Origin of the sequence: Paracoccus sp. N5 (genome assembly GCF_000371965.1) — a bacterium.
GTDB lineage: Bacteria > Pseudomonadota > Alphaproteobacteria > Rhodobacterales > Rhodobacteraceae > Paracoccus.
The window spans coordinates 856,216-966,333 of the sequence record NZ_AQUO01000001.1 but is presented as its reverse complement, the minus strand read 5'-3'; the positions used below and the strand labels follow the sequence as shown (position 1 = coordinate 966,333).

106 protein-coding genes and 2 tRNA genes (1 of these 108 only partly in view) are annotated in these 110,118 nt (G+C 68.6%); 58 read left to right on the top strand and 50 right to left on the bottom strand.

Annotated elements, in window-relative coordinates; all coding sequences use genetic code 11:
• Positions 1–29 precede the first annotated feature (29 nt).
• From PARN5_RS0104850 to PARN5_RS0104840, 3 genes are all read left to right on the top strand, one after another.
• Positions 30–1,514, top strand: coding sequence for an AMP nucleosidase (locus PARN5_RS0104850; RefSeq protein WP_017998649.1), 1,485 nt, complete (start codon positions 30–32; stop codon positions 1,512–1,514).
• A gap of 151 nt (positions 1,515–1,665) precedes the next feature.
• Complete coding sequence (locus tag PARN5_RS0104845; protein ID WP_017998648.1) at positions 1,666–1,965, top strand: HU family DNA-binding protein; 300 nt, start codon at positions 1,666–1,668, stop codon at positions 1,963–1,965.
• A gap of 175 nt (positions 1,966–2,140) precedes the next feature.
• A complete protein-coding gene (locus PARN5_RS0104840) occupies positions 2,141–3,064 on the top strand; it encodes a DMT family transporter (protein WP_017998647.1) in 924 nt (307 codons plus the stop codon).
• Here PARN5_RS0104840 and PARN5_RS0104835 read toward each other — a convergent pair.
• Positions 3,019–3,612 carry a glutathione S-transferase family protein gene (locus PARN5_RS0104835; RefSeq protein ID WP_017998646.1) on the bottom strand — a complete coding sequence of 198 codons (594 nt, stop codon included), beginning with the start codon at positions 3,610–3,612 and terminating at the stop codon, positions 3,019–3,021. The genes PARN5_RS0104840 and PARN5_RS0104835 overlap by 46 nt on opposite strands.
• A 60-nt stretch (positions 3,613–3,672) precedes the next feature.
• Between PARN5_RS0104835 and PARN5_RS0104830 the strand changes: the two genes are divergently transcribed.
• Positions 3,673–4,374 (top strand): YafY family protein, encoded by a 702-nt coding sequence (locus tag PARN5_RS0104830; RefSeq protein WP_017998645.1) that lies wholly within the window; start codon positions 3,673–3,675, stop codon positions 4,372–4,374.
• Here PARN5_RS0104830 and PARN5_RS0104825 read toward each other — a convergent pair.
• The gene (locus PARN5_RS0104825; RefSeq protein WP_017998644.1) at positions 4,352–5,755 is read right to left on the bottom strand and encodes an aminotransferase class V-fold PLP-dependent enzyme; all 1,404 of its coding nucleotides are present in this window, start codon (positions 5,753–5,755) and stop codon (positions 4,352–4,354) included. The genes PARN5_RS0104830 and PARN5_RS0104825 overlap by 23 nt on opposite strands.
• Before the next feature lie 94 nt (positions 5,756–5,849).
• Here PARN5_RS0104825 and PARN5_RS0104820 point away from each other — a divergent pair, with 94 nt between their 5' ends.
• Genes PARN5_RS0104820 through pdeM form a run of 5 tightly spaced genes read left to right on the top strand, consistent with a single transcriptional unit; the run spans position 5,850 to position 11,966 of the window.
• Positions 5,850–6,323, top strand: a complete 474-nt coding sequence (locus tag PARN5_RS0104820) for an Lrp/AsnC family transcriptional regulator (protein WP_017998643.1) — start codon at positions 5,850–5,852, stop codon at positions 6,321–6,323.
• Between the two features lie 30 nt (positions 6,324–6,353).
• Positions 6,354–7,346 (top strand): ligase-associated DNA damage response exonuclease, encoded by a 993-nt coding sequence (locus PARN5_RS0104815; protein ID WP_017998642.1) that lies wholly within the window; start codon positions 6,354–6,356, stop codon positions 7,344–7,346.
• On the top strand, positions 7,343–8,887 hold the full coding sequence (locus tag PARN5_RS0104810) for a cisplatin damage response ATP-dependent DNA ligase (protein ID WP_017998641.1): 1,545 nt from the start codon (positions 7,343–7,345) through the stop codon (positions 8,885–8,887). Before PARN5_RS0104815 ends, PARN5_RS0104810 begins: the two co-directional genes overlap by 4 nt.
• On the top strand, positions 8,884–11,313 hold the full coding sequence (locus PARN5_RS0104805) for a ligase-associated DNA damage response DEXH box helicase (RefSeq protein WP_017998640.1): 2,430 nt from the start codon (positions 8,884–8,886) through the stop codon (positions 11,311–11,313). Before PARN5_RS0104810 ends, PARN5_RS0104805 begins: the two co-directional genes overlap by 4 nt.
• Positions 11,310–11,966, top strand: coding sequence for a ligase-associated DNA damage response endonuclease PdeM (gene pdeM, locus PARN5_RS0104800; RefSeq protein ID WP_017998639.1), 657 nt, complete (start codon positions 11,310–11,312; stop codon positions 11,964–11,966). Before PARN5_RS0104805 ends, pdeM begins: the two co-directional genes overlap by 4 nt.
• A 62-nt stretch (positions 11,967–12,028) precedes the next feature.
• On the opposite strand, the gene PARN5_RS0104795 is transcribed toward pdeM, so the two are convergent.
• The 11 genes from PARN5_RS0104795 to PARN5_RS0104745 form a co-directional block, all read right to left on the bottom strand.
• A complete protein-coding gene (locus PARN5_RS0104795; protein WP_157403930.1) occupies positions 12,029–12,742 on the bottom strand; it encodes an outer membrane beta-barrel protein in 714 nt (237 codons plus the stop codon).
• 211 nt (positions 12,743–12,953) lie between these two features.
• Entirely contained in the window at positions 12,954–15,392 is a 2,439-nt protein-coding gene (gene gyrB, locus PARN5_RS0104790; protein WP_017998637.1) for a DNA topoisomerase (ATP-hydrolyzing) subunit B, read from the bottom strand.
• A gap of 230 nt (positions 15,393–15,622) precedes the next feature.
• On the bottom strand, positions 15,623–15,958 hold the full coding sequence (locus tag PARN5_RS0104785) for a DUF1491 family protein (protein ID WP_017998636.1): 336 nt from the start codon (positions 15,956–15,958) through the stop codon (positions 15,623–15,625).
• Positions 15,959–15,966: 8 nt separating this feature from the next.
• Entirely contained in the window at positions 15,967–16,878 is a 912-nt protein-coding gene (gene era, locus PARN5_RS0104780) for a GTPase Era (protein WP_017998635.1), read from the bottom strand.
• Complete coding sequence (rnc, locus tag PARN5_RS0104775) at positions 16,875–17,564, bottom strand: ribonuclease III (RefSeq protein ID WP_017998634.1); 690 nt, start codon at positions 17,562–17,564, stop codon at positions 16,875–16,877. The genes era and rnc overlap by 4 nt, the downstream gene beginning before the upstream one ends.
• 41 nt (positions 17,565–17,605) lie before the next feature.
• On the bottom strand, positions 17,606–18,394 hold the full coding sequence (gene lepB, locus PARN5_RS0104770) for a signal peptidase I (protein WP_017998633.1): 789 nt from the start codon (positions 18,392–18,394) through the stop codon (positions 17,606–17,608).
• Between the two features lie 29 nt (positions 18,395–18,423).
• Positions 18,424–18,873 carry a holo-ACP synthase gene (gene acpS / locus PARN5_RS0104765; RefSeq protein WP_017998632.1) on the bottom strand — a complete coding sequence of 150 codons (450 nt, stop codon included), beginning with the start codon at positions 18,871–18,873 and terminating at the stop codon, positions 18,424–18,426.
• A 43-nt stretch (positions 18,874–18,916) separates the two neighbouring features.
• The gene (locus tag PARN5_RS0104760) at positions 18,917–19,648 is read right to left on the bottom strand and encodes a pyridoxine 5'-phosphate synthase (RefSeq protein ID WP_017998631.1); all 732 of its coding nucleotides are present in this window, start codon (positions 19,646–19,648) and stop codon (positions 18,917–18,919) included.
• 32 nt (positions 19,649–19,680) lie between these two features.
• A complete protein-coding gene (locus PARN5_RS0104755) occupies positions 19,681–20,502 on the bottom strand; it encodes a 4-(cytidine 5'-diphospho)-2-C-methyl-D-erythritol kinase (RefSeq protein ID WP_017998630.1) in 822 nt (273 codons plus the stop codon).
• A 3-nt stretch (positions 20,503–20,505) separates the two neighbouring features.
• On the bottom strand, positions 20,506–22,332 hold the full coding sequence (locus tag PARN5_RS0104750) for a tetratricopeptide repeat protein (protein ID WP_026155176.1): 1,827 nt from the start codon (positions 22,330–22,332) through the stop codon (positions 20,506–20,508).
• Positions 22,333–22,444: 112 nt separating this feature from the next.
• Positions 22,445–24,091, bottom strand: coding sequence for an electron transfer flavoprotein-ubiquinone oxidoreductase (locus PARN5_RS0104745; RefSeq protein WP_017998628.1), 1,647 nt, complete (start codon positions 24,089–24,091; stop codon positions 22,445–22,447).
• A gap of 275 nt (positions 24,092–24,366) precedes the next feature.
• On the opposite strand from PARN5_RS0104745, the gene greA reads away from it, so the two are divergent.
• Positions 24,367–24,837 carry a transcription elongation factor GreA gene (gene greA / locus PARN5_RS0104740; protein WP_026155175.1) on the top strand — a complete coding sequence of 157 codons (471 nt, stop codon included), beginning with the start codon at positions 24,367–24,369 and terminating at the stop codon, positions 24,835–24,837.
• A gap of 15 nt (positions 24,838–24,852) precedes the next feature.
• Complete coding sequence (locus tag PARN5_RS0104735; protein WP_017998626.1) at positions 24,853–25,809, top strand: hypothetical protein; 957 nt, start codon at positions 24,853–24,855, stop codon at positions 25,807–25,809.
• Between the two features lie 141 nt (positions 25,810–25,950).
• On the opposite strand, the gene PARN5_RS0104730 is transcribed toward PARN5_RS0104735, so the two are convergent.
• Complete coding sequence (locus PARN5_RS0104730; protein ID WP_017998625.1) at positions 25,951–26,550, bottom strand: GNAT family N-acetyltransferase; 600 nt, start codon at positions 26,548–26,550, stop codon at positions 25,951–25,953.
• Positions 26,551–26,619: 69 nt separating this feature from the next.
• Between PARN5_RS0104730 and PARN5_RS0104725 the strand changes: the two genes are divergently transcribed.
• On the top strand, positions 26,620–27,405 hold the full coding sequence (locus PARN5_RS0104725) for an AzlC family ABC transporter permease (RefSeq protein WP_017998624.1): 786 nt from the start codon (positions 26,620–26,622) through the stop codon (positions 27,403–27,405).
• Positions 27,402–27,731: an AzlD domain-containing protein gene (locus PARN5_RS0104720; RefSeq protein WP_017998623.1), complete on the top strand. Its 330-nt coding sequence runs from the start codon at positions 27,402–27,404 to the stop codon at positions 27,729–27,731. The genes PARN5_RS0104725 and PARN5_RS0104720 overlap by 4 nt, the downstream gene beginning before the upstream one ends.
• Here the strand turns inward: PARN5_RS0104720 and PARN5_RS0104715 are convergent.
• Genes PARN5_RS0104715 through PARN5_RS0104700 form a run of 4 tightly spaced genes read right to left on the bottom strand, consistent with a single transcriptional unit; the run spans position 27,716 to position 31,307 of the window.
• Positions 27,716–28,363, bottom strand: a complete 648-nt coding sequence (locus PARN5_RS0104715; protein ID WP_017998622.1) for a hypothetical protein — start codon at positions 28,361–28,363, stop codon at positions 27,716–27,718. The genes PARN5_RS0104720 and PARN5_RS0104715 overlap by 16 nt on opposite strands.
• Positions 28,364–28,384: 21 nt before the next feature.
• Positions 28,385–28,537 carry an aa3-type cytochrome c oxidase subunit IV gene (locus PARN5_RS0104710; protein ID WP_017998621.1) on the bottom strand — a complete coding sequence of 51 codons (153 nt, stop codon included), beginning with the start codon at positions 28,535–28,537 and terminating at the stop codon, positions 28,385–28,387.
• A gap of 59 nt (positions 28,538–28,596) precedes the next feature.
• A complete protein-coding gene (locus PARN5_RS0104705) occupies positions 28,597–29,619 on the bottom strand; it encodes an MBL fold metallo-hydrolase (RefSeq protein WP_017998620.1) in 1,023 nt (340 codons plus the stop codon).
• The gene (locus PARN5_RS0104700; RefSeq protein WP_017998619.1) at positions 29,616–31,307 is read right to left on the bottom strand and encodes an acyl-CoA dehydrogenase family protein; all 1,692 of its coding nucleotides are present in this window, start codon (positions 31,305–31,307) and stop codon (positions 29,616–29,618) included. The genes PARN5_RS0104705 and PARN5_RS0104700 overlap by 4 nt, the downstream gene beginning before the upstream one ends.
• A gap of 114 nt (positions 31,308–31,421) precedes the next feature.
• On the opposite strand from PARN5_RS0104700, the gene PARN5_RS0104695 reads away from it, so the two are divergent.
• Entirely contained in the window at positions 31,422–32,372 is a 951-nt protein-coding gene (locus tag PARN5_RS0104695) for an L-threonylcarbamoyladenylate synthase (protein WP_017998618.1), read from the top strand.
• 8 nt (positions 32,373–32,380) lie between these two features.
• Here PARN5_RS0104695 and PARN5_RS0104690 read toward each other — a convergent pair whose 3' ends face one another.
• From PARN5_RS0104690 to PARN5_RS0104670, 5 genes are all read right to left on the bottom strand, one after another.
• A complete protein-coding gene (locus PARN5_RS0104690; protein WP_017998617.1) occupies positions 32,381–33,262 on the bottom strand; it encodes a sulfotransferase domain-containing protein in 882 nt (293 codons plus the stop codon).
• Positions 33,263–33,265: 3 nt separating this feature from the next.
• On the bottom strand, positions 33,266–34,966 hold the full coding sequence (locus PARN5_RS23825) for a glycosyltransferase family 4 protein (protein WP_017998616.1): 1,701 nt from the start codon (positions 34,964–34,966) through the stop codon (positions 33,266–33,268).
• A complete protein-coding gene (locus PARN5_RS23820; protein ID WP_017998615.1) occupies positions 34,963–37,110 on the bottom strand; it encodes a hypothetical protein in 2,148 nt (715 codons plus the stop codon). Before PARN5_RS23820 ends, PARN5_RS23825 begins: the two co-directional genes overlap by 4 nt.
• Positions 37,111–37,293: 183 nt before the next feature.
• A complete protein-coding gene (locus PARN5_RS0104675; protein ID WP_017998614.1) occupies positions 37,294–38,091 on the bottom strand; it encodes a uracil-DNA glycosylase in 798 nt (265 codons plus the stop codon).
• A gap of 63 nt (positions 38,092–38,154) precedes the next feature.
• Positions 38,155–38,571, bottom strand: coding sequence for a hypothetical protein (locus PARN5_RS0104670; RefSeq protein ID WP_017998613.1), 417 nt, complete (start codon positions 38,569–38,571; stop codon positions 38,155–38,157).
• Positions 38,572–38,721: 150 nt separating this feature from the next.
• On the opposite strand from PARN5_RS0104670, the gene leuB reads away from it, so the two are divergent.
• The 3 genes from leuB (at position 38,722) to PARN5_RS0104655 (ending at position 40,993) form a co-directional block, all read left to right on the top strand.
• Positions 38,722–39,840, top strand: a complete 1,119-nt coding sequence (leuB, locus tag PARN5_RS0104665) for a 3-isopropylmalate dehydrogenase (RefSeq protein WP_026155173.1) — start codon at positions 38,722–38,724, stop codon at positions 39,838–39,840.
• Between the two features lie 57 nt (positions 39,841–39,897).
• Positions 39,898–40,848, top strand: a complete 951-nt coding sequence (locus tag PARN5_RS0104660; protein WP_017998611.1) for a DMT family transporter — start codon at positions 39,898–39,900, stop codon at positions 40,846–40,848.
• A gap of 68 nt (positions 40,849–40,916) precedes the next feature.
• A tRNA-Pro gene (locus PARN5_RS0104655) sits at positions 40,917–40,993 on the top strand.
• Positions 40,994–41,388: 395 nt separating this feature from the next.
• Here PARN5_RS0104655 and PARN5_RS23295 read toward each other — a convergent pair.
• The 3 genes from PARN5_RS23295 to PARN5_RS0104640 form a co-directional block, all read right to left on the bottom strand.
• Positions 41,389–42,170 (bottom strand): IS5 family transposase gene (locus PARN5_RS23295; protein ID WP_085999836.1). Its coding sequence is split into 2 segments (ribosomal slippage): positions 41,389–41,828 and positions 41,828–42,170, totalling 783 coding nucleotides; the frame shifts between segments, so codons are not numbered across the junction.
• Positions 42,171–42,236: 66 nt separating this feature from the next.
• Entirely contained in the window at positions 42,237–42,836 is a 600-nt protein-coding gene (locus PARN5_RS0104645; RefSeq protein ID WP_017998610.1) for a CPBP family glutamic-type intramembrane protease, read from the bottom strand.
• Positions 42,833–43,291, bottom strand: coding sequence for a universal stress protein (locus PARN5_RS0104640; RefSeq protein ID WP_017998609.1), 459 nt, complete (start codon positions 43,289–43,291; stop codon positions 42,833–42,835). The genes PARN5_RS0104645 and PARN5_RS0104640 overlap by 4 nt, the downstream gene beginning before the upstream one ends.
• A gap of 155 nt (positions 43,292–43,446) precedes the next feature.
• Between PARN5_RS0104640 and PARN5_RS0104635 the strand changes: the two genes are divergently transcribed.
• Together PARN5_RS0104635 and PARN5_RS0104630 are read left to right on the top strand one after the other, a co-directional pair.
• Positions 43,447–44,196 carry a sugar transferase gene (locus PARN5_RS0104635; RefSeq protein ID WP_017998608.1) on the top strand — a complete coding sequence of 250 codons (750 nt, stop codon included), beginning with the start codon at positions 43,447–43,449 and terminating at the stop codon, positions 44,194–44,196.
• Positions 44,197–44,290: 94 nt separating this feature from the next.
• Positions 44,291–45,235 (top strand): NAD-dependent epimerase/dehydratase family protein, encoded by a 945-nt coding sequence (locus tag PARN5_RS0104630; RefSeq protein ID WP_017998607.1) that lies wholly within the window; start codon positions 44,291–44,293, stop codon positions 45,233–45,235.
• On the opposite strand, the gene truA is transcribed toward PARN5_RS0104630, so the two are convergent.
• From truA to PARN5_RS0104600, 5 genes are all read right to left on the bottom strand, one after another.
• On the bottom strand, positions 45,208–45,987 hold the full coding sequence (gene truA / locus PARN5_RS0104625) for a tRNA pseudouridine(38-40) synthase TruA (RefSeq protein WP_017998606.1): 780 nt from the start codon (positions 45,985–45,987) through the stop codon (positions 45,208–45,210). The two genes, PARN5_RS0104630 and truA, sit on opposite strands and share 28 nt — an antisense overlap.
• 2 nt (positions 45,988–45,989) lie before the next feature.
• Positions 45,990–46,949, bottom strand: coding sequence for a 5-bromo-4-chloroindolyl phosphate hydrolysis family protein (locus tag PARN5_RS0104620; RefSeq protein ID WP_017998605.1), 960 nt, complete (start codon positions 46,947–46,949; stop codon positions 45,990–45,992).
• Between the two features lie 309 nt (positions 46,950–47,258).
• Positions 47,259–49,475: a glycine--tRNA ligase subunit beta gene (gene glyS, locus PARN5_RS0104610; RefSeq protein WP_017998604.1), complete on the bottom strand. Its 2,217-nt coding sequence runs from the start codon at positions 49,473–49,475 to the stop codon at positions 47,259–47,261.
• Complete coding sequence (locus tag PARN5_RS0104605; RefSeq protein WP_017998603.1) at positions 49,475–49,936, bottom strand: DUF6446 family protein; 462 nt, start codon at positions 49,934–49,936, stop codon at positions 49,475–49,477. Before PARN5_RS0104605 ends, glyS begins: the two co-directional genes overlap by 1 nt.
• Before the next feature lie 4 nt (positions 49,937–49,940).
• Entirely contained in the window at positions 49,941–50,903 is a 963-nt protein-coding gene (locus PARN5_RS0104600) for a glycine--tRNA ligase subunit alpha (protein ID WP_017998602.1), read from the bottom strand.
• Positions 50,904–50,989: 86 nt separating this feature from the next.
• Between PARN5_RS0104600 and PARN5_RS0104595 the strand changes: the two genes are divergently transcribed.
• On the top strand, positions 50,990–52,468 hold the full coding sequence (locus PARN5_RS0104595) for a peptidoglycan-binding domain-containing protein (protein WP_017998601.1): 1,479 nt from the start codon (positions 50,990–50,992) through the stop codon (positions 52,466–52,468).
• Here PARN5_RS0104595 and PARN5_RS0104590 read toward each other — a convergent pair.
• Positions 52,465–53,913 carry a TrkH family potassium uptake protein gene (locus tag PARN5_RS0104590; RefSeq protein ID WP_026155172.1) on the bottom strand — a complete coding sequence of 483 codons (1,449 nt, stop codon included), beginning with the start codon at positions 53,911–53,913 and terminating at the stop codon, positions 52,465–52,467. The genes PARN5_RS0104595 and PARN5_RS0104590 overlap by 4 nt on opposite strands.
• An 86-nt stretch (positions 53,914–53,999) precedes the next feature.
• On the opposite strand from PARN5_RS0104590, the gene PARN5_RS0104585 reads away from it, so the two are divergent.
• From PARN5_RS0104585 to glmM, 6 genes are all read left to right on the top strand, one after another.
• Positions 54,000–54,073, top strand: a tRNA-Gly gene (locus tag PARN5_RS0104585).
• Between the two features lie 166 nt (positions 54,074–54,239).
• Entirely contained in the window at positions 54,240–56,801 is a 2,562-nt protein-coding gene (locus tag PARN5_RS0104580; RefSeq protein WP_017998599.1) for a putative PEP-binding protein, read from the top strand.
• Positions 56,802–57,017: 216 nt separating this feature from the next.
• Positions 57,018–57,554, top strand: coding sequence for a cell wall hydrolase (locus tag PARN5_RS0104575; RefSeq protein WP_017998598.1), 537 nt, complete (start codon positions 57,018–57,020; stop codon positions 57,552–57,554).
• Between the two features lie 78 nt (positions 57,555–57,632).
• Entirely contained in the window at positions 57,633–58,415 is a 783-nt protein-coding gene (locus tag PARN5_RS0104570) for a dihydroneopterin aldolase (protein WP_017998597.1), read from the top strand.
• Between the two features lie 45 nt (positions 58,416–58,460).
• Positions 58,461–59,432, top strand: a complete 972-nt coding sequence (gene folP, locus PARN5_RS0104565) for a dihydropteroate synthase (protein WP_017998596.1) — start codon at positions 58,461–58,463, stop codon at positions 59,430–59,432.
• Positions 59,429–60,772: a phosphoglucosamine mutase gene (gene glmM / locus PARN5_RS0104560; RefSeq protein WP_017998595.1), complete on the top strand. Its 1,344-nt coding sequence runs from the start codon at positions 59,429–59,431 to the stop codon at positions 60,770–60,772. The genes folP and glmM overlap by 4 nt, the downstream gene beginning before the upstream one ends.
• Positions 60,773–60,908: 136 nt before the next feature.
• Here the strand turns inward: glmM and PARN5_RS0104555 are convergent, their stop codons facing one another.
• From PARN5_RS0104555 to dksA, 3 genes are read right to left on the bottom strand one after another with little or no spacing between them, the layout of a single operon-like run.
• Entirely contained in the window at positions 60,909–62,018 is a 1,110-nt protein-coding gene (locus PARN5_RS0104555; protein WP_017998594.1) for an FAD-dependent oxidoreductase, read from the bottom strand.
• Positions 62,015–62,593 carry a DJ-1/PfpI family protein gene (locus PARN5_RS0104550; protein WP_017998593.1) on the bottom strand — a complete coding sequence of 193 codons (579 nt, stop codon included), beginning with the start codon at positions 62,591–62,593 and terminating at the stop codon, positions 62,015–62,017. The genes PARN5_RS0104555 and PARN5_RS0104550 overlap by 4 nt, the downstream gene beginning before the upstream one ends.
• Before the next feature lie 35 nt (positions 62,594–62,628).
• Positions 62,629–63,051 carry an RNA polymerase-binding protein DksA gene (dksA, locus tag PARN5_RS0104545; protein ID WP_017998592.1) on the bottom strand — a complete coding sequence of 141 codons (423 nt, stop codon included), beginning with the start codon at positions 63,049–63,051 and terminating at the stop codon, positions 62,629–62,631.
• 159 nt (positions 63,052–63,210) lie between these two features.
• On the opposite strand from dksA, the gene PARN5_RS0104540 reads away from it, so the two are divergent.
• Positions 63,211–64,050, top strand: coding sequence for a MoxR family ATPase (locus PARN5_RS0104540; protein ID WP_017998591.1), 840 nt, complete (start codon positions 63,211–63,213; stop codon positions 64,048–64,050).
• Between the two features lie 10 nt (positions 64,051–64,060).
• Complete coding sequence (locus PARN5_RS0104535) at positions 64,061–64,504, top strand: GNAT family N-acetyltransferase (RefSeq protein ID WP_017998590.1); 444 nt, start codon at positions 64,061–64,063, stop codon at positions 64,502–64,504.
• Positions 64,505–65,035: 531 nt separating this feature from the next.
• On the opposite strand, the gene PARN5_RS0104530 is transcribed toward PARN5_RS0104535, so the two are convergent.
• The 10 genes from PARN5_RS0104530 to sucC form a co-directional block, all read right to left on the bottom strand.
• Positions 65,036–65,530, bottom strand: a complete 495-nt coding sequence (locus PARN5_RS0104530) for a lytic transglycosylase domain-containing protein (protein WP_017998589.1) — start codon at positions 65,528–65,530, stop codon at positions 65,036–65,038.
• Between the two features lie 145 nt (positions 65,531–65,675).
• Complete coding sequence (gene lpdA / locus PARN5_RS0104525) at positions 65,676–67,070, bottom strand: dihydrolipoyl dehydrogenase (RefSeq protein WP_017998588.1); 1,395 nt, start codon at positions 67,068–67,070, stop codon at positions 65,676–65,678.
• 41 nt (positions 67,071–67,111) lie between these two features.
• Entirely contained in the window at positions 67,112–67,504 is a 393-nt protein-coding gene (locus tag PARN5_RS0104520; protein WP_017998587.1) for an MAPEG family protein, read from the bottom strand.
• Positions 67,504–67,761, bottom strand: coding sequence for a hypothetical protein (locus PARN5_RS0104515; RefSeq protein WP_017998586.1), 258 nt, complete (start codon positions 67,759–67,761; stop codon positions 67,504–67,506). Before PARN5_RS0104515 ends, PARN5_RS0104520 begins: the two co-directional genes overlap by 1 nt.
• Positions 67,762–68,099: 338 nt before the next feature.
• Positions 68,100–69,644, bottom strand: coding sequence for a 2-oxoglutarate dehydrogenase complex dihydrolipoyllysine-residue succinyltransferase (gene odhB / locus PARN5_RS0104510; protein ID WP_026155169.1), 1,545 nt, complete (start codon positions 69,642–69,644; stop codon positions 68,100–68,102).
• A 1-nt stretch (position 69,645) separates the two neighbouring features.
• Complete coding sequence (locus PARN5_RS0104505; protein ID WP_017998584.1) at positions 69,646–72,612, bottom strand: 2-oxoglutarate dehydrogenase E1 component; 2,967 nt, start codon at positions 72,610–72,612, stop codon at positions 69,646–69,648.
• Between the two features lie 20 nt (positions 72,613–72,632).
• Entirely contained in the window at positions 72,633–73,784 is a 1,152-nt protein-coding gene (locus PARN5_RS0104500; RefSeq protein WP_017998583.1) for a glycosyltransferase family 2 protein, read from the bottom strand.
• Positions 73,785–73,966: 182 nt separating this feature from the next.
• Entirely contained in the window at positions 73,967–74,851 is an 885-nt protein-coding gene (sucD, locus tag PARN5_RS0104495; protein ID WP_017998582.1) for a succinate--CoA ligase subunit alpha, read from the bottom strand.
• Between the two features lie 80 nt (positions 74,852–74,931).
• Positions 74,932–75,165 carry a hypothetical protein gene (locus tag PARN5_RS0104490; protein WP_017998581.1) on the bottom strand — a complete coding sequence of 78 codons (234 nt, stop codon included), beginning with the start codon at positions 75,163–75,165 and terminating at the stop codon, positions 74,932–74,934.
• A 2-nt stretch (positions 75,166–75,167) separates the two neighbouring features.
• On the bottom strand, positions 75,168–76,361 hold the full coding sequence (gene sucC, locus PARN5_RS0104485; RefSeq protein WP_017998580.1) for an ADP-forming succinate--CoA ligase subunit beta: 1,194 nt from the start codon (positions 76,359–76,361) through the stop codon (positions 75,168–75,170).
• A 275-nt stretch (positions 76,362–76,636) separates the two neighbouring features.
• Between sucC and PARN5_RS0104480 the strand changes: the two genes are divergently transcribed.
• Positions 76,637–79,096, top strand: a complete 2,460-nt coding sequence (locus PARN5_RS0104480) for a calcium-binding protein (RefSeq protein WP_017998579.1) — start codon at positions 76,637–76,639, stop codon at positions 79,094–79,096.
• A 68-nt stretch (positions 79,097–79,164) separates the two neighbouring features.
• Here PARN5_RS0104480 and mdh read toward each other — a convergent pair whose 3' ends face one another.
• Positions 79,165–80,127 carry a malate dehydrogenase gene (mdh, locus tag PARN5_RS0104475; RefSeq protein ID WP_017998578.1) on the bottom strand — a complete coding sequence of 321 codons (963 nt, stop codon included), beginning with the start codon at positions 80,125–80,127 and terminating at the stop codon, positions 79,165–79,167.
• Between the two features lie 187 nt (positions 80,128–80,314).
• On the opposite strand from mdh, the gene PARN5_RS0104470 reads away from it, so the two are divergent.
• The 14 genes from PARN5_RS0104470 (at position 80,315) to PARN5_RS0104405 (ending at position 89,882) form a co-directional block, all read left to right on the top strand.
• Positions 80,315–81,046, top strand: a complete 732-nt coding sequence (locus tag PARN5_RS0104470) for a sulfite exporter TauE/SafE family protein (RefSeq protein WP_017998577.1) — start codon at positions 80,315–80,317, stop codon at positions 81,044–81,046.
• An 80-nt stretch (positions 81,047–81,126) separates the two neighbouring features.
• The gene (locus PARN5_RS0104465; protein ID WP_017998576.1) at positions 81,127–81,966 is read left to right on the top strand and encodes a CoA ester lyase; all 840 of its coding nucleotides are present in this window, start codon (positions 81,127–81,129) and stop codon (positions 81,964–81,966) included.
• Positions 81,967–82,007: 41 nt separating this feature from the next.
• Positions 82,008–82,550 (top strand): NnrU family protein, encoded by a 543-nt coding sequence (locus PARN5_RS0104460; RefSeq protein ID WP_017998575.1) that lies wholly within the window; start codon positions 82,008–82,010, stop codon positions 82,548–82,550.
• Positions 82,551–82,757: a DUF1737 domain-containing protein gene (locus PARN5_RS0104455; RefSeq protein WP_017998574.1), complete on the top strand. Its 207-nt coding sequence runs from the start codon at positions 82,551–82,553 to the stop codon at positions 82,755–82,757.
• Entirely contained in the window at positions 82,754–83,788 is a 1,035-nt protein-coding gene (locus tag PARN5_RS0104450; RefSeq protein WP_017998573.1) for a MaoC family dehydratase, read from the top strand. Before PARN5_RS0104455 ends, PARN5_RS0104450 begins: the two co-directional genes overlap by 4 nt.
• Positions 83,785–84,219: a hypothetical protein gene (locus PARN5_RS0104445; RefSeq protein ID WP_157403929.1), complete on the top strand. Its 435-nt coding sequence runs from the start codon at positions 83,785–83,787 to the stop codon at positions 84,217–84,219. Before PARN5_RS0104450 ends, PARN5_RS0104445 begins: the two co-directional genes overlap by 4 nt.
• Positions 84,220–84,434: 215 nt before the next feature.
• Positions 84,435–84,827 carry a succinate dehydrogenase, cytochrome b556 subunit gene (gene sdhC, locus PARN5_RS0104440; protein WP_017998571.1) on the top strand — a complete coding sequence of 131 codons (393 nt, stop codon included), beginning with the start codon at positions 84,435–84,437 and terminating at the stop codon, positions 84,825–84,827.
• A gap of 11 nt (positions 84,828–84,838) precedes the next feature.
• The gene (gene sdhD / locus PARN5_RS0104435) at positions 84,839–85,228 is read left to right on the top strand and encodes a succinate dehydrogenase, hydrophobic membrane anchor protein (RefSeq protein WP_017998570.1); all 390 of its coding nucleotides are present in this window, start codon (positions 84,839–84,841) and stop codon (positions 85,226–85,228) included.
• A 9-nt stretch (positions 85,229–85,237) separates the two neighbouring features.
• Positions 85,238–87,040, top strand: coding sequence for a succinate dehydrogenase flavoprotein subunit (gene sdhA / locus PARN5_RS0104430; RefSeq protein WP_017998569.1), 1,803 nt, complete (start codon positions 85,238–85,240; stop codon positions 87,038–87,040).
• Positions 87,040–87,393, top strand: coding sequence for a hypothetical protein (locus PARN5_RS0104425; protein WP_017998568.1), 354 nt, complete (start codon positions 87,040–87,042; stop codon positions 87,391–87,393). The genes sdhA and PARN5_RS0104425 overlap by 1 nt, the downstream gene beginning before the upstream one ends.
• Positions 87,393–87,704 (top strand): hypothetical protein, encoded by a 312-nt coding sequence (locus PARN5_RS0104420; protein ID WP_051071007.1) that lies wholly within the window; start codon positions 87,393–87,395, stop codon positions 87,702–87,704. Before PARN5_RS0104425 ends, PARN5_RS0104420 begins: the two co-directional genes overlap by 1 nt.
• A gap of 58 nt (positions 87,705–87,762) precedes the next feature.
• The gene (locus PARN5_RS0104415) at positions 87,763–88,545 is read left to right on the top strand and encodes a succinate dehydrogenase iron-sulfur subunit (protein ID WP_026155167.1); all 783 of its coding nucleotides are present in this window, start codon (positions 87,763–87,765) and stop codon (positions 88,543–88,545) included.
• Positions 88,546–88,675: 130 nt separating this feature from the next.
• Positions 88,676–88,840 (top strand): hypothetical protein, encoded by a 165-nt coding sequence (locus PARN5_RS24060; protein ID WP_017998565.1) that lies wholly within the window; start codon positions 88,676–88,678, stop codon positions 88,838–88,840.
• A gap of 205 nt (positions 88,841–89,045) precedes the next feature.
• Positions 89,046–89,882 carry a DUF1989 domain-containing protein gene (locus PARN5_RS0104405; RefSeq protein ID WP_017998564.1) on the top strand — a complete coding sequence of 279 codons (837 nt, stop codon included), beginning with the start codon at positions 89,046–89,048 and terminating at the stop codon, positions 89,880–89,882.
• Here the strand turns inward: PARN5_RS0104405 and PARN5_RS0104400 are convergent.
• Entirely contained in the window at positions 89,879–90,571 is a 693-nt protein-coding gene (locus PARN5_RS0104400) for a metal-dependent hydrolase (protein ID WP_017998563.1), read from the bottom strand. The two genes, PARN5_RS0104405 and PARN5_RS0104400, sit on opposite strands and share 4 nt — an antisense overlap.
• A 126-nt stretch (positions 90,572–90,697) precedes the next feature.
• Here PARN5_RS0104400 and gatC point away from each other — a divergent pair, with 126 nt between their 5' ends.
• Genes gatC through PARN5_RS0104380 form a run of 4 tightly spaced genes read left to right on the top strand, consistent with a single transcriptional unit; the run spans position 90,698 to position 93,664 of the window.
• Positions 90,698–90,985, top strand: coding sequence for an Asp-tRNA(Asn)/Glu-tRNA(Gln) amidotransferase subunit GatC (gatC, locus tag PARN5_RS0104395; RefSeq protein ID WP_017998562.1), 288 nt, complete (start codon positions 90,698–90,700; stop codon positions 90,983–90,985).
• Positions 90,982–92,463, top strand: a complete 1,482-nt coding sequence (gatA, locus tag PARN5_RS0104390; RefSeq protein ID WP_017998561.1) for an Asp-tRNA(Asn)/Glu-tRNA(Gln) amidotransferase subunit GatA — start codon at positions 90,982–90,984, stop codon at positions 92,461–92,463. Before gatC ends, gatA begins: the two co-directional genes overlap by 4 nt.
• A 23-nt stretch (positions 92,464–92,486) precedes the next feature.
• The gene (locus tag PARN5_RS0104385) at positions 92,487–93,047 is read left to right on the top strand and encodes a hypothetical protein (protein ID WP_017998560.1); all 561 of its coding nucleotides are present in this window, start codon (positions 92,487–92,489) and stop codon (positions 93,045–93,047) included.
• Positions 93,044–93,664 (top strand): N-acetylmuramoyl-L-alanine amidase, encoded by a 621-nt coding sequence (locus PARN5_RS0104380; RefSeq protein WP_081614928.1) that lies wholly within the window; start codon positions 93,044–93,046, stop codon positions 93,662–93,664. Before PARN5_RS0104385 ends, PARN5_RS0104380 begins: the two co-directional genes overlap by 4 nt.
• A 201-nt stretch (positions 93,665–93,865) precedes the next feature.
• Here PARN5_RS0104380 and rlmJ read toward each other — a convergent pair whose 3' ends face one another.
• Together rlmJ and PARN5_RS0104370 are read right to left on the bottom strand one after the other, a co-directional pair.
• Positions 93,866–94,642 carry a 23S rRNA (adenine(2030)-N(6))-methyltransferase RlmJ gene (gene rlmJ / locus PARN5_RS0104375; RefSeq protein ID WP_017998558.1) on the bottom strand — a complete coding sequence of 259 codons (777 nt, stop codon included), beginning with the start codon at positions 94,640–94,642 and terminating at the stop codon, positions 93,866–93,868.
• A 544-nt stretch (positions 94,643–95,186) separates the two neighbouring features.
• Positions 95,187–95,414 (bottom strand): DUF1127 domain-containing protein, encoded by a 228-nt coding sequence (locus PARN5_RS0104370; protein WP_017998557.1) that lies wholly within the window; start codon positions 95,412–95,414, stop codon positions 95,187–95,189.
• A gap of 354 nt (positions 95,415–95,768) precedes the next feature.
• Between PARN5_RS0104370 and PARN5_RS0104365 the strand changes: the two genes are divergently transcribed.
• From PARN5_RS0104365 to murD, 9 genes are all read left to right on the top strand, one after another.
• Positions 95,769–96,878, top strand: a complete 1,110-nt coding sequence (locus tag PARN5_RS0104365; protein ID WP_026155166.1) for an Mrp/NBP35 family ATP-binding protein — start codon at positions 95,769–95,771, stop codon at positions 96,876–96,878.
• 640 nt (positions 96,879–97,518) lie between these two features.
• Complete coding sequence (gene mraZ / locus PARN5_RS0104360; RefSeq protein WP_026155165.1) at positions 97,519–98,025, top strand: division/cell wall cluster transcriptional repressor MraZ; 507 nt, start codon at positions 97,519–97,521, stop codon at positions 98,023–98,025.
• A complete protein-coding gene (gene rsmH, locus PARN5_RS0104355) occupies positions 98,026–98,994 on the top strand; it encodes a 16S rRNA (cytosine(1402)-N(4))-methyltransferase RsmH (protein WP_017998554.1) in 969 nt (322 codons plus the stop codon).
• Complete coding sequence (locus tag PARN5_RS0104350; RefSeq protein ID WP_017998553.1) at positions 98,991–99,371, top strand: hypothetical protein; 381 nt, start codon at positions 98,991–98,993, stop codon at positions 99,369–99,371. The genes rsmH and PARN5_RS0104350 overlap by 4 nt, the downstream gene beginning before the upstream one ends.
• A complete protein-coding gene (locus PARN5_RS0104345) occupies positions 99,368–101,179 on the top strand; it encodes a penicillin-binding protein 2 (protein WP_017998552.1) in 1,812 nt (603 codons plus the stop codon). Before PARN5_RS0104350 ends, PARN5_RS0104345 begins: the two co-directional genes overlap by 4 nt.
• 14 nt (positions 101,180–101,193) lie before the next feature.
• Positions 101,194–102,678, top strand: coding sequence for a UDP-N-acetylmuramoyl-L-alanyl-D-glutamate--2,6-diaminopimelate ligase (locus PARN5_RS0104340; protein ID WP_026155164.1), 1,485 nt, complete (start codon positions 101,194–101,196; stop codon positions 102,676–102,678).
• Positions 102,675–104,060, top strand: a complete 1,386-nt coding sequence (murF, locus tag PARN5_RS0104335; RefSeq protein WP_017998550.1) for a UDP-N-acetylmuramoyl-tripeptide--D-alanyl-D-alanine ligase — start codon at positions 102,675–102,677, stop codon at positions 104,058–104,060. The genes PARN5_RS0104340 and murF overlap by 4 nt, the downstream gene beginning before the upstream one ends.
• Positions 104,060–105,142 carry a phospho-N-acetylmuramoyl-pentapeptide-transferase gene (gene mraY / locus PARN5_RS0104330; protein WP_017998549.1) on the top strand — a complete coding sequence of 361 codons (1,083 nt, stop codon included), beginning with the start codon at positions 104,060–104,062 and terminating at the stop codon, positions 105,140–105,142. The genes murF and mraY overlap by 1 nt, the downstream gene beginning before the upstream one ends.
• A gap of 78 nt (positions 105,143–105,220) precedes the next feature.
• Positions 105,221–106,621: a UDP-N-acetylmuramoyl-L-alanine--D-glutamate ligase gene (gene murD / locus PARN5_RS0104325; RefSeq protein WP_017998548.1), complete on the top strand. Its 1,401-nt coding sequence runs from the start codon at positions 105,221–105,223 to the stop codon at positions 106,619–106,621.
• A 162-nt stretch (positions 106,622–106,783) separates the two neighbouring features.
• Here murD and PARN5_RS0104320 read toward each other — a convergent pair whose 3' ends face one another.
• Complete coding sequence (locus PARN5_RS0104320; protein WP_017998547.1) at positions 106,784–107,905, bottom strand: outer membrane protein transport protein; 1,122 nt, start codon at positions 107,903–107,905, stop codon at positions 106,784–106,786.
• A 266-nt stretch (positions 107,906–108,171) separates the two neighbouring features.
• On the opposite strand from PARN5_RS0104320, the gene guaB reads away from it, so the two are divergent.
• The gene (gene guaB, locus PARN5_RS0104315; protein ID WP_017998546.1) at positions 108,172–109,620 is read left to right on the top strand and encodes an IMP dehydrogenase; all 1,449 of its coding nucleotides are present in this window, start codon (positions 108,172–108,174) and stop codon (positions 109,618–109,620) included.
• A 67-nt stretch (positions 109,621–109,687) separates the two neighbouring features.
• A protein-coding gene (locus tag PARN5_RS22830; protein ID WP_017998545.1) for a hypothetical protein crosses the window boundary here: on the top strand, positions 109,688–110,118 show its 5' portion. Its footprint extends 409 nt past the window's final position; only the first 431 of its 840 coding nucleotides appear in the window; its start codon is at positions 109,688–109,690; the stop codon falls past the right edge of the window.

The window sequence follows — 110,118 nt, the reverse complement described above, 5'->3', positions numbered from 1 at the left end:
GCACTCTGGCGCCAAATTGGAGAGCGCGCATGACGACCGACCGCCGGACCCTTCCCCTGGAAACGCCCGAACCCGCCGAGCGGCAGTCTTTCGACGACCCCGCCGCCGCCGTGGCGCGGCTGATCGAACTTTACGAACGCGCCTCGCATTTCCTGCTGGAACGCTTTGTCGCCACCCTGCAGGGCGCCCGGCCGCAGGCGCGCTATCGCGCCTTCTACCCCGAACTGCGGCTGCAGGTGCCGGTGCATTCCAAGACGGATTCGCGGCTGTCCTTCGGCCATGTCGCGCTGCCCGGGGTCTATGCCACCTCGATCACCCGGCCCGACCTGTTCCGCGGCTACCTGACCGAACAGATCGGGCTGTTGATGAAGAACCACGGCGTCCCGGTCTCGGTCACCGACAGCGGCACGCCGATGCCGGTGCATTTCGCGGTGGCGACGCAAAGCGACCTGAACGTGCCGCAGGAAGGCGTGCTGAACTATTCCCTGCGCGACGTGTTCGACGTGCCGGACCTGAACACGATGAACGACGACATCGTGAACGGCACCGCGGGTCTGAACCCGGACGGCAGCCAGCCGCTCGCGCCCTTCACGGCGCAGCGGGTGGATTACTCGCTGGCGCGGCTGTCGCATTACACCGCGACCCTGCCCGAGCATTTCCAGAATTTCGTGATGTTCACCAACTACCAGTTCTATGTCGATGAGTTCGAGGCCTTCGCCCGCCGCGCGCTGTCCGACCCGGAATCGGGCTATACCGCCTTCATCGGGCCGGGCAACCAGGTGCTGGAGCGGCCCGAGGACATTATCGCCACCGGCGCCAAGATGCCGCAGATGCCGGCCTATCACCTGAAACGCCCGGATGGCGACGGCATCACGCTGGTCAATATCGGCGTCGGGCCGTCCAATGCGAAAACCGCGACCGACCATATCGCCGTGCTGCGCCCCCACGCCTGGCTCATGGTCGGCCATTGTGCCGGGCTGCGCAACTCGCAGTCCCTGGGCGATTTCGTGCTGGCCCATGCCTATCTGCGCGAGGATCACGTGCTGGACGACGACCTGCCAGTCTGGGTGCCGATCCCGGCCCTGGCCGAGGTGCAGGTGGCGCTGCAAGAGGCGGTGGCCGAGGTCACGCAGCTGGACGGCTACGACCTCAAGGCGATCATGCGCACCGGCACGGTGGCGACGATCGACAACCGCAACTGGGAGCTGCGCGACCAGTCGGGCCCGGTCCAGCGGCTGTCGCAGTCGCGCGCCGTCGCGCTCGACATGGAAAGCGCCACCATCGCCGCGAACGGCTTCCGCTTCCGGGTGCCCTATGGCACGCTGCTCTGCGTCTCGGACAAGCCGCTGCATGGCGAGCTGAAGCTGCCCGGCATGGCCACGGATTTCTATCGCACCCAGGTCGCGAACCATCTGCTGATCGGCATCCGGGCGATGGAGAAACTGCGCGCGACTCCGCTGGAACGCATCCACTCGCGCAAGTTGAGGTCATTCAACGAGACGGCTTTCCTCTGATAGGCCGTTTTCCGCGGCTTTTCGCTGCGTCCAACCGCGGAATCCACAGGAAAACGCTTGAACTGCGCGCAAAAAGCTTGTGTAGCGGCGTTCGTGCCGCCAAGGTGGCGTCCGAAAATTTCCCGAACGGGGAACAACGAGGAGACAGAACATGGCCCAGGCCGCTTCGAAACCGATGACCAAGACCCAACTCGTCGCCACCCTGGCCGATGAGATGGGCAGCGACAAGAAGACCGCCGCCGCGGCTCTGGATGCGCTGTCGGCCGTCGTGTCGAAAACCGTCGCCGAGGGCGGCGCCGTCACCCTGCCGGGCATCGGCAAGGTCGCCTGCCGCGCCCGTCCCGAACGCCAGGTCCGCAACCCGCAGACCCAGGAAATGATGACGAAGCCCGCCGACAAGGTGGTCAAGGTCACCATCGCGAAAGCCCTGAAAGACAGCGTGAACGCCTGAGCCCTGGCGCTCGCGTCATGAGGGGCCGCGCAGGTGATGCGCGGCCCTTCCTCATGCCCGGCCTCCCCCCGCCGGTGCATGTCCTGTGCACGGCCGGTGTACGCGCCGCGCCTTGCGCTTGCGCCCGCCCGCTGATCTGCTAGCCCAAGGGGGCAGCCAGCAAGGGGAAAGCGCGATGGACCTGAAAGCCATCCTGATGGGCACGGGCTTTGCCCTGGTCTGGGCCTCGGCCTTTACCACCACCCGCATCATCGTCCTGGCCGCGCCGCCCCTGACCGCGCTGGTGATCCGCTTCGCGCTGTCGGCCTTGGTGGCGATTCCGCTGGCCTGGGCCATGGGGCAGAACTGGCGGCTCAGCCGGGCCGAGTGGCGCACGGTGATCGTCTTCGGCCTGTGCCAGAACGCGCTGTATCTGGGCCTGAACTGGGTCGCCATGCAGCATGTCGAGGCCTCGGCCGCCGCGATCATCGCCTCGATGATGCCGCTGCTGGTCGCCTTCCTGGGCTGGCTGCTCTACGCCGAAAAGCTGCGGCCGATGGCGGTGGCCGGGCTGGTCGCCGGCGTGATCGGCGTGGGGCTGGTCATGGGCGTGCGGCTGCGCCACGGGCTCGACATCCCTGGGCTGCTCCTGTGCCTGGGCGGCGTGGTGGCGCTGACCTTCGCCACGCTGGCGGCGCGCGGCGCCGGCGGCAGCCGCAACATGATGATGATCGTCGGCCTGCAAATGGCGGTCGGCGCCGCGGCGCTGCTGGTCCCGGCCGCGCTGCTGGAATGGGGCCGCCCCGTGCTGTGGAGCGGCACCCTGGTCTGGTCCTTTGTCTATACCGTGATCGCGCCCGGCATCGGCGCGACCTGGCTGTGGTTCCTGCTGGTGAACCGCGTCGGCGCGGTCAGGGCGGCGACCTTCCACTTCCTGTCGCCGCTCTTCGGCGTCGCCATCGCCGCCGCCCTGCTGGGCGAACGCTTCGGCGCCTCGGATGTGCTGGGCGCGGGGATCGTCGCGGCCGGCATCCTGATGGTGCAGCTGGCGCGCATCCCCGGCGCCGTTCCGGCTCAACCGTCGAATTCGCGCGCCCAGGCCATCGAGGGACGCGACTGAATCCGCCGCACCCAGGCATCGACCGCCGGCGGGCGCGGCATGCCCTCGCCGAAGAAGGCGAAGGGCGAGGCGACCAGCAGGTCGGCGGCCGAGAAGCGGTCGCCCAGCAGGTAGTCCTGGCGCGACAGCACCTCCTCGAGCCGCTGGATCGCGGTGTCGTAGTCGCGGAAGGTCGCCTGCAGCGCCGGGTGCTCGATCTTGAAGAAGTTCAGGATCGCCACCGGCTCCAGCACGCCCTGATACCAGCTGAGCCAGCCCAGATAGCGCCCGCGCGCCGGATCGCCTGGCAACGGCCCCAGCCCTGCCTCGGGGAAGCGGTCGGTCAGATACAGCATGATGGCGCCGCGTTCGCGGACATGGTCCCCGCCCTCGACCAGAAAGGGCACCTTGCCCTCGGGATGGGGGTTTGCCGGATCGCGCCCGCCGCTGCCGTCCTGGCGCGGGATCGCGACCTGGCGGATCTCGACCTTGTCGAGCGCGTCGAGTTCCTTCAGCAGCACGATCACGCTGGACGAGCGGCTTTGCGGGGCGTGGTAAAGGGTCAGCATCTTGGCCTCCTGCGATGAAGCGGCCAGAATGGCCCGGAAACCCTGACAGAAGGTGACAGCATGGCCCGCACCGACCGGCTGATGCGTCTGATGGATGCGCTGCGCCGCCTGCCGGCCCCGGTGACGGCGGCGCGGCTGGCGCATGAGACCGGCGTGTCGTTGCGCCAGCTTTACCGCGACATCGCCACGCTGCGCGCCGGCGGCGCGCTGATCGACGGCGAGGCGGGCGTCGGCTATCGCCTGACCGAGGATCCGGCCCTGCCGCCGCAGAGCTTCTCGCGCCTGGAAATCGAGGCGCTGCTGCTGGCGATCTCGGCCCTGGGCGGCCTGGGCGACCGCGAGCTGACCGAGGCGGGCGAGGCCGCCCTGGCCCGCATCGTCGCCACCCTGCCCGAGAGCCAGGGCCGCCACGCCATGCATGCGACCATGCGCCTGTTCCGCCCCGCCACCCAGCGCGAGGCGCCGCGGATCGACATGGCCCTGCTGCGCGAGGCGCTGTGGCAGGAACGCAGCCTCGAGATCGACTACCTGGACCTGGCCGAGGCCCGCAGCACGCGCGAGATCTGGCCCTTGGGCCTGAGCTACAGCGAGAACCACGTCATGCTGCTGGCGCATTGCAAGCTGCGCGAGGATTTCCGCATCTTCCACGTCTCGCGCATCCAGGCGATGCGGCCCGGCGGCGCCAGCTTCCGGCCGCGCCGGGTGGCGCTGGTGCGGGATTATGTCTGCGCCCGCGCGGCTATTCCGCCGCAATCGGGGTGAAGATCGCCGTGGCGCGGTTGCAGCGATACTGCGCCAGGTAATCGCCCGCGTGATCGGCCAGGTCACGGACGGCATCCAGGATCGCCTCGACCTCGGCTCGGCCGGCGGCCCAGCACAGGTTCAGCCGGACGAAGCCGGGCTTCTCGATCTCGTCGCCCCTCAGGATCGCCGCGCGCAGCCGGTCCGATTCCGCCGCATCCAGCCCCAGCAGCCGGTGCACATAGGGCCCGGCGCAGGCGCAGCCGCCGCGCGCCTGCACGCCATGCAGGTCCGACAGCATCCGCGTCGCCAGCTGCTGGTGGATGAAGCCGCCGCGCCCGTCGCGGATGCGGAAGCTGAAGAAGGGCAGGCGCGGCGCGCCCAGGTTGCCCAGCAGGGCGATGCCCGGATGCGCGCCCAGCCGCGCCAGCCCCAGCGCCAGGTATTCGGCATTGCGCGCCGCGATGCGCGGCTGGCCCACCGCCGCCTTGGTCAAGAGCGCCAGCGCGGCGCGGATGTCGCCGACCACGTTCGGCGTGCCGCCTTCCTCGCGCGCCTCGACGGTCGCGGCATAGTCGTGACCATGCGGCGAGACGAAGCGCACCGTGCCGCCGCCGGGCAGGCTGGGCTGGTCGGCCACGACCGCATCGCGGCGCAGCACCAGCACGCCCGAGGCGCCCGGCCCGCCGATGAACTTGTGCGGCGAGAACACGATGGCATCCATGCCGAGGCGCATGTCCATCGCCAGATAGGGCGCGCCGCCGGCATAGTCCCAGACCGCGCGTGCCCCGGCCCTCTTCAGGATCGCCGTCACACCGGCCACATCGGTCAGCGTCCCGGTGACGTTCGAGGCGGCCGAGAAGGCGCCGATCACCGGGCCGGGCGCGGCCGCCAGCGCCGCGCGCAGGGCGTCCAGGTCCGGGCCGCCGGTCTCGGCCTCGGGAATTTCCACCACGCTTGCGCCGCTTTCGCGCCAGGGCAGGATGTTTGAGTGATGCTCATAGGGCCCGATCAGCACCGTGGTGCCGGGCCCCGCGGCGAACAGATGCACCAGCCGGTTGATCCCCGCCGTTGCCCCGGTGCCGGCAAAGACCACCGCATGCTCCGGCCCGGCGGCGATGCATTCGGCAATCGCCGCCCGCGCCGCACGGCGCATCCGGGTCATGGCGGCGCCGCAATGGCTGGCCTCGGTATGGCGGTTGGCATACCAGGGCAGGACATGCTCCATGATCCAGGCCTCCAGCGGGCGCAGCGCCCGGCCCGAGGCGATGTAATCGGCATAGATCATCCGGCGCGGCCCGAACGGCCCCTGGACCACCGCATCGCGGCCGATGATGCCGTCATGGACGCTTGCCAGCGGATCGGGGTCCAGGGCGGCAAGATAGCTGTCAAACGGGGTCATCGGTCGGTCCTTTCGCGCTTTTGGCGGATTTTGATCCGGGTCTTCTGCAAAATCACCGCTGGATATTGGCGAAAACCGCGAATATCGTTGTCATATGAACGGAAGACCTCTCGAAATCGACGAAACCGACAACCGGCTGCTGCGGCTGTTGCAGCAGGACGCCAGCCTGTCGCAGCGCGAACTGGCCGAGCGCATCGGCCTGTCGCAGAATGCCTGCTGGCGCCGGTTGCAGCGGCTGACCGAGGCCGGCGTCTTGCAGGGCAGCCGCGCCGTCATCGACGCCGGCCGGCTGGGGCTGGGGCTGACGGTCTTCATCATGGTCCGCACCCGCCATCACGACGACGCCTGGGCGCGGCGTTTTCGCGCCCGGATCGAGTCCCTGCCGCAGATCACCGAGTTCCACCGCATCGGCGGCGAGTGGGATTATATGGCCAAGGCGGTGGTCGGCGACATGGCGGGTTACGACCAGCTTTACAAGCGGCTGATCGCCGACATGGATCTGGAACGTGTCACCGGCGTTTTCTCGATGGAGACGATCTTTCACGGCCGCCCGCTGGCGCCGGGTTGATTTTCACGAAATGTTCTACATCTTGGGCTCATGCGCGCCGATCCGATCCTTTTGCCGACCGAGGCCGGGCTTTACTGCCCCGAGGGCGATTTCCACATCGACCCCTTGCGCCCGGTCGCGCGTGCGCTGATCACCCACGGCCATTCCGACCACGCCCGTGCCGGCCATGGCGCCGTGCTGGCGAGCCAGCAGACGCTGGACATCATGCGGCTGCGCATGGGGCCGGATTTCGCTGGCTCGACCCAGGTCGCGGCGGGCGAGATGCGGCTTGGCGGCGTCTCGGTCGGCTTTCACCCGGCCGGGCATGTGCTGGGATCGAGCCAGATCGCGGTGACCTCGGGCGATTGCCGCATCGTCGTCTCGGGCGACTACACCCGGCAGCCGAACCCGACCTGCGCGCCGTTCGAAGCCGTGCCCTGCGACATCTTCGTGACCGAGGCGACCTTCGGCCTGCCGGTGTTCCGCTTTCCCGAGCCCGCGACCCAGGTCGAGAAGCTCTTGGCCAGCATGGCCGAGTTTCCCGACCGCCCGCATCTGATCGGTGCCTATGCCCTGGGCAAGGCGCAGCATGTCATCGCGCTGCTGCGCGCGGCGGGCTATGACGCGCCCATCGCCATCCATGGCGCGCTGAAGACGCTGTGCGACTATTACGTCCAGCAGGGCGTCGATCTGGGCGAACTGGTCCCTGCCACGGCCGACGAGGTGCCGGCGCAGCTGGTCATCGCGCCGCCTTCGGCCTTCGCGAGCCTTTGGGTGCAGCGCTTTCGCGACCCGGTGCTGGGCTTCGCCTCGGGCTGGATGACGGTCCGGGCGCGGGCGCGGCAAAGGGGCGTCGAGCTGCCCCTGGTCATCAGCGACCATGTCGACTGGCCGATGCTGACCGGCACGCTGACCGAATTGGCCCCCTCCGAGGTCTGGGTCACGCATGGCACCGAGGACGGCGTGATCCGCTGGTGCGAGCTGGCGCAGATCCCGGCCCGGCCGCTGCGGCTGGTCGGCTATGAGGACGAGGCCGAGGAATGAAGGCTTTCGCCGCCCTGCTGGAACGCCTGGCCTTTACGCCGGCGCGCAATGCGAAGCTGCAGCATGTGCAGCATTACCTGGAACGCACGCCGGACCCGGATCGCGGCTGGGCCCTGGCGGCGCTGACTGGCGAGCTGGAATTGCGCCGGGTCACGCCCTCGCTGCTGCGGGGGCTGGCGGCCGAGCGCATCGACGGGCAGCTGCTGGCGCTGAGCTATGATTTCGTCGGCGACCTGGCCGAGACCATCGCCCTGGTCTGGCCCGAGGGCGCCGAGGACGACCCGCCGCTGTCGCAGGCGGTCGAACTGCTGCAGACCACCGGCAAGGCCGGGCTGCCCGGCGCGATCGCCGGGATGCTGGACCGGCTGGGACCGTCCGAGCGGCTGGCCTTCCTGAAGCTCGCCACCGGCAATCTGCGCGTCGGCCTGTCGGCGCGGATGGCGCGCATGGCGCTGGCCGGGATGGGCGCGCCCTCGGTCGCCGATCTGGAAGAGGTCTGGCACGGGCTGGCGCCGCCCTATGCGCCGCTTTTCGGCTGGATCGGCGGCGGCGCGCGGCCGGAAAGCGCGGCGCTGGCGCCGTTCCGGCCGGTGATGCTGTCGACGCCGACCGATCTGGACGAGCTTCGCGCGCTGGACCCGGCCGAGCATGTCGCGGAATGGAAATGGGACGGAATCCGCGTGCAGGCGGTCAGCGACGGCGGGGTCAAGCGGCTTTATTCCCGGACGGGAGAGGATATTTCCCATGCCTTTCCCGACGTGATCGACGCGATGGATTTCGACGGCAGCGCCGATGGCGAATTGCTGGTCCGCCGCGCGGGCGAGGTGGCGCCCTTTGGCGAGTTGCAGAAGCGGCTGAACCGCAAGGCGGTGGGGCGCGCGCTGCTGGCAAGCCACCCGGCCGGCCTGCGGCTTTACGACCTGCTGATCTGGCAGGGCCGCGACCTGCGCGCCGAGCCCCTGGCCCTGCGGCGCGCCGTGCTGGAGGCGGCGGATTTCGGGCCGGGCATCGACATCTCGCCGCTGCTGGATTTCGCGAGCTGGGAGGATCTGGCGGCCCTGCGCGCCGATCCTCCGGCCGCGGTGATCGAGGGGGTGATGATCAAGCGCCGCGATTCGGCCTATGTCGCCGGCCGGCCGCGCGGGCCCTGGTTCAAGTGGAAGCGCGACCCGATGGTGGTCGATGCGGTGCTGATCTATGCGCAGCGCGGCCATGGCAAGCGCTCGGGCTTTCATTCGGATTTCACCTTCGGCCTGTGGCAGGGCGACGAGCTGGTGCCGGTCGGCAAGGCCTATTTCGGCTTCACCGATGCCGAGCTGCGCGAACTGGACAAGTTCGTGCGCGCCAATACCACCGAACGCTTCGGCCCGGTGCGGGCCCTGGCGCCGAAGCTGGTGGTCGAGGTGGCTTTCGAGGGGCTGAACCGCTCGACCCGGCACCGCTCGGGGGTGGCGATGCGCTTTCCGCGCATCAGCCGCATCCGCTGGGACAAGCCCGCGGCCGAGGCGGACCGGCTGGAAACGCTCGAGGCGATGCTGTGATCCTGCCGGAGCTGTTCCACGACTGGTTCGCGCGGCAGGGCTGGCAGCCGCACCCGCATCAGCTGGCGCTGCTGGCGGCGCCGGGCGACAGCCTGCTGATCGCGCCCACCGGCGGCGGCAAGACGCTGGCGGGGTTCCTGCCCTCGCTGGTGGAGCTGGCGCCGGTGGCGGGGCCGGATGGGTATTTGGAAAACAGAGAAAGCCGGAAGGGGCTGCATACGCTTTATGTCTCGCCGCTGAAGGCGCTGACGGCGGACATTGCCCGCAACCTGGGGCGGCCGGTGGCCGAGCTGGGCCTGGGCATCCGCGTCGAGGACCGCACCGGCGACACCGGCCAGACGCAGCGGCGCCGGCAGCGCGTCGATCCGCCCGAGATCCTGCTGACCACGCCCGAGAGCCTGGCCCTGATGCTGAGCTATCCCCAGGCGCCGGCGATCTTTGGCGGGCTGCGCCGGGTGGTGCTGGACGAATTGCACGCCCTGGCCGAAAGCAAGCGCGGCGACCAGCTGATGCTGGGGCTGGCGCGGCTGCGGGCGCTGTCGCCGGGGCTGCGGGTGACCGGGCTGTCGGCGACGGTCGAGGATCCGCAGGCGCTGGCCGGCTTCATGACCGGCGCCGGGCCGGTCGAGATCGTCGAGGCCGATCCGGGACCGGACCCGGACATCGCCATGCTGCCGACCGCGCGCCCCGCGCCCTGGTCCGGCGGCGGCGGGCATTACGCCATTCCCGAGGTGCTGGCGGCGGTGAAATCGGCGCGCACCACGATCATCTTCATCAATACGCGGGCGCAGGCCGAGCTGTTCTTCCAGGCGCTCTGGGCCGCGAATGACGAGAACCTGCCCATCGGCCTGCATCACGGCAGCCTGGCGCGCGAGCAGCGCGCCCGCGTCGAGGCGGCGATGGCGGCGGGCGAATTGCGCGCCGTGGTCGCCACCGGCAGCCTGGACCTGGGCATCGACTGGGGCGCGGTCGATCTGGTGATCCAGGTCGGGGCGCCGAAGAACGTCAAGCGGCTGGTGCAGCGCATCGGCCGGGCGAACCACCGCTATAACGCGCCCTCGAAGGCGCGGATCGTGCCGGCGAACCGCTTCGAGCAGATCGAATGCGTGGCCGCGCTGGAGGCCGTGCGCGAACGCGACCTGGACGGCGAGCCGCGCGGGCCGGGGCCGCTGGACGTGCTTTGCCAGCATATGCTGCTGACCGCCTGCGCCGCGCCCTTCGATGCCGACGCGCTTTATGCCGAGGTGGTGACGGCGGGGCCCTATCGCGAGCTGGCGCGCGCCGATTTCGACGCCTGCCTGGATTTCGCGGCCACCGGCGGCTATGCGCTGCGCGCCTATGACCGCTGGCAGCGGCTGATGCTGCGCGGCGGGCTGTGGTGCCTGCGCGACCCGCGTGCGGCGAAGCTCTTGCGCATGAATGTCGGCACCATCGTCGAGGCCGAGATGCTGAAGGTGCGCCTGCGCGGCCGGGGCGGCGCCCCCCTGGGCGAGGTCGAGGAGGCTTTTGCCGCCGGCCTGACGCCGGGCGACAGCTTCCTGATCGGCGGCCGCGTGGTGCGCATGGACGCGCTGCGCGAGATGGTGGTCGAGGTCACGCCCGACCCCTCGCGACAGCCGAAGATCGCGGTCTATTCCGGGGTCAAGCTGGCCATGTCGACGCAGCTTGCGCATCGGGTGCTGGCGCTGATCGGTGATCCGGCCCGCCATGCCGCGCTGCCGCCAGATACCCGCGACTGGCTGGGTTTGCAGGCCGAGGTCAGCCGCCTGCCCGAGCCGGGGCTGCTGCTCTCGGAAAGCTTTCCCCATGCCGGGCTGTGGCATTTCGCGCTTTATGGCTTTGCCGGGCGCAATGCCCTGCAGACGCTGGGCCTGCTGCTGACGCGCGAGATGGAGCAGCAAGGGCTGGGCCCGCTGGGCTTCATCTCGACCGATTACGCGCTGCTGGTCTGGTCGCTGGACAAGGTCGCGGATCCGGCGCCGCTGCTTGACGCGGAACGGCTGCGCGCGGGCCTGGGCGACTGGCTGGGCGAGAACGCGGTGATGAAGCGCACCTTCCGCAATGTCGCGACCGTGGCCGGGCTGATCCAGCGCAATATGCCCGGGCTGCGCAAATCCGGGCGGCAGGCGACGTTTTCCAGCGACATCCTTTATGACACGCTGCGGAAATACGACCCCGACCACCTGATGCTGCGCGTTACCGCCCAGGAAGCCGGGCGCGGCTTGGTCGATTTCGGCCGCATCGAGGAAATGCTGGCGCGCTCGCCCCGGCGCGAGCACCGGCTGCTCGATCGCGTCTCGCCCCTGGCCGCGCCGCTGTTGTTGGAGATGGGCCGGGTGCCGATCCGCGGCGAGGGCCGCGAGCGGCTGGCCCGGATCGAGGCCGAGGCGCTGATGCGCGAGGCCGGGCTGGAAGGCATCGCATGACCGGATACCTGTTCGATTTCCATGGCCTGTCGCTGGAGGCGCGGGGCTCGGGTGCGCTGTGGTGGCCCGGCGGGCGCTGGCTGGTCGTCGCCGATCTGCACCTGGGAAAATCCGAGCGCCTGGCCCGGCGCGGCGGCCCCTTGCTGCCGCCCTATGAGGGGCTGGCCACGCTGGAGCGCCTGGCCGGCGAGATCGCGGCTCTGGCGCCCGAGGTCATTGTCAGCCTGGGCGACGGTTTCGACGACCTGGCAGCGGCGCAGGCGCTGGATCCGCTGGTCGCGGGCGCGCTGCTGGCGTTGGCGCGCGGGCGGGAGTGGGTCTGGCTGCATGGCAACCACGACCCGGCCGCGCCGCGGCATCTGCCTGGCCGCGCGGCGGCGGAGCTGCGGCTTGGCCCGGTGGCGCTGCGGCACGAGGCCGGGCCGGGGCCGGATATCTCCGGGCATTTCCACCCGGTCGTGCGCCTGGCCGGCGAGCGGCGGCGCGCCTTCCTGCTGGGGCCGCAGCACCTGCTGCTGCCGGCCTTCGGCGCCTATACCGGCGGCCTTGCGCATGACCATGCGGCCGTGCAGGCGCTGGTGCCGCGCGGGCTGGCCATCGCCTGCGGGCCGCGGGCCATCCCGCTGCCCATCGGCCAGCCGCGGCGGCGCTAACGAGAAAGGGCCGCCCGAAGGCGACCCTGTCCCGTCCGTGGAGCCGGATCAGATCGTGCGGATCAGAACTTGAAGTTCAGGCCCAGCTTGACGTTGTGGAATTTCGCCGTGGCGTTGGTCGAGGCGCCGAGGCCATCTTCCAGCTCTTCCTTGCCGAAGTTGGCGAATTCATATTCGCCGGTCACCGACATGCGGTCGTTCAGCTTTTTCTCGGCGCCCAGGCCGACGATGTAGCCGGTCTTGGAATAGCTGTCGTTCAGGTCGATGGCGCCTGCGCCACCCGTGCCCTCGACCGAATAGTCGACCTTGGCGCGCGCCACACCGGCGATGCCATAGACCAGCATGCCGGGGCTGACTTCGTAGCCGGTCTTCATGCGCAGGGCGAGCACGTTCTTGACCTTCGCTTCGGCGTCGTAGCCGTTGGTCGAGAAGCTGTCCTCGATGCTGCCGCCTTCATAGCCCAGCTCGGGGCCGAACACCCAGCGATCCCGCTGCCAGCGATAGCCGACATGCACGCCGCCGTTGACGCCGTTCATCTTCAGCTCGTCCGGGGTGCCGCCGAGGCCGCCCGGCGAGTTGATGCCGACAGCGTCTTCGCCGCCAAAGGCATAGCCCAGGGTCAGACCGGCATAGCCGCCGGCCCAGTCGCCGACCGGAGCGGTCTCGACAATCGGTGTCACGACCTCGGGTTCGACCACCGGGGGGGTGTAGCCGCCGGCATTGGCGGCGAAGGCGCCCAGAACGGCGAGGGGGGCGGTCAGGTATGCTGCGCGCATATTCATCTCTCCTAATGTGACAAGGCCCGGCACAGGAGCAAGTCTCGCGGGCGTCGGATTTGAACCAGAACTAGTCTCGCTAACGCCGCGCTGCAAGCCGCGGGGCACTGATTGGGCACTGTCTCGCACGATGCGCGGCATGATAGCAACAATCAATCTCCGGTTGCGTTAACCTTTGGCGGTCCTGTCCCCTGCAACTGCCGGAATTTGGTCAGATGTCCAGATTCTCGACGTTCAGGGCGTTCTGCTGGATGAAGTCGCGACGCGGCTCGACGACATCGCCCATCAGCTTGGTGAAGATGTCGTCGGCCTCGGACAGATCCTCGATTCGGACCTGCAGCATGGTGCGCGCCGCCGGGTCCAGCGTGGTTTCCCATAGCTGCTCCGGGTTCATCTCGCCCAGGCCCTTGTAGCGTTGCAGCGACAGGCCCTTTTCGCCCTCCAGGAAGATGGCCTGCAACAGGCTCAGCGGGCCATGGATCGGGATGTCGCGGTCCTTGCGGATCAGATGCGCGGTCTGGCCATAGATATCCTGCAACCCTTCCGTCATCGCGCCCAGCCGCCGGCTTTCGCCGCTGCGCAGCATCGACCCGTCCAGCGTGCGGCTTTCCTCGACCCCGCGCAAGAGGCGCGTCAGGCGGATGCCGGCATCCTGGGTCGGGCGGCCGGTCCAGCCGCGCTCATATTCCTCGGCGATCATGTCCAGCCGCGCGGCGACGGCCGCGGCCACGCCCTGCGCATCGGCATCGACGCGGCCCTGCACCAGCGCGCCGGCGATGGCGGCCTGTTCGGTGATATGCGCCGGGTAATGCGTCGGATAGGCGCGCAGGATGCGGCGCGCGATCCGGGCCTCGTCCACCACGCGGGCCAGGTCGGCCCCGGCGATGCTGTCGCCATTGCCCAGCCGCAGCGTGGCGCCGTCGATGCCCTGCTCGATCAGGTAATCCTCCAGCGCCGCCTCGTCCTTGAGATAGACCTCGGAGCGGCCGCGCGCGACCTTGTAGAGCGGCGGTTGCGCGATATAGAGATGCCCGGCCTCGATCAGCTCCGGCATCTGCCGGAAGAAGAAGGTCAGAAGCAGCGTGCGGATATGCGCGCCGTCGACGTCGGCATCGGTCATGATGACGATCTTGTGATAGCGCAGCTTGTCCAGGTTGAACTCATCACGGCCGATGCCGGTCCCCAGCGCGGTGATCAGTGTGCCGACCTGGTCGCTGCTGAGCATGCGGTCGAAGCGCGCGCGTTCCACGTTCAGGATCTTGCCGCGCAAGGGCAGCACGGCCTGGTTCTGGCGCGAGCGTCCCTGCTTCGCGGAGCCGCCGGCCGAGTCGCCCTCGACGATGAACAGTTCCGACAGCGCCGGGTCCTTCTCCTGGCAATCGGCCAGCTTGCCGGGCAGGCTGGCCACGTCCATGGCGGTCTTGCGCCGCGTCAGCTCGCGCGCCTTGCGCGCCGCCTCGCGGGCCAGGGCGGCCTCGATGATCTTGCCGACGATGCCCTTCGCCTCGGCGGGGTTCTCCTCGAACCACTCGGCCAGCTTCTCGTTCACCAGCCCCTCGACGGCCGGGCGCACCTCCGAGGAGACCAGCTTGTCCTTGGTCTGGCTCGAGAATTTCGGATCCGGCACCTTCACCGACAGCACGCAGGTCAGCCCCTCGCGCGCATCGTCGCCGGTAAAATCGACCTTTTCCTTCTTCGCGATGCCGCTGGTCTGGGCGTAATTGTTGATGACCCGGGTCAGCGCGCCGCGGAAGCCGGCCAGATGCGTGCCGCCGTCGCGCTGCGGAATGTTGTTGGTAAAGGGCAGCACCGTTTCGTGATAGCTGTCGTTCCACCACATCGCCACCTCGACGCCGATGCCGTTCTTCTCGCCTTGGATGAAGATCGGCTCGGCCATGACCGGGGTCTTCGAGCGGTCGATGAACTTCACGAACTCGCGCACGCCGCCTTCGTAGAACAGCTCGGTGCGCAGGGGCTCGGCCGGCCGCTCATCCTCCAGGATGATGCGCACGCCCGAATTCAGGAAGGCCAGCTCCCGCAGCCGGTTTTCCAGCGTCTTGAAGACAAAGTCGCGATTCGAGAACGTGCCATCCGCCCGGTCCTCCTTGGACGAGGCCAGGAATCGCACCTCGGTGCCCTTTTCGCCCGGCTCGGCATCGCCCACCACGCGCAGGTGCTCGACCGTGTCGCCATTCTCGAAGCGGGCGTAATGTTCCTTGCCATTGCGCCAGATGCGCAGCTCCAGCCAGTCCGACAGCGCGTTGACCACCGAGACGCCGACGCCGTGCAACCCGCCCGAAACCTTGTAGCTGTTCTGGTCGAATTTCCCGCCCGCGTGCAGCTGGGTCATGATGACTTCGGCCGCCGAAACCCCCTCGGTCGGATGCAGGTCGACCGGGATGCCGCGGCCGTTGTCGCGCACGGAAACGCTGCTGTCGGCGTGGATCTTGACGCGGACGAAATCGGCATGACCGGCCAGCGCCTCGTCGATGCCGTTGTCCACGACCTCATAGACCATGTGATGCAGGCCCGAGCCGTCGTCGGTGTCGCCGATATACATGCCGGGACGCTTGCGCACGGCTTCCAGGCCCTTGAGAACCTTGATGGAATCTGCGCCATATTCCGAGGGCTGCGGGGCGGGTTCGCTCATCGTCTTCTTATCCTGCCTTGGGCTCGCATCTTATAGGGGCAAAGCCGGGGAATGTCACGGGAAAGCCACAAGATTTAGCGGTTCGCGCGCCGGGATCGCCGCGTCACGCCAGGCCCGTCCGGGAACCGCTCCAAACCCCGGCTTCTTTGCTCCCCAAATACCCATGCCAAGCGCGAGCCCGGGCGATCCCGGCGCGCTTTCACCGTTTTCCAAATACCCCCGCCAAGGATTCAAGCCAGCCCGTCCTGGTCCAGCAGGGTGCTGCCGTCGCGGCTCTCGATCTCGATCACCCACAGGTCGGGGTCGCGGCCGGCATTGCGGGCGATCTCGGCGTCGATGTCGCGCTCGGGCGCCTCGTTCAGCCGGATCCAGACCCGCCGGTCGGTCTCCAGATCCCATTCCCGGACCCAGAGGCTGGCCCGCCCGTCCAACGTCGCGCATTTCACCATGACGCTGCCGGCGGTGTCGTCGCCGTGGCGGGTGACATAGGCCGGGATGTCGGCCAGCCCCAGCCGGCGCAGATAGGCCGCGACCCAGATCCCGGCCGCGAGCCTCGCCTCAGGCATCGGCGGCCTCAGGCATCGCCGTCGCGGAAGTCGAGGCCCATCTCGTTGTAGCGCTCGGCCTCGTCCAGCCAGTTCTCGCGCACCTTGACCTGCAGGAACAGGTGGACGGGGCGGCCCATGAACTCGGCCAGCTCGGCCCGCGCCGCCTGGCCCACGGCCTTGATGGTCTCGCCGCCCTTGCCCAGGACGATGCCCTTGTGGCCGGGGCGGGCGACATAGACGATCTGGTCGACGCGGGCCGAGCCGTCCTTCTTCTCCTCCCAGCGCTCGGTCTCGACCGTCAACTGATAGGGGATTTCCTCGTGCAGGCGCAGGGTCAGCTTCTCGCGGGTGATCTCGGCGGCGATCATGCGCATCGGCAGGTCGGCGACCTGGTCCTCGGGGTAAAGCCAGGGCCCGGCGGGCACTTCGGCCGCCAGCCAATCCATCAGGTCGTTGCAGCCATAGCCCTTTTCGGCCGAGATCATGAAGGTCCGGGCGAAGGGGAAGGTCTCGTTGACCTGTTGCGACAGGGCCAGCAGCACCTCGGCCTTGACCCGGTCGATCTTGTTGATGACCAGCGCGACCGGAGTCTTGCCGGCATGTTCGCGCAAGCTCGCGATGATCGCCTGCGCGCCCTCGGTCAGCCCGCGATGCGCCTCGATCAAGAGCAGGATCACGTCGGCATCGGCAGCGCCGCCCCAGGCGGCCTTGACCATGCTGCGGTCCAGCCGGCGGCGCGGGCGAAAGATGCCGGGCGTATCGACGAAGACCACCTGCGCCGGCCCGTGCATGGCGATGCCGCGGATGCGGGCGCGGGTGGTCTGCACCTTATGCGTCACGATCGAGACCTTGGCCCCGACCATCTGGTTCAGCAGGGTGGATTTCCCGGCATTCGGCTCGCCGATCAGGGCGACGAAGCCCGCGCGCGTTTCGGTCATGTCTTCCCTTCGATCTGCGACAGCAGCACGGCCGCGGCCGCCTGTTCGATGCTGCGTTTGGTGCCCTTGCCGGTGGCCTGGGCCTCGCGGCCGTCGTCCAGCCGGACGGTGATTTCGAATTCCGGCGCGTGGTCCGGCCCCGAGCGCGCGGTCTGGACATAGCGCGGCGGGCTCATGCCCTGGGCCTGGGCCCATTCCTGCAGCGCGGTCTTGGGGTCGCGGGCGTCGTCCTCGACCCGCGCCAGCCGGTCGGCCCAAAGCCGCAGGATCACCGCGCGCGCCGCCTCGAGCCCGGCGTCGAGATAGATCGCGGCCAGAACCGCCTCCATCGCATCGGCCAGCAGCGCCTCTTTCCGGCGCCCGCCCGACATCATCTCCGAGCGGCCCAGTTTCAGCACCTCGCCCAGGCCGATCTCGCGCGCGACCTCGGCGCAGGTCTCGCCCTTGACCAGCGCGTTGTAGCGCGGCGCCAGCTGGCCCTCGGTCGCGGCGCGGTCGGCGGCGAACAGCGCCTCGGCCACGGTCAGGCCCAGCACGCGGTCGCCCAGGAACTCCAGCCGCTGGTTGTCGGGCCGCGTTGCCGTCGAGATCGAGCCATGCGTCAGCGCGCGGACCAGCAATTCGGGGCGCGAGAATTCATGCCCCAGACGGTCCGAGAAAGCGCGCAGGTCGGCGGAAATCTTCATGTCTCATCCTGCCACGGCGGGGGCCGCCGCGGCAATGTCCCTTAGTCCACGGCCTTGAAGAAGCGGTCGGCGCGCCAGGTCCAGAAATACAAGAGCGACTTGCCGGCGGACGAGAACATGATGCGGTCGGCCCGCCCGATCAGCGCATCCGCCGGCACCATGCCGACGCCGCCCGCCGCGGCCGGCCAGCGCGAGTCGCCCGAATTGTCGCGGTTGTCGCCCATGAAGAAGTAATGCCCCTCGGGCACGGTGAATTCCGGCGTGTTGTCGCCCGGACCGTTGTCGGTCAGGTTCAGCACGTCGTGGCTGACGCCGCCCGGCAGGGTCTCGGTGAACCGCTGGGCGGTGCATTGGCCGTTTTCCGCCTCGCGGATCTGGCCGGGGCAGGGCAGGCTGCCGGCGGGGCCCTGCGGCTCCTGCGCCTCGACGAACTCGCCCGCCGGGACCTGCGGCGCGGCTTCGCCGTTGATCCACAGCACGCCCCCTTTCATCTGGATGCGGTCGCCGGGCAGGCCGATCAGCCGCTTGATGAAATCGTCGCCGCGCGGGTGGCGGAACACCACCACGTCGCCGCGCTCGGGCTCCGAGCCCAGGATCCGGCCCGAGATCGGGCAGATGCCGAAGGGGCAGGAGACGGCGGAATAGCCGTAAGCCATCTTGTTCACGAACAGGAAATCGCCGATCAGCAGCGTGTCCTTCATGCTGCCCGAAGGGATCCAGAAGGGCTGGAAGAACAGCGTGCGGAAGACGCCCGCGATCAGCAGCGCCCAGAAGATGGTCTTGACGGTTTCCCAGATGCCCCCATCCTTGCGGGCGTCGCTTTTGGCCATGGCCGTTCCTTCCTGCGAAAGTCGCGCGTTCATGGGCCGCGCGGGGCGGCAAAGTCAACCCGCGGCGGATGCGGGCCGGCGCCCTCGGGCAGTGCCTCGATCAGCACGAAGGCCTGTGCCCAGGGGTGGTCGTCGGTCAGGGTGACATGGACATGCGCCCGGTGGCCGGGCGGCGTCATCGCGGCCAGCCGTTCCGCGGCCCAGCCGGTCAGCCGCATCCTGGGCTGGCCGGTGGCCAGATTGCTGACCGCCATGTCGCGCCAGGCGATGCCCATGGCCAGCCCGGTGCCGAGCGCCTTGGAGCAGGCCTCCTTGGCGGCCCAGCGTTTCGCCAGGGTCGCGGCTTCCTGCTTGCGGCGCGCGGCGAGCGCCAGCTCGGTTTCGGTAAAGACCCGGTTGCGGAAGCGGTCGCCGTGGCGCGCGAGCACGCGCTCGATGCGCTCGATATTGGCGAGGTCGCTGCCGATGCCCAGGATCATCGCGATGCGGGCCCGTTGCCGGGGTATTTGCAGAGCAAAGAAGTCACGGGCGCACCGCGTCCATGCGGCGGCGCATTTCGGTGATGGCGGCGCCCAGGCCCATGAAGACCGATTCCGCGATCAGGAAATGGCCGATGTTGAGTTCGCGGATTTCCGGGATCGCGGCGATGGGGCCGACCGTGTCGAAGGTCAGGCCGTGGCCGGCATGGACCTCGAGCCCCAGCAGATGGGCCTGGGCCGCGGCCTGGCGCAGCGCGGCGAGTTCGGCGTCGCGTTCGGGCAACCGGCCCTCGGTGTCGAGGTCGCAATAGGCGCCGGTGTGCAGTTCGACCACCGCGGCACCGATGCGGGCCGCGGCATCGATCTGCGCCTGCTCATGGCCGATGAACAGCGAGACGCGGCAGCCGGCCTCGCGCAAGGGCGCGATGAAATCCCGAAGGAAAGCCTCGTTGCCGGCCACGTCGAGGCCGCCTTCGGTGGTGCGTTCCTCGCGCTTTTCCGGGACCAGGCAGACGGCATGCGGACGATGGCGCAGGGCGATCTGCTGCATCTCGGCGGTGGCGGCCATCTCCAGGTTCAGCGGCAGCCTGAGCCCGATCAGCCGCTCGATGTCGGCATCGGTGATGTGGCGGCGATCCTCGCGCAGATGGGCGGTGATGCCGTCGGCGCCGGCCTGCTCGGCCAGTTCGGCGGCGCGCAGCGGGTCGGGCCATGGCGTGCCCCGGGCGTTGCGGATGGTCGCGACGTGGTCGATGTTGACGCCGAGGCGCAGCATGATGGTCCCCCCTGGTGGAATTGCTTGCAGGTTTAGGGATTTGCCGGCGCAAGTCCAGATGCGGCGACCCACCATTCGGGATGGGTCCGGGCGATGGCGATGCGGGCGGCCTCGGCCTCGGCCCGGCTGGCGAAGAGGCCGAAGCAGGTCGCGCCCGAGCCGGACATGCGCGAAAGCTGTGCGCCCCGGGCGCGGATCTCGGCCAGGCAGTCGGCGATCTGCGGCATGAGCCGGATCGCCGGCGCCTCGAGGTCGTTGCGGCCTTCCTGCAGGAAATCGATCAGCGTCGCGGCGTCCGGGAAGGCGGGCAGCGGCTCGGGCATCGGCGGGTTGTCGCGGCTTTCCAGCGCCTTGAACACCTGCGGCGTCGAGAGGCCCCGGCCCGGATTCACCAGCAGCACATGCAGCTCGGGCAGCCCGGGCAGCGGGTCGAGGATCTCGCCCAGGCCCCGCATCCGCGTGGGCCGGCCGGCAAGGCAGACGGGCACATCGGCGCCCAGGGTTTCGGCCCTCTCGGGCCGGGCGTCGAGCGCGCGCAGCACCGCCGCCGCATCGGCCGAGCCGCCGCCGATGCCCGAGGCGACCGGCAGGTTCTTTTCCAGCGTGATGCGCGCCGCGCGCCCCGCCAGCCGGGCGGCGCGCAGGCAGAGGTTGTCGGGCTCGGCCGCCAGCCCCGCGGCGAAGGGCCCGGTCAGTTCCAGCGACAGCGGGCCGGGCGTGACCGTCACCACGTCGCCGACATCCAGGAAGACCACCAGCGAATCCAGCAGGTGATAGCCGTCGGCGCGCTGGCCGGTGACATGCAGCGTCAGGTTCAGCTTGGCGGGCGCCAGCTCGCGCCGGGGCGGGGGCATCACCTAGTCGGCCTTGGCGGGTTCCGGGGCACGGGCCTCGGGCAGCTTGCCGCCATTGGCCTTTTCCTCGTCCAGCACCGCGTCGAGGCCGCGCTCCAGCTTGGCGCGGATGCGGTGGGCCTCGGCCTCCTGTTCGGGCTTCAGGGACAGGGCGCGGTGCCACTGGATCTCGGCCTCGCGGTGGCGGCCGACCATCCAGTAGATGTCGCCCATGTGGTCGTTGACCAGCGAATCGCCGGCCATGGCGGCGACGGCGCGCTCCATCGGCGCCACCGCCTCGTCATAGCGGCCAAGGCGGAAATAGGCCCAGGCCAGCGAATCGAGGATATAGCCGTCATCCGGGCGCAGTTCGACCGCGCGCTGGATCAGCTTCAGGGCCTCGTCCAGCTTCTCGTTGCGGTCCACCAGGCTGTAGCCGAGATAGTTCAGCACCTGCGCCGAATCCGGGCGGATCTTCAGCGCCTCGCGGAAATCGGCCTCGGCCTTGGAGAACTTGCCGGCGCGTTCCAGCGCGATGCCGCGGGCGTAAAGCGGGAACCAGCGCGCCTCGGGCGCCTTGTCGCCGATCAGCGACAGCGCCTTGTCATAGGCGGGGATCGCCTGGCCGAACTTGCCCTGCTGGCGCAGCAGGTCGCCAAGCGCGATCCAGCCCTGCGCCAGTTCGGGATGCGCGGCGGTCAGCGCCAGAGCGGCCTTTTCGGCATCGTCCAGCCGCTCGGCCCGGGCCAGGGCGTCGATGCGGGCCAGTTCCGCCACCGGCCGCATGTCGCCAAGCTCGCGCAGCTTCTCGAATTCCCGCTCGGCCAGGTCGAACTGGCCGAAGCCTTGCAAGAGCTGTGCGGTCAAGAGATGCGCCTCGCCCAGGTCGGGGGCCAGGTATTCGGCCAGCCGGGCATGGATCAGGGCCAACGGGTCGGGTTCCTCGGTCGAGGCCAGCACCGAGCCGAAGGTCAGGAACACCTGCGCGATGCCGTCGGCCGGCGTGCGGATGCTGTCGAAGGCCAGCGTCTCGCCCTTGGCCAGCCGGTCGCGCATGGCCAGCAGATGCGGTTCCTCGGCCAGGCCCTGGGTGGCGTCCAGCATGGCGACGGCATCCTTGTCGCGTTCCAGCTGCGACAGCACCTGCGCCCGGGCGACGACGCCCAGGATATGCGCGCCGGTGGCGGGGTCGGCCAGCAGTTCCTCGGCGCCCTCGAAATCGCCGACCTTGGCCTTGGCCAGCGCCAGGTGATAGTTCACCATCGGCGCCGCGCCGCGCATCGTGGCCAGCTTCTTGAAGGCGGCCAGCGATTCGCCCGCCTTGCCGGCGCCCAGCAGCGCCCAGGCCCGGATCATGCCGTCGACCAGCGCCGCGCCGCCGGGGGCATCGGCGGCATCCTCGGCCGTGGGGGCCGAGTCGATGGAGGCCACCAGGTCGTCCCAGCGCCCGGCGCGAGCCAGTTCGGCGCGCTGCACCAGCCGGGCCAGTTCGGTGGCGCGGCCCTGGTCGGACATGGTGACGGCCAGCGCCGTGGCGCGCTCCATCTCGCCCGAGGAGATCAGCGCCACCATCGCGCTGTCCTGCAGATAGGCGTCGGTGTCGTCCTGGGCCAGCGCCTGCAGGTAGTAATCGGCGGCGCTGCGATAGTCGTTCTGGATCGCCGCCATGCGCGCGGCCAGATAGGGGCCGGCCAGGCCGTGGATGGTGGCCGCCTCGCCGGGGCGATGGGCCGGGCGCTCGGGCTTCGGCGCCGGCTGGGTCTGGGCCATCAGCGGCGCCGCTCCGGCCTGTTGCAGCGGCAGCGTCGCGGTCAGCGCGATCAGCGCCATCTGGATCAGTCTTGTGGTCACGGCTTTGGCCCAGTCCTTCGCAATTCGCGTCCTTGGCAGTTCGCGCCGCGACCCTAGCCGGCGCGACGCGATTGGGCAACGCCACGGCCCGGGAGGCTGCCGGCCCTTGCGATCACATATTCGGGTAATTCGGCCCGTCGCCGCCCTGCGGGGTGGTCCAGTTGATGTTCTGGCTGGGATCCTTGATGTCGCAGGTCTTGCAATGCACGCAGTTCTGGAAGTTGATCTGGAACTTCGGCCCCTCGGGCCTTTCCAGCACCTCATAGACCCCGGCCGGGCAGTAGCGCTGCGCCGGCTCGGCATAAAGCGGCAGGTTCACCGCGATCGGCACCGCGGGATCCTTCAGCTTCAGGTGGCAGGGCTGGCTTTCCTCGTGGTTGGTGAAGCTGAACGCCACGTTGGTCAGGCGGTCGAAGCTCAGCTTGCCGTCGGGCTTCGGATAGTCGATGGGCTGGAAATCCGCCGCCTTGCCGGTGGCCTGCGCGTCGGTCTTGCCGTGTTTCCAGCTGCCCAAGGGGTTCCAGCCGGTCAGGTTCGCCACCCACATGTCGAAGCCCCCCAGCGCCAGGCTGGGCCAGAGACCCAGCTTCGACCAGACCGGCTTGACGTTCCTGACCGGCTTCAGGTCGCGGGCGATGGCGCCGGTGCGGAGCTCGGCCTCGTATTCGGCCAGCTCGTCGCCCGCGCGGCCGGCGGCGATGGCCGCCGCCGCCGCCTCGGCCGCGGCGATGCCCGAGAGCATGGCATTGTGGTTGCCCTTGATCCGCGGCACGTTCACCAGCCCGGCCGAGCAGCCGAGCAGCGCCGCGCCGGGCACCGTCAGTTTCGGGATCGACTGCCAGCCGCCCTCGGTGATGGCGCGGGCGCCATAGGAAATCCGCTTGCCGCCTTCCAGCGTCTCGCGCACCAGCGGGTGGGCCTTGAAGCGCTGGAACTCCATGTAGGGATACAGATACGGATTGGCATAGTTCAGGTGCACGACGAAGCCGACCAGCACCTGGTTGCCGCCGAGGTGATAGATGAAGCTGCCGCCGCCGGCATTCTTGCCCAGAGGCCAGCCCATCGTATGCGTCACCGTGCCGGGGCGGGCCTTGGCCGGGTCGATCTCCCAGATCTCCTTCATGCCGAGGCCGAATTTCTGCGGCTCGTGATCCTTGGAGAGGTCGTATTTCTGGATGAGTTCTTTCGCCAGCGAGCCGCGCACGCCCTCGGCGATGAGGACATATTTGCCGCGCAGCTCCATGCCGGGCTCGTAGCCGGGGCCGGGGCTGCCGTCGGCATTCAGGCCCATCTCGCCGGCGACGACGCCGACGACGCGCTCGCCCTCGTAGACCAGCTGCGAGCAGGCCATGCCGGGGAAGATCTCGACCTCCAGCGCCTCGGCCTGCTCGGCCAGCCAGCGGCAGACATTGCCCATCGAGACGATGTATTTGCCGTGGTTCGACATCAAGGGCGGCATCGGCCAGTTCGGCACCCGGACCTGGCCCTGCGGGCCGAGGATGTAGAAATTGTCGGTCGTGACCTCGGTCCCGACCGGGGCGCCCTTGTCCTTCCAGTCCGGGATCAGCCGGTCGAGGCCCGAGGTGTCGAGCACGGCGCCCGAGAGGATATGCGCGCCGATCTCCGAGCCCTTCTCCAAGAGCACGACGGAGAGCTCCGGGTTCACCTGCTTCAACCGGATCGCCGCCGACAGCCCCGCAGGACCGCCGCCGACGACCACCACGTCGTATTCCATGGATTCGCGTTCGATATCAGACATGGCTCGGCCCCCGCTTCCCTGGCTCATCAATCTCGGCGGAACACCTAGCGCGTCATATTGTTGCGGGCAATCGGAACGCGACGAACAATTGCAATTCTGCGACCTTTCTGCGCGGAGCTTCGCGGATGCGCGCCGGCGGGGCTTGAAACAGGGGGCGGAACCGGCCACGATGCCCCCCGGATTTCTGCGGACGCCCCCGGCCCAAGGCTCGGGGGCGTTCCAACACCTTGTTTCGCGTTGAGTGGTGTCGCCCTGTCGCGACCGGAAGGACTGGAATGGAAAAGATACCGATGACCCGCGCGGGCTATGACCAGCTGGACGAGGAACTGCGCGAGCTGCGCGCGGTCGAGCGACCGGCGGTGATCCGCGCCATCGCCGAGGCGCGCGAACACGGCGACCTGTCGGAAAACGCCGAATACCACGCCGCCCGCGAGAAGCAGAGCTTCGTCGAGGGCCGGATCAAGGAACTCGAGATGATCATCTCGCGCGCCGAGGTCATCGATCCCTCGCGCCTGTCGGGCAGCGTCAAGTTCGGCGCCACCGTCACCCTGGTGGACGAGGATACCGAGGAAGAGCGCACCTATCAGATCGTCGGCGAGGCCGAGGCCGACCTGGAGCGTGGGCTCTTGAACATCCGCTCGCCCCTGGCGCGGGCGCTGATCGGCAAGGACGAGGGCGATAGCGTCGAGGTGGTCACGCCCGGCGGCGGCAAGTCCTATGAAATCATCTCGGTCCGGTTCGTCTGACGCGGGGGACGGCGCATGAGCTCGCTTGATGTCCTGCGCCGCCTCGCCGCCGCCCAGGCCCGCGACCGGGTGCTGGCCTTCGGCATCGCGGCGAGCCTCGGCTGGCTGGCGCTGGCCGGGCTGCTGGCGCTGTTCGGCCCCGAGACCGAAAGCCAGGGCGCTGCCGGCTGGCTGATCTGGCTTCTGGGCCTGCTCTTGCCGCTGGCGCTGATCTGGCTGGCGGTCTGGTCGGCGCGCGCGCTGCTGCTGCTGCGGACCGAGGCCGAGGAATTGCGCGCCACCCTGGCGCGGATGCAGGGCGAGGCGGGCGCCGAGCCGCTGCCGCCCGCCGCCGAGCCGCGCCCCGAGCCGCGGCCGGCGCCGGCACCGCGCCGCGCCGCGATCCCCGCGCCGCCGCCCCGCCCGGCCGCCGACAGCCGGCAGGCGACGCTGGAGCTCGACTCGCCCCCCGCCGCCGAGCTGACCGGGCCAGAGCTTTTCTTTGCGCTGAACTTCCCCGACGGGCCCGAGGATCGCGAGGCGATTCGCTGCCTGCGGCTGGCGCTGGCCGATCCCGGCATGGCCCGGCTGATCCGTGCCGCGCAGGACGTGGTCACGCTGCTGGCCGGGCAGGGCGTCTATATGGACGAGCTGGTCGTCCCCGAAACCGATGCCGCGCTGTGGCACCGCTTTGCCGAGGGCGCGCGCGGCGAGCCGGTCGCCGGCCTTGCCGTCATCGGCGACGAGAATGCCCTGCGCATCGCCGGCACCATGCTGCGCGGCGACGAGGTGTTCCGCGATGTCGCGCATCATTTCCTGCGCCATTTCGACCGGCTGTTGAGCCGCAAGGCGCAGGACGGCGAGCCGCAGCTGCTGGCCGTGCTGGCCGAAAGCCGCTCGGGCCGGGCTTTCACGCTGCTGGCACAGGTGACGGGGATGCTGGGCCGCGCCGGCGCCGGGCCAGAGGGCATGACCGAAGACGAGCAGCCCTAGCAAGCTGCTAAGAAAACATTCTCACAGGTTGCCGGGACGAAAATTGTCCTGGATCTGGCAAGGATCGGCCGGAAAGCAGGTCATTTCCGGCCAATTCGAGGCAAGTTTCCTGCTTTCTCGCCCCTTTGTTGCAGCGGCCTGTTAAACCGGCAGCCGCAGCACATGCGCCGGTGCTGTCCAGGGCCAGCCCAGCCTCTGCCGTGGCAGGGGCTGAAAGCCGAGCGCGCGCCAGGCGGCCAGGGCGGCGTGGTTGCGGGCCTCGACTTCGACGCGCAGGCCGTGATGGCCGCGCGCCCGCGCCTCGGCCATCGCCGCGCGGACCAGCGCCCGGGCGACGCCTTGCCGGCGCCAGTGCGGATGCGTCGCCAGCCCGTCCAGCACCAGATCCGTCGTGCCCTGGCCGGGACGATAGAGCGCGGTCGACAGATGCCGCAGCCGCCCGCCCGCGCGGCCCCAGACCGCGACGAAGCTGCCGGGCCCGGGGGCGAGAAAGCCGCCCCCGGCGTCGCGCAGCCCGACAAGACCCACGAGCCCGCCCCGCGCCGACAGCGCGACCAGCGCCTGGCCGGGCCGCATGGCGGCGGCAACCAGCGCGATGCCTCGCCGCGCCGGGACCGGGACGGGCAGGATCTGCCGGCCGAAATGCCGCCAATAGAGCGCCGCCGCCGCCCGGTGCAGCGCGGGCGGCACGCCCTGCGCGATGCGGGGCGGCGGCATGGGGCGGGGCAGGGGCGCGGTCATGGGCGGCTTGTCATTCGGCGGCGGATGCGCCTATCTGCCGCAGTCCAAGGCGTTTGACGAGCCCAATCCATGCCAGCCCCCACCCCAGCCAGCGCGACCGAGCCGACGCCCGAGCAGGCCCGCGCCCTGGCGCGCACGCCCCGGCAATGCGTCCGGCACGGCTTTCTGCAGGCATTGCCCTTCATCCTGGTGCTGCTGCCCTTTGGCCTGCTGTTCGGCGTGGTCGCCTCGGACGCGGGGCTCGACCTGGCCAAGACCATGGGCTTCACCGTGCTGGTGCTGGCCGGAGCCTCGCAGTTCACCGCGGTGCAGCTGATCACGGACCAGGCCCCGGCGCTGGTGGTGATCGTCTCGGCGGTGGCGGTGAACCTGCGCATGGCGATGTATTCCGCCGCGCTGGTGCCCTGGCTGGGCGCGGCGCGGCCGCGCGACCGGGCCTGGGTGTCCTATGTGCTGATCGACCAGACCTATGCGCTGTCGGTCCAGCATTACGAGCGCAACCCGCGCCTGAGCATGCCGCAGCGGCTGGGCTATTTCCTGGGCGCGGCGCTGGCGACCTGCGTGCCCTGGTTCGTGGCTGCGGCCATGGGCGCGGTGATGGGCCGGGCGATCCCGGAAAGCTGGGCGCTGGATTTCGCGGTGCCGATCACCTTCATCGCGCTGATCGCGCCGGCGCTGCGCAGTCTGCCGCATCTGGTGGCGGCGCTGGTCGCGGTCACGGCGGCGCTGGTCTTTGCCTTCCTGCCGTCGGGGATGGGCCTGTTCGTCGCGGCGCCGCTGGCGATGGCGGCCGGCGCCCTGACCGAACTGGCGCTGGAGCGGCGCCGCGCCCGGACCGGAGCTTCCCTGCCATGACCTATTCCGACCCGACGATCTGGGGCATCATCATCGCCATCGGCCTGGGCACCTATGGGCTGCGCTGGTCGTTTCTCGGCGCGCTCGGCAACCGGCCGCTGCCGGTCTGGGCGCAGCGGCTCTTGCGCTATACGGCGGTCGGCGTGCTGCCGGCCATCGTCGCGCCGCTGGTGGCCTGGCCGGCGGCAACCCAGGGCCAGCCCGATCCGGCGCGGCTGTTCGCGGCGGCGGTGGCGATCGTGGCGGGGGTGGCGACGCGCAATGCGCTGGCGGCCATCCTGTCGGGGATGACCGCGCTTTACCTGGCGCTTTACCTGATCGGGTGAAGCTGGCCGTCCTGGCCGTAGCCCTCGATCACGCCGCTTTTCTGCCGCACCAGCACGTTGTGATTGTTGGCCGGATCGCCGTCCATGTGCTTCCTGGACTGCACGCCGGGCAGGGTCAGGAACCAGTCGCGCAGCTTCAGCGGCGACAGGCCCGTGGGCGCGCCGGCAAAGCCCGGCACCTTGCGCAGCGCCTGGCCGGTGTTCACGGCGCAGAAGCTTTTGTTCGAGGCGCCCTGCGCCTCGACCGCGCGGATGGCGGCATCGGCCACGGCCAGCGACACCGGCACGGTGTCCTCGGCGACCCAATAGGTCTCGCGCGCGTGGTAGTCGATGTAGAAATTCTTGAAGTTCGGGGTGATGCCGTAAAGCACGTCGCCCCGCTCGGGGATGGCGGGATGTTCCCAGCTGCCGGCCGGGTCATAGATCACCCGCTGGCTGCCGTTGATCATCAGCGCGGAATGCCCGCCCTCGCCGCGCGGAATGCCGATCACGGTGAAGAGGGTGATCGAGGGCGGCTCGTTCGTGACATAGCGCGCCTGGCGCAGGGCCTCGTCGCTGGCCCATTTGTGGTCGGCACCGCAGGCCGCAAGCGCGGCCGGCAGCGCCAGCGCAAGGAAGGCACGCCTTTGCATGATTCGGATCTCCGGTCGGGGTCAGGCGTTGCTGAGCGCCATGAACACCAGGACGGCGATGCTCAGGACGCAGACCCAGGTCGCGGCCTTGATGAAGCCGGCAAAGGTTGCCTGATGGGCGCGGATGTCCATTTCGCCGTGCTTGTGTTCGGTGATTTCGTGATGCGAGGCCATGATCCTGTCCGTCGAATGCGATGCGTCGGGCCAAGGGATAGCGCAAGCCGGCCGGCCTGTCACGCCCCCCAAAGTGCTGCGCCGGTTTCGGATGTGCCGGCGTGCCACACCCGGCCGCTGGCGCGCAGGTGGTTGATATGGCCCACCGCCTCGGCCAGGGCGAGGCCGAATTCCGGCTTGGCGATGTGCCGGCGATAGAGCGCCGGAAAGCAGTCCGCGGCGCTGAGCGGGCCGGGTCGCAACGCCTCGACCACGCGGTTCAGCGCGGCGCGCTGGTTCTCGGCTAGCTGGCGCAGCCGGGTCGGCAAGCCGCGATAGGGCAGCTTGTGGCCGGGCAGGATCAGCTGCTGCGGCGTGGCGAATTCCGCCAGCCGCGCGCAGCTTTCCAGCCAGTCGCCCACGGTATCGGCCTCGGGCTCGGTCGGATAGACGCCGAGATTGGGGGAGATGGTCGCCAGAAGCTGGTCGCCGCCGATCACCAGATCGTCGTCGAGCGACCACAGCGTCACATGCTCGGGCGCGTGGCCATTGCCCATGCGCGCAATCCAGCGCCGGTTGCCGAAGCTGATCTGCTGGCCCTCGCGCAGCCGGCGATAGCCGGGCGGCAGCGGGGCGCAGAAATCGGCGCTGTTGAAGGGCCGCTCGCCGCTGCGTTCCTCGACCAGATCGAGCGGCATGCCGGCGCGGCGCCAGAAGGCCAGCGCCTGCGGCGTCGGCCGCTCTTGCAGATCGAGGATGCCCATCCGCGCCATCAGCCAGGCCGTGCGCGAGGTCCAGAGCTCGGCCCCCTGGGCCACGAACCAGCCGGCAAGGCCCATGTGATCGATGTGGTGATGGGTGACGATGACCCGCGTCACCGGCGCGCCGGCCAGCGGGCCTTGCAGGATCCTTTGCCACAGCGCCCGGCCGCGGCGGCTGTCGAGCCCGGTATCGACCAGTGTCCAGCCCTCGGCGTCGCGGAAGGCATAGACGTTGACGGTATCGGGCTTGAAGGGCAGCGGCATTTGCAGCCACAGCACGCCGGGGGCGATCTCATGCGCCTCGCCTTCGGGCGGGATGGTATGGGTCTCGCTGCGTATCACCCGGCCATTTGGCCCGCGAAAACCGCCTCGTCAAGCGCTTGCAGATCGGCCAGCCCGGCGCGGGCGGCGGCCAGGTCGGCGGCGAAATGCGGCAGGATGCGGGCGATATAGATCCGGGCCAGCGGTTTGCTGCCGCCGCCGGTCGCGGCGCGCAGGTGGAAATGCCCGCCCAGCACCCGGGCGAAGGCGGCAAGATAGGGCACCGCCCCGGCGAAACGCTCATCCAGGTCGCGGTCGAGCAGGTCCAGCGTCGCCTCGCGCAGGGTCTCGGCCGCCTGCCAGACCTGGTTCGCCAGTTCCGGCTCTTCGGCCTGCGCTGCCTTGGCGCCGTCGAGGATCTCGTCCAGCAGCGCCATCGCCGCCGCGCCGCCGTCCATCAGCTTGCGGCCGACCAGGTCCATGGCCTGGATGCCGTTGGTGCCCTCGTAGATCGCGGTGATGCGCACGTCGCGCAGATACTGCGCCGCGCCGGTTTCCTCGATATAGCCCATGCCGCCATGCACCTGCACGGCGGTATCGGCGACGCGGATGCCGACATCGGTGCCATGCGCCTTGGCGATGGGCGTCAGCAGCGCGCCGCGTGCCGCCCAGTCCTCGGACCCGGTGGCCCGCGCCATGTCCAGCGCCACGGCGCAGGCCAGGCAGATCGCGCGGGCGGCAAAGACCTCGGCCCGCGATTCGGCCAGCATCCGGCGCACGTCGGGATGGCGGATGATCGGGCCCATCTGGTTGCGCTCGGCGGCATAGGCCACGGCCTGTTGCAAGGCCGCCTCGGCCTGCGCCACGCCCTGGATGCCGACGCCCAGCCGGGCGCAGTTCATCATGGTGAACATGGCGGCCATGCCCTTGTGCTCTTCGCCCACGAGCCAGCCCTTGGCGCCCTCGAAGCTCATGACGCAGGTGGGCGAGCCGTGGATGCCCAGCTTGTGCTCCAGACTGACGACACGCAGGTCGTTGGCAATGCCGGGGTTGCCGGCCTCGTCGGGGATGAATTTCGGCACCATGAACAGGCTGATGCCTCGGGTGCCCTTGCCGCCGTCGGGCAGGCGGGCCAGCACCAGGTGGCAGACGTTTTCCGTCACGTCGCTGTCGCCCCAGGTGATGAAGATCTTCTGCCCGGTGACGCGATAGCTGCCGTCCTCGGCCCGTTCCGCGCGGGTGGTCAGCGCGCCGACGTCGGAACCGGCCTGCGGCTCGGTCAGGTTCATGGTCCCCGACCATTCGCCCGAGATCAGCTTCGGCAGATAGAGCGATTTCAGCGCGTCGCTGCCGTGATGCTCCAGCGCCTCGATCTGGCCCTGGGTCAGGAGCGGGTTCAGTTGCAGCGCCAGGCAGCCCGAGGCGATCATTTCGCTGACCGCCATGTTCAGCGCCTGCGGCAGGCCCATGCCGCCATGTTCCGGGTTGGCGGCGATGCCGATCCAGCCGCCTTCGGCCAGGGCCCGGAAGGCCTCGGCATAGCCAGGCGAGGAACGCAGCTTGCCGTTCTCCAGCCGCGCGGGCGTCAGGTCGCCGGCGCGGTTGATCGGCGCGATCACCTCGGTCGCCAGCTTGCCGGCCTCGGACAGCACGGCCGCCAGGGTTTCGGGCGTGGCCTCGGCGAAGGTCTCGGTTTCGGCCAGCTGTGGAAAGGCCACGATCCGGTTCAGGATGAATGCGATCTGTTCGACCGGCGCCTGGTAAGCCATCCGACTTCTCTCCCTCTGGCGCCTTGGCAAATGCGGCTCTGGCGCGTAACTGATCCCTTGTTCCCGATCATAGGTGCCGGCCGGTGGCCAGCAACCGCAACCTCACGTAACGGCATGAAGACCCGGATCCTGAAGCCCGATTCCCAAGGCATCGCCGCGGCCGCCAAACTGCTGGCGCAGGGCGCGCTGGTCGCGATCCCGACCGAGACGGTCTATGGGCTGGCGGGCGACGCGCGCAACCCGCACGCTGTCGCCGCGATCTATGAGGCCAAGGGCCGGCCGGCCTTCAACCCGCTGATCGTGCATCTACCCGACCTGGCGGCGGCCGAGCGCATCGCGCTGTTCGACGAACAGGCGCTGGCCTTGGCGCGGGCCTTCTGGCCGGGGGCGCTGACGCTGGTGCTGCCCTTGCGGCCGGGCGCGGGCATCGCCGGGCTGGTGACGGCGGGGCTGTCCACGGTGGCGATCCGGGTGCCGGCGCTGGCGGTGGCGCGCGACCTCCTCTGCGCCTTCGGCGGGCCGCTGGCGGCGCCCTCGGCCAATCCCTCGGGGCGGATCAGCCCGACCGCCGCGGCCCATGTCGCCGACCCCGAGACCGGGCTTGGCGGTCGCATCGCCGCGGTGCTGGATGCCGGTCCCTGTCCGGTCGGGGTGGAATCGACGATCCTGGGCTGGGTCGATGGCGCGCCGGCGCTGCTGCGTCCGGGCGGCGTCGCCGCCGAGGCGATCGAGGCGGTGCTGGGCCGCCCGCTGGCCCGCCCGGTGCTGGACGCCGCCGCGCCGAGCGCGCCCGGCCAGCTGACCAGCCATTACGCACCCCGTGCCCAAGTGCGGCTGGAGGCGCGCGAGGCGCGCCCCGGCGAGTTGCTGATCGGCTTCGGCCCTGTCGCGGGCGAGATGTCGCTCAGTGAATCCGGCGACCCCGCCGAGGCGGCGGCGCGGCTGTTCGAGCTTTTGCACCGCGCCGATGCGGACGGCCGCCCCATCGCGGTGGCGCCGGTGCCCGAGACCGGCCTCGGCGCTGCGGTCAACGACCGCCTGCGCCGAGCGGCGGCGCCGAGGTAGGACGACTGTTATTCCAGGCTGGAATACCATTTCCGCACGAAGTCGACGCCCAGCCCGTCCAGGATTCGGGTGTCCCTGAGCATCTCGGACTTGAAGCCATCCAGCAGGCCCTGCGGCATATCCATGCGCGAACTGACGTTAACGGCTTCACGCGCGCTTTCGGGAAGCTCCAGGGGGCGGATATCGAGGAAGTCCGCAACCTTGCCCATCAGGCCGGCCGGTTCGGATCTGATGTCGTCGAAGTCCAGGACGAGAATGTTCTTGCGATCAAAGACCTGAAGGAACCGCTCCAGATGCCGTGCATACTGGCCGTCCTCATCCAGGTCGAAATCCTTGATGAAACGAAGCATCTGGTCAGGGGAATAGTTTCTGACTTCCTCCCAACGGCCCATGAACTCGGCATGGAACTTCAGATGCGACCAAAGTCGCTTTACCGGATTGCGCAGGATGTAGATAAGTTTGACGTCAGGTCCCAGCGCTCGGATGGCGTGGACGCCATCAAGGCCGATCTTGCTGGTGGAGGGGCTGAAGTCACAGGCATATTGATGCGGGCGGGCGTCGCCGAAAAGCTGACGATACCAGCTGTCGCAGACCGGACCCCTGGCGAAATTCTGATACCAGCTCAGGTTCTTCTCGAAGAACGAAAACTTGCGTGCATATTCGCCGTCGGGCAGCTTTGACTGATAGTTCTGCGCCGCCAGGTTGACGAAGGCTTGAAGCGACCTGAAACGGTTGTTGTTGGGCAGGCGGTCGAAACTGCCATAGCGGGAGAAGAAATAATGCAGCTCTTTTTCTGGGCTGAAATAGATCTCCGGGGAATGGCGCAATTGCTCATAAAGCCAGGTCGTCCCTGATTTCGCCGCTCCGATGCAGAACAGATATCCGCGCATGTTCTAGCCTGTCATCCTTTCAGTAACGTCACCGATGTGACCTGCCTTGTCTTGTTGTTTTCCCCGATAACGCTCCAGCAGCCAGTCCACGTGCTGGGCCAGCGAGGGCATCTGCAATTCCTCGTCGAAGAAGCTGTCGCGCAGGGCGGGGTCGCGCACCAGACGGTCCAGCTTGGCGCGGAAATCGGCGGCGTCGCCGGCCTCGAAGACGAAGTCCTCGGGCCGGGTCAGGGTCTGCTTGGCGCCGACATGGCTTGAAACCAGCGAGGGCACGCCCAGGCGCGCCAGCTCGACCGTGACCTGGTTGAAGGTCTCCCACCAGATCGAGGGCACCACGTTCAGGTCGATCAGCTGCGACAGCGCCGCGATCTGCTCGCGCGCATAGCTGGGCACGATCCGCACGCTGCGGAAGCGGGTCTCGAGCTGCGCGAGCTGGCGTTCGCGCTGCGGCCCCATGCGGGCGACGATCAGGAGGTCGACATGGTCGCGATAGAACGGGTCGTCGATCTGGGCCAGCGCGTCGATCAGGAAGGGAAGGCCCTTCGAGGGGATGTCGTAGCCGATGAAGGACAGGGTGACGCCCTCGGGCGCGTTCGAGACCTGGCGCGCACCGGCGGGGGCGATGTCGTCCTCGTCCTTCTCGGCCGGGGGATTGACCTTGGCGCGCAGGATCTCGCGCGTGTCGCGCAGTTCCTGCCGTTCCGAGAGCGGGATCTCGATGTCGATGGGCAGCAGCAGGGTCTCGACCCGGGTGCCGGGCGGCAGGAAGCGCATGGCGGTCTGGCCGCAGAGGTCCGAGACCGCGAAGATGCCGTCGGCATTGTCATGCAGGGCGCGGCCGTTCGCCTCGCGCCATTGGCGATAGGCGGTGCTGTCCAGGATCGGGTCGCGCGGCGGCAGCGGCACCGGGTCGGGCGTGCGCGGCGTGGCCCGCCAGGAATTCGTCCGCCCCGGTTCGGTCCTGGGCCGCAGGTGCCAGTGGCGGAAGCGGGTGCGCAAGCCGTGGCGCAGGTCGTTGAACAGATTGCGCAGCGCCTTGGCCCAGGACTTGGTGCCGGCGAAGGCGTCGAACAGGAAGCCGCCCAGCGGATGCCCGGCCAGCCCGCGCCCCTTGAGCGAGGCGCCGACGCGGTCGAAGGCGATCAGGTCGGCCATGCGCCGGTCGTGGCCCAGGCAGCCGGTGCAGCGCGCGCCGTCGTGATAATCGGTGCAGGGCAGGCGGTTGTCGTAGAGCAGCTCGATCTGCGGGCAGACCGGCATGTAATTGTGGAAGGTATAGAACAGCCGCCGCAGCTTGTCGCCCTTGGGCAGCGCCAGCACGCCCGAGCCGATGCCTTCCAGGTTGTGGATGTGGAAGGCGTCGAAGGGGCCGTGCGCCTGGATGAATTCGCCGATCAGCCGCGGCGTGACATCGTCGCGCAGCCATTGGTCGACCGAATAGAAGGCGTCATGCGCCGGCGCCTTGATCGGCGAATTGTACAGCGTGAAGGTCTTGAGCCGCGAGTTGTTATAGACGTTCGCGGTCGGCTCGATCCGGGGCTCGCGGTCGAAGAAGCGATACTTGTCGCCCGAGGACAGGAAATAGACCTCGACGCCGTCGCGCGACAGGAGCTCGTCGATGATGTTGCGCAGATACATGGTGACACCGCCGCCCGCCATGGTCGGGTTGTCGAACTGCGCCCAGTTGTAGAACAGGATCTTCATCGGGTGGTAATACCGATGATGCGGTTCAGCAGCGGGTTCAGCCAGCCCAGCCGGCTGGCGGCCATGCTGCCCTGGACCCAGCGGTCTTCGCGCATGCAGCGCGCCAGGTCGCTGCGCAGCCGCCAGGGCCGGACGCGGGCCAGCATGCCGCCCTCGACCACCTCGGTCAGGCCGGCGTGATGCGTCAGCCCGTCCACGGCCTTCAGCGTGTCGCGGCGCGGGTGCGAGAAGCAGTCCGAGATGCCGCGCCCGATCGCCGCCTCGGCCTCGCGGTCGGGCATGGGCGAACGGCGCAGCACCGCATCGACCTCGCGCGCGGTCGCCAGGATGCGCTCGCGGGTGATCGGGGTGCGGTCCAGCCCGGCCGGGCCGAAGACCGGCTGCATCACGCCCTGCGCATCGGGCTGGAAGTCGCGCAGGCTGCCGCGGGTGCGGTCCACGGCGAAGGGCTCGAGCCAGGCGAAGTTCAGCGCCGCGGCGCGCTGGCGCCAGTCCTCGCGGCCGATCATCACCGGGTCCAGCATGCTGGCGCGCGGATGCATCTGGCCAAGATTGCCGGCGAAATAGCGGTTGGCGGCGAACATCATCATCACCAGCCGGCTGCCCAGGCGCTGGCCCTGCGCCTCGAGCGCATACATATGCTCGGACAGCGATTTCAGCACCGTGCCGGAATAGCCGATGTCGACCAGCAGCACGCGCTGGTCGGGCAGGAACAGGTCCTGCTGGTCGAGGTAGTCGATGACGCGCTGGCGCTTGACCTGCACCGCGGCATCGACCGCCTGCGCCAGGTCCGGCTGGGCCAGGATGGCGGCAAAATCCACGTCGCAATCCTCGCGCCCGTCCAGATAGGCGTCGACCCATTTGTCGAGCCCGCGCGCCCCGGCCATATCCTCGCGCGACAGGGCGAAGGTCCGCATCAGGCTGCCCAGCGAGGCGGGCTCGCCGCGCAGCCATTCGATGTGGTGGCGGATATAGCGCTCCCAGTCCGGGTCGGAGCATGGCGGGCAGGTCAGCAGCACCCCGGCGCGGCGGCTGAAGGCCAGGTCGGCCAGCTGCGGCAGGTCCAGCGTGTCCCCGGCGCCGGTGTCGGCGATCAGCTGGCGGATCAGGTGGTGATAGATGGTGCCGTCGCGGGTCAGGAACAGCACCCGGTCGAAGCCGCCCTGCTGCGCGGTGGCCAGCACCTGCCGCGAAAAGCTGAGGAAGCCGGCCGTGACCAGCCGCACCAGCCCTTCCTCGGGCTTGTCGCCGCGGATCTGCGCCAGCAGCGCCTGCGCCGCCGCCGGGCGACGATGGGCGTCAAGCTTGTGCAGCAGCTCCAGCCGGTGCTTGCGCATCTCGTTTTCGGGATTCATGTAATGCAGCGCGTCCCAGCCATGCTTGCGCGGCTGCACCACGTCGTTGTTCCAGTTGTCGCCCAGGTGCAGCCGGCGCCAGTCGGCCGACCCCAGCGTGGCGTCGATATGGTCGAACAGCTTGCCGCTGTGCTTGGTCACGCCCACCGTGGCCGAGACGAAGACATGGTCGAAGTATTTCAGCAGGTCCAGCCGGGTCAGCAGCTCGCGCAGCCAGCGTTCCGAGAAATACATATCCGAGGCCAGCACCAGCACCTTGTCCTGCGTGCGCAGCCGCTCGAGGAAGTCGCGCATCGCCGGATCGACGGTCAGCACCCGGTGCTCGGTCTCGATCTCATAGGCCAGAAGCGATTCCACCGCCCGGGCGCGGCGCGCACCATCGGCGATATAGGGCGCCAGCGCGGTGTCGAAGACATCGGCCAGGTCGATCTCGTTGCGATAGGCGGTCTTCGAGGCCATGCCGGCCTTTTTCAGCGTCTCCTGGTGGCGGCTGCGCGAATGCAGCAGCAGGCCGCGCGGCAGCGGGCCGTCGTCGCCCCGGATCAGGCGTTCGCCGAAGGCCGCGGTCTTGGCATGCACGTCATCGAGCGCGATCTCGCGCCACAGCAGCGTGTCGAACAGGTCGAAGCTGACCATGCGATAGGGGCCAAGCAGCGCCGCAAGCTGGTCGGGGTGGCTGAAGTTGTTCGCGTCCAGCTTGAAATTGCCGAACTTGCGCTGCGCCGATTCCCGCGCGGCGCGCTCGGGGGCAAGGCCGGCAGCGATGCGCGTGAACTGGGGAGCAAGCAAAGGAACCGCCTCGTCAAATTGGATTGTTTCCGAAAGCCCGAAAAGGGCCGAATCGGCAGCAAGCCGTCTGATAGAAGCTGCGCCGCGCAAGCGTCAAGGCTTCGTCGCCGGCTCGGCATGTCGCCGCTTGCAGTTGTGATCGCGCCGGCGGGGCCTGCCCCTGGGGAAAGCGCGGTCCGGGGGTCAGCCCTGACCGTCCAGCCGCGCTGCCAGCGACAGCAGGTCGGCCCAGGCCTCGCGCTTGGCGGCCGGCGTGCGCAGCAGATAGGAGGGATGCGTCATCGGCAGCGCCGGCAGGCCGAAAGCCTGGGTCCAGGTGCCGCGCAGCTTCAGGATGCCCTGCCGGTTCAGCGCCGCCATGCAGGGCGTGTTGCCCATCAGCACCAGGACCTCGGGCTGCGCCAGTTCGACATGGCGGCGCAGGAAGGGCAACATGACGGCGATCTCGGCCGGCTCGGGGCGGCGGTTGCCCGGCGGGCGCCAGGTCAGGACATTGGTGATGTAGAGCGCCTTTTCCGCATCCACCGCCTCGCGCGACAGGCCGATGGCGGCAAACATGCGGTCCAGAAGCTGGCCGGCGCGGCCGACGAAGGGGCGGCCCTGGTTGTCCTCTTCCTCGCCCGGGGCCTCGCCGATGACCATGACCCGGGCCGAGGGGTTGCCATCGGCAAAGCAGAAGTTGCGCGCGCCCTTCTTCAGCTCGATGCCGTCGAAAGCCTCTTGCGCGGCGGCCAGTTCGGCCAGGGTGGTCGCGGCGCCAGCCATGGCCTCGGCCTGGGCGGCCAGGTCCATGGCGGTGTCGGGCGGGCTTGGCGCAGGGACGGCCGGGGTTGGGGCAGGGACCGGCGCGGGCTGGTCATAGCGGTCCAGCGGCGCGTCGAGGCAGGGCTCGTCCGCGCCGAGTTCGGCCTGCCATTGCAAGAGCGCCAGCGCCGTCTCGGCATCCAGCGCGAATCCCCTGTAGGTCGGATCTGCGGTCATGCGCGCAGGCTAGGCCGCCGGGCGGGCGCCGGCAAGATGTGGCGATCCGGCATCCGCCGGGGGCTATTGCGACTGCGTCAGGGGCGTGGTGCCGCCGCCCATGCCGACCAGGCGCTGGATCAGCGGCCTGGCGGTCGGCCCGATGCGGTCGCAGGCGCCGGGATCGTCCAGCAGCTTGAAGGCCGGGCCGTAATAGGTCCGGTCATAGGCCGAGGCGTCCAGCCCCAGCCTGGCCGCCAGCCGGTCGCCGGTGCCGGTGATCAGCGTCCATTCCCCGTCGGTGACCGGATAGGCCGGGCAGTTCGAGGTGATGACATTCACATTCGCAAGCTCGGCGATCAGCGATTTCGCCTCGGCATCCGACAGGCCCGAGACGTCGGGAAGCTGAACGGTGATGCCGCCATCCGCCAGCGCCGCCCCGGCCAGCATCAGCACGGCCCCCGCCAGTGTGATTCTCGCCGCGGCCGCTTTCGTCTTCATGGGCTGTCCCCCTTGGTTTCGGCATTCCCGGACGCGGCCCATCCGGCCCGATCTGCCTCGTGATCGCAAGCCAATTCGGCGTGAACTTGACGCAGGGAAGGCGCAAGGTTACGCGATTGGCGACAGCCAGAAGCATAGAGGATGCCTGCGATGACCCCCTTTTCCCTGCTGATTCTGCCCGGCGACGGCATCGGCCCCGAAGTCATGGCCGAGGTGCGCAAGGTCATCGGCTGGTTCGAGCAGAACCGCGGCCTGTCCTTCGAGGTCAGCGAGGATCTGGTCGGCGGCGCCGCCTATGACAAGCACGGCAAGCCCTTGGCCGACGAAACCATGCAGAAGGCGCAAGAGGTGGACGCCGTGCTGCTGGGCGCCGTGGGCGGGCCGAAATACGACAACCTGGATTTCTCGGTGAAGCCCGAGCGCGGCCTCTTGCGCCTGCGCAAGGAGATGGACCTGTTCGCCAACCTGCGCCCGGCGCAATGCTTCGATGCGCTGGCGGATTTTTCCTCGCTGAAGCGGGACGTGGTCGCCGGGCTCGATATCCTGATCGTGCGCGAGCTGACCTCGGGCGTCTATTTCGGCGAGCCGCGCGGCATTTCCGATGACAACGACCCCGCGAACGAAGGCGGCCGCGTCGGCGTGAACACCCAGCGCTATACCTCGGGCGAGATCCGCCGCGTCGCCCGCTCGGCCTTCGAGCTGGCCCGCAAGCGCGGCAATCGCGTCTGCTCGATGGAAAAGGCCAATGTGATGGAATCCGGCATCCTGTGGCGCGAAGAGGTGCAATGGGTCCATGACAACGAATATCCCGATGTCGAGCTGTCGCATATGTATGCCGACAACGGCGCCATGCAGCTGGTCAGGAACCCGCGCCAGTTCGACGTGATCGTGACCGACAACCTGTTCGGCGACATCCTGTCCGACGCGGCGGCGATGCTGACCGGCAGCCTGGGCATGCTGCCCTCGGCCAGCCTTGGCGCGCCGATGGCGAACGGCCGGCCCAAGGCACTGTATGAGCCGGTGCACGGCTCGGCCCCCGACATCGCCGGGCAGGGCAAGGCCAACCCGATCGCCTGCATCCTGAGCTTTGCCATGTGCCTGCGCTATTCCTTCGACCTGGGCGCCGAGGCCGACATGCTGGAGAAGGCCGTCGAGAAGGTCCTGGCCGACGGGTTGCGCACCGGCGACCTGATGGGCCCCGAGGGCGGCAAGCCGGTCTCGACCGCCGAGATGGGCGACCACATCCTGGCCGCGCTTTCGGCCCAATAAGACATCGGCCGCGCCTGCCCGGCCGGCGCGGCCGCATCATCACCGTCGGGGAGGATCATGACGGCGGGCAATATCAAGGGCGCGCTGCTGGCCCTGCTGGCCATGGGCATCTATTCGACCCATGACGTGATCATCAAGCTGCTGGGCGAGACCTATCCGGCGCTGCAGATCCTGTTCTTCTCGGCCCTGCTGTCATTCCCGCCGCTGGCGGTGCTGCTTTTGCGCGATCCGGCGCATGGCACCCTGCGGCCGCGCAACCCGTTCTGGGTCGGGTTGCGCTCGATCTGCATCGTCGGCTCGGGCGTGGGCGGCTTCTATGCCTTTTCGACCCTGCCGATGGCGCAGGTCTATTCCATCCTCTTTGCGGCGCCGCTGCTGGTGACGGTGCTCTCGGTGCCGCTTCTGGGCGAGCGGGTCGGCCCGCATCGCTGGGCGGCGGTGGTGGCCGGTCTATGCGGCGTGCTGGTCGTGCTGCGCCCCGGGGTGACGCCCCTGGGCCTGGGGCATCTCGCGGCGCTGATGGGGGCGACGGCCACGGCGCTTTCGGCCATCGCCGTGCGCAAGCTGGGCCGGTCCGAGCGGACGGTGATCCTGCTTCTGTGGCCGATGATCGGGAACTTCCTGCTGACCGGCGCCTCGCTGGGCTTCGCCTATCGGCCGATGCCGGCCGGGGATCTGGCGCTGACCGGCGTCATCGCGGTGCTGGGTCTGGCGGCGGGCTTCCTGCTGATCCTGGCCTATCAGGCGGGCGAGGCCGCCAATGTCGCGCCGATGCAATATTCGCAGATGCTCTGGGCGATCGGCTTCGGCTGGTTGCTGTTCGACGAGCGGCCCGATGCGATGACGCTTCTGGGGGCGGGGCTGATCATCGGCTCGGGGCTCTACATCCTGATGCGCGAGCGCACCGGCTCGTCCCGGCTGCGCCCGGTGACCGAGGCGCGGCTGCGTTCCGAGACGGTAACGGCGCCGCGTCCCAGCCTTCTGGGCCGGCTCTGGCGGCGCGATTGATCGCTGACGAATTCTGCGAGATCCCCCTTGCATTCGCCGGCGCGACGGGCTACCTGCCGCCTCACGGTCGGAGCGTAGCGCAGCCTGGTAGCGCACCTGCTTCGGGAGCAGGGGGTCGGAGGTTCGAATCCTCTCGCTCCGACCATTTTCCCGATGATAAGAGGCAGATAGTTCTGCCTTTTTGATCATAAAAGTTGCCTCTTGAAGAGGCTCGCCTTTCCCCAAGTCATTGAAATCTATCAGCATAGTGCTGCACGAACCCTGCGAGTACTCAGGGAGCTCGATTGAGTACTACTATCGGCGTTGACGGCGGTAGGGTGCCTCGCGATACAGCAGCGCAATCAAGCCTCATAATGGGCGCTGGTTCGTCTGCTGCGCGGCGCCTCTGCTCTCAGATCGGTGATAAGGGCGGAAAGCTGACGGTCGCCGAGCAGCATCGCCACCGCAGCAAGCTAGTCGGAGCGGCTATTCGAAGCGCTGCTCTTGCCGATTGTTCTCCTCAGCCTCACTTGCGCGATTTCTCAGAACGGCCCGACTAGGTCATGTTGACAAATGGCGGAGCCAGAGCCTGATGCAGGCGACGTCGACGAAGCCAAGGAAGCTTTCGGCGGTTTTGTCGTAGCGGGTTGCAAGGCGGCGGCTATTTTTCAGCTTGTTGAAGCAGCGCTCGACCATGTTGCGCAGGGTGTAGATGGTCATGTCGACAGCCTTGCGCACCCTTCGGTTCCTTCGCATCGGTATCATGGGCAGGGCGTTGCGGCTCTCGATGTCTTCCCGAATTTTATCAGAGTCATAGCCCCTGTCGGCGACCAGAACTGCTGGTTGCGGCAGGTTGTCGGCCATCACCATATCATAGCCGGTGTAGTCGGAATCCTGCCCCGGCGTGATCTCGGTCCTCATCGGGAGGCCTGCGCCGTTGACGCGGAGATGGATCTTGGTCGAGAAGCCGCCTCTCGAACGGCCAAGAGCCTCTTTCGGAGTCCCCCTTTTGCGCCCGCCGCATGATGATGGGCGCGGATCACAGTGCTATCAACCATCTGGAGCTTGTCTGGCGCGATCCCAGCGTGGTTCAGCGCATCCAGGATATCCTCCCACAGTCCCGCCAAAGTCCAGCGGCGGAACTGACGGTAGACCGAGGACCACTTGCCAAACTCTTCGGGCAGATCGCGCCATGGCGCACCAGTCCTTGCGATCCAGAATATACCATTCAGAACAAGACGATGGTCCGCAGGTTTCCGCCCGTTAGGGTGCCGGACGGCACGAATGAAGCCCTCGAAGAAGGTCCACTCATCGTCGGATATCAGGTTGCGTGCCAAGTTCATCTCCCACGTAGAGATGAGCTTGAATCATAGGACGACTGCCAGAGGAATCCCTTTTGTCAACACGACCTAGAGCGGGCGGCCATTCGCCGCCGCCAGCGCCGAAAAGACCCAGAAATTCACCAGCGCATGCGCCAGCGCCCCGGCCCCGGCCGTGCCCGACGACAGCCGCGCCGCCGTCATCACCGGCGCGATCAGCGCCGCGCCGGCCAGAAGCCTGGCCGCGTCCTGCCCCGAAAGCGCCGCGCCGGCGGCGGGGGCAAGATGCCAGGCCACGAACAGCGCCCCGGCCGCCAGGGCCGCGCCGCGCCCGGGCCGGGGCAGCAGCGCGCCGCGCCAGAACGCCTCTTCCAGCAGGCCATTCGCGGCCGCGGCCAGCGCCACCGCCACCAGCACCCCGGGCGACAGCAGCGCGGGCGCCGCCCCCCAGCGCAGCGCCGCGGCCAGCACCAGCGCCGCCAGAGCCAGCGTCACCGCGGCCGAGGGCCGGCGCAGGCGCAGCGACCATCCGCCGCAACGGGCCAGCGCCAGCGCCAGCAGCGCCCAATAGGCGGCGAGCCCGGCCAGATGCGCGTCCAGCGGGCGCAGCCCCGACCGGCCCAGCAGGTGAAACAGCGCTGCCAGCGCCGGGATCGCTGCCAGCGCGGCCAGCGCCAGCGCGCGGTTCATCGGGTGATCTGTTCCAGCCGCTCGCGCGAGATGTCGCCGGGGACGATGGTGATCGGGCAGGGCAGCGTAGCCATTTCGCGCATAAGCCGGGTGACCAGGGGCCCGGGCCCGGCGCTTTCGGTCGAGGCGGCCAGCACGACCACGCCGATCTCGGGATCGTCGCCGATCTGGGCCAGAAGCTCGGTCCCCGGCTCGCCCTCGCGCACGACCAGCTCGGGCTCGACCCCCGGGCGGTCGCGCATCCACTTGGCGAAAACCTCGAAATGCGCCTCGATGCGCTCATAGGCCTCGGCGCGCATGACGTCGGCGACGCCCATGCCGTGCTGGATGGTATTGGCCGGGATCACCGCCAGGACCTGCACGCCGCCGCCGGTGCTGGCGGCGCGCAGGGCGGCATAGCGGATGGCGTTCAGGCATTCGCGCGACTCGTCCAGAACCACCAGAAATTTCCGCATCTTTCCCCTGCCGGCTGCCGCGCCATGGGCAAAGACTGGCCGAAAGGACACGGTCGCGCAAGTCTTGTGCGCTTTCCCCCTTGCGTCGGTTTGCAATCCGGGTGCGCTATGTTAGGCGATAAAGTTAGCCAAATTGCCGAACACGGGACGGAATTGTGACAATCCACCAGGACTGGGAAAAGGCCGATCTTGCGCGGCTGGCCACCTTGCCCCAACCCGCGATGTCGTGGTTCAAGGGCGACGGCGACGCGGCGCAGGTCTCGGCCATGCCGGTCTCGAAGCGGCTGTTCGACATCGTGCTGGCGCTGGTGCTGCTGGTGCCCCTGTCCTTCGTCATCGCGGTGTTCGCGCTGATCCTGCTGGTCGTGCAGGGCCGGCCGATCTTTTACGCCGCGCCGCGCATGGTCACGCCGACGCGCAGCTTCACGCATCTGAAGTTCCGCACCATGCTGCGCCAGGACGGCGATTTCGGCGTCACCGGCGCGCACAAGGCCTGGCGCATCACGCCCCTGGGCCATTTCATGCGCCGCACCCGCATCGACGAATTGCCGCAGCTGTTCAACATCCTGAAGGGCGACATGAGCTTCGTCGGCCCGCGCCCGACGATCCGCGAATATGTCGACCGCTATCCGGTGGTCTATGGCCAGGTGCTGAAAAGCCGGCCCGGCGTCACCGGCCTGGCGACGCTGGTCTATCACCGGCACGAGGACAAGATCCTGCGCCGCTGCAAGAGCGCCGAGGCGACCGAGGCCGCCTATGCCGGCCGCTGCCTGCCGACCAAGCTGAAGATCGACCTGATCTATCAGCGGAACCGCACCCTGGGGCTGGATCTGTGGATCCTGTGGCGCACGATCCTGGTCGTGGTCTACAAGGACGAACGCCCGCGCCGGCGCGGCCGCAACTGATCCCCTGACGGCGGCCCGCGGGACGGCATTTCCTGCTCTGGCGCCCCGCCGCTTTCTGCCCTAGTTTCGCCGGCACGAAGACGGGAACATCATCTTGCAGCAAAGAATCCTGGTGACGGGCGGGGCCGGGTTCATCGGCAGCCACCTGGTCGAGCGCCTGCTGGCCGAGGGGCATGACGTCACCGTCCTGGACGACCTCTCCAGCGGGCGCCGCGCCAACCTGCCGCCGGGCGCGCGGCTGATCCCGGGCGATGTGCTGGACGTGGCGCTGCTGCCGCAGATGCTTGCGGGGGTCGAGCGGGTGTTCCATCTCGCGGCGCGGGTGTCGGTGCAGCTCTGCATCTCGGACTGGATGGCGGCGCATCGGGTGAACCTGGGCGGCACCATGGCCGTGCTGCAGGCCGCGCAGCGGGCGGGCAATGTGCCGGTGGTCTATGCCTCGTCCGCCGCGGTCTATGGCAACCGCTCCGGCGCCGCCTGCGCCGAGGATGACCTGCCGCTGCCGATCTCGCCCTATGGCGCCGACAAGCTCGGCTCCGAGCACCAGGCCCGCGCCATGGCCGAGGTGCATGGCCTGGCCTCGGTGGGCCTGCGTTTCTTCAACGTCTACGGGCCGCGGCAGGACGCGGCCTCGCCCTATGCCGGGGTGATCTCGAAATTCTGCGCCAACCGGCGGGCCGACCAGCCGCATGTGATCTTTGGCGACGGCGGCCAGAGCCGCGATTTCGTCTATGTCGCCGACGTGGTCGAGGCGCTGCTGCGTGCCGGCGAGGCGGCGGCGCGGGGCGGCGGCGCGCAGGTCTTCAACATCTGCACCGGCGCCGGCACGACGCTGCTGGAGCTGGTCGCGCAGCTCGACCGCCTGGCCGGGCGCGGCGCGAGCCCGGTCGAACATGCCGCCCCGCGCTGCGGCGACATCCGCGAGTCGCTGGGTTGCCCCTTGGCCGCGCGCGAGGGTCTGGGCTTCACCGCCCGGACCGGCATTGCCGAGGGGCTGCGGGCGCTGTGGGATCAGCCGGGGAACGGCGCCGGGTCGTAGCCGACCCCGGTCAGGTACAGCCCCTGCGGCGGGCAGACCGGGCCGCAGGCGCTGCGGTCGCGCGCGGCCAGCGCCTCGGCCACGCGGGAGGGCGGCCACGACCCGGCGCCGACCCGCTCCAGCGTGCCGACGATCGAGCGCACCTGGTTGTGCAGGAAGGACCGCGCCCGCAGGTGAAAGCGGTATTCGCGACCCTGCGGGATGGCGATTTCCTCGATGCGGATCTCGTCCAGCGTCTTCACCGGGCTCTGCGACTGGCACATGGTCGAGCGGAAGGTGGTGAAGTCGTGCAGGCCCAGCAGATGCGCGGCCCCGGCCTGCATCGCCCCGAGGTCCAGCGGGTTCTGCACCTGCCAGACCCGGCCGCGATCATGCGTGACCGGCGCGCGCCGGGCAACCAGCCGGAAGGTATAGCGCCGCTCATGCGCCGAGAAGCGGGCGTGGAAATCGTCGCCGACCCGGGCTGCCGACAGGATGGCCACCGGCGCGGGCTTCAGGTGCCAGTTCAGCGCCTCGGACAGCCGGAACGGATCCCAGTCGCGGACCAGGTCGGCATGGGCGACCTGGCCGGTGGCATGGACGCCGGCATCGGTGCGGCCGGCCGCCGCGATCCGGGCGCCCTGCGCGAAGCCGGGGTCGAGCCGGGCCAGCGCCGCCTCGATGGCGCCCTGCACGCTGGGCTGGTCGGCCTGGGCCTGCCAGCCGGCAAAGGGCGTGCCGTCATATTCGATCAGCAGGGCAAAGCGGGGCATGTCTAGCGGCGCTGCCTGTCGCCTTCGCGCGGGATCAGCAGGTCGTCCATGGTCATCGGGCGCTCGGGCCCGGGCATGGCGGGACGCAGCCCTTCGCGCGACAGCCGCTCGCGCAGCACGCTGATCTCGATGTCGAGATCGCTGCGGCCGCCTTCCAGCAGCCGGGCGCTGCGGGCGGCGAATTCGGTTTCCAGGTCGTCGAGGAGCGTCTCGTAATCCTGCCGGGCGCGCGGGTCGCGGGTCTGGGCATAGAGGTCGGCGAATTTCACGGTCGCGTCGCGGGCGCCTTGCAGATAGACGCCCAGGTAACGGCGCAGCGCGGCGATATGGTCGGGGTCGTCCTCGATATGGCCGAAAAGTTCGCGCGCGGTGGCGGCGAACATGCCGACGCGCGCCTCCAGCCGGCGGTCGCCGGTGCGCAGGATGGCATCCTGCATCGCCTTCAGATGCGCCTCGCCCTCGGTGACGATGCGCTGGGCGCGGTCCTGCTGGAAGGCATCGACGCCCTCCATGCCCTTGTCGCGCATCGGGTCGGTGCCGAAGGCCAGCCAGTGCAGCACGGCGCCGGCGACGCCGATCACGCCCGCGCCGGCCTCGGCGCCGGGGACATAGGCGCCGATGGCGAGGCCGAGCCCCGTCAGGATGCCGCCGAACAGCTTCCTCGGGATGGCCGGGCGGCGGGCGACGCGGCGGGCGTCATAGGCGGCCTCGGCCTGCAGCCCCTCGCGCGTCATCCACATGCCCGAGGCGATGGCGCCGAAGGCGATCAGCTGCAGGGCAAGCCCGGTCGGATCCTGCCAGAAGGCGCTGAGCAGGAAGGGGATCGCCATGATCGTGACCCAGCGGGTGCGCGATTCCAGCGGGTGCCGGATTTCCCCCGGCGCCGGGCGGGCCGGCGGGCGGGGATCGGTGCCGTCGCGGCGCGGCTGCGGCGAGAAGCGGCCGCCAAAGCGTCTGGCCATGGCTCAGCCCGCGCCCATGGTGGCGGCGTAGAGCGTCAGCCCCATCAGCAGGAAGAAGGACAGGCGCTGCATCGCTTTCTGGGACATCGGCTTCCTTTCGGCGCGTCTTCGCGGATTGCCCGCAGGATATAGGGCGCGGCGGCGGCGAAAGGAAGGGCGGCGGCCCCTGGGGCTTTGCCCGCCCGCGTTTCGGGCACCCCTCGACGGGGTGCGCGGGGGCTTCGCCCCGTTCGTCGCTGAAAAAGGTCCGCCGGACCTTTTTCCGGGCGCTCCTCACCCCCCAGGATATTTATCCAAGAAAGAAGCCGGTCAGCCCTCGATCCTGCCGAAATCCGCGATCAGCCGGCCGGCTTCGCGGATGCGCGACAGCAGGTTCAGGCGGTTGCGGCGGACGATCTGGTTGTCGGTGTTGATCTGCACCGTGTCGAAGAAGGCGTCGATCGGGCCGCGCAGCGTGGCGATGCCCTGGGTCGCGGCCTGGAAATCCTCGAGCCGCACGGCCTCGCGGATCGCCGGCTCGGCCTTGTCGAGGGCGGCGAAGAGGGCGCGTTCGGCATCGGTCTCGGCGAATTTCGGGTCGGCGCCGAAGCTGTATTCGACGCCGTCCTTCTCCTCGGCCTGGGCGAGGATATTGCCGGCGCGCTTGAGGCCTTGCAGCAGGTTGGTGCCGTCCTCGGTCTTCAGCACGTCGTTCAGGGCGGTGGCGCGGTTGACCAAGAGCACGAGGTCGTCATTGCCGGGCATGGCGATGACGGCGTCGATGATGTCGTGGCGGATGCCCTGGTCACGCAGATAGACTTTCAGGCGGTCGTGGAAGAAGGTGAGGAGGTCGTGGGCTGTTTGAATAGCCCGTTTTACATCTCGATGATGTAGAACGGGCGCGCACGGCTCTTCCGCCTCGTCTGCGGCCAACATCTCGTTCCAATCGGCTTTAAAAGAAGCCCTAAATGCCGCATTAGGAAGTGGAGTCTTAGCTCGACCTTCTACAAGAGCTTGAATAAACGCAATTTGTAGTTCGATAAGTGAAAGAAAATCTCTCACCCGCACCCCATTCCCCAGCACCAACCGGATGCCTCCCAGCGCAGCGCGGCGCAGGGCGAAGGGGTCCTTTGAACCCGTAGGCTTTTCGTCGATAGCCCAGAAGCCGGTGAGCGTGTCCAGCTTGTCGGCCAACGCCATCGCCACCGAGACCGGGGCGGTGGGCACGGCGTCGGACGGTCCCAGCGGCGAGTAATGGTCGCGGGCGGCATCGGCGACCTCGGCGGGCTTGCCGGCCTCCAGCGCGTAATAGCGGCCCATGGTGCCTTGCAGCTCGGGGAACTCGCCGACCATGGCGGAACGCAGGTCGAGTTTCGCGATCCGGGCGGCGTCCTCGGCTTGGTCCGCATCCGCGCCGACCAGCGGGGCGATCTCGCGCGCCAAGGCCGCGATGCGGGCGATGCGATCCGCTTGCGAGCCGAGCTTGCTCTGGAAGGTCACCGATTTCAGCCCCTCGGCCCAATCGCCCATGCCCGCCCGCGCCTCGCGCAGGTCGTTGTCCCAGAAGAAGGCCGCATCCGACAGGCGCGCCGCCAGCACGCGCTGGTTGCCCTTCAGGATCGTCTCGCCATGGTCGGGAGTCTCGACATTGGCGACGGTGACGAAGCCCTCGATGCGGCCGGTCTTGGGATTGCGGGCCGAGAAGAACTTCTGGTGCTCCTTCATCGAGGTTTGCAGCACCTCGGGCGGCAGGGACAGGAAGCGGTCCTCGATGGCGCCCATCAGCGGCACCGGCCATTCGACGAGGCCGGCGACCTCGGTCAAGAGCCCGTCGTCGGGCATGATCTCCCAGCCGCGGGCAAAGGCGAGGTTCGCGGCCTCTTGCCGGATCGCGGCCTCGCGTTCGGCGGGGTCCAGCATGACCTTGGCGCGGCGCAGCTTGGCCGCATAGTCGTCGAAGCCCGAGACGGTGAAGGCGTCGGGGGCCATGAAGCGGTGGCCGCGCGTGGTGTTGCCGGCGGCGATGCCCTCGATCTCGAGCGGCACCACGGTCGCGCCGGATTCGTCCGAGAGCAGGCAGATGATGGAATGCAGCGGGCGGACCCAGCGCAAGCTGCCCGCGCCCCAGCGCATCGACTTGGGCCAGGGGAAGTTGCGGATGGTGGCTTCCAGCACCTCGGCCACGATCTCGGACGCCGGGCGGCCGGGCTTCTGGATCACGGCGAACCAGACCTGGCCCTTCTTGTCGTCGCGCGCCTCGAGCTGGTCCTTGCTGAGGCCCGTCGAGCGCAGGAAGCCTTGCAGCGCCGCGTCGGGGGCGTCGGTGCGCGGGCCCTTGCGTTCCTCGCGCGTGGTCGGGCTGTGGGCGGTCAGGCCCTCAACCGTCAGGACCAGCCGGCGCGGGGTGCTGAACGCGCCGGCGGACGTGTAGGTCAGCCCGGCCTCGACCAGCCCGTCGGTGACGAGCTTCTTCAGGTCCTCGCGGGCGCGGGCCTGCATCCGGGCCGGGATTTCTTCCGAAAAGAGTTCGATCAGCAAGTCGGGCATCAGTCGATGGTCCTTTTCTCTTCGGCTTCTTCGTTCAGCTGGCGCCATGCATAGGCGCGCCCGTCGGGGTAGACGGCGATGACATTGTCGATCTTGGGCGCCACGTCGTGCTGCGCCAGATAGGCGGTGGCGCGGCCAGCGGCCAGATCCTCGGTCAGCGCGGCCGGGTCGAAGCAGCCAAACCAGCGCGGCGGGATCAGCGGCGTCGGCGTGGCATAGACCTGCGCGCCAGTCGCCGCCGCCGGGTCGGTGGTGAAGCAGGCGCGGTCGGCGAGCGGCGAGCTGACCGAATAGATGCCGCGATAGTCGCGGACCGGCAGCACCGGCCCGCCGGCCAGCGCGATGCTTTGCGGCGGGTCGGTCACTTCGCGGTAATAGTAATAGACCTGCAGGTAATACATGCCGGCGCCGGCGACCAGCACCAGCAGGGCGAAGAAGATCGCGATGATCTTGCCGCTCACCGTCTCAGGCTCCGGCGGGGAAGGCGGGCAGCGGCTCGCCCGTGGCCGCGGAGGTGGTCACGAACAGGTCGGCGCAGCGTTTGGCCAGCGCGCGGACGCGGCCGATATAGGCCTGGCGCTCGGTGACCGAGATCACGCCGCGCGCGTCCAGGAGGTTGAACAGGTGGCTGGCCTTGATCGCCTGGTCATAGGCCGGATGCGCCATCGGGATCGTGCGGCCGGCGGCGTCGGTTTCCGAGGCCGAGAGGATGCGGTCGCATTCCGCCTCGGCATCCTTGAAATGTTGCAGCAGCGTGTCGGTATCGGCCTGCTCGAAGTTCCAGCGGGAATATTCGCGCTCGGCCTGGCGGAAGATGTCGCCATAGGTCAGCGGGATCGGACTGTCGGGCGCGTTGAAGGGCATGTCCATGACATGCTCGACGCCCAGCACATACATCGCCAGCCGTTCGAGGCCATAGGTCAGCTCGCCCGAGACGGGTCGGCAGTCATGGCCGCCGACCTGCTGGAAATAGGTGAACTGGCTGACCTCCATGCCGTCGCACCAGACCTCCCAGCCCAGGCCCCAGGCGCCCAGCGTCGGGCTTTCCCAGTCGTCCTCGACGAAGCGCACGTCATGGACCATCGGGTCGAGGCCGATGGCCTTGAGGCTGCCGAGATACAGTTCCTGAAGGTTCGCCGGTGAGGGTTTGATGATGACCTGATACTGGTAATAATGCTGCAGCCGGTTCGGGTTCTCGCCATAGCGGCCATCCGTGGGCCGGCGCGAGGGCTGGACATAGGCCGCGGCCCAGGGCCGGGCGCCCAGCGAGCGCAGCGTGGTGGCCGGGTGGAAGGTGCCGGCGCCGACCTCCATGTCATAGGGTTGCAGCACGGCGCAGCCCTGCGCGGCCCAATAGGACTGCAACCGCAGGATCACGTCCTGAAAGCAGACGGGTTTCGCCGTCTGATTGTCCTTTGGGCTGGTCATCGGGGCTTCCTTCGGCATAACTGGCAGGAAATGTCTGCCGCCTTCTAGGCAGAGGGCGGCGCAGGGTCAATGAGAGGGACGGGTTCATGCGGCGCTTTGCGTGGGTCATCGGTGCGGCGCTGCCGCTTGTCTGGACAGCCCCGGTGCTGGCCGAAGATGTGGTGATCCGCATCGAGGCCAAGCGCGGCGCCGAGGCCGCCGCCCAGACCGCCGCCGCCTGGGGCGCGCAATTTCCCGACGTGGTGACATTCCCGGCCGGCAGCGACTGGGTCGCGATCGCACTGGGCCCGATGCCGCGCGAAGCGGCCGCGGCCCGGCTGGAGCAGCTGAAGGCCGAGAAGAAGGTGCCGGGCGACAGCTTCCTGTCGCCGGCCGAGGGCCGCGAGCTGACCCGCATCGGCGCCGCCGATTCCCCGGCCGCGCCGGCGGATGCGGCTCCGGCGGCGGGCAGTGCCTCGACCTTTCCCCAAGGCGGCGAGGCGGCGGCGCCCGAACCCGTGGTCGGCGATCTGGCCGGCGAGGATGCCCCCGCGGCCGAGCCGGCCGCTGCGCCGGCCCCCGAGCCCACCCCCGAGCCGGCCGCGGAACCGGCAGTTGAACCGGCGCCGGCGCAATTCTTCCTGCGCCTCGATTCCAGCCCCGACCGCGCCAAGGCCGAGGAACTGCTGGAAACCTGGCGCCAGACCCTGCCCGAGGCGGGGCTGTGGACGCTGCCGAACGGCCGCTCGGCGGTGGCCTTCGGCCCGATGGACGAGGTGACGGGCAAGGCCTGGCTGCGCGCCCTGCGCAATGCCGGCGCCGTGCCGAAGGATGCTTTCCTGTCCCCCGGCGAGGACATGGGCGAGATCGCGATCATCGGTGCGAAGCCCGACCTGGGCGCGCCCCCGGCCGAGGATGCCGCGCCGGTGCCGATGCCGCCCCTGGAGCAGATCCAGCGCGCCCTGCGCTGGGCCGGGCATTACCAGGGCGCCATCGACGGCAAGGACGGGCCGATGACGCAAAAGGCCATCGCCGAGGAAATCGTGCGCCTGCGCGCCTCGCCCGATACCGCCACCGCCATGGCCGAACTGATCCGCCGGCGCGAGGCATGGCGGGCCGAGATGGGGCTGACGCCGTTGCAGGACGCCCATACCGGGCTGATGCTGCCGGCGCCGATGGACAAGCTGCAATTCGACCGCGCCGAACGGGCGCTGTCTATCTATGGCCCCAGGGACGGTTCGGGCGCGGCGCTGATCCTGTTCTCGCAGCCCGGCGGCCAGCAGGAGATGCTGGACATCGCCGGCCTCGTCACCGCGCTGGGCTGGGTGCCGGCGCCGGAGCGCAAGGTCGAGCGCGGCAGCGTGATCCTCGACGGCCGCAACCAGACCCATATCGGCCATGCCGAGGGCCGGGTGGTGGACGGTCGGGTGCAGGGCTTCGTGCTGATCTGGCCGATCTCGGACCCCGAGGACCAGATGCGGCTGGCGGCCGAGATCTCGGACAACCTGACCCGTTTCGCCCCCGGCGCGGGCGAGGCGCAGCCGGAACCCCCCGCCATCGCCCCCGCGGCGGCGGCGCAGAACTAGCCGCGCCAGAACCGGGGCAGGAACAGCACCAGCACCGACAGCAGTTCCAGCCGGCCCAGATACATGCCGAAGATCATCAGCCATTTCGCCGAATCGGGCAGGTCGGTGACGGCGCCGTTCGGCGTCAGCTCCGGGCCCCAGATCACGCCGACATTGGCGATGGCGGTCCAGGCGCCGGTCAGCGCCGTCCTGGGATGCAGCCCGGTCAGCGCCAGCCCGACGATCAGCAGGCCGAAGCTGAGGATGAACAGGGTGAAGAAGGCCATCACCGAATCGACCACGTCCTGTTCCAGCGGCCGGTTGTCGTAGAGCAGCGGGAACACCCGGTGCGGCGACTGCATGCGCCGCAGCTGCGCCTTGACCGCCTGGAACAGCACCAGATAGCGGAACACCTTGACCGAGCACGAGGTCGAGCCGGTGCAGCCGCCGATCAGCCCGACGATGACCAGGACGACAAAGGGGAAATGCCCCCATTGGATCATGTCGGTCGAGGCAAAGCCGGTGCCGGAGAAGGTCGAGATCACGTTGAAGGTGGTCTCGCGGATCACGTCCAGCGGGCGCTCGGCCTTGAGCCAGAACAGCCGGTAGAGCACGATCACCGCGATGGCGTAGAAGGTCCAGCGCAGATAGGCCCGGACCTGGATGTCGCGCCAGATCGGCTCGGCCTGGCCGCGGATCAGCTGCACCATGCGGATGAAGGGGATCGAGGCCAGGATCATGAAGAAGGCCGCCGCATATTCCGCCGGCCCGATGAAGGGCGCGAAGCTGGCGTCGTAGTTGGAAAACCCGCCGGTCGAACAGGTGGACAGCGCCAGCACCAGCGCGTCGAACCCGTTCATGCCCAGCAGGATATAGACCACCATGCAGGCGGCGGTCATGGCGAAATAGACCCCGGTCATCTCGCGCGCGATGTCGAAGGCGCGGGGCAGGATCTTGCCCAGGGTGTCGAAGCCTTCCGAGCGGAAGAACTGCATGCCGCCGACCTTCATCACCGGCAGGAAGATCATGGCGACGACGATGATCCCGAGGCCGCCCGCCCAGTTCAGGAAGGCCCGCCACAGGTTGGTGCCCTTGGGCAGGTCGTCGAGCGCGGGAAATGCGGTGGTGCCGGTGGTGGTGACGCCCGACATCGCCTCGAAATAGGCGTCGGTGAAGCTAACATGCGGCGCGCCCAGGATGAAGGGCAGGGCGCCCGCCACCGGAACCACCAGCCACAGCATCGCCGTCAGCAGGAAGACCTGGTGGATGCTCAGCGACTTGTCGGCCTGGGCGGTGGCGAGGCTGACGAGACCGCCCGCCAGCATGGTCAGCAGCCCGGCCTCGAAGAAGCTCTGCCAATGCGGATCGCCATGCCACCAGTCGACCAGCATCGGCAACGCCATGGTTGCCCCCAGCGTGACGACGATCTTGCCGACGATATTGGCCACGGGGCGGACATCCATCATGACGCCCTGCTTGCCGCGCCGCGTGAAAGGCGTCAAGCGCGCGACGCTTGCGCGGCCGGCCGCCACCGCCTATAGAAAGCCTCGATGCGGGTGTAGCTCAATGGTAGAGCAGCAGCCTTCCAAGCTGAATACGTGGGTTCGATTCCCATCACCCGCTCCATCCATCCTGCCACGCGCGATCCGGCTTCTTTCTTGCGGAAATATCCCGGGGGAACGCCCGAAGGCCTCCATCGAGGAGGCCTTCGGGCGTGGGGGCAGAGCCCCCGGCCCAGCCCGCCGCTTCGCACTTGCAGCAAGGCCGGGCACATGCCTAATGTGACGCCATCATGACCGCGCTGACCGATCCCGACTCCATCGTCGAAATCACCCCCTCGGCGGGGATCCAGACCGCGCGCCACGGCTGGCGCGCGAAATGCCTGCAGCGCCTGATCCGCATGGAGCTGCCGGTCCCGACCAGCTTTGCGCTCTCGGCCGATGCGGTGCGCGCCATCGCCGCCGGCCAGATGCCCGACCGCGGCCGGCTGGCGCAGATGATCGAGCGCGCCGACGGGCTGGTCAGCGTGCGGCCCTCGGCGCAGAACCCGGCCTGGGGCGGGCCCGGCACGGTGCTGAACGTCGGCATCAATCACGCCTGCCACGCCCGCCTGGTCGAAACCCGCGGCAAGGCGGCCGCCGACGCGCTGTATCTGGGCTTCGTGCAATCCTATGCCATCCATGTCGCGCGGCTCGACCCCGATATGTTCTCGGACGCGGACGAGGGGCTCGAGGCGGCGCTGCGCGCCTATGAGGCCGAGACCGACGAGGAATTCCCCCAGGACCCGGCCCGGCAGCTGGCCGAGGTGCTGCGCAGCATGGCGCGGGCCTGGGACGGGCCGACGGCGCGGCTCTTGCGCCAGGCCAAGGGCGCGCCGCCCATGGCGCCCCTGGGGCTGGTGGTGCAGGACATGGCACTGGCCATCGGGCCGGGGGTCACTGGCTCGGGCTCGATCCAGCTCGTGGACAACGTCACCGGCATGCCGCGCATCACCGGGCGTTTCCGCGGCCAGAGCCAGGGCCGCGCCCGGGGCGAGGGCGCCGAGACGCTGTATCTGACCCGCGACCCGCGCGGCCCTTCGCTGGAAGAGGCCGCGCCCGAGGTCTTTGCCGAGCTGATCCGCTTCGGCGTCGCCGCGCGCGAGCGGCTGCGCGAGGAGATGCAGATCGAATTCGTCGTCTCGGACAGCAAGCTCGCCATCATCGACGCGGTGCGGGTCAGCCGCAGTTCGCGCGCCAGCGTGCGCATCGCGGTCTCGCTGGCCCGCGACGGCATCATCCCGGCCGAGGAGGCAGTGATGCGGGTCGAGCCGCGGGCGCTGTCGGACCTCTTGCACCACCAGGTCGATCCGCGCGCGCCGCGCGACATCATCGCCCGCGGCATCAACGCCAGCCCCGGCGCCGCAACCGGCCGCATCGTCTTCACCGCCGCGAGCGCCCAGGACGCCGAGGCGCGGGGCGAGCGCGCGGTGCTGGTCCGGCGCGAGACCGTGCCCGAGGACATCCGCGGCATGCATGCCGCGGTCGCGGTGCTGACCGAGCGCGGCGGCATGACCAGCCACGCGGCCGTGATCGCGCGCGGTATCGGCCTGCCCTGCATCGTCGGCGCCAGCGGCATCTCGATCGACTCGCGCGCCCGCACCATGCAGGTCGGCCCCCGCACCTTCCGCGAGGGCGAGGAGATCACCATCGACGGCACCTCGGGCGAGGTGCTGGCCGGCGCGGCCGAGATGCTGGAGCCGGCGCTGGACGACAGCTTCAGCCAGCTTCTGGAATGGGCCGACCAGCATTGCCGCATCAGGATCCGCGCCAATGCCGACACGCCCGAGGACGCCCGCACCGCGCGCATGTTCAACGCGCAGGGCATCGGCCTGTGCCGCACCGAGCATATGTTCTTTGACGACGAGCGCCTGCCCGCCATGCGCGAGATGATCTTCGCCGGCCGGCCCGAGGACCGCCGCCTGTCGCTGGAACGGCTGCTGCCGATGCAGCGCGGCGATTTCGCGGCGCTGTTCGAGATCATGGCCGGCCTGCCCGTCACCATCCGCCTGTTCGACCCGCCGCTGCACGAATTCCTGCCCCATGACCGCGAGGGCATGCGGGAACTGGCCGAATCGCTGGACCTGCCGCTGTCGGACGTGACCCGGCGGGTCGAGGCGCTGTCGGAATTCAATCCGATGCTGGGCATGCGCGGCGTGCGGCTGGGCATCACCGTGCCCGAGATCTATGACATGCAGGCCCGCGCCATCTTCGAGGCCACCATCGAGGCCAGCCGCAATGGCGCCCCGGTGGTGCCCGAGATCATGATCCCGCTGGTCAGCGCCCGGCGCGAGGTCGAGCTGGTCAAGACCCGCATCGACGCCGTCGCGGCCGCGGTCCGGAACGAGACCCGGCAGGAGTTCACCTATCGCCTGGGCGTCATGGTGGAAACGCCGCGCGCCGCGCTGCGCGCCGGCGACATCGCCGAACACGCCGCCTTCCTGTCCTTCGGCACCAATGACCTGACGCAGATGACCTATGGCCTGTCGCGCGACGACGCCGGCCGCTTCATGGGCATCTATGTCAACCAGGGCGTCTATGCCGAGGACCCGTTCCACATCCTGGACCAGGACGGCGTGGGCGAGCTGGTGGCCATCGGCGCCGAGCGTGCGCGCAGCCACAAGCCGGGCATCACCATCTCGGTCTGCGGCGAACATGGCGGCAACCCCGAATCAATCGCCTTTTGTCTGCGCGCCGGGGTGAACTATGTCTCGTGCTCGCCCTTCCGGGTGCCGGTGGCGCGGCTCGCGGCGGCGCAGGAGTCGATTCTGATGGCGCGCGAAACGGCCGAGTCGGAGTTCGACCCGCAGTCCTAAGATCGGCCGTTTTTGGCCGGAATTCGCCCGTTAACCATTTTGGCGTCGGCGGGTTTCCGCCAAAATGCAGCAAAATCAATCGAATCTGCGCTGTCACGCGCATGTGGGCTTTCCCGCCTCGCCCGGTTTCGGGCCTTTAGCCGTCAGACACGGCCCCTCGCGGGGCCTCTCCGACGAAGCTGACCGGGCGCGGCCCGGACCGAAAACAGGACCAACATGTCGTTCAAAATGTCATGGCTGGCGCGCGTTTCCGTGTGTGTTGCCGTTCTTCTTTCGCCCGTGGCCGCCATTCCGGCATTGGCCGATGCCCAGCACCAGGTCGCCTATGAGACCAAGACCGTGCGCACCGCCAGCGGCACCCATCAGATCAGCACCCGCGACCTGCAATGCCTGTCCGAGGCGCTGTATTTCGAGGCGCGCGGCGAAGGCACCGCCGGCCAGCAGGCCGTGGCCGAGGTGATCCTGAACCGCGTCGACCATCCGCGCTTCCCGAAATCGGTCTGCGGCGTGGTCAACCAGCGCGGCCAGTTCACCTATAACAAGAGCGCCCGCATCCGCGAGAAGGGCACCTTCGCCCGGGTCCAGAAGGTCGCCATGGCGGCCCTGGCCGGCGCGCCGCGCACCCTGACCAACGGCGCGACCTATTTCCACGCCCGCGGCGTGCGCCCGTCCTGGACCAAGCGGTTCGAAAAGACCACGCGCATCGGCAGCCATACCTTCTATCGCTCGGATCGCCGGATGGCCTCGAACTGACGGGCTGACGCGAATCTGCCACGGAATGCGCGGTCCCGTCCCTTGCGGCGGGGCCGTTTTCCTTTCATGGATAGGCGCATGGACCAGCCAGACCGCATCCACCTGCGCGATTACATCGTCTCGGCCGAGATCGGCGCCTTCCAGACCGAGCGCGGCCAGCGCCAGCGGCTGCGCTTCAACGTGGACGTGGACCTTGCCACCCATGTCGTCGGCGTGAACGACGAGGTGGACCGCATCCTCAGCTATGACATCCTGACCGGCGCGGTGGCGGCGGGGCTGGCGGATCGCCGCTATGACCTGCTGGAGACGCTGGCCGAAAAGATCGCGGCGCAGATCCTGGCGCATCCGCGCGCGGCGCAGGTCCGGGTCGCGGTGGAAAAGCTCGACCGCATCCCGGGCGCGCTGGGGGTGACGCTGGTGCGCCGCCAGGCCCGCGTCGCGGCCGAGGCGATCCAGGCGCCGATCCGCGTCATCTTCCACGGCGCCGAAGCGCCGCTGCCCGAAGGCGGCGTGGCGCTGGTGCCCGACGACCCCGGCCTGCCGCTGCCGCAGGGCGGCAATGCGCGCGAGATCGCGCTCTTGGCACTGGACCAGGCCGCCTGGGCCTTGGCCGGACGGCTGGGGCTGACCGTGGCCGACAGCCGCACCGAGCTCGACTGGGCCGCGACCGAGGGCCGGGCCGTGGTCTGGGCGCCGGCGCGGATGCTGCGCGACGTGCCGGGCCTTGCGGCCGAACCCCATGCCGCCGCGATCTGGCTGGCCGAGCGGCTGGGCGCCAGCCGGCTGGACTGGGCGCTGCCCGCGGGCGCCGAGCCGCCGGCGCTGCCGGCGGGTTTTGCCATCGCCTCGGGGCGGCTCTGACGCTTGGTGCTTGAATCGCCGGCCGGTCGGCGTAGGAACACGGGGATGAGCGAGTATTTCCGACCAATCCCCTGCGAAACCGGGCGCTGGCCGCTGGCCGGCGGCTGGCTGCGCTTTTCGCAATTCGAGCTTTTGCGCCGGGGCGCGGCGCCCCGCGTGGTGGACAGCGCGCCGCCCGAGGTGCTGGCCGCGCTGACCGCGCCGCGCGCCGACCTGCTGGGCCTGTCCCTGGACCGGCCGCGCCTGATGGGCATCGTCAACGCGACGCCCGACAGCTTCTCGGATGGCGGTCGCTATGACGGGGCCGAGCAGGCCCGGCTGCTGGCCGAGCAGGGCGCCGAGATCCTGGACATCGGCGGCGAATCGACCCGCCCCGGCGCGCGCGAGGTGCCGGTGGCCGAAGAGATCGCTCGGGTTGCGCCGGTGATCGCGGCAGCGCGCGGGCTGGCCGGGATCTCGGTCGATACACGCAAGGCAGCGGTGGCGCGGGCGGCCATCGCGGCGGGGGCGGGGCTGGTGAACGACGTCTCGGGCTTCGACTTCGACCCCGAGATGGCGGCGGCGGTGGCCGAGGCCGGCGTGCCGGTCTGCATCATGCACGCCCAGGGCGTGCCCGAGACGATGCAGGACAATCCGACCTATGGCGATGTGCTGCTGGACGTCTATGACGCGCTCAGGGCACGGATCGCGCGGGCGCGCTCGGCGGGAATCCCCCTTGGCCGCATCGTGATCGATCCGGGCATTGGTTTCGGCAAGACCCAGGCGCATAATCTGGCCATCCTGCGGCGGATTTCCGTCTATCACGGGCTGGGTTGCGCCATTCTGCTGGGCGTCTCGCGCAAGCGCTTCATCGGCGCGATCGGCGGGGCCGAGGTCGCGGCAGAGCGCATGCCCGGCACCTTGGCGGTGACGCTGGCCGGGGTCGCGCAGGGCATACAAATCCACCGCGTCCATGACGTGGCACAAACAAGGCAGGGCCTGGCGCTGTGGCGGGCCGTGACCGAGGGGGAAGCATGAGCAGGAAGCTTTTCGGCACCGACGGCGTCAGGGGCCGTGCCAATACCCATCCGATGACGGCCGAGATGGCGCTGCGCCTGGGCGCCGCCGCCGGGCGCTATTTCCGCCGCGGCGGGCAGGATCACCACCGCGTGGTCATCGGCAAGGACACCCGGCTGTCGGGCTATATGCTGGAGAACGCGCTGACCGCCGGGCTGACCAGCACGGGCATGAACGTGCTGCTGCTGGGGCCGGTGCCGACGCCGGCGGTGGGCTATCTGACCCGCTCGATGCGGGCGGACGTGGGCATCATGATCTCGGCCAGCCACAACCCGGCGCATGACAACGGCATCAAGTTCTTCGGCCCCGACGGCTTCAAGCTGTCCGACGAGGCCGAGGCCGAGATCGAGGCCATCGTCGCCGGAGAGATCGTCCCGGCGCAGCCGCAGAACATCGGCCGTGCCAAGCGCATCGACGATGGCCGCGGGCGCTATGTCGAATATGCCAAGACCACCTTCCCGGCCGGCCAGCGGCTGGAAGGGCTGAAGGTCGTGGTCGATTGCGCCCATGGTGCCGCCTATCGCGCCGCGCCGGACGTGCTGTGGGAGCTGGGGGCCGAGGTGATCCCGCTGGGCGTGGCGCCCAACGGACACAATATCAACGACGGCGTCGGCTCGACCCATCCCGAGGCGGCGGCGCGGGCGGTGCTGGAGCATGGCGCCGACATCGGCATCAGCCTGGACGGGGACGCCGACCGGGTGATGATCATCGACGAGAAGGGCCAGGTGGCCGACGGCGACCAGATCATGGCGCTGCTGGCCGGCCGCTGGGCCGAGCAGGGCCGCTTGCGCGGCGGTGCCCTGGTCGCGACGGTGATGTCGAACCTGGGGCTCGAACGCTTCCTGCAGGGGCGCGGCTTACGGCTGGAGCGCACCGCCGTCGGCGACCGCTATGTCGTCGAGCGCATGCGCGGCGCGGGCTTCAACCTGGGCGGCGAGCAGTCGGGCCATATCGTGATGACCGATTACGCCACCACCGGCGACGGGCTGATCGCCGGGCTGCAATTCCTGGCGGCGATGGCCGAGAGCGGCCGGCAGGCCTCGGAGCTGGTGGCGCAGTTCGAGCCGGTGCCGCAGATGCTGAAGAACGTGCGCTATGCTGCCGGCGCCGATCCGCTGTCCGCCCTGGCGGTCCAGGCCGAGATCGCCCGCGCCGAGGCGCGGCTGGACGGCCAGGGCCGGGTGCTGATCCGCAAGTCCGGCACCGAGCCCTTGATCCGGGTCATGGCCGAGGCCGAGGACGAGACCGTGCTGCGCGAGGTCGTCGACGGCATCGTCGCGGCGGTCGAGAAGGCAGCCTGAACTCCCTGCCTGCGGCGCCGCGGTCCGTGGCGGCGTCGGCATGGGTATTTGGAAAACAGAGAAGGCCGCGGCGGCGCGCGATCCCGTGCCGTCGCGCGGATTGCGCTCTTGCCGGGGTATTTGCAAAACGGACAGATCAGAGCGCCGTCGGATCGTGGTCGTAGAGCCAGGCGAAACGCTCGATCAGCCGTGTCGGGGCCAGGCGGTTGACGGCGCGCAACCCGGCATGGGCCACGGCGCGGGTCGGGCCCTTGAGATGGTAGTTGCGGGCATTGGCGTTGGCGGCCTCGACGATTCGCCGGCAGCGCGGCTGGCGCAACGCCTCATAGCGGGCCAGCGCCCTCTGCTGGTCGGGGTCGGCCGCGAGGCAGGCGGCCAGGGTCCAGGCGTCCTCGAGCGCCATGACCGCGCCCTGCGCGAGGAAGGGCAGCGTCGGATGGGCGGCATCGCCGATCAGCGCCCGGCTTCCGTCCTGCCAATGCGCCGCGACCGGGTGGCGGAACAGGCCCCATTGCCCGACCTGCTCGACGCGCGCCAGCCAGCCCGGCACCGGGCCGCCGAACCGGGCGAAGGCGGCGCGCAGCTCGGCCGGGTCGCCGGGGATCGACCAGCCCTCGTCCTGCCAGTCGGGGCGCTCCAGCACCGCGACGATATTGCGCAGGCCCTGGCCCAGCGGATAGCTGACCAGATGCCGGCCCGGGCCCATGAAGACCTGCGCCATGGGCGGCGCATCGGCTTCGGCCGGGATCAGCGCCCGCCACGCGGTCTGGCCGGTGAAGAAGGGCGTCTCGGGGCCGTTCAGCAGCGGACGCAGCCGGCTTTTCACCCCATCGGCGCCGATCAGCAGCGCGGCATCGGGCGGGGCGGTGACCTCGTGCCCCAGCTCGATGCGGGCGCCGGCCTCGCGCGCGGCCTGTTCCAAGAGCGCCACCAGCCGGGCGCGGTGCACCAGGCGGAAGCGGTCCTGCGGCCGGTGGCGCGCCAGGTCCAGCCGCGCGACCGGGCGGCCGGTCGAATCGTTCAGCTCGACCCGATCGGAGCGGGTCGAGATCGCCTCGAACCGCGGCCAGAGCCCCAGCGCCTCGAGCACGCGCACGCCATTGGGCGAGATCTGCAGCCCGGCCCCGACCTCGCGCAGGGCACCGGCGCGTTCCAGCACGGTGACGGAAAAGCCGCGCTGCGCCAGCGCGCAGGCGGCGGTCAGGCCGGCGATGCCGGCGCCGATGATCGTGGCCTCGCGTGTCACGGCCGCAGCTCGGCACCGGCGAGGGCGAGGAATTCGTCCAGCCTGTCCTGCGGCAGGCCGGCGGCGCGCAGCACCTCGGCGGCGAAGGTGATCGGCGCGGTGCCGGGCGCGGTGATGACCCCGCCGTCGGCCACGGCGCGGGGCTGGTCGCGGTAATGCGCGGCCTCGGCATAGTCGGGCAGCCAGTGGCGCAGGAAGCCGAGCCCGTTCGAGGTATGCGCCCGGCCGGCCAGCAGCCCGGCCCGGGCCAGTGCCAGCGTGCCGGCGCAGATGGCCGCGACGGTGCTGCCATGCGCATGCGCCTTGCGCAGCATGGCGGAAAGATCCGGGGCATCGGGGCGGGTCCAGGCCTCGCTGCCGCAAAGCACGATGATTTCATCCGCGCGCGGCATGGCATCCGCAAGCCCGGTGACCGCCAGACCGCCCATCGAGCGGACATCGCCGCCGCCCGGCGTGACATGGCGGCAGGACAGGCCGTAGAAATCCCCGCCGACAGCGGCGATCAGCGGGGTTTCCCAATCGGCGAAGCCGTCGAGCACGACGATCATCACCGGCTTCAGGCCAAGATCCTGCATCCTTCGTCCTCCGGTTCCCGGGGGCGGGCGGCGGGTCAGTCGTCGCGATGCACGCGCTCGCGCCGCTCGTGCTTTTCCTGGGCTTCCAGCGTCATGGTGGCGATGGGGCGGGCGTCCAGCCGCTTCAGGCTGATCGGCTCGCCGGTCATCTCGCAATAGCCGTATTCGCCGGTCTCGATCCGGCGCAGCGCGGCGTCGATCTTGCTGACCAGCTTGCGCTGGCGGTCGCGGGTGCGCAGCTCCAGCGAGCGGTCGGTTTCCTCGGAGGCGCGGTCGGCAAGGTCGGGGACATTGCGCGCGCTGTCCTGCAGGCCCTCCAGCGTTTCGGCGGATTGGTCCAGAAGTTCCTGCTTCCAGGCAATCAGCTTGCGGCGGAAATATTCAAGCTGCCGCTCGTTCATGAAAGGTTCGTCTTCGGCGGGGCGATAATCTTCGGGCAGAAAGGTCTGGGCTTTCATCGTTCCTCCGGGAGCCGGGCGCCTGTATGCCCGATCCTTGGCGCCCGCATAAAGTATGGCAGAGCGATTGTCACTAGGCCATTCGGTCAGGTCGTGCCGCGGCTTGCGAAGCGGCGGCGCGCTGGCTAGTTTCGCGGGACTTGCGCAAAGGACAGGCGGATGCAGTTTACCTCGACCGAAACCTATGTGGCGCCGCCGGATCTGGCGATGGCGGTGAACGCGGCGATCACGCTGGAGCGGCCGCTGCTGGTCAAGGGCGAGCCGGGCACCGGCAAGACCGAGCTGGCCCGGCAGGTCGCCGCCAGCCTGGGCCTGCCGATGCTGGAATGGAACGTCAAGTCGACCACGCGGGCGCAGCAGGGGCTTTACGAATATGACGCCGTCTCGCGCCTGCGCGACAGCCAGCTGGGCGAGGCGCGCGTCCACGACATCGCCAATTACATCCGCAAGGGCAAGCTGTGGCAGGCCTTCGAGGCGACCGGCAAGGTCGTGCTGCTGATCGACGAGATCGACAAGGCCGACATCGAGTTCCCGAACGACCTCTTGCAGGAACTCGACCGCATGGAATTCCATGTCTACGAGACCGGCGAGACGGTGGTGGCCCGGCATCGGCCGGTGGTCATCATCACCTCGAACAATGAAAAGGAGCTGCCGGACGCCTTCCTGCGGCGCTGCTTCTTCCACTACATCCGCTTTCCCGACGCCGAGACGCTGAAGAAGATCGTCGCGGTGCATCATCCGGGGCTGAAGCCGCGCCTGCTGGACGAGGCCTTGCGCCAGTTCTTCGACCTGCGCGAGGTGCAGGGGCTGAAGAAGAAGCCCTCGACCAGCGAACTGCTGGACTGGCTGAAGCTGATCCTGGCCGAGGATCTGTCGCCCGAGGATCTGGCCCGCCCGGCGGGCGAGATGCTGCCCAAGCTGCATGGCGCGCTGCTGAAGAACGAACAGGACGTGGCGCTGTTCGAGCGGCTGGCCTTCATGGCCCGCCGGCAACGCTGAAGGATCGGCGATGATCCGCGACCTGCGGCCCGAGGACCGGCGGGAATGGCAGCGGCTCTATCAGGGCTATCAGGCGTTCTACGGCTTTCACGACCGCCCGGCCGGGTTCTATGACAAGGCCTTTGCGCGGCTGCTTTCGGGCGAGGCCGCGGATTTCCGCGGGCTGGTCCATGCCGATGGCGAGCGGCTCCTGGGGCTGGTGCATTACGTCTTTCACCCGAACCTGTGGCGGGACGAGGGCGTGTGCTATCTGCAGGACCTGTTCACCGAGCCGCAGGCGCGCGGCCGGGGCGTGGCGCGGGCGCTGATCGAGGCGGTCTATGCGGCGGCGGATGCCAGGGGCGTGCCCTTCGTCTATTGGCTGACGGCCGAGGACAATGACGCGGGGCGGATGCTTTACGACCGGGTGGCGCAACGCTCGCCCTTCATCCGCTATCAGCGGCGGCTGGGGTAGGGGACTTTGCCCCCGTCGCGGTCATTCGTGCCGGTCAAAGCTCTCGCGCACATGATCCGCAAAAGCCTGCGCCGCCGAGCCGGTACCGGGGTTTTTCTGAAGCTTCGGCTGACAGGAACCGAGCGCGCCGAAGCCATCCCTTTCCGTCAGCCGGCGATGCCGGTCCTCCACCAGGCTGACCGGCAGAGGCGCGATCGCCGGGTCGGCTATGGCTGCCGCCAGCGGCCTCTGACCTATGGGCGATCCTGTAACGGCGACCGTTCTTGTCGAGTGCGGCAGGGGCCGCAGCGGGATCTGTTTGCAACCTGTCGTCAGCAGAGGCGCGATGCGTTCCTGGCTTGCTCTGCCCGGACGACCAGATGCGCTGCCCGCCTGCCGCTTCGATTGAGCGCGTCAGATGCGCTGGCAGCCAAACGACGGAAGGGGAGGATCGGCTAGCACAGGGGCTGATTGCGTTCCGAAGCGCGCATCGCAATCCGCAACGAAAAAGCCCGCCTCGCGGCGGGCCCAGTCGGTCGGGTCGGGCTGCATTCAGCGCAGGCCGGTTTCCTCCAGCAGACCCTTCTTCTTGGCCTCGTAGTAATAGCCGCGCGAATACCATTTCACGGCGTTGTCGTAATTGCCGCCGGCGACCATATAGGCGCCGCGCAGGTATTTGACGCCGTATTTCAGGTTGGTCTCGGCATCCAGCAGGCCCGAGGCGCTGCCCCGGTAGCCCATGCCGCGCGCGGTGGCGGGCAGCATCTGCATCAGCCCGTAATAGGGGCCGTTGCGGGCGCCGGGGCGGTGGCGCGATTCGCGGATGATGACGCGATGCACCAGATCGACGGGAACCTGATATTCGGCGGCGTATTTGTTGATCAGGCGGCGCAGTTCCGGCGTCTCGTTGGCGTGCAGGCCGACCGTCTCGGCGGCACTGGCGCGCGGTTCGACCAGATAGCGGCGGTCGGGATCGACCCGGTTGTCGCCGCAGGCGCTGACGGCCAGGACACCGCTCAGGGCCAAAAGCCCGATCAAGGATTTCATCACTGCCCTCGTCTTGTGGTTGGTCAAAGGATTAGCCACAGGCGCGAGAGTCGGGGAATTCAAAACAACGGGCCGCCCGGTTCGGGGCAGCCCATCGGCGGATTCTCGCCGCAACGCGGCGGCGGTTTCGGTGGCGATCCGCCGATCAGGCGTGAATCGCGCCGTCGCCGCAGGCCAGCGCCGCTTCGCGCACCGCTTCCGAGCAGGTCGGATGCGCGTGGCAGGTCAGGGCGATGTCCTGGGCCGAGGCGCCGAATTCCATCGCCACGCAGACCTCGTGGATCATCTCGCCGGCGTTCGGGCCGATGATGTGGCAGCCCAGCACCCGGTCGGTATCGGCATCGGCGATCAGCTTGACGAAGCCGTCGGCCTGGAACAGCGCCTTGGCGCGGGCATTGCCCATGAAGGGGAACTTGCCGACCTTGATCTTGCGGCCGGTTTCCCGGGCGGCTTCCTCGGTCAGGCCGACGCTGGCGACCTCGGGCGTGGTGTAGATCACGCCGGGGATCACGTCATAGTTCACATGGCCGTGCTTGCCGGCGATCACCTCGGCCACCGCCATGCCCTCGTCCTCGGCCTTGTGGGCCAGCATCGGGCCGGGCACCGCGTCGCCGATGGCATAGATGCCGGGGACATTGGTCTGCCAGTGCTTGTCCACCTGAACGAAGCCGCGGTCGGTCAGCGCCACGCCCACCGCGTCGAGGCCGAGGCCGGCGACATAGGGCCGGCGGCCGGTGGCGACCAGCACGCATTCGGCCTTGATCTCGTGCTTGCTGTCGTCCTTGCGCAGCGTGTATTCGACCTCGGCCAGGCCGTTCTCGACCTCGACCTCGGACACGGCGGCGCCGAGGACGAATTTCAGCCCCTGCTTGGCCAGGATCTTCTGGAACTGCTTCTGCACCTCGCCGTCCATGCCGGGGGTGATGACGTCGAGGAATTCGACCACCGTCACCTCGGCACCAAGCCGGGCATAGACCGAGCCAAGCTCGAGCCCGATGACGCCGGCACCGATCACCACCATCGACTTCGGGATCTTCGGCAGCGCCAGCGCGCCGGTGGAATCGACCACCACGCCGGCGGCATTGTCGACCTCGACCCCCTTCAGGCTGGCGGGTTCCGAGCCGGTGGCGATGACGATGTTCTTCGTCTCGTGGGTGGTGTCGCCGACCTTGACCTTGCCGGGCGCCTCGATGCTGGCCCAGCCCTTCAGCCAGTCGATCTTGTTCTTCTTGAACAGGAATTCGATGCCCTTGGTATTGCCGCCGACCGTCTCGGCCTTGTAGCCCTGCATCTTGTCCCAATCGACCTCGACATGGGCGTTCACCAGGCCCATCCTGGCGAAATTCTCATGCGTCTCGTGCAGCATGTGGCTGGCGTGCAAGAGCGCCTTCGAGGGGATGCAGCCGACGTTCAGGCAGGTTCCGCCCAGCGTCTCGCGCCCCTCGACGCAGGCGACCTTCAGGCCCAGCTGGGCGGCGCGGATCGCACAGACATAGCCGCCGGGGCCGGCGCCGATCACGATCAGGTCATAGGTGGACATTCAGGTCTCCTTGTTCCCGGCGCCGCTCGCGCCGGTGCGGTTCATGTGAACAGGCTGGTGACGATCATCACCATGGTGGCGATAAATCCGACCGCCCAGATCAGCGAGCGCCAGGGCGACCAGCCGAAGGCATAGGCGGGGATATAGAGGATGCGCGCCAGCAGGTAGAGCCAGGCGCAAAGCGTGGTCAGGGCATTGCCGGCATCCGAGAGCATCACCAAGAGCACGGCGATGGTGAAGAGGATCAGCCCCTGGAAATGGTTGTCGACCGCGCGGCGCAGCCGCCCGGTCAGGACCGAGAATTCGGGCTGCGTGTCGCGGGGGCTGGCGTTCCAGCGCGCCCCCACGTCGCGGTTCATCGAGGCGGCGGCAACCCCGATCTGCGCCGCCTGCAGCAGCGCAGCCAGGGCCAGCGCGGTGGTCTCGGCCGCCATCAGGCGGTCTCGACCAGGTGGAAGGCGGTGCCGGTGACGCCGGCCTGCGAATTGAACACCGCCGCCGCGCCCTCCAGATACGCCCTGGCCGCCTGGGCGTCGCCGATGTTGAACAGCGCCCAGGCGCTGGTATCGCTTTCGCGCCACAATTGCAGCAGCGACAACCCGTTGTTGCCGCGATCCTCGGCGTCATTGTCGAAGGCGGTCTTGAAGGCGGCGTAATTCGCGACCTCGTAATGGGCGATCATCTGGGTCATGGTTCGGCTCCTGGCGTGAGGCGGGCGGGCCGGCACCCCGCGGGAAAGAACGTGACGGGCCGAGCGTTGGCCCGTGCTGCGCCGGTCGCAAGAGCAACGATCCGGGGCGGCCTCGGGTTGCCATGGCCGGGGATGCAACGGGCTGCGCGCGTTGCCCTGGGCAACACGGGCCGGGCGACGCGGGTTTCGCCCAGCAATTGCCGGGATTTCTGCCGTGACAGCCGTGCAGCGGGCGTACACCGGCTGTGCACAGCCCGTGCACCGCAGGATGCAGCGGCGGGATGCGCGCACCCGGTCCCGGCGCGGCCGAGAGAGAAGGATGCGCGCATCGCCATGGATCACAGATCCATCAGCAGGCGGCGCGGATCCTCCAGCGCCTCCTTGACGCGCACGAGGAAGGTCACGGCGCCCTTGCCGTCCACGATGCGGTGGTCGTAGCTCAGCGCCAGATACATCATCGGGCGGATGGTGATCTGGCCGTCCACCACGACCGGGCGGTCCTGGATCTTGTGCATCCCCAGGATGCCCGACTGCGGCGGGTTCAGGATCGGCGAGGACATCAGCGAGCCATAGACGCCGCCGTTCGAGATGGTGAAGGTGCCGCCCTGCATCTCGGCCATGGTCAGCTTGCCATCGCGGCCCTTGGCGCCCAGCTCGGCGATTTCCTTCTCGATCTGGGCGAAGCTCTTGCGGTCGGCGTCGCGCAGCACCGGCACCACCAGCCCGTTCGGCGTGCCGACGGCGACGCCCATGTGGACGAAATGCTTGTAGACCACGTCGCCGCCGTCGATCTCGGCATTGACCTCGGGCACTTCCTTCAGGGCGTGGCAGCAGGCCTTCACGAAGAAGGACATGAAGCCCAGCTTGACCTTGTGCTTCTTCTCGAACTGGTCCTTGTATTCGTTGCGCAGGTCCATGATCGCCTTCATGTCCGCCTCGTTATACGTGGTCAGCATGGCGGCGGTGTTCTGGGCGTCCTTCAGCCGGCGGGCGATGGTGGCGCGCAGCCGGGTCATCTTGACCCGCTCCTCGCGCGCCGCATCCTCGGCCGAGCTGGGCGAGCGCGGCGCCTGGGCGGGGGCGGGGGCGGGGGCCGCCGCCGGCGCGGCGCCGGCGCGGGCCACGTCCTCTTTCATCACCCGTCCGTCGCGGCCGCTGCCGGTGACGGCATCGCGCGAGATCCCGGCCTCGGCCATGGCCTTCTTGGCCGCGGGCGCGTCCTCGATGTCGCGGGGCTTCGGCGTCTCGGGGCCGGCGCCGGGCGATTCCACCGCGGCGGCCTTCTTCGCCTCGGGTTCGGCCTTGGCGGGGGCGGCCGCGCCGGCGGCGCCTTCGGTGATGATGGCCAAGCGCGCACCGGCGTCCACCGTCACGCCCTCGGGCGCCAGGATCTCGGCCAGCACGCCCGAGGCGGGGGCGGGCACCTCGACCGAGACCTTGTCGGTTTCCAGCTCGCACAGCATCTCGTCCTGGGTGACGCTGTCGCCGGCCTTCTTGAACCAGGTCGCGACCGTGGCTTCGGTCACGCTTTCGCCCAGGGTGGGCACCATCACGTCCACGGATTTTCCGCTCATCTTTTTCTGTCCTTCCTGGGCGTTGGTGCCCGTATCTGCCTTGGGCAACATTTCCTCGGGGCCTGCATCGCCCTGTTCCATGATCTGCGCGAGCAGGGCGTTGGGCGCGACCACCGCGCCCTCGGGCGCGACGATCTCGGCCAGCTTGCCGGCGACGGGCGAGGGCACCTCGACCGTCACCTTGTCGGTTTCCAGCTCGCACAGCATCTCATCGACGGCGACGCGGTCGCCCGGTTTCTTGAACCAGGTCGCCACCGTCGCCTCCGAGACCGATTCCCCCAAAGTGGGGACGCGGAGTTCCACAGCCATCTTATCCACCGACCGTGATGGCTTCGCCGACCAGCGCCTCCTGCTCGGCCTTGTGGCGCGAGGCGAGGCCGGTCGCGGGCGAGGCCGAGGCGGCGCGGCCGACATAGCGCGCGCGGCCATGCGTGGCGCCGATGCGCGACAGCACCCATTCGATGTTCGGCTCGACGAAGCTCCAGCCGCCCATGTTCTTGGGCTCTTCCTGGCACCAGACCACCTCGGCGGTCTTGAACCGTTCCAGCTCCTTCGACATGGCCTGGGCCGGGAAGGGATAGAACTGTTCCAGCCGCAGGATATAGACGTCGTCGGCGCCGGCCGCATCGCGGGCCTGCAACAGGTCGTAATAGACCTTGCCCGAGCAGACCACCACGCGGCGGATCTCATTGTCGGGCTTCAAGGTCAGCTGCGAATTGCCGCGCTCGGCATCGTCCCAGAGCACGCGGTGGAAGTTCGAGCCGGTGGTGAACTCCTCGGCCGTCGAGACCGCCAGCGGATGGCGCAGCAGCGATTTCGGCGTCATCATCATCAGCGGCTTGCGGAACGGGCGCTTCAGCTGCCGGCGCAGGATGTGGAAATAGTTCGCCGGCGTGGTGCAGTTCGCCACGATCCAGTTGTCCTCGGCCGACATCTGCAGCCAGCGCTCCAGCCGGGCCGAGCTGTGCTCCGGGCCCTGGCCTTCGTAGCCATGCGGCATCAGCACCACCAGGCCCGACATGCGCAGCCATTTCTTTTCGCCCGAGTTGATGAACTGGTCGAACATGATCTGCGCGCCGTTGGCGAAATCGCCGAACTGGGCTTCCCACAGGGTCAGCGTGTTCGGCTCGGCCAGCGAATAGCCGTATTCGAAGCCCAGCACCGCATATTCCGACAGCATCGAGTCGGTGACCTCATAGCGCGCCTGCCCGCCGCGGATGTGGTTCAGCGGATAGTAACGCTCTTCGGTGGCCTGGTCGATGAAGGCGGAATGGCGCTGCGAGAAGGTGCCGCGCGTCGAGTCCTGGCCCGACAGCCGCACCGGATGGCCCTCGACCAAGAGCGAGCCATAGGCCAGCGCCTCGCCCGTCGCCCAGTCGAAGCCCTTGCCGGTCTCGAACATCTGCTTCTTGGCTTCCAGCAACCGGCCGACGGTCTTGTGCAGCTCGAACCCGTCCGGCACGCGGGTCAGCGCGGTGCCGATCTCGGCCATGGTCTCGGGGGCGATGCCGGTCTGGCCGGCGTTGTATTCCTCGCCCTCGGCGGCCAGGCCCGACCACTTGCCGTCCAGCCAGTCGGCCTTGTTTGGCTTGAAGTTCTTGCCGACCTCGAACTCGTCGTTCAGATGCGCCTGGAAGGCGGCCTTCATCTCCTCGATCTCGCCCTCGGGCACCAGCCCGTCGGCGACCAGCCGGTCGGTGTAAAGCTGCAAGGTGGTCTTGTGGCCCTTGATCGCCTTGTACATCGCCGGGTTGGTGAACATCGGCTCGTCGCCTTCGTTGTGACCGAAGCGGCGATAGCAGAAGATGTCGATGACCACGTCCTTGTGGAATTTCTGCCGGAACTCGGTCGCGACGCGGGCGGCATGGACCACCGCCTCGGGGTCGTCGCCGTTGACGTGGAAGATCGGCGCCTCGACCATCAGCGCGATGTCGGTCGGATAGGGCGAGGTGCGGCTGAAATGCGGCGCCGTGGTGAAGCCGATCTGGTTGTTCACCACGATATGGATGGTGCCGCCGGTGCGGTGGCCGCGGATGCCCGAAAGCTGGAAGCATTCCGCGACGATGCCCTGGCCGGCGAAGGCCGCGTCGCCATGCAAGAGGATCGGCAGCACGGCCGAGCGATGCGCCTGGTCCGACAGCTGGTCCTGCTTGGCGCGGACCTTGCCCAGCACCACCGGGTTCACGGCCTCGAGGTGGCTGGGGTTCGCGGTCAGCGACAGGTGCACGGTATTGTCGTCGAAGGTGCGGTCGGACGAGGCGCCGAGGTGGTATTTCACGTCGCCCGAGCCGTCCACGTCCTCGGGCTTGTAGCTGCCGCCCTGGAATTCGTGGAAGATGGCGCGATAGGGCTTGTTCAGCACATTGGCCAGCACCGACAGCCGGCCGCGGTGCGGCATGCCGAAGACCACTTCCTTGACGCCAAGCGCGCCGCCGCGCTTGATGATCTGCTCCATGGCCGGGATCAGCGCCTCGCCGCCGTCAAGGCCGAAGCGCTTGGTGCCCATGTACTTGACATGCAGGAACTTCTCGAAGCCCTCGGCCTCGACCAGCTTGTTGAGGATGGCGCGGCGGCCTTCGCGGGTGAAGGCGATCTCCTTGCCATAGCCCTCGATGCGTTCCTTCAGCCAGGCGGCCTGCTCGGGGTCCGAGATATGCATGAACTGCAGCGCGAAGGTGCCGCAATAGGTGCGCTGCATCAGGTCCACGATCTGCCGGATCGAGGCGATCTGCAGGCCCAGCACGTTGTCGATGAAGATCGGCCGGTCCAGGTCGGCGTCCGAGAAGCCGTAGCTCTTGGGGTCCAGCTCGCCATTGTCGGGGATCTCGCGCATGCCGAGCGGATCCAGGTCGGCATGCAGGTGGCCGCGGATGCGGAAGGCGCGGATCAGCATGATGGCGCGCACGCTGTCCAGCACGGCGCGCTTCAGCTGCTCGTCGGTCAGGCTGACGCCCTTTTCGCCGGCCTTGGCGGCGATCTTGTCCAGCGCGGCCTTGGCCTCGGACTTGGACGACATCGGCCATTCGCCGGTCAGCGCCGAGGTCAGCTCGTCCGAAGGCGCCGGCGGCCAGTCGCGGCGTTGCCAGCTTGCGCCCTTGGCCTCGCGCGTGACGGTGGCTTCCTCGTCGCCGAGGCTGCGGAAGAAGGCGTCCCAGGCCTGATCGACCGCCGCCGGATCCTGGGCCCAGCGGCCATAGAGCTGCTCGACATAGGCGGCGTTATGGCCTTGCAGGAAACTGGAATCGTGGAAGGCCGCGTTGGGGGATTGATCGTTCATTGGATTGCCTCCGGGAAACTCTATCTGTTCACGCCTTGATCAGGGGCGGTCGTATGGTTCTGGCCATGGCCGTGCCGCGGGCCGGTCATGAGCCTTGTCTGTCGGTCCTGGTACCATTGCGGCAGGCCGGCGCGCGGCTGGCGCAGCAGGGCCGGCAGTTGCCGCCCGGCCAGCAGGGCGCCGCGCAGCTGCGGCAGATCCCAGCGCCCGCCCGCCAGGTCCTTGGGCAGTTCGGCCAGCACCATGCGCAGATACCACAGCGCATAGCGGGCGAAATCGCGCCCCTGCCGGTCCGAATGGCGGCGGATGAAATAGGCGATGTTCAGCAGCGCCAGCGCCGTGTTCACCCGGCGCCGGTCGCGGCCAGCCGCCGCTTCCAGGTGGTGGATCGGCGCGTCGGGGGCAAAGGCCAAGAGCCCGTGCCGGCCGAAGCGATAGCTCGCGTCCAGATCCTCGGCGATGGCGCTGCCGACCAGCCCGTCGTCGAAGGGCTCGGCCAGCGCCACGGAACGGCGCAGGGTCAGGGCGAAGCCGGTGATGAAATCCACGCGGGCCAGCCCCTCGGGCAGGCCGGCGTCGCCGTGCCAGCGCCGCTCCGGCCGGTCATAGCCGACGAAGCGCTGGTCGGCCGGGATCATCAGCAGGTGGCGCAGCACCAGGTCGATGCCGCGCGAGCGCCGGTTCGCGACCAGGGCGCCGGCGCGGTTGGTCGCCTTGATCGCGGCACCCGGCTGCGGCGCCCGGTCCAACGGCGTGTTGCAGCAGGAGATCGCCACGATCCGGCCCCGGCTGTCGGCGCGGTAATGCGCCATGATCCGCGCCGCCGCCTGGCGGTGCAGCATGGCGTCATCGTCGATCAGGAACAGGATGTCGGCGCCGGCCAGCGCGATGCCCTGGTTGCGCTGCGCGGTCAGCGACTTGCGACAGGCCGGCACATAGGTCAGCGGGCAGGGGCCGGTCTCGGCGATCACCGCCTCGACGCCGGCGCGGTTCTGCTGCCAGTCGGCGCTGGCATCGACGATGACGATCTCGGCCGGCGGCTCGGTCGAGCACAGCGCGTGGCGCACGCAGTCGCAGAGCATGGCGCCGCGATTGTAGGTCGAGACGCACAGCGCCCAGCTTTCGGCGCGCGCCGGACCGGCAGGGGGAGGCTGGACCGCACCCGCGCTCATCCTCGCCTCCCGCAGTGGGGCAGGGGCCGGCACGCCGCCGCGCGACAGGGCTGGGCCTGGGCGGAGCAAGGGGCGATCTGGCGACGGGGGCGGTCCACTCTGGCACCTGGCTTGGATGGTTTCGGCGCGGCCCCCGCAAGGTAGGCAGGGACCACGCCTAAGTCAAAAACCCTACGAAGACGTTACCGGCCGAGAGCCTTCAGCACGGCTTCGCCCAGGCCGGCAGGGCTGTCGGCGACGATGATCCCGGCCGATTTCATGGCCTCGATCTTCGATTCCGCGTCGCCCTTGCCGCCCGAGACGATGGCGCCGGCATGGCCCATGCGGCGGCCCTTCGGCGCGGTGCGCCCGGCGATGAAGCCGGCGGTCGGCTTCCACTTGCCCTTGCGCTTCTGCTCGGCCAGGAATTCGGCGGCCTCTTCCTCGGCCGAACCGCCGATTTCGCCGATCATGATGATCGATTCGGTTTCCGGGTCGTCCAGGAACATGCGCAGCACGTCGATATGCTCCAGCCCCTTGATCGGGTCGCCGCCGATGCCGACGGCCGAGGACTGGCCGAGGCCCACGTCCGAGGTCTGCTTGACCGCCTCATAGGTCAGCGTGCCGGAACGCGACACGACGCCGACCGAGCCGCGCTTGAAGATCGAGCCCGGCATGATGCCGATCTTGCATTCGTCCGGCGTCATGATGCCGGGGCAGTTCGGCCCGATCAGGAGCGACTTGCTGCCTTGCAGCGCGCGCTTGACCTTCATCATGTCGAGCACCGGGATGCCCTCGGTGATGCAGACGATCAGCGGGATCTCGGCGTCGATGGCTTCCAGGATCGAATCGGCCGCGAAGGGCGGCGGCACATAGATCGCGGTCGCATTGGCGCCGGTTTTCGCGACGGCCTCGTGGACCGAGTTGAACACCGGCAGGTCCAGATGCGTGCTGCCGCCCTTGCCGGGGGTCACGCCGCCGACCATCCTGGTGCCGTAGGCGATCGCCTGTTCGGTGTGGAACGTGCCTTGCGAGCCGGTGATGCCCTGGCAGATGACTTTGGTGTCTTTGTTGACGAGAACGGCCATGTAAGCCTTCCTTGATTACTGCGCAGCCTTGACTGCGGCGGAATGGATGGCGGGCGCGCAAGCATGCGCACCCTTGCTGGTCAGAAAGCCCGGAAAAAGAGCATGACGATTGAAGCCAGTATGAACAGCGCCCCTCCTCCCGCCAGCGACGATGGCAGAAAAGCCATATAGTCGCTTGCAAGACGATCGACCCCCAGCGGCTCGCCGGCGGGGCGGGGATGTGCACTCCGCGCTGCCAGCAGTTGCGCGCGCTTCAGGCGTGCGCCGGCGATGAAGGCCACTGCGCCGATCAGGAAGAGGGCGGCTTCCAGCATCTTTAGCCCTTCACCGCCTTGACGATCTTCTGCGCGGCATCCGACAGGTCGTCGGCCGCGATCACGTTCAGGCCCGAGTCGCCGATGATCTGCTTGCCCAGCTCGACATTGGTGCCTTCCAGGCGCACGACCAGCGGGACTTGCAGGCCGACCTCTTTCACGGCGGCGATGATGCCTTCCGCGATGATGTCGCAGCGCATGATGCCGCCGAAGATGTTGACCAGGATGCCTTTGACGTTCGGGTCCGAGGTGATGATCTTGAACGCCTCGGTGACCTTTTCCTTGGTGGCGCCGCCGCCGACGTCAAGGAAGTTCGCCGGTTCGGCGCCGAACAGCTTGATGATGTCCATGGTCGCCATGGCGAGGCCGGCGCCGTTCACCATGCAGCCGATCTCGCCGTCCAGCGCGATGTAGTTCAGGTCGAATTTCGAGGCGGCCAGTTCCTTCGGGTCTTCCTCGGTCTCGTCGCGCAGCGCCAGGATGTCGGGCTGGCGATAGAGCGCGTTGTTGTCGAAGCCCATCTTGGCGTCCAGCGCCTTGAGATTGCCTTCCTTGGTCACGATCAGCGGGTTGATCTCCAGCATCTCCATGTCCTTCTCGATGAACATGCGATACAGGTTGCGGATCAGCGCCACGCATTGCTTGACCTGGCCGCCGGTCAGGCCCAGCGCGAAGGCCACGCGGCGGCCGTGGAAGTCCGAGAGCCCCGAGGCCGGGTCGACCGAGAAGCTGACGATCTTTTCCGGGGTCGAGGCCGCGACTTCCTCGATGTCCATGCCGCCCTCGGTCGAGGCGACGAAGCTGACGCGCGAGGTCTGGCGGTCGACCAGCAGCGCCAGATACAGCTCGCGCTCGATGTCGCTGCCGTCCTCGATATAGATGCGGTTGACCTGCTTGCCGGACTCGCCGGTCTGGTGCGTGACCAGGGTGCGGCCCAGCATCTGGCGGGTCAGCTCCTCGGCCTCGGCCACGGATTTCGCCAGGCGGACGCCGCCTTTTTCACCGGCTGCCGCTTCCTTGAAATGGCCCTTGCCGCGGCCGCCGGCGTGGATCTGCGCCTTGACGACCCAAAGCGGCCCGTCCAGCTCGCCCGCGGCGGATTTCGCCTCGTCGGCCTTGACGACGACGCGGCCGTCCGAGACCGGGGCGCCGTATTGGCGCAGCAGCGCCTTGGCCTGGTATTCGTGGATGTTCATCTGAGTTCCCCCGCATTAGTCGGTTGGCCGGGCTTGTGGCACATCCGCGCCGGCCTCCAAAGCACTATGCGCCGGGATTTGCGGAAAACCGGCCGCTTTTGCGGGTTTGTGATCACAGCCATTCAGGCTGTGATCGCAAAAGCCCGGACCGTTACCGCAAGCAGGGTCGGGACGGTCGCGGTTGCCCTTGCGTCAACCCGCTTTTGCTTTGACTTTGCCGCGGCCGGGGCCAGAACTGGCCGGGCGACAATTTCTGGAAACGCAGGATTTGAGACATGGCGAATTATCCCACAGACGGCAATGATACGCTGGAGGGCACCGAATCGTCCGAGACGATCGACGGGCTGGCCGGCAATGACACGATCTATGGCAACGGCGGCAACGACACGCTGATCGGCGGCACGGGCAACGACGTCTTCGCGATCGGGGGCACCAGCCCGGGCACGGATTTCTTCAACGGCGGCGAGGGGGACGACCGGATCCGGCTGTATTCGGACCTGACGGTGTCCAGCCTGCTGCTGGACGCGGCGCATGTGCAAGGCACCGAGACGCTGGATTTCTCGATCTATGACATCCGCGGCACCGGCGGGAACGATGTCTTCGACATCAGCGGCATTACCAATACGGTGAGCTACGACTGGATCTATCTCTATGACGGCAACGACAGCTTCATCGGCTTTGCCGGCAGCGACGAGGTCGATGGCGGTTCGGGTGCGGATACGCTGAATGGCGGTGCCGGCAACGATTACCTGACCGGCGGCGGCGGCAATGACCGGCTGATCGGTGGATCGGGCGACGATACCTTCTATATCGGCGGCACCGATTTCGGGCACGACGTCTATAACGGCGGCGAAGGCGCGGACCGCATCCGGCTGACCGGGGATGTGACCGTGGCCAGCCTGCAACTGACCAGTGCCAACGTGATCAGCACCGAGACGCTGGATTTCGCGATCTACGACATCCGCGGCACCGGCGGAAACGATGCCTTCAACATCAGCGGCGTTACCTATACCGTCAGCTACGACTGGATCTATCTGTCGGACGGCAACGACAGCTTCATCGGCTATGCCGGCAGCGACGAGGTCGATGGCGGCTCGGGCGCGGATACGCTGAATGGCGGTGCCGGCAGCGACTACCTGACCGGCGGCGGTGGCAATGACCGGCTGATCGGCGGCTCGGGCGACGATACCTTCTATATCGGCGGCACCGATTTCGGGCTGGATGTCTATGACGGCGGCGAAGGCGCGGACCGGATCCGCATGACGGGCGATATCACCGTCTCGCGTCTGCAATTGACCAGTGCCAATGTGATCAGCGCCGAGACGCTGGATTTCGCGATCTACGACATCCAGGGCACCGGCGGAAACGATGTCTTCAACATCAGCGGCATCACCTATACCGTCAGCTATGACTGGATCTATCTGCACGACGGCAGCGACAGCTTCGTCGGCTATGCCGGCAGCGACGAGGTCGACGGCGGCTCGGGTGCGGATACGCTGAACGGCGGTGCCGGCAGCGATTACCTGACCGGCGGAACCGGCAATGACCGGCTGATCGGCGGCTCGGGCGACGATACCTTCTATATCGGCGGCACCGATTTCGGGCAGGATGTCTATGACGGGGGCGCCGGCGCCGACCGGATCCGGCTGACCGGGGACGTGACCGTGGCCCGGCTGGCTCTGACCGCGGCCAATGTGATCGGCACCGAGACGCTGGACTTCTCGATCTACGACATTGCGGGCACCGGCGGAAACGACCTCTTCAACATCAGCGGTATCCGTCAGACTGTCAGCTATGGCACGATCTATCTGCATGACGGCAACGACAGCTTCGTCGGCTATGCCGGCAGCGATTATGTCGATGGCGGGGCCGGCAATGACACGCTGAATGGCGGTGCCGGCAATGACCGGCTGGACGGCGGCGCCGGAATCGACCTGGCCGCCTATGGCGCGGCGGCCGGCGGCGTAAGGGTGAACCTGTCGCTGACCACGGCCCAGATCATCGGCGGCGGGCAGGGCACCGACACCCTGCTTAGCATCGAGAACGTGAACGGTTCGGCCTTCGCCGACGTGCTGACGGGCAACGGCGCGGGCAATGTGCTGTTCGGTGCCGCGGGCAACGACCTGCTGGTCGGCGGCGCCGGCAACGACGTGCTGAACGGCGGGCTGGGCGTCGATACCGCCGGCTATGGCGGCGCCAGCGCCGGGGTGGCGGTGAACCTGGCGCTGACCGCTGCGCAGTTCATCGGCGGCGGGCAGGGCACCGATCGGTTGAGCAGCATCGAGAACGTGAACGGCTCGAATTTCGCCGACCGGCTGCTGGGCAATGCCGCGAACAACGTGCTGAACGGCGCCGGCGGCAACGACCGGCTGGAGGGGCAGGGCGGCAACGACACGCTGAACGGCGGCATCGGGGCCGATACGCTTCTGGGCGGGTTCGGCAACGATGTGCTGAACGGCGCCGCGGGCAACGACCTGCTCAATGGCGGGGCCGGGGCCGATGCCTTCGTCTTTGCCGTCAACAACGGCGCCGACCGCATCGCGGATTGGCAGGACGGCATCGACCGCATCCGCATCGTCTCGGGCAGCTGGCAGGGCGAGCGTTACGACAGCTTCGACGATCTCGACATCCGCCAGACCGCGGCGGGGGCCGAGGTCAGCTTCGGCGGCACCACCATCACGCTGGCCGGCGTGCAGGCCGGGGTGCTGAACGCGGGCGATTTCGTTTTCGTCTGAGAGCGACGGCCAAGAAAAAACCCCGCGGCTGCGTGCCGCGGGGTTTCCTGTTTGCCGAAAGGCGCCGGTCAGGCCAGCGAGGCGTCGATGCCCTTGCAGGCCGCGACCAGGCCCTTGACCGCATCGACCGACTTGTCGAACATCGCCTGCTCGTCTTTGTTCAGTTCGATGTCGATGACCTTCTCGATGCCGCCGGCGCCGATCACGGTCGGCACGCCGACATAGAGCCCGTCCAGCCCATAGGCGCCGTCCACATAGGCGGCGCAGGGCAGCACGCGCTTCTGGTCCTTCAGATAGGCTTCCGCCATCTCGATGGCCGAGGTGGCGGGCGCATAGAAGGCCGAGCCGGTCTTCAGCAGGCCGACGATCTCGGCGCCGCCGTCGCGGGTGCGCTGCACGATGGCGTCCAGCTTTTCCTGCGTGGTCCAGCCCATCTTGACCAGGTCGGGCAGCGGAATGCCGGCAACGGTCGAATAGCGGGTCAGCGGCACCATGGTGTCGCCATGCCCGCCCAGCACGAAGGCGGTCACGTCGCGCATCGAGACGCCGAATTCCAGCGACAGGAAGTGCCGGAAGCGGGCCGAATCGAGCACGCCGGCCATGCCGACGACCTTCTCTGCCGGCAGGCCGCTGAACTCGCGCAGCGCCCAGACCATGGCGTCCAGCGGGTTGGTGATGCAGATCACGAAGGCGTTCGGGGCGTGCTGCTTGATGCCTTCGCCGACCGATTTCATCACCTTCAGGTTGATGCCCAGAAGGTCGTCGCGCGACATGCCGGGTTTGCGCGGCACGCCGGCGGTCACGATGCAGACGTCGGCGCCGGCGATGTCGGCATAGTCATTCGCGCCTTTCATCACGGCGTCGAAACCCTCGGACGGGCCCGATTGCGCGATGTCCAGCGCCTTGCCCTGAGGCGTGCCCTCGGCAATGTCGAACAGGACGACATCGCCCAGTTCCTTCATCGCGGCCAGATGCGCCAGCGTGCCGCCGATCTGCCCCGCACCGATGAGTGCGATCTTGGGTCGGGCCATGAGTCAACCTCCGATTTCCATGATGGTTTCGCGGGGTGGGGTAGTCCCTTGGAATGGGAATCGCAAGAGATCTTGGCGCGCGCGCAGGAAGATTGCGCGCTGTCAATCGCTAACATGCCGAAGCTGCCCGGGCGTTGCCAAGGCCGGCGGGCTGGCGTAACCGGGGCCGGGGATACCGGAGGCGCGCATGGATCTGCTGGGTTGGGTGCTGGCGGCGGTGGCCGCCTTTTCGATCGGCCTGGCCAAGGGCGGGCTGTCGATGGTGGGCACGATCTCGGTGCCGCTGATGGCGCTGGTGATCTCGCCGGTGCAGGCGGCGGGGATCCTGCTGCCGGTCTATGTCGTGTCGGACATCGGCGGGCTGATCGCCTTTCGCCGCGATTTCGACGCGAGGGTGCTGGCGACGGTGGTGCCGGGCGCCATCACCGGCATCGGCCTGGGCTGGGCCACGGCGCATCTGGTCGACGACGCCCGCGTCGGCCTGATCGTCGGCGTGATCGGCATGGCCTTCGCGCTGAACGCGCTGCGGCGCGGCGCGCGCGGGGCGGCGCGGGCGCCCGACCGGCTGCGCGGCGGGTTCTGGGGCATGGTCTCGGGCTATACCAGCTTTGTCAGCCATTCCGGCGCCGCGCCCTATCAGGTCTATGCCCAGCCGCTGCACATGCCGCCGCTGACCTATGCCGGCACCACGACGATCTTCTTCGCCATCTGCAATGCGGTGAAGCTGATTCCCTATGCCATGCTGGGCCAGCTGTCGCTGCACAACCTGGCGATCTCGGCCGGGCTGATGCTGCCGGGCATCCTGGGCGTGCTGGCGGGGCTGTGGCTGGTCAAGCGCATGTCGCCGCAGGTTTTCTATGGTTTCATCACCTGGGCGCTGATGATCGTTTCGGCAAAACTGATCTGGGACGGGCTCTGACGCCGCGCTGCGGCAAAACAGGTCTTGCGATTCGGATCGTTTGCGGGCAGTTTCGCGCAAGATTATTACGCGAGGCGCCGATGACCCGTCCCTATCGCTCTGTTCTGTACCTTCCCGCGGCCAATGCCCGCGCCATGGAAAAGGCCCGCACGCTGCCGGCGGACGCGATCATCTTCGATCTCGAAGACGCGGTGGCGCCCGGTGAAAAGCCGGCGGCGCGCGAGATGCTGGCACAGGCGTTGCAGGCGGATTACGGCGCCCGCGCCCGGATCGTGCGCATCAACGGGCTGGACACCGAATGGGGCGAGGATGACGCCCGCGCCTTTGCCAGCGGCGCCGATGCGGTGCTGATCCCCAAGGTCAGCCGCCCCGAGGATCTGGACCGCGTGGCCGCGCTGGTGCCGCAAACCCCGCTCTGGGCGATGATGGAGACGCCGGCGGGCATGCTGAACGCCGCCGCCATCGCCGCGCACCCGCGCCTCGGCGGCATGGTCATGGGCACCAACGACCTGGCCAAGGACCTGGGCAGCCGCTTCCGCCCCGACCGCCTGCCGATGATGGCGGGCCTGGGGCTGTGCCTGCTGGCCGCCCGCGCGCATGGCCGGGTGATCGTCGATGGCGTCTACAACGCCTTCAAGGACGACGACGGCCTGCGCGCCGAATGCGAGCAGGGCCGCGACATGGGCTTTGACGGCAAGACCCTGATCCACCCGGCCCAGGTCGAGATCGCCAATGCCGTCTTTGCCCCCACCGGGGACGAGATCGACCTGGCCCGGCGCCAGATCGAGGCCTTCGACGCCGCCTCGGCGCAGGGCAAGGGCGTCGCCGTGGTCGACGGCCGCATCGTCGAGAACCTGCATGTCGCCACCGCGCGCGGCACGCTGGCCAAGGCCGAGGCCATTGCGCGTCTGGCCAGCTAGGTCCAACCTGCGCCGGATGCATCCAGCAAGGGGAAAGCCAGATGTTGATCCTGATCCTTGGCGTGGCGCTGTGGTGGGCGGCGCATCTCTCGAAGCGGCTGGCGCCGGGCCTGCGCGCGCGGCTGGGGCGCGGCGGCGTGGCCGGGCTGCTGGCGCTGTCGGTGGTTCTGATGATCCTCGGCTATCGCATGGCGGACGGGCCCTGGTGGTGGGGCGCCTCGGCGCCGCTCAAGGGCATCAACAACCTGCTGGTGCTGGCGGCGTTCTACCTGTTCGCGGCCGCCGGGATGAAGACCCGCATCACCGCGCACATGCGCCATCCGCAGCTGTCCGGCTTCGCGCTGTGGTCATTCGCGCATCTGCTGCCGAACGGCGACCTGCCCAGCTTCGTGCTGTTCGGCGGGCTGCTGGTCTGGGCGCTGGTCGAGATGGCGGTGATCAACCGCGCCCAGCCGGTCTGGACCCCGCCCGCCGGCCCGTTCCCGGTCCGCAAGGAAGTCATGGCCGCCCTTGGCGCCGTCCTGGTCCTGCTGGTGGTCGGGCTGATCCACCGCTGGCTGGGTTACAACCCCTTTGGAGGCTGAATGCCCAAGATCTATCGCCTGCTGACCGAGGAGGACACCTCGGCCTTCTGCCACAAGGTCAGCGCCGCCCTGTCAAAGGGCTGGGAGCTTTACGGCAGCCCCTCCTATGCCTTTGATGCCGCAAGCGGAAAGATGCGCTGCGCCCAGGCGGTGACCAAGGACATCGCCGACGACTACCACCCCGAGATGAAACTGGGACAACAATGAGCAAGACCAATCCGGGCCGTTTCTTCGAGGATTACCGCATCGGCCAGGTGATCCGCCACGCCGTCCCCCGCACCGTGGCCGAGGGCGAGCGCGCGCTGTATCACGCGCTTTATCCGGCGCGGCATGCGCTGTATTCCTCGGACGATTTCGCCGCCGATTGCGGGCTGGAAGGCTCGCCGCTGGACGACCTGATCGCCTTTCATACCGTCTTCGGCAAGACGGTGCCGGACGTCAGCCTGAACGCCATCGCGAACCTGGGCTATGCCGAGGGCCGCTGGCTGCAGCCGGTCTGGCCGGGCGACACGCTGCGCTCGGAATCCGAGGTGATCGGGCTCAAGGAAAACTCCAACGGCAAGTCCGGCGTGGTCTGGGTCCGCACCCGCGGCATCAACCAGGTCGGCGCGGTGGTGCTGGAATATGTGCGCTGGGTCATGGTGCGCAAGCGCGACGCCGCCAGCCCGGCGCCCGAGCCGGTGGTGCCCGACCTGGCCAGGGTCGTGGCCGCCGCGGATCTGGTGGTGCCCGAGGGGCTGGATTTCAGCCGCTACGACTTCGAGCTGGCCGGCGAGCCGCATCGCTGGGGCGACTATGCCGTGGGCGAGATCATCGACCATGTCGATGGCGTCACCATCGAGGAGGCCGAGCATATGCTCGCCACGCGCCTGTGGCAGAACACCGCCAAGGTGCATTTCGACGTCACCGCGCGCGAGGACGGCCGCCGGCTGATCTATGGCGGCCATGTCATCAGCATGGCCCGGGCGCTGTCCTTCAACGGGCTCGCCAATGCGCAGATGATCGTGGCGCTGAACGGCGGCGCCCATGCCAACCCGTGCTTTGCCGGCGACACCGTGCGGGCCTGGTCCGAGGTGCTGGACAAGGCGCCGACCCAGGCGCCCGGCGTCGGTGCCCTGCGGCTGCGGCTGGTGGCGCAGAAGGGCGCGGCCGGGGATCACGCGCTGAAGGACGAGCAGGGCAAATACGCCCCCAACGTCCTGCTGGATCTGGACTATTGGGCGCTGATCCCGACATGAGACTGGGGACGCTGGCTGTTCTGATGCTGGCATGGGCCGGGCAGGGGCTGGCGCAGACCCCGCCCTGCGCCCTGAACGGGCTTGCGCCGCTGGCCGTGCAGGACGAGGCCAAGGCCGCCTTCCTGGCCGGCCGCTACGAGGCGTTCTATCGCCTCGCCACGCCGCTGGTCCCCGAGGCGAAGGAGCGTTACGGCGCGGTGATCGGCAAGCTGCCCGTGCTGCTGCCCTCGGGCTTCGCCGATTGCTCGACCATCCTGCGACGGCAGGATCCGGGCGGAATGACGCAGGAAATCAGCCTGTTCAGGCTGAATCCGCCCGACACCGGCGTGCTGGCCCTGCTGCTGGTCACCGCCCCCGTCGGCGGCGCGGACCAGATCATATTCTTCAGTTTCAACGAGAAAATTACTCAGGTTCTTGAGGATTTGCGATGAGACGGGAGGTGATACCGCTAGCAGATTCGAGCATGTGATCACATGGGGCAAGTGCGTGATCACAAAGGCCGAAAATTTGTGATATTCGCCCTTTCATCTGGCCTCGCCCCGTGACAGACGCGACAAAACCACTAGAAGCAGACCCAATTTCTCGGCCAGCCCTCGCCGCCAGCCGCTTGCCGCGCCGAGGGCCCCTGAACGCAGGAGAGCGCATCATGGCTGACGTCAACCGGGGCAACCGGCCGCTGTCACCGCATCTGCAGGTCTATCGCCTGCCACTCGCCGCCATCACCTCGATCATGACGCGGATCACCGGCCATGCGCTGGTGGCCGGCATCCTGCTGATCGTCTGGTGGCTGGTCGCCGCCGTCACCTCGCCGGGGGCCTTCGCCTGCGCCGACTGGGTGGTCCGGTCCTGGCTGGGCTTCATCATCCTGACCGGCTCGATGTGGGCGCTGTGGTATCACCTGCTCGCCGGGCTGCGCCACCTGTTCTACGACGCCGGCCGCGGGCTGGAGATCCAGACGGCGCAGAAATCCAGCCAGGCGATCATCGCCGGCTCGGTCGTGCTGGCCGTGCTGACGCTGATCATCTTCTTCGTGTTCTAAGGGGGCCGGACATGCGCTACATCACCCCGCTGAAAGCCGCCGAGGGCCTGGGTTCCGCCCATGAGGGCACCCAGCACCACTGGGCCATGACCGTTTCCGCCGTCGCGCTGACCGTGCTGACGCCGCTGTTCATGATCGTCGTCGCCCGCGCCATCGGCCTGCCGCATCCCGAGCTGGTCGCCTATTTCGGCCGGCCGCTGCCGGCGCTGATCACCGCGCTGTTCGTCATCGTGGGCATGGTGCATTTCATCAAGGGCACCCGCATCATGATCGACGACTATTTCCACGGCGGCGTGCGCAAGGGCGCGATCATCTTCTCCGTCATCTTCGGCTGGGCGGTCATCGCCTGCGCCGTCTACGCGCTGGCCCGCATGGGTCTGGGCGCGATCGTCGTGCTTTGAGGTTCCGCCATGGCTGATTACAAGATCCAGACACATGATTACGATGTCGTGGTGGTCGGCGCCGGCGGCGCGGGCCTGCGCGCGACGCTGGGCATGGCCGAGCAGGGACTGCGCACCGCCTGCGTGACCAAGGTGTTCCCGACCCGCTCGCACACGGTCGCGGCCCAGGGCGGCATCGCCGCCAGCCTGTCCAACATGGGCCCCGACAACTGGCAGTGGCATATGTATGACACCGTCAAGGGTTCGGACTGGCTGGGCGACACCGACGCCATGGAATACCTGGCGCGCGAGGCCCCGAAGGCGGTCTATGAGCTGGAGCATTACGGCGTCCCGTTCAGCCGCACCGAAGAGGGCAAGATCTACCAGCGTCCCTTCGGCGGCCACACCACCGAATTCGGCGAAGGCCCGCCGGTGCAGCGCACCTGCGCCGCCGCCGACCGCACGGGCCACGCCATCCTGCATACGCTTTATGGCCAGTCGCTGAAGGAAAAGGCCGAGTTCTTCATCGAATATTTCGCGCTGGACCTGGTGATCACCGACGGCGCCTGCACCGGCGTGGTGTGCTGGAAGCTCGACGACGGCACCATGCATGTCTTCAACGCCAAGATGGTGGTGCTGGCGACCGGCGGCTATGGCCGGGCCTATTTCAGCGCCACCTCGGCCCATACCTGCACCGGCGACGGCGGCGGCATGGTGGCCCGCGCAGGGCTGCCGCTGCAGGACATGGAATTCGTGCAGTTCCACCCGACCGGCATCTATGGCTCGGGCTGCCTGATCACCGAGGGCGCGCGCGGCGAGGGCGGCTACCTGACCAACTCGGAAGGCGAGCGCTTCATGGAACGCTATGCCCCGACCTACAAGGACCTGGCCTCGCGCGACGTGGTGTCGCGCTGCATCACGCTGGAGATCCGCGAGGGCCGCGGCGTGGGCGAGCACAAGGACCATATGTTCCTGAACCTGCAGCACCTGCCGCCGGAAAGCCTGGCCGAGCGCCTGCCGGGCATCAGCGAATCCGCCCGCATCTTCGCCGGCGTGGACGTGACGCGCGAGCCGATCCCGATCCTGCCGACGGTGCATTACAACATGGGCGGCATCCCCACGAACTATTGGGGCGAGGTGCTGAACCCGACCGAGGAAAACCCGGACGCGGTCTTCCCCGGCCTGATGGCGGTGGGCGAGGCCGGCTGCGCCTCGGTCCATGGCGCGAACCGCCTGGGCTCGAACTCGCTGATCGACCTCGTTGTGTTCGGCCGGGCGGCGGCGATCCGCGCGGCCGAGGTCGTCGACCGCGCCGCGCCGATCCCGCTGATGAACAAGCCGGCGGTGGACGCGATCCTCGACCGCTTCGACCGCATCCGCAATGCCAATGGCTCGGTGCCGACGGCGGAACTGCGGCTGGAAATGCAGCGCACCATGCAGGCCGACGCGGCGGTGTTCCGCACCGACAAGACCCTGGCCGAGGGCGTCGAGAAGATGGAGGCGATCGCCGCCAAGCTGAATGACGTCAAGGTCACCGACCGCAGCCTGATCTGGAACAGCGACCTGATGGAGACGCTGGAGCTGACCAACCTGATGCCCAATGCGCTGGCCACCATCGTCGCGGCCGAGGCGCGCAAGGAAAGCCGCGGCGCGCATGCGCATGAGGACTGGCCCGAGCGGGATGATGCCAACTGGCGCAAGCACTCGCTTGCCTGGGTCGAAGGCAACCATGTTAGACTGGCCTATCGGCCCGTTCACCTTGAACCCCTGACCACCCAGGACGAGGGCGGGATCGACCTGAAAAAGATCGCACCCAAAGCGAGGGTTTATTGATGCGTCTTCCCCTGATCCTTACCGCCGCCGCGCTGGCCCTGTCCGGCTGCGTGGTCCAGAACCCCGGCATGGCGCCCGGGCCTGCGCCGCTGCCGCCGGTGGCGGGGCCGTCGCCGGATGCGGCCATCCGCTCCTCGGCCCGCGTGGTCGTGAACCGCGAGATGGCCCGGCGCCTGCCCGGTGCCAATGTCGCGCCCTATACCGATTGCGTGATGTCGAACGCGACCACGGCCGAACTGGCCAGCATCGCCGACAGCGCCAATGCCAGCGGCGCGGTCGCGGCCATCGTCGGCCGTCCGGCGACCTCGCAATGTATCGCCGGCGCCGCGGCCGCGGCCAAGCGGACCGCCTGATGCGCGGCGGCGCGCAGATGCTGCTGGTCCCGGCCCTGCTGCTGGGCCTGGCGGCTTGCGCGCCGATCCCGGTCGAGCAGGCCGAGCGCGCCTGCCTGGCCGATGCCCGCGACGCCACCGGCCCGCGCACCGAGATGGGCATCGGCGTCGGATCGCATGGCGTGCGCGGCGGCTTCGTGCAGGTCGGCGTGTCCTCGGACTATATCATGGGCCGCGATCCGTCGCAGGTCTTCCAGGAATGCGTCCAGCGCCGCTCGGGGCAGGTGCCCACGCGGCCGCTTTACGAACAACCGGGCTGGCGGGCGCGCTGACGCCCCCGGCCGCTCTGACCCGAACCGCACCGGCGGTCTGACCACCAGGAGTTACCCAATGGTCCAACTTACCCTTCCCAAGAACAGCCGCATGCGGGTCGGCAAGACCTGGCCGAAGCCGGCGGGCGCCAAGAATGTCCGCCGCTTCAACATCTATCGCTGGGACCCGGATACCGGGGAAAACCCGCGCATCGACACCTATTTCATCGACCTGGACAAATGCGGGCCGATGGTGCTGGACGCGCTGATCAAGATCAAGAACGAGATCGACCCGACCCTGACCTTCCGCCGGTCCTGCCGCGAGGGGATCTGCGGCTCCTGCGCGATGAACATCGACGGCGGCAACCGCCTCGCCTGCATCTTCGGCATCGACGAGGTCAAGGGCAAGGACGTGAACATCTATCCCTTGCCGCATATGCCCGTGGTCAAGGACCTGATCCCCGACCTGACGCATTTCTATGCCCAGCACGCCTCGGTCCAGCCCTATCTGATCACCGAGACGCCGACCCCGGACAAGGAATGGCGCCAGTCGATCGAGGACCGCAAGAAGCTGGACGGCCTCTATGAATGCGTGATGTGCGCCTCGTGCTCGACCTCCTGCCCGAGCTACTGGTGGAACGGCGACCGCTATCTGGGCCCGGCGGCCTTGCTGCACGCCTATCGCTGGATCATCGATTCGCGCGACGAGGCGACGGGGCATCGGCTCGACAGCCTGGAAGACCCGTTCAAGCTGTATCGCTGCCACACGATCATGAACTGCACCAACACCTGCCCCAAGGGGCTGAACCCCGCCAAGGCCATCGCCTCGATCAAGCACATGATGGTCGACCGCATCGTCTGACCTGCACGGGGGACATGGCCGGTATACCGTGGCACACGCAGTTACGCCGCGTCGCAGAGGTTTATTTTTCTGCAGCGCGGCGTTATCTTTTCAGCCGGGGAGAATGCAATGATCGACCCGGAGACTACAGATGAAAACCCAAGCCGAAACCAGCAAGAAGCCGGCCAAACTGTCCGTCCTGCAAGCCAAGACCAGGACCGACGTGCAGGGGCTGGCGGTCCTGGAACAGATGTTCGGTTATTTCAGCTTTGATCCGATGCCGCTGGAAGCTGCCGAGCCTCGTCTCGCCGCCTGAGAACGGGCGCCTGCCCTTCGGGGCCTTTTGGCGCGGCTTTGCGGCCGCGCTTTCCTCTGTCCGGCCCCCGCCGCACCGCCGCAGGGGTATTTGGAAAACAGAGAAGGTGATGGGCTTCACCGTTTCCCAAATACCCATCCGGCCGCGCGCCCTGTCGCCGGGGCGGCGCTTGCGCGGGGGCGGCTTGCGGGCTTAGCATCCGGCCATGAACCAGAACATCCCCCAGGACGCCGCCGAACGCCGGGCCATCGCGCCGGTCATCTGCTATCCGAACCATACCCTGCCCGATCCCGATCTTGCCGCGCTGGCCGAGGCGCGGCGCCTGGCGCGCAAGACCGGCGAATGCCTGGTCCCCGCCCGCGAGGCGCGCTGTTTCCGCGTGCCGGCCGGGCATTTCTTTCGCGTGACCAGCGTCGAGGGGCCGCAGGTCGGCGATCTGAACCTGTGGTCCGCGGCCGATCCGCACGAGCGGTTCTACTCCGGCAAGACCCGCGCCCTGCACGGCACGCATCTGACGCGGGGCGACCGGCTGTGGTCCTTGTTCCCCTGGCTGCGGCCAATGGCCACGGTGGTCGAGGATACGCTGGAATGGTATGGTATCGACGAGCATGGCGGCTCGGTCCATGACGTGATCGGCACCCGCTGCGACCCCTATACCCATCACCTGCTGAGCGGCGGGCAGCATTACCACCATTGCTGCCACTCGAACCTGACCCATGCGCTGATGGACGCATTGGGGCTGGACCGCGCGGCGGCCGAGCCGCTGGTGCATGACGTGCTGAACGTCTTCATGTGCACCGGCTTCACCCGCGACACCGGGCAGTATTTCATGAAGGCGAGCCCGGTGCGGCCGGGCGACTACATCGAATTCCACGCCGAGATCGACCTGATCGGCGGCCTCTCGGCCTGCCCGGGCGGCGATTGCAGTGCCGAGCATTCCAGCGACGCCGCCCGCTGCCATCCGCTGCTGGTCGAGATCTTTGCGCCGCAGGGGCCGGCCGCGCGGCCGCAACCCGCTCCCAGCGGCTATCGCTGGCCCTAGAGACTGATCGGCACCATCACCTCGGGCTCGATCACCTGCACGCCGGGCAGGCCGCGCTTCAGCGGCTCGGCATCCTGCGCCAGCAGCGGGAAGGTCTTGTAATGGCAGGGGATCACCGTCTTGAAGTCGAAATACTTCCGCGCCGCCCAGGCCGCGCGGTCCATGTCCATGGTGAAATGCCCGCCGGCGCAAAGGATGCCGATGTCGGGCCGGTGATATTCGCCCATCCAGCCCATGTCGGCCATGATGTCGGTATCGCCCGAGACATAGATGACATGGCCCTCGCCCGCGATCATGTAGCCCGATTCGTGGCCGGCATAGATCGGGCCCTCGTTGCCCTCGATCGAGGAGGAGTGGCTGGCGTTCACCATCGTCACTTTGGCCCCGCCCAGATCGACGGTGCCGCCCTTGTTGTAGCCGATGCCCTCGATCCCCTGATGCGTCTGCCAGGTCGAGATCAGGTCGTAGATGCCGGCGACCGGGATCTTCAGCTCTTTCGCGATGGCCAGCGCGTCGCCGGTATGGTCGCCATGGCCATGCGTGACCAGGATATGGGTCGCCCCGGCGACGGCCTCGGCGCGCTTTTCGTCCGGGAACATCGGGTTGCCCGACAGCCAGGGGTCGATCAGGATCACCGCCTGCTCGATTTCAAGCCGAAAGCCGGAATGGCCAAGCCAGGTCAGTTTCATGCGCGGGTTCCTTCTGCTGCGTCGGCGCATCCTGCCAAGCCCGCGCCTGCGCGTAAAGTTCCGCCGCGCGGCGCTTGCCCCCTTCCGGTCGCGGCGGTAAACCCGCCCCAAGCGAAAGGAGCCCCCATGGCGATCACCGAGGACGAGGCCCGCAAGGTCGCGCATCTGGCGCGGATTGCGGTCAAGGACGCCGACCTGCCCGCATTGGCGCAGGAGCTGAACGGCATCCTGCATTTCATGGAACAGCTGAACGAGGTCGATGTCGCGGGCGTCGAGCCGATGACCGGGGTCGAGCCGATGCGGCTGAAGCGGCGCGAGGATGTTGTCACCGACGGCGAGATCCAGGCGCTGATCCTGAAAAACGCCCCCGACGCGCGCGAGGGCTTCTTTGCCGTGCCGAAGGTGGTGGAATGAGCGATCTGAACCGGCTGACCATTGCGAGCGCCCGCGACGGGCTGCGCAAGGGCGATTTCACCAGCCTCGAGCTGACCGAGGCCTGCCTTTCGGCCATCGAGGGGGCGGGGGCGCTGAACGCCTTTGTCCACAACACCCCCGAGCGTGCGCGCGAGATGGCCGCCGCCGCCGACAGCCGCATCGCGGCTGGCGACGCGCCGGCGATGTGCGGCATTCCGCTGGGCATCAAGGACCTGTTCTGCACCAGGGACGTGCCCTCGCAAGCGGCGAGCCGGATCCTCGACGGTTTCCTGCCGCAATATGAATCGACGGTGACGCAGAACCTGTGGGACGCGGGCGCGGTCATGCTGGGCAAGCTCAGCATGGACGAATTCGCCATGGGCTCCTCGAACGAAAGCGCCTGTTATGGGCCGGTGGTCAGCCCGTGGAAGATCGACGACCGGCAGCTGACGCCCGGCGGCTCGTCCGGCGGCTCGGCGGCGGCGGTGGCGGCGGACCTGTGCCTGGCCGCGACCGGCACCGATACCGGCGGCTCGATCCGCCAGCCGGCGGCCTTTACCGGCACGGTCGGGCTGAAGCCGACCTATGGCCGCGTCAGCCGCTGGGGCGTGATCGCCTTTGCCAGCTCGCTGGATCAGGCCGGGCCGATGACCAAGACCGTGCGCGACGCGGCGATCATGCTGGGCGCCATGGCCTCGGTCGACCCCAAGGATTCGACCAGCGCCGAACGCGCGGTGCCGGATTACGAGGCGGCGCTGACCGGCGACATTCGCGGCAAGAAGATCGGCATTCCGCGCGAATACCGCGTCGAGGGGCTGTCGGCCGAGATCGACGCGCTTTGGCACCAAGCGACCGAGATGCTGCGCGATGCCGGCGCAGAGGTTGTGGACATCAGCCTGCCGCATACGAAATATGCGCTGCCTGCGTATTATGTCATTGCACCGGCCGAGGCGTCGTCGAATCTCGCGCGCTATGACGGCGTGCGCTACGGCCGCCGCGCCAAGCTGGGCGCGGGCGACGGCGTCGTCGAGATGTATGAAAAGACCCGCGCCGAGGGCTTCGGCCCCGAGGTGCAGCGCCGGGTGATGATCGGCACCTATGTGCTGTCGGCGGGCTTCTACGACGCCTATTACAACCGCGCCCGCAAGGTGCGCGCGCTCATCAAGCGCGACTTCGACCAGGCCTTCGCGGCGGGCGTCGACGCCATCCTGACCCCGGCCACCCCCAGCGCCGCCTTCGGCCTGGGCGAGATGGCGTGCAAGGACCCGGTCGAGATGTATCTCAACGACGTCTTCACCGTGACCGTCAACCTGGCCGGGCTGCCCGGGATCTCGGTCCCGGTCGGGCTGGACCGGCAGGGCCTGCCGCTGGGCATGCAGCTGATCGGCCGGCCCTGGGACGAGGGCAACCTGTTGAACCTTGCACAAAGCCTCGAATCTGCGGCAGGCTTCACGGCGAAACCCTCGCGCTGGTGGTGACCGGCCTTTCACGGGAGAAAGCGATGCGGAACCTGTCCCTGCTGGCTGTTGCCCCGCTGCTGGCGCTGGCCGCCTGCGGCGAGAACGCCGGCTGGAATCCGAATTACAGCGCCATGCACAACGGCTCGGCCTATGCGGATTACCTGCAGAAGCGCGAGGTCGCCCTGCATGGCCGGGGACCGGTGCCGGACGCGATCCCGGTGCAATTGCCGGCCAAGGCGCCGACCGCCGCCGAGATTGCCGGCGTGCCGGCGAAGCAGCCGGGCACGGTGACCGTGACGACCCGGCCGGTGACGGCCCGGCCCGTCGCGGCGGCGCCGGTTGCGGCCAGCGGTGCGACGCCGGTGCTGGTGCGCTATGCGCGTCAGGAAAGCCAGAATCCGGGCCAGACCAAATACCCGCGCGCGGGGGTTTCGGCCAATGCGGCGGCGCGGGCCTGCCTGGCGTTCCCCAGCGTGAACGCGGCGCAGACCGCCTTCATCGCCGCGGGCGGGCCGGTGATCGACCCGCGCGGGCTGGACCCGGACGGCGACGGTTTCGTCTGCGGCTGGGATCCGCGCCCCTATCGCCAACCCCGGCTTTGAGCCCGTCGCCCAATCACGGCGACCGGCGCGGGCAGGCCCCGTCGCTGGTTGTGTTGCATTACACCGGCATGGCGGATGGCGCCTCGGCCCGCGCCCGGCTTTGCGACCCCGAGGCCGAGGTCAGCGCGCATTGGCTGGTGCATGAGGACGGGCGGGTCGAATCGCTGGTGCCCGAGGATCGCCGCGCCTGGCACGCCGGCGCCGGCCGTTGGCGGGGCTTGGACGATGTGAACTCGCGCAGCATCGGCATCGAGCTGGTCAATCCCGGCGACCGGCCCTTTCCCGAGCCGCAGATGGCGGCGCTGGAGCACTTGCTGCGCGGCATCATGGCGCGCTGGGACATCGGGCCCGCGGGCGTGATCGCCCATTCCGACATGGCGCCCGACCGCAAGATCGACCCCGGCCCACGCTTCGACTGGCGCCGGCTGGGCTTGCAGGGGTTGGCGGTCTGGCCTTTCGCGCCGGGTGCGGACCTGCCCCTGGCCGACAGCCTGACCTGGATCGGCTATTCCTTGGGGCCGGAGGCGCTGGCGGCGTTTCGATTGCGGTTTAGGCCTTGGGCGGACGGCCCGGAGGATGAGATGGACAGGCGGCTGGCGGCGGCGCTGGCGGGGTAGACTCGTCGGATTGGTCACGTCGCCTGGGGGCAGGAGGCGTCGGAACCCGCCAAGGACTGCACTGGCGATCGGCGGCGCCCTCATGACATACCGCTTCCGTGATGAGCTCACTCGAGAGAACGGAGCTGCGCAGGCGACGGTCATCCCGCAATGCGTGAATTGCAGCAGCCTGTCGTCGGCGGGACCATCAACGGCCACATCTTACAGCCGCGCGTATAATTCCCCCAACCGTCCCGCCTCATCCGCCAGCCCATAGGGCGGATTGATCACGAACATGCCCGAGCCGACCATCCCATGCCCCGGCCGGGCCGGCGGGAAGCGGACCTCGGACAGCAGCGCCTCGGGGTGGTCGCGCAGCAGGGCTTGGACCATCGGGCGCTGGCGGTCGTCCAGCAGCAGCGGATACCACAGCGCGATGATGCCGACGTTCCATTTGCGCGCGATCTTGGCGATGTGGCGCGGGACGGAAGCGTAATCGGCCTTCACCTCATAGCTCGGGTCGATCAGCAGCAGCCCGCGCCGCGGTGTCGGCGGGCAGAGCGCATTCGCCATTTGGAACCCGTCCTGCCGGTGCAGATGCGCGAAGCCGGCGACGCGGGCCAGGGCGTCGTGCTCGGCCGGGTGTAGCTCGGCCAGATGCGCCTCGTCTTCGGGGCGCAGGAAATGCCGCGCGATCAGAGGCGAGCCGGGATAGGCCTGCGGGCCGTGCAGGGCGCGGATCTGGTCGAGCGCCTGGCGCAGCGGGTGGCCGGCGGGCAGCCAGTCCTGCGCCAGGGCGCGGGTGATGCCGGCATCGGCCTCGCCCGTGCGGGCCGATTCGGGACCCGAGAGATCGTAGAGCCCGCGCCCGGCGTGGGTTTCCAGATAGCTCAGCGGCTTCGGCTTGGCGGTCAGGTAGTCCAGCATCGACGCCAGCAGCGCGTGCTTGTGCAGGTCGGCCAGGTTCCCGGCGTGATAGGCGTGCTGATAGGACAACATGCGCTGCGCTTAAACCGAAGGGCCGCAAATGAAAAGCGGCGGTACCCAGGGAGGAGGAGGGGGCACCGCCGCGCAACGCTGGCCCAGGGAGGAGGAGGAGCCGCGTATGGGGTGCGGCAATGGCAGGGAGGAGGAGGCCATCACCGCGTGCATCCGGTCCCAGGGAGGAGGAGGGGACCGTCGCATCCGAACCCGCCTTGCGGCGGAAGTTTTGGGCGACGCCTCCAGGGAGGAGGAGGGAGGCGCCGCCGGAACAGCCAGGCCCAGGGAGGAGGAGGGGCCGGACCGCATCGGTGTGGCGGCGCCCCAGGGAGGAGGAGGGGGCGGCCGCCGGAACCGCGAAACCCAGGGAGGAGGAGGGGTTTCGCCGTATGGGGTGGCGGCATCCCCAGGGAGGAGGAGGGGGAGCCGCCTTAAGAGCAAGACCCAGGGAGGAGGAGGGGTCTTACCTTATCTGAGCGGCGGCATCCTCTAGGGAGGAGGAGGGAGGATGCCGCCTGAACCCGGACCCAAGGGAGGAGGAGTGGGTCGGGTGTCGGAATTCTTACTTCGCGCCCCAGGCGGCTTCGTAAGCCACGCCGCGGATCGCGCCGCGGTTCAGGCCCAGGTCGGCCAGGTCGCGGTTCGACAGTTGGTTCAGCTCGCGCAGGGTCTGGCGATATACCGACCGGCGGGCCATGTTGTCGCGGACATTGGCCACGAAGGTCGCGATCGCGCCGTGACCGGCGGCATTGCGGTGCGAACCGCTATGGATCAGATCGAGAACAGCCATTTCATACACTCTTTCGTCTTGCGGATGGCGCGTTGAGGTTCGCTTGCTTTCGCTTTTGCGGTGATCCCCGGTGCGCTGTTGGAGCTAACATGGCCCGTTTGCTGCGCTTGCACAATGGACGAAGACGCCATGCTGCTATGCAGAAACGGCATGGCTGTTTCGGGAACCCTGTTGCAAATCGTTAATATTTCGTGAGTTTTCGTGATGTCCGGCGAGCCGTGGACAGGATTACCGACCTCATGGGTCGTATTTTACCCGAGGTCACAGCGACTTAGCCGGGGATGCGCGTTTGTCGCGCCTTGCCGAGCCTGTCGCGAATTGCCATGCTGCGGGCGCTGCAATTGGGGGCCTGCCATGACCATTTCACGGGAACGTGTGCTCGAGGAGCTTTCGCGGATCGCGATTCCCGGGGGCGGAACCCTGGTTTCGCGCGACATGGTGCGGGCCCTGAACGTCGAATCGGGCATCGTGCGATTCGTCATCGAGGCCTCGGACCCCGCGCTGGCCCGCGCGCTGGCCCCGGTCGAGGCCGAGGCGCAGCGGCTGCTTTCGGCGCTGCCGGGGGTCGAGAAGGTGCAGATCGTCACCACCGCCCCCGCCGGGCCGCGCGGCGCCGCACCGCAGGTGACGGCGCGCTCGGGCCCGCCCGGGGCGCCGGCGCCCAGCCTGAAGATCGGCCGGCATCCGACGCCGCAGGCCGGCCCGGCGCCGGTCAGCGGCGTGGCGCGGATCCTCGCCATCGGCTCGGGCAAGGGCGGGGTCGGGAAATCGACGCTGACCTCGAACCTCGCCGTGGCGCTGGCGCGCAAGGGGCGGCGGGTCGGGCTGCTGGATGCCGATATCTATGGCCCCTCGCAGCCGCGCATGCTGGGACTGACCGGACAGCGCCCGAAAAGCGACGGCGACATGATCGAGCCGCTGCACGCGCATGGCGTCACCACCATGTCGCTGGGCCTGATGATGAAGGAAGGCGAGGCGGTGGTCTGGCGCGGTCCCATGCTGATGGGCGCGCTGCAGCAGATGCTGAACCAGGTGAAATGGGGCGAACTCGACGTGCTGCTGGTCGATCTGCCGCCCGGCACCGGCGACGTGCAGTTGTCGCTGTGCCAGAAGGCGCAGGTCACGGGGGCGATCATCGTCTCGACGCCGCAGGACGTGGCGCTGATCGACGCCCGCCGCGCCATCGACATGTTCGACAAGCTCAAGACGCCGGTGCTGGGGCTGGTAGAGAATATGTCCACCTATATCTGCCCGAACTGCGGGCACGAGGCGCATCTTTTCGGCCATGGCGGCGTTGCGGCCGAGGCGGCGAAGCTGAACCTGCCCTTTCTGGGCGAGATTCCCCTGAACCTCGAGGTGCGGCTGGCGGGCGACGCCGGCACGCCGGTCGCGGCCGGGGACGGGCCGGTGGCCGAATCCTTTGCCCGGCTGGCCGACCGGCTGATCGGCGGCGGCATGGCCTGATCCCCGGCCCCGTCCGCGGGCTTGGGAAAGCATGGGAACGGGCGCCGGGAATGCACGGGACAGGCGCAGTTTCCGAATCACCGCCGCGTGAAGCCCCGTGATTCTGCCGCTCCTTTCCGATTCCCGGCTGGCCCGGACCGGCTGACAGGGCGCCCTTCCGGGGCGCCCATGTCGATTCCGGGAATTGCTGGGATTTATTTGCCACAGCCTCGGGATGCACCAGATCTTGTGGTTAACGGCGGCTGGGCCGCGATACCTTCCCCGTGCTCTGCCAAGGTGTGAAATTGTTCGCCGGCTGTTCACGCGCGGAGGCCCGCCTGCTGCCCCGGTCGGTCCAAACAAATCCATTGCGTCCCATAAATTCCCATGTCATCCCTTTGCTCACGGAGACGGGCTTCAGGGGCACCAAGACCCCAAGGCGACAAGCAGGCTTCATACAGGCACCCGCTTCCGAAAAATGGCCTCTGCGACGCGCGAGCAGCACCTCCCCCAGGTGGCGTGAAACGCAGGGCACGATCCCCGAAACTACGGGGCCCAGAGATGGGAACGAGGGCGGCGGATCGGGCAGTGGCAGCAGCCCGATCCGCCCTTTCCTTTTCGGGAGACCGGAAAGGTCGGACAGTGAAAGGAGGGCGCGCCCTTGGCACGCCGGTTCAGAGGGTCGGAAGAGGTCAAGGTGGACGCGAAGGGCCGCGTTTCCATCCCGGCCAAGTTCCGTCGCGTCTTTGAATCCTCCGATCCCGACTGGCAGGCCGGCAAGCGCGCGCAACTGGTCATCGTCTATGGCACCCGCGACTGGAACTGGCTGCAACTCTTCACCATCAAGGCCATGGAAGAGATCGAGGACGGCATCGCCCGCATGCCGCGCGGCTCGGCCGGCCGCAACCTGCTGGAAAACATCTACCAGGGTCACGCCGACGAGGCCGAGATCGACGGCGACGGCCGCCTGGTCTTGCCGCAGAAGCTGCGCGAGAAGATCGGCCTGACCGACAGCGCCTTCTTCATCTCGGCCGGCGACAGCCTGAAGGTCTGGACCCCCGAGGCCTATGCCGAGGAAGAGCGTGCGCTGGAGGCCCGCGTGCCGGAACTGGAGCCGGGCGCCGACCCGCTGTCGCTGCTGGCTCTGGCCGCAAGGGACGAGGGTTAGATGGTGTCCGACCCGCATATCCCCGTCCTGCTTGGCCCGCTGTTGCGGGCCGTTGCGCCTGTTGAGGGCACCTGGGTCGACGGCACCTTCGGCGCCGGCGGCTATGCCCGCGGCCTGCTGGAGCAGGGCGCCGCGCAGGTCATCGGCATCGACCGCGATCCCAGCGTGTTCCGCATGGCCGAGGCTTGGGCCGGCGCATACGGCGACCGGCTGCGCCTGGTCGAAGGCACCTTCTCGGATCTCGACACGCTGGCCGGCGGGCCGGTGGACGGCGTGGTGCTGGACCTGGGCGTCAGCTCGATGCAGCTCGACCAGCCCGAGCGCGGGTTCTCGTTCCTGCGCGACGGCCCGCTGGACATGCGCATGGGCGGCGACGGGCCAACGGCGGCCGATCTGCTGAACACCGCCCCGGAAGCGGTCATCGCCGACGTGCTTTACCTTTACGGCGAGGAGCGCGCCTCGCGCCGCATCGCCAAGGCCATCGTGGCGGCGCGGCCGCTGAGCCGCACCGGGCAGCTGTCCGACATCGTCGCCGGCTGCCTGCCGCGCGCCAAGCCCGGGCAAAGCCACCCCTCGACCCGCGCCTTTCAGGCGATCCGCATCTGGGTCAACGACGAATTCGGCCAGCTCGTCGCCGGCCTCGCCGCGGCAGAGCGCGTGCTGCGGCCGGGCGGCAAGCTGGCCGTGGTCAGCTTCCATTCGCTCGAGGACCGCATCGTCAAGCGCTTCATGCAGGCGCGCTCGAACAGCGCCGGCGGCGGCAGCCGCCATGCGCCCGAGACCCGGCGGTCCGAGGCCGCCTTCACGCTGCCCTTCCGCCGCGCCATCGGCCCGGACGAGCAGGAACTGGCGGTGAACCCGCGCTCGCGCTCGGCCCTGCTGCGCGTCGGCATCCGCACCGACGCCCCGGCCGGCCGCGTCGATCCCGAGGCGCTGGGCCTGCCCCGTCTCGACGAAAGGGGGGCATGATGCGCTCGGTGCTTTACCTTTTGACCACGCTGGTCGTCATGGGCCTGGCCTTCTGGGCCTATCGCGAGAATTACCGCACCCAGGCCGCGATCGGCGAAATGTCCGAGATCCAGCGCCAGATCGGTCATCTGCGCGAGGAACTGGGCGTGATGCGCGCCGAATGGGCCTTTCTGAACCGGCCCGAGCGGCTGCGCCAGCTGGTGAACCTGAATTTCGACAAGCTGAAGCTGGTGCCCTTCGGCTCGGACCAGTTCGTCGACGTGGGCCAGGTCGCCTTCCCGACGCCCAAGGCGCCCGAGCCGCCGCCCGGCGCAGACATGCCCATCGAACGTCCCGCCGGCTATCCGCCGCGCCGTCCACAGGAGAGCACGCCATGATCCGCACCCCGCTGCGCCCGCTGGCCCGCATCCTTCGCGCCCGCGAGAAGGGCGAGAATCCCGACGCCATCGAGGCCGAGAACCGCGCCCAGCGTCACGCCGAGATCCAGGAAAGGGCGCGCGGCAGCGCCCGCACCCGGCTGTTCTTCATGTCCTGCGCCTTTGCGGCGGCGTTTTGCACCGTGGGCCTGAAGATGGGCGTGCTGGCCTCGTCCCACCCGGCCGAGCCGCGGGTGCAGACCTCGGGCGCGCAGATCATCTCGCAGCGCGCCGATATCACCGACCGCCAGGGCCGGGTGCTGGCGACGAACCTGCTGACCCATTCGCTCTATGCCCATCCGCATCAGATGGTCGATCCCCAGGGCGCGGCCAAGGCGCTGGTCGGGATCTTTCCCGACCTGAGCCTGGAGCGGTTGCAGAAGGATTTCACCGGCAAGCGCACCTTCGTCTGGATCAAGAAGAAGATCAGCCCGGAACAGATGCAGGCCGTCCACGACATCGGCGAGCCGGGCCTGCTGTTCGGCCCGCGCGAGATGCGGCTTTATCCGAACGGCCATATCGCCAGCCATATCCTGGGCGGCGCCACCTTCGGCAAGGAGGGCGTGGCCGACGCCGAGGTCGTGGGCGTCGCCGGCGTCGAAAAGGCCTTCGACCGCTGGCTGCGCGACCCGGCCAATGATGGCGCGCCGCTGAGCCTGTCGCTGGACCTGACCGTTCAGGCGGCGATGGAGGAGGTGCTCGGCAACGGCATGAAGGTCATGAACGCCAAGGGTGCGACCGGCATCCTGATGGAGGTCAAGACCGGCGAGATCGTGGCCATGGCCAGCCTGCCCGATTTCGATCCCAACGACCGGCCGCGGCCGCTGCTCAAGGGCGACCCCTCGGACAGCCCGCTGTTCAACCGCGCGGTGCAGGGCCAGTATGAACTGGGCTCGACCTTCAAGATCTTCCCGGTGGCGCAGGCCATCGACCTGAAGCTGGTCAGCCCGACGACGATGATCAACGGCAAGTCGCCGCTGCGCATCGGCAAATACCTCATCAGCGAATTCAACGGCCACCAGTATGGCGCGCAGATCTCGGTCGCGGACATCATCGCCAAGTCGTCGAACGTCGGCACGGTGCGCGTGGCGCAACTGCTGGGCCCCGAGCGGCAGAAGGACTTCCTGGAGCGCCTGGGCCTGTTCGAGCCGACGCCCATCGAGATGAGCGAGGCGCCGACCGGCAAGCCCCTGGTGCCGCAGCGCTGGCCCGCCGTGACCTCGGCCACGGTGGCCTTCGGCCACGGTCTGGCGGCCAGCCCGCTGCATCTGGCCTCGGCCTATGCCACCATCGCCAATGGCGGCAAGCGGGTGCGCCCGACGCTGATCCACGACCGCTCGCGCCGCGAGGGCGAGCAGGTGCTGTCGGCATCCGCCGCCCATACCGCGATGCAATTGCTGCGCCAGGTGGTGACGCGCGGCACCGCGCGCTCGGCCGATGTCCCGGGCTACGAGGTCGCCGGCAAGACCGGCACCGCCGACAAGCCGCGCCCGACCGGCGGCTATTACAAGAACAAGGTCGTGGCGACCTTCGCTTCGGCCTTCCCGGTCAGCGACCCGCGCTATGTGCTGGTGGTGTCCCTGGACGAGCCCTCGGCCGGGCTGGCCGGCGGCGGCGAAAGCCGCACGGCGGGCATGACCGTGGCCCCCGTCGCGGGCGAGATGATCCGCCGCGTCGCGCCGCTTCTGGGCCTGCGTCCCAGCACCGAAACCCAGTTGCCGACGGTTGAACGGCCTTTGCCCGATGGGCTAAAGCTCGTCTCGAATTGATGAACGGGGGTTTCGTGGCGGATCGGGCGATGCGGCTGTCCCTTCTGGGGCTGAGGGGGGACAAGGGGCGCGACCCCGAGGTGACGGGCATGGCCGTCGATTCGCGGCAGGTGAAACCGGGCTTCCTGTTCGCGGCGCTGCCCGGCTCGGCCACGCATGGCGGCGCGTTCATCCAATATGCGCTGCGCCAGGGCGCGGGCGCCGTGCTGACCGACCGCAAGGGCGCCGAGATCGCGGCGGCCGAACTGGCCGGCTCGGACGCGGCGCTGGTGGTGGCCGAGGATCCGCGCGCCGCGCTGGCCGGGGCCGCCGCGCTGTGGTTCGCCGCCCAGCCGGAAACCATGGTTGCCGTCACCGGCACCTCGGGCAAGACCTCGGTTGCGACTTTCACGCGGCAGATCTGGCAGGCGCTGGGCCACAAGGCGATCAGCCTGGGCACCATGGGCGTGCAGGGCGATTACCAGGCGAAACTGGCCCATACCACGCCCGAGCCGATCACCCTGCACCGCGTGCTGGCCGAGGCCGCCGCCGAGGGCGTCACCCATGCCGCGATGGAGGCATCGAGCCACGGGCTTGATCAGCGCCGGCTGGACGGGGTGCGGCTGAAAGCCGGTGCCTTCACCAATTTCAGCCAGGACCACCTGGACTACCACAAGAACTTTGACGATTATTTCTCCGCCAAGGCCTTGCTTTTCAACCATATCCTGGACGAGGGCTCTGCTGCGGTGGTCAATGTCGACGACCCGCGCGGCCGGCAGATGGCGCAGATCGCGCGCGAGCGTGGCCTGGCCCTGACCACCATCGGCCAGGCCGAGGGCGCCGACCTGCGCATCCTGGGCCAGCGCTACGACGCGACCGGGCAGGACCTGCGCTTTTCCTGGCACGGCCAGGCGCATCTGGTCCGTCTGGCGCTGATCGGCGGCTTCCAGGCCGAGAACGTGCTGGCCGCTGCCGGCCTCGCCATCGCCGCCGGCGATGAGCCCGCCCGGGTGATCGAGACCCTGCCGGGCCTGACCACCGTGCGCGGCCGCATGGAACTGGCCGCGGTGCGCGACAATGGCGCGGCGGTCTTCGTCGATTACAGCCACAAGCCCGGGGCGCTGGCCTCGGCCCTGCAATCGCTGCGGCCGCATGTCATGGGCCGCATCGTCGTGGTCTTCGGCGCCGGCGGCGACCGCGACCGGCTCAAGCGCCCGCTGATGGGCGAGGCGGCGCGCGCCTTTGCCGACGTGGTCTATGTCACCGACGACAACCCGCGCTCGGAGGACCCGGCCGCGATCCGCGCCGAGGTCATGGCCGGCGCCGGCCCCGAGGCGCATGAGATCGGCGACCGCGCCGAGGCGATCCTGCGCGGCGTCGATGCCCTGCAACCCGGCGACGCGCTGCTGATCGCCGGGAAGGGCCACGAGACCGGCCAGATCATCGGCAGCGACGTCTATCCCTTCGACGATGCGGAACAAGCCTCGGTCGCCGTCGCCGCGCTGGATGGCAAGATATGACGCTCTGGACCTCTGACGCCGCGGCGCGGGCCACCGGCGGCCGCGCCACCCGCGATTTTGTGATCACGGGCGTGTCCATCGACACCCGCACACTGCGGCCCGGCGACCTGTTCGTGGCGCTGAAGGATGTGCGCGACGGCCATGACTTCGTCGCCCAGGCGCTGGACAAGGGCGCCGCCGCCGCGCTGGTCAGCCGCATCCCGGAGGGCGTGGCCCCCGACGCGCCGCTGCTGGTCGTCCCCGATGTCCTGGCCGCGCTGGAATCGCTGGGCCGCGCCGGCCGCGCCCGGATGCAGGGCAAGGTCATCGCCATCACCGGCTCGGTCGGCAAGACCTCGACCAAGGAAATGGCCCGCATCGCGCTGACCGGTCAGGGCGTGATCCACGCCGCCGAGGCCAGCTACAACAACCACTGGGGCGTGCCGCTGACCTTGGCGCGGATGCCGGAAGACACCGATTTCGCCATCATCGAGATCGGCATGAACCACCCCGGCGAGATCGAGCCGCTGGCCCGCCTTGCCCGCCCGCATGTCGCGATGATCACCACGGTCGCGGCCGCGCATCTGGAGGCCTTCGGCGCCATCGAGGGCATCGCCCGCGAAAAGGGCGCGATCTTCGCCGGCCTGACCCAGCCCGGCACCGCCATCATCCCCGAGGACCTGCCCGTCACCCAGCTTCTGCGCGACTGCGCGGACGAGGCCGGCGCCATCGTCATCGGCTTCGGCCAGCACGGCATGGCGCAACCCCTGAAGGCCGAGACCGTGGACGGCACCACCCGGGTCCGCGCCCGCATCCTGGGCGAGGTGGTGGATTTCACCCTCGCCACCGCCGGCACGCATTTCGTGATGAATGCGGTCGGCGTGTTGGCCGCGCTGTCGGCCGCCGGCGCCGATCCGGCCGCGGCGGCGACACATCTTGCGGACTGGAACCCGCCGCTGGGCCGTGGCGCGGTCGAGGACCTGGGCGGCCTGCGGCTGATCGACGACGCCTATAACTCGAACCCGACCTCGCTCTCGGCCGGCCTGGCGACGCTGGCGCGGCTGACCGGCGGGCGGCGGGTGGCGATCCTGGGCGACATGCTGGAGCTTGGCCCGGACGAACTCGCCATGCATGCCGGCATGGCGCAGGACCCCTCGATCCCGGCGGTCGACCTGGTCCATACCGCCGGCCCGCGCATGCGCGCCCTGCACGAGGCGCTGCCGGAAAACCGCCGCGGCGTGCATGCCGAGACTGCCGCCGAACTGGCCCTGCGCGTCGGCGATTTGGTCGCGACCGGCGATATCGTGCTTGTGAAGGGCTCCAAATCCTCGCGGGTCTCGACGGTGGTTGACGCGCTGCGGCGGACGCGCCAAAGCACGGCGCCTGGCGAAAGGACAGCGTAATGCTCTATTGGCTCACGAACCTCTCCGACGGCGGGGATTTCTTCAACCTTTTCAGATATATCACCTTTCGCGCCGGCGGCGCCTTCTTCACCGCCCTGGTCTTCGGCTTCTTCTTCGGCCGGCCGCTGATCGACCTTCTGCGGCGCAAGCAGAAAAAGGGCCAGCCGATCCGCGACGACGGCCCGCAAAGCCACCTGTCCAAGGCCGGCACCCCGACCATGGGCGGGCTCTTGATCCTCGCGGCGCTGACGCTGGGCACGCTCCTTTGGGCGCGGCTCGACAATGGCTATGTCTGGATCGTGCTCCTGGTGACGCTGGGCTTTGCCGCCATCGGCTTTGCCGACGATTACGCCAAGGTCACGAAACAGCACCACGCCGGGCTCTCGGGCCGGGTCCGGCTGCTGATCGGCCTGTGCATCGCCACCGCCGCCGGCGCCGCCGCCGCCTGGCTGCATCCGGCCGCGCTCAGCGGCGAACTGGCGCTGCCCTTCTTCAAGAACGCGCTGATCAACCTGTCGGTCCTCTACGTGCCCTTCACCGTCATCGTGATCCTCGGCGCCGCCAATGCGGTGAACCTCACCGACGGCCTCGACGGGCTGGCGATCATGCCGGTGATGATCGCCGCCGCCACCTTCGCGGTGATCGCCTATATGGTCGGCAACGCCAATTTCGCCAATTACCTCGGCGTGCATTTCGTGCCCGGCACCGGCGAGCTTGCGGTCTTCGTCGCGGCGCTGATCGGCGGCGGCCTCGGGTTCCTCTGGTACAACGCCCCGCCGGCGGCGGTCTTCATGGGCGACACCGGCAGCCTGGCCCTCGGCGGCGCGCTCGGCGCCATCGCCGTGGTCACCAAGCACGAGATCGTGCTGGCCATCGTCGGCGGCCTCTTCGTGGTCGAGGCGCTGTCGGTCATCATCCAGGTGCTCTACTTCAAGCGCACCGGCAAGCGCGTCTTCCTGATGGCCCCGATCCACCACCATTTCGAGAAGAAGGGCTGGGGCGAGGCGCAGATCGTCATCCGCTTCTGGATCATCGCGCTGATCCTGGCGCTGATCGGGCTTGCCACGCTCAAGCTGCGCTGATCCTTCTTTGTTCCAGAAATACCCTCGGGGGGTCCGGGGGGCGAAGCGCCCCCGGCCTTCCATAGCGAAGGCAGAACCATGATCCCCGTCCAAGGCGTCCAGAACCAGACCATCGCCGTGCTCGGCCTCGGCCGCTCGGGCCGCGCCACCGCCGCCGCCCTGACCGAGGGCGGTGCCCATGTCGTCGTCTGGGACGACGGCGCCGACACCCGCGAACAGGCCGCCGCCGACGGCATGGCCGTGCTCGACCTGACGCGCGAGGCGAACTGGGACGGCGTCAGCGCGCTCATCACCAGCCCCGGCATCCCGCATCTCTATCCCAAGCCGCACCCGGTCATCGCCATGGCCTACGAACTCGGCGTGCCGGTCGACAATGACATCGGGCTGTTCTTCCGCAGCTTCGCCACAAGCGACTGGGAAGGCTACGACATCACGCCGCGCGTCATCGCCATCACCGGCTCGAACGGCAAATCCACCACCACGGCGCTGATCCATCACATCCTGCGCGAGGCCGGGCGCCCGACCCAGCTTGGCGGCAATATCGGCACCGGCGTGCTGTCGCTCGACCCCGCCCATGACGGCGAGGTGGTGGTGCTGGAACTCTCCAGCTACCAGACCGACCTGGCCCGGGCTCTGACGCCCGATGTCGCGGTCTTCACCAATCTCTCGCCCGACCACCTCGACCGCCACGGCGGCCCCGGCGGCTATTTCGCTGCCAAGCGCCGGCTTTTCGCCGAGGGCGGCCCCGACCGTGCCGTGATCGGCGTCGACGAGATCGAGGGCCGCTACCTTGCCGACCAGCTCGCCATGGCGCCCTCGGACGACCGGGTGATCCGCATCTCCTCGGGGCAGAAGCTGGAGCGCTTCGGCTGGTCGGTCTTTGCCCGCAAGGGCTTCCTTTCGGAATGCCGCAAGGGCCGCCAGGTCGCCTCGATCGACCTGCGCGAGATCAAGGGCCTGCCGGGCGAGCACAACCACCAGAACGCCTGCGCCGCCTATGCCGCGACCCGCGCCGTCGGCCTCGCCCCGCGCGAGATCGAGCGCGCCTTCCACAGCTTCGAAGGCTTGCCGCACCGCAGCCAGCGCGTGGCCGAGATCGACGGCGTGGCCTGGGTCAACGACAGCAAGGCCACCAATGTCGACGCCGCCGCCAAGGCGCTGACGGCCTTCCGCAACATCCGCTGGATCGCCGGCGGCATGGGCAAGGACGGCGGCATCGAGGCGCTGCAACCCTTCCTCGGCCATGTGGTCAAGGCCTATCTGATCGGCCATTCCGCGCGCGATTTCGCGCTGCAACTCGGCCAGACCCCGCATGAGGTGCTGGAGACCATGGACCAGGCCGTGGCCCGCGCCGCGGCCGAGGCGCAGCCCGGCGAAACCGTGCTGCTCGCCCCCGCGGCCGCCAGCTTCGACCAATACCCGAATTTCGAAAAGCGCGGCGAGCATTTCACCGCCCTGGTCAAGGCCTTGCAGGGCTGAGATCGCGCCGGCGGCACGGCCGCAGGGGTATTTGGAGAACAAAGAAGGCCGGCGATTTCACCGTTTTTCAAATACCCAAATCCCACCCGCGCCAGGCAGAGCGGCCGGGCCAATGAAAAGGCCCCGGGGGAACCGGGGCCTTCCTGCATCCTGCCGGCAGGATCAGAAGGAATAGCCGATCCGCATTGCCACGGCCCAGACCTCGCTGTCGTCCATGTCGGCGACCTCGCGCTTGGCGCCGCTGGGGCCGACGCCCAGGGTCGCATCGCCCAGCTTGGTATAGTTGATGCCGGTGGTGATCTTGATGTTGTCCATCGTATAGATCGCCGCCACCGTCACCGCCTTGCGGCCGTTCACCGGCGCCAGGGGCGAGACCGTGTCGCCCTCGCTCGGCTCATAGAGGAACGAGACCGAGCCCGACCAGTTGTCGGTGAACTTGCGGCCGACGCCCAGCGTATAGGTGGTGGTGTCCTCGACCTCGACCAGCGGGATCTCCCCGGCGGGGGTGGCGATGGGGAACAGGAAGTTTTCCACCTTGAACTCGGACCATTTCACCCAGCGGATCGAGCCGAACAGCAGGGTATCCGCGGCGATGCCGGTCTGGCCCTCCAGCGTCCAGCTGCGCGGGGTCTTGACGGTATACTGGTCCTGGAAGGCGATCGGCAGCGGCCCGCCGGTCTCGGTCATGTCGAAATCATGCTCGATGGGCGAATTGTAGGTCAGCGAGACCCGCGCCGCGATGTCCGGCCGTTCCCAGGCGATGCCGGCCACCCAGCCGAGCCCCCAGGCGCCGTCGATGTCCAGGTCATAGCCCGAGGTCGTGGCATAGCCCGCGCCCTGCAGCCGGACATGGCCGTCGGCATGCGAGCCGCGCAACCCGCCATGCACCGAGAAGTTGTTCTCGAACTTGTAGCGCAGCAAGGCGGTATAGGTGGTCGAGTTCACCTCGACCGCGGTGCCGCCCAGCACCGGGGAATTCGCGCCCGGATACAGGATGTCGGCGCCGAAGGGCTGTTCGACGATGATGGCGCCGGACAGGTTCGGCGTGAACTGGTGCTTGTAGGCCAAGCCAAAGAAGCCATAGCCCTGCGCGACGTCGCCGGTGGCGACGCCGGCGACATCCGTGCCCTTGACGCTGGGATTGACGCCGCCGAAGCTCAGCTCGACATAGTTGCCGTTCTCGAACAGCGGCGCCAGCGATTGCGGCGCACGCTCGATCCCGCCTGCAAGGACGGGCGCGGCGCTGGCCAGCAGGGCGCCGATGCCGGTGACGATCCTATTCATGAAATTCCTCCCCTTGAACCGGCCCTTGCAGAACCGCTGGGTTCAGCCTGCGACACGCGCGGCGGTTGCGTCAATCGGCGCCGCCGGATGACGCGGCGTTCCGGTGCAGACGGCGGCGCCGGCGTGGCGCGGCGGCAACGATGGCGGCAGCGCCGCCGCCGCCCGATCCGGCCGAAACCGGCAGCCGGGGCGTGCGATGCTCTGGACATTCCGGCCGGCCCGTGAAATGGGAAACTGCCAAACGAACCCCGTGACAGGATGCTCCCATGCAGATTCGTGAGGCTTTGACCTTCGACGATGTTCTTCTCGTTCCTGCGGCTTCCTCGGTGATGCCCTCGACCGCCGACGTGACCACCCATGTCACCCAGCGGATCCGCATGAATATCCCGCTGCTGTCGTCGGCCATGGATACCGTCACCGAAAGCCGCATGGCCATCGCCATGGCCCAGGCCGGCGGCATCGGCGTGATCCACCGCAACCTGACCGCCGAGCAGCAGGCCGACGAGGTGCGCCGGGTCAAGCGCTTCGAATCCGGCATCGTCTACGATCCCATCACGCTGACCCCGGACCAGACCATCGCCGACGCCCGCGCGTTGCAGGAGCGCTATAACGTCACCGGCTTTCCGGTCGTCGATGCCGAGGGCCGTGTCGTCGGCATCATCACCAACCGCGACATGCGTTTCGCCGCCAGCGACGACATGCCGGTCAAGGCGGTGATGACCGGCGACAACCTCGCCATCCTGCGCGAGCCCGCCGACCGGGCCGAGGCGATCAGCCTGATGAAGGCGCGCCGCATCGAGAAGCTGCTGGTGACGAATTCCTCGGGCCGGCTGACCGGCCTCCTGACGCTGAAGGATACCGAGAAGGCCGTGCTGAACCCGCTGGCCTGCAAGGACGAGCTGGGCCGGCTGCGCGTCGCCGCCGCCTCGACCGTCGGCGAGGAGGGTTATGAGCGCAGCCTGGCGCTGGTCGAGGCCGGGGTGGACCTGGTGGTCATCGACACCGCCCATGGCCATTCCGAGGGCGTGGCCAAGGCCGTCGCCCGCATCAAGGCGCATTCGAACCAGGTGCAGGTGGTTGCCGGAAACGTCGCCACCGCCGAGGCGGCGCGCGCGCTGGTCGATGCCGGCGCCGATGCGATCAAGGTCGGCATCGGTCCCGGTTCGATCTGCACCACCCGCATCGTCGCGGGCGTCGGCGTGCCGCAGCTGACCGCGATCATGGACGCGGTGCGCGGCGCCGGCGACGTGCCGGTCATCGCCGATGGCGGCATCAAGTTCTCGGGCGATTTCGCCAAGGCCATCGCGGCGGGGGCCAGCTGCGCCATGGTCGGCTCGGCCATCGCCGGCACCGATGAAAGCCCGGGCGAGGTGATCCTCTATCAGGGCCGCAGCTTCAAATCCTATCGCGGCATGGGCAGCCTGGGCGCCATGGCGCGCGGCTCGGCCGACCGCTATTTCCAGAAGGACGCGGCCTCGGACAAGCTGGTCCCGGAAGGGATCGAGGGCCAGGTGCCCTACAAGGGCTCGGCCGCCGCGGTGATCCACCAGCTGGTCGGGGGCCTGCGCGCCGCCATGGGCTATACCGGCAATGCCACCGTGGCCGAAATGCGCGGCGGCTGCGAATTCGTGCGCATCACCGGGGCGGGGCTGAAGGAAAGCCATGTCCACGACGTGCAGATCACCCGCGAAAGCCCGAACTACCGCCTGGGCTGAAGGCCGCTAACCCGATCTTAACCGGACTGCCGTAAAGGTCGCGAGGGAACCACCTTCGCGGCCTTTCATGCTTTTCCGGGCTTTCCTTTTCCTTCTGGCGCTTGGCGCGCTGGCCCTTGGGCCTGGGCGGGGCGTGGCGCTGCCCTCGGCCGATGTCTGCGAATGGGCGGCCGAGCAGGCGGCGCAGGAATATGGCGTGCCGGCGGACATCATGGGCGCGCTGACCCTGACCGAGACCGGGCGGCGGCTGGACGGCCTCGTGCGCCCCTGGGCCTGGAGCGCCAATGCCGAGGGCGAGGGCACCTGGTTCGACGACCCCGCCAGCGCCGTGGCCTTTGCCGAGGATCGCGTGGCGCAGGGCCGCACCAATATCGACATCGGCTGCTTCCAGCTGAATTTCCGCTGGCATGGCGAGAATTTTTCCTCGGTCGCGCAGATGTTCGACCCGCTGGAGAATGCCCGCTATGCGGCGCGTTTCGTGCGCGGGCTCTACGGTGA

What these genes read in the sequence shown, in the direction of transcription:
- PARN5_RS0104760 (WP_017998631.1), bottom strand. Translation starts at nt 19,648, where the DNA reads ATGCTGCGCCTCGGCGTCAACATCGACCACGTCGCGACCATCCGCAAC.
- PARN5_RS0104575 (WP_017998598.1), top strand. Translation starts at nt 57,018, where the DNA reads ATGTCGTTCAAAATGTCATGGCTGGCGCGCGTTTCCGTGTGTGTTGCC.
- PARN5_RS0104520 (WP_017998587.1), bottom strand. Translation starts at nt 67,504, where the DNA reads ATGGCGGCCGAGACCACCGCGCTGGCCCTGGCTGCGCTGCTGCAGGCG.
- mdh (WP_017998578.1), bottom strand. Translation starts at nt 80,127, where the DNA reads ATGGCCCGACCCAAGATCGCACTCATCGGTGCGGGGCAGATCGGCGGC.
- gatC (WP_017998562.1), top strand. Translation starts at nt 90,698, where the DNA reads ATGGCGATCACCGAGGACGAGGCCCGCAAGGTCGCGCATCTGGCGCGG.
- PARN5_RS0104845 (WP_017998648.1), top strand. Translation starts at nt 1,666, where the DNA reads ATGGCCCAGGCCGCTTCGAAACCGATGACCAAGACCCAACTCGTCGCC.
- PARN5_RS0104425 (WP_017998568.1), top strand. Translation starts at nt 87,040, where the DNA reads ATGCGTCTTCCCCTGATCCTTACCGCCGCCGCGCTGGCCCTGTCCGGC.
- PARN5_RS0104820 (WP_017998643.1), top strand. Translation starts at nt 5,850, where the DNA reads ATGAACGGAAGACCTCTCGAAATCGACGAAACCGACAACCGGCTGCTG.
- PARN5_RS0104345 (WP_017998552.1), top strand. Translation starts at nt 99,368, where the DNA reads ATGATCCGCACCCCGCTGCGCCCGCTGGCCCGCATCCTTCGCGCCCGC.
- PARN5_RS0104370 (WP_017998557.1), bottom strand. Translation starts at nt 95,414, where the DNA reads ATGGCTGTTCTCGATCTGATCCATAGCGGTTCGCACCGCAATGCCGCC.
- murD (WP_017998548.1), top strand. Translation starts at nt 105,221, where the DNA reads ATGATCCCCGTCCAAGGCGTCCAGAACCAGACCATCGCCGTGCTCGGC.
- PARN5_RS0104515 (WP_017998586.1), bottom strand. Translation starts at nt 67,761, where the DNA reads ATGACCCAGATGATCGCCCATTACGAGGTCGCGAATTACGCCGCCTTC.
- PARN5_RS0104640 (WP_017998609.1), bottom strand. Translation starts at nt 43,291, where the DNA reads ATGCGGAAATTTCTGGTGGTTCTGGACGAGTCGCGCGAATGCCTGAAC.
- glmM (WP_017998595.1), top strand. Translation starts at nt 59,429, where the DNA reads ATGAGCAGGAAGCTTTTCGGCACCGACGGCGTCAGGGGCCGTGCCAAT.
- PARN5_RS0104730 (WP_017998625.1), bottom strand. Translation starts at nt 26,550, where the DNA reads ATGACCGCGCCCCTGCCCCGCCCCATGCCGCCGCCCCGCATCGCGCAG.
- PARN5_RS0104535 (WP_017998590.1), top strand. Translation starts at nt 64,061, where the DNA reads ATGATCCGCGACCTGCGGCCCGAGGACCGGCGGGAATGGCAGCGGCTC.
- dksA (WP_017998592.1), bottom strand. Translation starts at nt 63,051, where the DNA reads ATGAAAGCCCAGACCTTTCTGCCCGAAGATTATCGCCCCGCCGAAGAC.
- PARN5_RS0104695 (WP_017998618.1), top strand. Translation starts at nt 31,422, where the DNA reads ATGAAGACCCGGATCCTGAAGCCCGATTCCCAAGGCATCGCCGCGGCC.
- PARN5_RS0104465 (WP_017998576.1), top strand. Translation starts at nt 81,127, where the DNA reads ATGACCCGTCCCTATCGCTCTGTTCTGTACCTTCCCGCGGCCAATGCC.
- PARN5_RS0104320 (WP_017998547.1), bottom strand. Translation starts at nt 107,905, where the DNA reads ATGAATAGGATCGTCACCGGCATCGGCGCCCTGCTGGCCAGCGCCGCG.
- PARN5_RS0104415 (WP_026155167.1), top strand. Translation starts at nt 87,763, where the DNA reads ATGGTCCAACTTACCCTTCCCAAGAACAGCCGCATGCGGGTCGGCAAG.
- PARN5_RS0104445 (WP_157403929.1), top strand. Translation starts at nt 83,785, where the DNA reads ATGAGACTGGGGACGCTGGCTGTTCTGATGCTGGCATGGGCCGGGCAG.
- PARN5_RS0104715 (WP_017998622.1), bottom strand. Translation starts at nt 28,363, where the DNA reads ATGCAAAGGCGTGCCTTCCTTGCGCTGGCGCTGCCGGCCGCGCTTGCG.
- acpS (WP_017998632.1), bottom strand. Translation starts at nt 18,873, where the DNA reads ATGATCCTGGGCATCGGCAGCGACCTCGCCAATATCGAGCGCATCGAG.
- PARN5_RS0104365 (WP_026155166.1), top strand. Translation starts at nt 95,769, where the DNA reads ATGACCATTTCACGGGAACGTGTGCTCGAGGAGCTTTCGCGGATCGCG.
- PARN5_RS0104570 (WP_017998597.1), top strand. Translation starts at nt 57,633, where the DNA reads ATGGACCAGCCAGACCGCATCCACCTGCGCGATTACATCGTCTCGGCC.
- PARN5_RS0104830 (WP_017998645.1), top strand. Translation starts at nt 3,673, where the DNA reads ATGGCCCGCACCGACCGGCTGATGCGTCTGATGGATGCGCTGCGCCGC.
- sdhD (WP_017998570.1), top strand. Translation starts at nt 84,839, where the DNA reads ATGCGCTACATCACCCCGCTGAAAGCCGCCGAGGGCCTGGGTTCCGCC.
- PARN5_RS0104450 (WP_017998573.1), top strand. Translation starts at nt 82,754, where the DNA reads ATGAGCAAGACCAATCCGGGCCGTTTCTTCGAGGATTACCGCATCGGC.
- PARN5_RS23825 (WP_017998616.1), bottom strand. Translation starts at nt 34,966, where the DNA reads ATGAAGATCCTGTTCTACAACTGGGCGCAGTTCGACAACCCGACCATG.
- pdeM (WP_017998639.1), top strand. Translation starts at nt 11,310, where the DNA reads ATGACCGGATACCTGTTCGATTTCCATGGCCTGTCGCTGGAGGCGCGG.
- PARN5_RS0104530 (WP_017998589.1), bottom strand. Translation starts at nt 65,530, where the DNA reads ATGAAATCCTTGATCGGGCTTTTGGCCCTGAGCGGTGTCCTGGCCGTC.
- PARN5_RS0104815 (WP_017998642.1), top strand. Translation starts at nt 6,354, where the DNA reads ATGCGCGCCGATCCGATCCTTTTGCCGACCGAGGCCGGGCTTTACTGC.
- PARN5_RS0104645 (WP_017998610.1), bottom strand. Translation starts at nt 42,836, where the DNA reads ATGAACCGCGCGCTGGCGCTGGCCGCGCTGGCAGCGATCCCGGCGCTG.
- PARN5_RS0104385 (WP_017998560.1), top strand. Translation starts at nt 92,487, where the DNA reads ATGCGGAACCTGTCCCTGCTGGCTGTTGCCCCGCTGCTGGCGCTGGCC.
- sdhC (WP_017998571.1), top strand. Translation starts at nt 84,435, where the DNA reads ATGGCTGACGTCAACCGGGGCAACCGGCCGCTGTCACCGCATCTGCAG.
- murF (WP_017998550.1), top strand. Translation starts at nt 102,675, where the DNA reads ATGACGCTCTGGACCTCTGACGCCGCGGCGCGGGCCACCGGCGGCCGC.
- PARN5_RS0104455 (WP_017998574.1), top strand. Translation starts at nt 82,551, where the DNA reads ATGCCCAAGATCTATCGCCTGCTGACCGAGGAGGACACCTCGGCCTTC.
- PARN5_RS0104500 (WP_017998583.1), bottom strand. Translation starts at nt 73,784, where the DNA reads ATGAGCGCGGGTGCGGTCCAGCCTCCCCCTGCCGGTCCGGCGCGCGCC.
- PARN5_RS0104700 (WP_017998619.1), bottom strand. Translation starts at nt 31,307, where the DNA reads ATGGCTTACCAGGCGCCGGTCGAACAGATCGCATTCATCCTGAACCGG.
- leuB (WP_026155173.1), top strand. Translation starts at nt 38,722, where the DNA reads ATGACCCCCTTTTCCCTGCTGATTCTGCCCGGCGACGGCATCGGCCCC.
- PARN5_RS0104620 (WP_017998605.1), bottom strand. Translation starts at nt 46,949, where the DNA reads ATGGCCAGACGCTTTGGCGGCCGCTTCTCGCCGCAGCCGCGCCGCGAC.
- PARN5_RS0104690 (WP_017998617.1), bottom strand. Translation starts at nt 33,262, where the DNA reads ATGCGCGGATATCTGTTCTGCATCGGAGCGGCGAAATCAGGGACGACC.
- PARN5_RS0104600 (WP_017998602.1), bottom strand. Translation starts at nt 50,903, where the DNA reads ATGACCAGCCCAAAGGACAATCAGACGGCGAAACCCGTCTGCTTTCAG.
- PARN5_RS0104460 (WP_017998575.1), top strand. Translation starts at nt 82,008, where the DNA reads ATGTTGATCCTGATCCTTGGCGTGGCGCTGTGGTGGGCGGCGCATCTC.
- PARN5_RS0104735 (WP_017998626.1), top strand. Translation starts at nt 24,853, where the DNA reads ATGAGCTCGCTTGATGTCCTGCGCCGCCTCGCCGCCGCCCAGGCCCGC.
- PARN5_RS0104550 (WP_017998593.1), bottom strand. Translation starts at nt 62,593, where the DNA reads ATGCAGGATCTTGGCCTGAAGCCGGTGATGATCGTCGTGCTCGACGGC.
- PARN5_RS0104675 (WP_017998614.1), bottom strand. Translation starts at nt 38,091, where the DNA reads ATGACCGCAGATCCGACCTACAGGGGATTCGCGCTGGATGCCGAGACG.
- PARN5_RS0104825 (WP_017998644.1), bottom strand. Translation starts at nt 5,755, where the DNA reads ATGACCCCGTTTGACAGCTATCTTGCCGCCCTGGACCCCGATCCGCTG.
- PARN5_RS0104490 (WP_017998581.1), bottom strand. Translation starts at nt 75,165, where the DNA reads ATGCTGGAAGCCGCCCTCTTCCTGATCGGCGCAGTGGCCTTCATCGCC.
- truA (WP_017998606.1), bottom strand. Translation starts at nt 45,987, where the DNA reads ATGCCCCGCTTTGCCCTGCTGATCGAATATGACGGCACGCCCTTTGCC.
- rlmJ (WP_017998558.1), bottom strand. Translation starts at nt 94,642, where the DNA reads ATGTTGTCCTATCAGCACGCCTATCACGCCGGGAACCTGGCCGACCTG.
- PARN5_RS0104470 (WP_017998577.1), top strand. Translation starts at nt 80,315, where the DNA reads ATGGATCTGCTGGGTTGGGTGCTGGCGGCGGTGGCCGCCTTTTCGATC.
- PARN5_RS0104725 (WP_017998624.1), top strand. Translation starts at nt 26,620, where the DNA reads ATGCCAGCCCCCACCCCAGCCAGCGCGACCGAGCCGACGCCCGAGCAG.
- PARN5_RS0104420 (WP_051071007.1), top strand. Translation starts at nt 87,393, where the DNA reads ATGCGCGGCGGCGCGCAGATGCTGCTGGTCCCGGCCCTGCTGCTGGGC.
- odhB (WP_026155169.1), bottom strand. Translation starts at nt 69,644, where the DNA reads ATGGCTGTGGAACTCCGCGTCCCCACTTTGGGGGAATCGGTCTCGGAG.
- PARN5_RS0104755 (WP_017998630.1), bottom strand. Translation starts at nt 20,502, where the DNA reads ATGCCCCCGCCCCGGCGCGAGCTGGCGCCCGCCAAGCTGAACCTGACG.
- mraY (WP_017998549.1), top strand. Translation starts at nt 104,060, where the DNA reads ATGCTCTATTGGCTCACGAACCTCTCCGACGGCGGGGATTTCTTCAAC.
- lpdA (WP_017998588.1), bottom strand. Translation starts at nt 67,070, where the DNA reads ATGTCCACCTATGACCTGATCGTGATCGGCGCCGGCCCCGGCGGCTAT.
- gatA (WP_017998561.1), top strand. Translation starts at nt 90,982, where the DNA reads ATGAGCGATCTGAACCGGCTGACCATTGCGAGCGCCCGCGACGGGCTG.
- PARN5_RS0104595 (WP_017998601.1), top strand. Translation starts at nt 50,990, where the DNA reads ATGCGGCGCTTTGCGTGGGTCATCGGTGCGGCGCTGCCGCTTGTCTGG.
- glyS (WP_017998604.1), bottom strand. Translation starts at nt 49,475, where the DNA reads ATGCCCGACTTGCTGATCGAACTCTTTTCGGAAGAAATCCCGGCCCGG.
- PARN5_RS0104350 (WP_017998553.1), top strand. Translation starts at nt 98,991, where the DNA reads ATGATGCGCTCGGTGCTTTACCTTTTGACCACGCTGGTCGTCATGGGC.
- PARN5_RS0104745 (WP_017998628.1), bottom strand. Translation starts at nt 24,091, where the DNA reads ATGTCTGATATCGAACGCGAATCCATGGAATACGACGTGGTGGTCGTC.
- era (WP_017998635.1), bottom strand. Translation starts at nt 16,878, where the DNA reads ATGACCGAAACGCGCGCGGGCTTCGTCGCCCTGATCGGCGAGCCGAAT.
- PARN5_RS0104480 (WP_017998579.1), top strand. Translation starts at nt 76,637, where the DNA reads ATGGCGAATTATCCCACAGACGGCAATGATACGCTGGAGGGCACCGAA.
- PARN5_RS0104795 (WP_157403930.1), bottom strand. Translation starts at nt 12,742, where the DNA reads ATGCGCGCAGCATACCTGACCGCCCCCCTCGCCGTTCTGGGCGCCTTC.
- PARN5_RS0104840 (WP_017998647.1), top strand. Translation starts at nt 2,141, where the DNA reads ATGGACCTGAAAGCCATCCTGATGGGCACGGGCTTTGCCCTGGTCTGG.
- PARN5_RS0104850 (WP_017998649.1), top strand. Translation starts at nt 30, where the DNA reads ATGACGACCGACCGCCGGACCCTTCCCCTGGAAACGCCCGAACCCGCC.
- PARN5_RS0104785 (WP_017998636.1), bottom strand. Translation starts at nt 15,958, where the DNA reads ATGCCTGAGGCGAGGCTCGCGGCCGGGATCTGGGTCGCGGCCTATCTG.
- PARN5_RS0104835 (WP_017998646.1), bottom strand. Translation starts at nt 3,612, where the DNA reads ATGCTGACCCTTTACCACGCCCCGCAAAGCCGCTCGTCCAGCGTGATC.
- folP (WP_017998596.1), top strand. Translation starts at nt 58,461, where the DNA reads ATGAGCGAGTATTTCCGACCAATCCCCTGCGAAACCGGGCGCTGGCCG.
- PARN5_RS0104810 (WP_017998641.1), top strand. Translation starts at nt 7,343, where the DNA reads ATGAAGGCTTTCGCCGCCCTGCTGGAACGCCTGGCCTTTACGCCGGCG.
- PARN5_RS0104400 (WP_017998563.1), bottom strand. Translation starts at nt 90,571, where the DNA reads ATGAAACTGACCTGGCTTGGCCATTCCGGCTTTCGGCTTGAAATCGAG.
- rsmH (WP_017998554.1), top strand. Translation starts at nt 98,026, where the DNA reads ATGGTGTCCGACCCGCATATCCCCGTCCTGCTTGGCCCGCTGTTGCGG.
- guaB (WP_017998546.1), top strand. Translation starts at nt 108,172, where the DNA reads ATGCAGATTCGTGAGGCTTTGACCTTCGACGATGTTCTTCTCGTTCCT.
- greA (WP_026155175.1), top strand. Translation starts at nt 24,367, where the DNA reads ATGGAAAAGATACCGATGACCCGCGCGGGCTATGACCAGCTGGACGAG.
- PARN5_RS0104710 (WP_017998621.1), bottom strand. Translation starts at nt 28,537, where the DNA reads ATGGCCTCGCATCACGAAATCACCGAACACAAGCACGGCGAAATGGAC.
- PARN5_RS0104670 (WP_017998613.1), bottom strand. Translation starts at nt 38,571, where the DNA reads ATGAAGACGAAAGCGGCCGCGGCGAGAATCACACTGGCGGGGGCCGTG.
- gyrB (WP_017998637.1), bottom strand. Translation starts at nt 15,392, where the DNA reads ATGAGCGAACCCGCCCCGCAGCCCTCGGAATATGGCGCAGATTCCATC.
- sdhA (WP_017998569.1), top strand. Translation starts at nt 85,238, where the DNA reads ATGGCTGATTACAAGATCCAGACACATGATTACGATGTCGTGGTGGTC.
- PARN5_RS0104720 (WP_017998623.1), top strand. Translation starts at nt 27,402, where the DNA reads ATGACCTATTCCGACCCGACGATCTGGGGCATCATCATCGCCATCGGC.
- rnc (WP_017998634.1), bottom strand. Translation starts at nt 17,564, where the DNA reads ATGAAGATTTCCGCCGACCTGCGCGCTTTCTCGGACCGTCTGGGGCAT.
- PARN5_RS0104660 (WP_017998611.1), top strand. Translation starts at nt 39,898, where the DNA reads ATGACGGCGGGCAATATCAAGGGCGCGCTGCTGGCCCTGCTGGCCATG.
- PARN5_RS0104505 (WP_017998584.1), bottom strand. Translation starts at nt 72,612, where the DNA reads ATGAACGATCAATCCCCCAACGCGGCCTTCCACGATTCCAGTTTCCTG.
- PARN5_RS24060 (WP_017998565.1), top strand. Translation starts at nt 88,676, where the DNA reads ATGAAAACCCAAGCCGAAACCAGCAAGAAGCCGGCCAAACTGTCCGTC.
- lepB (WP_017998633.1), bottom strand. Translation starts at nt 18,394, where the DNA reads ATGGCCAAAAGCGACGCCCGCAAGGATGGGGGCATCTGGGAAACCGTC.
- PARN5_RS0104540 (WP_017998591.1), top strand. Translation starts at nt 63,211, where the DNA reads ATGCAGTTTACCTCGACCGAAACCTATGTGGCGCCGCCGGATCTGGCG.
- sucD (WP_017998582.1), bottom strand. Translation starts at nt 74,851, where the DNA reads ATGGCCGTTCTCGTCAACAAAGACACCAAAGTCATCTGCCAGGGCATC.
- PARN5_RS0104580 (WP_017998599.1), top strand. Translation starts at nt 54,240, where the DNA reads ATGACCGCGCTGACCGATCCCGACTCCATCGTCGAAATCACCCCCTCG.
- PARN5_RS0104590 (WP_026155172.1), bottom strand. Translation starts at nt 53,913, where the DNA reads ATGATGGATGTCCGCCCCGTGGCCAATATCGTCGGCAAGATCGTCGTC.
- PARN5_RS0104405 (WP_017998564.1), top strand. Translation starts at nt 89,046, where the DNA reads ATGAACCAGAACATCCCCCAGGACGCCGCCGAACGCCGGGCCATCGCG.
- sucC (WP_017998580.1), bottom strand. Translation starts at nt 76,361, where the DNA reads ATGAACATCCACGAATACCAGGCCAAGGCGCTGCTGCGCCAATACGGC.